Below are 115343 nucleotides of genomic sequence, written 5' to 3'. Positions count from 1 at the left end.
CGGCCATTGGTCGCCACCAGCAACGGCCACAAATACTGGTTCCAGCCATAGACGAACAGAATGACGAACAGCGCCGCCAGATTCGGCGCCGAAACCGGCAGCAGGATATCGAAAAAGAACCGCATCGGCCCCGCGCCATCCAGCTTCGCCGCCTCGACCAGCTCATCCGGTATCGCCAGAAACACCTGCCGGAACAGCAATGTCGCGGTCGCCGAAGCGATCAACGGCATGGTCAGCCCGGTGAACGTGTTGATCAGATGAAAATCCGACATCACCGAATAGGTCGGAATGATCCGCACCTCGACCGGCAGCATCAGCGTGATGAAAATCAGCCAGAACGCCACCATCCGGAACGGAAACCGGAAGAATGCAATCGCAAACGCCGACAGGGCCGAAATCACGATCTTGCCGATCGCAATCACCATCGCCATCCCGAAACTGACCATCAGCATGTGCCAGACCGCAACCCCGCCCTTCGCCGCATTGCCGAAGCCGAGCGCGCTGAAAAAAATCCCCAGGCCGGCTAGATGCGGCACCAGCGAAATATCGCCCCGGTTGATCGCCCCCGCCGACTGCGTCGCCCCCGCGAACGTCACCCATAACGGAAAGACGAAAATCGCAACGCCGATCAACAGCACGATATGCGCCAGATAATCCGGCCTGCGGTTCATGCCGCGCGCTTCCCGGTGAACCGAAACTGCACCGATGTCAGCGCAATGATGATCGCCATCAAAATCACCGACTGCGCGGCCGACCCGCCAATGTCGAGGTTCAGAATCCCGTCGCGATACACCTTGACCACCAAAGTCTCGGTCGCCGTTCCCGGCCCGCCCGCGGTCAATGCGAAAATCAGGGCAAACGTGTCGAACGCCGCATACACCACATTCACGATGATCAGAAAAAACGTCGTCGGCGCCAGCAACGGCCAGATCATGGTGCGAAACCGGTAAAACCCCCGCGCGCCATCCAGAGTTGCCGCCTCGATCACCGAACGCGGCACCGATTGCAGCCCCGCCAGATAGAAGATGAAATTATAACTCACCTGCTTCCACGCCGCGATCAGAACCACCAGCAGAAACGCCTGATCGGCATGAGTGGCATAATTGAAATCAAGCCCGAACCGCGCCAGCACATTGGTCACCATGCCAATCTGCGGCTGCATCAGAAACACGAAAATCACCGAGGCAATCGCCGGCGCAATCGCATACGGCCAGATCAACAAAATCCGGTAAATCCGCGCCCCCCGGATCGCCCGGTTGGCAAACGCCGCCAATACCAGACCACCCCCCATCGCCAGCACCGTCACCGCAACACAAAATACCCCGGTCCGCAGCAACGCCTCCCGATACGTCTCCGACTGAAACAACTCGATGAAATTCGCCAGCCCGACAAAACTCGTGTTCAACCCGAACGCATCGGTCGCCCGCACACTCTCGGCAAATGCCCGCCACGCCGGCAACAGAAAAAACAACACGGTGATCGCCAACTGCGGCGCCACCAACACCGCCGGCAACACCCACCCCCCAAACAACGTCCGCCGCTCCATCGCCGCTTATGCTCCGGCGCTTCGGTCAGGAAGGCCAGCAGGCCAGGGGCTCTGCCCCTGGACCCCGCTAAGGGCGCGGCCCTTAGAACCCTTGAGTTTTAGGGGGAGGAGGGCGGTCCAGGCCAGATCCGTCGAGAGTCCAGGACATCGCCCTCCTCCCCCTAAAACTAGTGGATTCCAAAGGCTCCGCCTTTGGCGGGGGTTCAGGGGGCAGCGCCCCCTGACCTGCTGGCCGTCCCGACCCGCAACCCGGTGCATCAGCCGTGGATCGAGCGGGCGAAGCGGTCGATCACGGCCTGGCTGCGGTGTTGGGCGCGGGCGAGTGCGGTTTTGGCCGGGGTATTGTTGGCGATGGCGCGTTCCCATTCTTCTTCGATGATCACGCGGATTTCCGGCATGCCGCCGAGGCGGATGCCCCGCGAGTATTTGGTCGGCTGGCTGCGGGTGAGTTGTTTGACTGCGATATCGGTGCCGGGGTTGGCGGCGTAGAAGCCTTGTTTTTCGATCCGTTCGTTACCGGCGGTGGTGACAGCGACGTAGCCGGTGGCTTTGGCCCATCCGGCATCGTTTCTCGGGCGGCTGATGTAGCGGAAGAACTCGGCGACGCCGGTATAGTCGGATGTGGTGCGTCCCGGCGCGGTCATGGCCCAGAAGGCGGCGCCGCCGATGATCGAGTTGATCGGGGATTTAATGATCGAGGGGTGGTAGGGCAGGTAGGTATCGTTGAATTTGAACGTGGCCGATTTTTTCAGCTGGCCGTAGATCGAGGATGAATCGAAGGTGATGCCGGCTTTGCCGGAGTAGAAGATCGGGCTGGGCGCACCATCGCGGCCTTCGTATTTGAACAGGCCTTCCTTCTGCATGGCGAGCAGGGTACCGAGGTTTTTCTCGAACGGGGCGGTGTCGAGCTTGAGGGTGGGTTTCGGGCCGCCGAAGCCATCGTTGAGGGTGGCGTATTCGACGTTGTGGATCGCGGCGAACTGCTCGAAGTGTACCCAGGTCGGCCACGAGGTCATCACCGGGATCGGTGCGGCGCCTTTCGCCTTGATCGCGCGGGCCGCCTTGATCACGTCGTCCCACGTGGCGAGCGGGGTGGTTTTGGGGTCGAGCCCGGCTTTTTCGAACACATCCTCGTTGATCCACATCGTCGCGGTCGAGGAATTGAACGGTGCCGCGCCCATTTTGCCGTCGTTCAGGCTGTAATAGCCGCGCACCGCGGGGATGTAATCGGCGGGGTTGATATCGACGCCGGTGGTTTTGGCGAGTTCGTACACATCGACCACCGCGCGCCCGGCGGCGAGCATGTCGGCGGTGCCGACATCGAACACCTGGGCGATGGCCGGGGCTTTGCCCGCCCGCCACGCCGCGATGGTCGCGGTCAGCACTTGCGGGTAGGTGCCTTTGTAGACCGGCTGGACCAGATATTTCGCCTGGCTGATGTTGAAGGATTCGACCAGCGCCTGCAGATCGTCGCCCAATGCGCCGGCCATGGCGTGCCAGAGCGGGATCGGGGTTTGCGGTGCGCCGGCGGAGGCGGTGGTGGCGCGGGCGGCCAGCATGGTGGCGGGTGCGGCGGCGAGCAGGACGCGGCGTTTCATGGTGAGATCCCCTTGTGACGAAGCACGCCGCTTAGCGCGGCTTGATGACCTCGGGATGACATATCAGTGAACGAAGCGTGACAACAGGGGGGTCAGTGACTCCGCTGGAGTTGCTGCTGGTTGAGTTGGCGGGTGGTCAGGGTGGGCGCATGTGGTTTGGCCGCAGGCTTTGCGCCGGGCACTTTCAGCGCGCGTGCCGCCTTGGGCGTGGTTCCGAGCGGGGCCTGTCCGGGTCGGCCGTCGCGCGACTGAGTTTCCGCCTCCGAGACCAGCGCCTGGCAGACGTGCGGGTCTTTCGCGCCGAACTGGATGGTCGGGATCAGCGCGAGGGGGGCCGCGACGATGCCGAGCGCCACGACGGCGGCACCGCGCTCGATAAGAGGTCCCTTCGCCGGGCCGATGCTCGGCTTTTTCATGGTCCCGCCGATATTGATCGGCGCGGGGAGCGAACCGATGCTGAAATGCTTCGGCTTGGAATCGATGCGGTAATTGATCGCCTCGGTCTTGAGATTGACGGTGCCGCCGCCGCGAACCAGCGAGCTGCCGGTATCGAGCAGCAGCGTCCGGGTCGAAAAGAGCCCCTGATTGAGCGCGAAGTCGCCGACGAAGCAATGCACGTCGGTCTGGCGCGGCAGGCCGAGGGCGGCGACGAGGGCATTGCCGAATTCGAGCCCCGAAAGCGAGACCAGAATGTCGCTCAGATTGCCGCCCGTCATATAAAGCGCGAGCCCGCCCGTGCCGTTGCCGGCCCAGCTCGCGATGGAATTGCCGGTGGCGTTCAGGCTCGCCTTGCCTTGCAGCAACCCGCCGCCTTTGAACACGTGGGTCGCGTTCATCAGTTTGGAGATGTTCACGTTATCCGCATCGATCGTGGCGACCGCGTGGATCAGCTTGTCCGGTTGCGGCGTCAGGGCGATATCGCCCGAGACCCGGCCGGTGCCGATCCCGAAGCTGACCGGATGCAGGTTGATCGCGCCGTTCACGATGGTCAGGTTGGCGGTGAGCGTGTCGAACGGCATCGATTTGCCGACGATGCTATCGGCTTTGTAGTGCAGATAGATATTGGCGGCGTTGAGCTTGGGCAGGTTGAACGGCTTGTCGGGCAGCAGATTGGCGTGGGTCGCCTCCGATTTCGCCACTGCGGCGCGCTGGGCCGGGCTGATCCCCGGCTCATGCGTCCCACCCGGTTTGGTCGCAATGAAGCCGCCGAGATCGTTGAGATCGACGTGGTGCGAGGTGAGATCCATATGGACGACCGGTTTCGCCTTGCCATCGCTCAGCACCGCGCCGGGATTTTCGCGGATGTTGCCTTCGAGGTCGCTGTCGCCAACCACGCCATGGAAATCGGTGAAGTCGATATCGCCTTTCGCGTAGGCGAGGTTGCCGCTGATCCGGTATTGCGGCGTCGCGGGGATCGGAATTCCGGTGAGGGCGTAAAGATCGGCCATGCTGGCCCCGGCGAGGGTCAGGCGCAGATTGGCCCCGGCGAAATGCAGCGGGTTCTGCACCGTGCCGACCAGGGTGACATGGGTGGCGCCGTTGGCCAGCGCGAGATCGACCGGATAGGGCGCGGTGGTGTTGCGCAGATTGAGCAGCGCCCCGGCGGTGAGTGTGCCGGTGATCGGCTGGTGATTGTAGGTGCCTTTGGCGGTCGCCGCGATCTGGCTCGGCTGGTGCTGCGCGGCGACGATGCCGGTGGCCGCCTCGGTATGCACCGCGAGATGAACATCGGCCTTGAGCGCCGGATCGACGAAATGGACCTTGCCATCCTCGATGGTCAGTGCCCCGATCTGGGGCGGCGGCGCGGGTTTGGCGGCGGGCCTGGTCGGTTTGAATGCGTAATTCGTCTGTTTCTGCGGCGTCGCCACCGCGTCGATCACCGGCCCGTCGAGGTCGATCGCGGGGATCACGGTGCGACCGTGAAAGATGTAGTCGATGATGTTGAGGCTGACGGTCAGCCGGTGGATCGATGCCAGCGGCGCCGCTTTCGGGAAATGGGCAGGGTTGGCCACCACGACATCATCGGCCCGGACGGTCGTGACCCGCCCGAGCGACACATGAAGGTGTTTGATCGTCACCTTGTGTCCGAGCGAGGCGGAGGCTCGGGAGTCCACGATGGGGATGAACCAGTCCCAGTTCCAGAAAATTACGAGCAGCGCGATGATGACGACCGGCACCGCCGTAGCGATCAGACTGATCCGGCCCCGCCGGGTCACGACCGGTCGACTCCGGGATCGAACAGACCGACAGGGTGACCGGATGCGCTCATCCTTCTCAGGTGGCGATGCGCGACGTGCTCTGCAATGTAAAAGCGGTTAATCTCTCCGGCTCAGGCCTCGACCTGCAATTCGCCGAGATAGGCCTCGCGGATCGCCGGGTTCGCCGCGAGTTCCGCTGCCGGTCCGGCGAGCACGACCTGCCCGGTTTGCAAAACATAACCCCGCGTGGCGATCTGCAGCGCCATATTGGCGTTCTGCTCGACCATGAAAATGGCGACGCCCTGGCGGTTGATCGTCTGGATGATGCCGAACACGATTTCGACGAAGCGCGGCGACAGGCCCATCGAGGGTTCATCCATGCAGATCAGCACCGGGCGGGCCATCAACGCCCGGCCGATCGCGACCATCTGCTGCTCGCCGCCCGAAAGCGTGCCGGCAAGCTGGGTCCGGCGTTCCTTTACCCGGGGGAACAACTCATACACCCGTTCGAGATCGTCGTTGAAGCTCGCATCGCGTTTGCGGGTATAGGCACCCATTTCCAGATTCTCGAACACGGTCATGCGCGGAAACAGCCGCCGCGCTTCGAGCACCGGGGCGATGCCGCGCTTCACCCGCTCGGCCGTGCTGAGCCGGTTGATCACCTCGCCGCGAAACCGCACCGTGCCCGAGGTCGGCGTCACCGTGCCCATGATCGTTTTCATCGTGGTCGATTTGCCCGAGGCGTTGCCGCCGAGCAGCACGATGATATCGTTGCGGCCCATCGTGTAATCCACACCCTTGAGCACGTGCAGATCGCCGTAATGCGTGTGCACCGCGTCGAATTCGAGCAGCGGGGTCTCGTCACGCATGGACCGTGCCCCGCCCGATATACGCTTCGATCACCGCCTCGTTGCGCCGCACCTCATCGGCGGGCCCTTCGGCGAGTTTCTCGCCGTAATCGAGCACCACCACATTATCGGCAAGGCGGGTCACCACATCGAGCTTGTGCTCCACCAGCAGCACGGTCAGGCCGAGTTTGCGAAATCCCGCGATCTGTTCGGCGAGTTCGAGACTCTCTGCCGGGTTCATTCCGGCGGTCGGCTCATCGAGCATCAGCAGACGCGGGCGGGCGGCGAGCGCCCGAGCAATCTCGACCCGGCGGCGGTTGGCGTAGGACAATTGCGCCACCCCCTGATCGATCCGCGGGATCAGCCGGTTGCCGAACAGGCCGAGCAGTTCGAGCACGAATTCGCGGGCCTCGCGCTCCTCGGCACGGACATGCGGCAGGCCGAGCACGATGCTCGCCGGCCCGGCGGCGAGGTGGCTGTGCTGGCCGATCAGCACGTTTTCCATCACCGTGAGGTTGGGAAACAGGCGGATGTTCTGGAAGGTGCGGGCGACGCCATATCGCAAAATCTGGTCGGGCCGCCGGCCGAGCAGTTCCTGACCGGCAAATTCGACCGACCCGCCCGACGGCGTAACCAGCCCGGTAATGCTGTTGAACAGGGTCGATTTACCCGACCCGTTCGGCCCGATCACCGCGACCACCCCGCCCGCCGGAACATCGAGCGAGACCGATTTGAGCGCGACCAGCCCGCCGAACCGCACCGTGAGGTCGCGCACCGCGAGTGCCGCCGGCGGTCCGGCAATGGCAGCCTTCGCCGCCGCCGCGCTCAGCCGCGCCACGGCGGGGGCCGACCCGCGCGAGACCGCGGCATCCTGCTGGGCGAAAGAGAGTTTCACCTCGTTGCGCGTGGCCGGCACCAGCCCGTCCCGCCGGTAGAGCATCATGGTGACCAGAATGATCCCGAATATCAGTTCCGAGGCCGAGGTGAGCTGCAGATTAGATAGAAACGGCGAGCGCAGCGCAGTGCCGAGGGACTGCACGACAACGCTGAGTTCCGGCAGAAACCACGCCTGCAGCAATTGCAGCAGCACCGCGCCGATGATCGCCCCCCACACGCTGCCGAGGCCGCCGAGCACGATCATCACCAGCACCATGATCGACACCGGCAGATCGAACATATCCGGCGTCGCGGTCTGGAGTTTCGCGATATAGAATGTGCCAGTCATGCCCGCGAACCCCGCCCCCATCGCGAAAGCGAGCAGTTTCAGCCGCGTGGTGTGAATTCCCATCGCGGAGGCCGCGATCTCGTCCTCGCGCACCGCCATCCATGCCCGTCCGATCCGCGAGGGTTTCAGCCGCAGGCTGACGAACAGCAGGAACAGCACCAGCGCGAGACCGACATAATAATAGGGTGTGGAATCGATGCCGAAACTGTGGCCGAGCACCGATGGCGGGCCGACGCCGTTGAGTCCTTCCGCGCCATTGGTCAGCCAGGTCCAGTTCCGCGCCACGATCGGCACGATCTCGCCGAAGCCGAGCGTGACGATGGCAAGGTAATCGCCCTTCAGCCGCAGCGTCGGCGCACCGAACGCGACACCGAACCCGGCGGCGATGACCGCGGAGACCGGCAGCATCACCCAGAACGGCACGATGAAATGCACCGTCGCCGCCGCCCCCACGCCAAGCTTGGTCACGAACCCGATCGCGGCGAGCTGCTGCCACGCGGCACTCCAGGGCGGATGAAGCTGGTAGGAGTTCAATATGCCGTAGGCATACGCCCCGATCGCGAAGAACGCGGCATAGCCGAGATCGAGCAGCCCGGTGAACCCGACCACGATGTTCAGCCCCAGAGCGAGCGCGGCATAGGCGCAGCAATTCGCCGCGATATCGATATTCGCCTGCCCGGTATCGAGAAACGGGAAGGCGAGCAGCACGATCAGCAACGCCGCGAACAGCGCCTGCCGGGCGCGCGGCGGCAGATCGGCCAGCCGCCGGAGCCCGAGGCGTTTCATGAGCGGTTCGGCGCCAGCATGCCGAGCAGCCCGGCCGGGCGGAACACCAGCGTGCCGATCAGGATCGAGAAAATGATGACATCCGCCCAGCGCGCCGCGATATACTGGCTGCCGAGCGTCTCGATCAGCCCGATCACGATGCCGCCGAGCATCGCCCCCGGCACGTTGCCGATGCCCCCCAGCACGGCGGCGGTGAAGGCGCGCAGCCCGGCGGTGTAGCCGATGCTGTACTGGGTGAAATTGTAATAGAGGCCGAAAATCATCCCCGCCGCCCCTGCCAGCGCCGAGCCCGCGAAAAACGCGATCATCACCACCCGGTCGACATCCACCCCCATCATGCGCGCTGCCTCGGCATCCTGCGCCACCGCGCGCATCGCCTTGCCGATTTTCGTGCGTTTGACGAACAGGTTGAGCCCGACCATCAGCACCGCCGCGACGATCCAGATCAGGATTTCCTTGAGCCGGATCACCACGCCGCCGACATGGTACGCCACTTCCGGCATCGGGTCGGGATAGTTCAGCGCCTGCGCGTTGGTGGCGAGCAGCACGAGATTGAACAGGATGTAGGAGACGCCGATGGTGGTGATCATCGCCATCGGCCCCTTCACATTGCGCATCGGCCGCAACGTGTATCGCTCGATCGCGACCCCCAGCGCTCCGAACAGCACCATGGTGATCGCCAGCGCCACCAGCAGCGTGATCACCAGCGCCGCGCCATGCAGGATCACCGACTGGCCCTGCAACCCGAACAGTTGCAGCACCACGAGGGCGATGAACGCGCCGACCATGAACACGCTGAAATGCGCGAAATTGATCAGTTCGAGAATGCCGTACACCAGGGTGAACCCCAGGGCGAGCAGCGCATACACCGCCCCGAGGCTGACACCGTTGATGATCTGCTGGAAAAAAATCGCAGCCCCGGTCATGATCCGGCCTAGCTCTGCGGCGCCACCCCGATATAGACCGATTGTTTGTTCAGATCGGCCAGGGGCGCCGATTTGTTCTGCTTGAACTGGAACACCGCGACCACCCGGGTTTCGAGATCGCCGTATTTGTCGAACGAGATCGGCCCCTGCAGCCCGTTGACATGCACGGTCTGGATCGCGTCGCGCACATTGGCGGAGGTCAGGGGCTTGCCGCTCGCCTGCACCGCCTTGATCCCCGCGATCGCCACCAGAGCGGCATCATACGAGGTGATCGCATAATCGTCCGGCTGGAGATTATAGGTCTTGCTGTAGAGCGCGACCCAGCTCGCCAGTTTTGGATCGTCGACCACATGCGGCGAGGCGTTGGTCGCGTACCAGCCCTCGGCGGCGGGAAACCCGGCGGCGGTCATCATTTCGGGACTCAAAATCCCGTCGCCGCCGCCTTTGATGATCTTCGGCACGATCTGGTAGGATTGCTTCACCAGCTTCACCGCCGCCTGCATCGTCCCGCCGTAATAGAGCGAGGAGGTGCCGGTCGCCTTGATCTTGGTCAGCACCGCCGAATAATCCGCCGCTTTCGGGTCGAGCCGGTCGCGCCCGAGCACCTTGATGCCTTTTTTCTTTGCCTGCGCCTCGAACGCATCGGCGAGCCCGACGCCGTAAGCCCCACTGTCGTCGAGAACGTACACACTCGGGGTCTTGAGGGTCTCGGCGTAGAAATTCGCCATGTTCGGACCCTGATAGGCATCGGTCGTGACGGTCCGGAAGTAGATCGGCTTGCCGCCGGGATCGAACTCGCCGGCATATTGGGCGCTGGTGATGTCGGGCGCGGTGGAACTCGGCGTGATCGTCGCCAATATGCCCATCGACAGAATCGGGGCCATCGCCTTGCCCGATCCGCTCATCTCGGGGCCGACATTGGCGAGCACCTTCTTGTCGCCCACCAGCTTGCGCGCATTGGTCGCGGCCTGGGCAGGGTCGTACTGGCCGGCGGTCGCGGTCGCGTTGTTCAACACCATGGGCTCCAGCGTGATGCCCTTGAGTTCGCCGCTGGCATTGGCCAGTTTGATCGCGAGCAACGCCCCGTTCAGGATCAGATGCGCCGCTTCGGCATCCGCGCCGGTCAGTGGCAGGGTGATGCCGATCCGGTAGACCTTGTCCGCCGCAAACGCGACGTTGAGCCCGGCGGCGGCAAGGGCGGCAGTGGCGGCACTGGTGCGCAGCGCCAGTCGTCGAGAAATCATCATGAGCCCCATCCATGTTGTTTTTGTGCGTCAGCCACGCATAGAGTAGCGGGCTGCAATAGGAACGCAAGCGGAATTTCTCCGGATTTCGTGATCGCGTCCTGCCCGGTTCCGCTACGGTGATCCCCGTATGGTCACGCCGGATGAACCGTCTCAATATAGTGCGGCGGAGCCCTGACCCGGCTGTTTCGGCGGACCGGATCGTGCCGCTGTATGAGGAGATTTCATGCCCGATCCGCATCTGTATTTCGGCTTCGTGGCGACCGTGACAGTGCTGATGCTGCTTCCCGGTCCCAATGTCGGGCTGATCGTCGCGAACAGCATCCGCTACGGCATCGGCTACGGCCTGCTTACCGTCGCTGGCACGACCGCGGCGATGGCGGTGCAACTCGCCCTCACCGGCCTCGGCCTGTCCACCCTGCTGGCCGGGCTCGGGGCATGGTTTGCCTGGGTCCGCTGGATCGGCGCGGCCTACCTGATCTATCTCGGCATCCGCGCCTGGTTCGCGCCGCCGCTGGCGCCCGGCGCTCCCGCCGCGACACGATCGACGCCGCGGGCGATTCTCGGGCGGGCCGTCCTGGTCTCGCTGACCAATCCGAAAACCCTGATGTTCTACGGCGCGCTGCTGCCCCAATTCATCACCGGCAGCGGCGTCGCGCATCAGATGCTGGTGCTCGCGCTCACCGCTCTGGCGATCGCGCTGGTGATTGACTCGCTCTGGTGCCTCGCCGCGCACCGGTTGCGGCTGCGCCTGTCCGGGCGATGGGCCAACCGGCTCAGCGGCGGCGTGCTCGCGGGCGCAGGACTCGGCCTCGCACTCGCCCGGGTACGGCGCTGAAGCAGACCGTCACGATGACGTGATGGCCGGATCGCCTGCCCGGCTCCTATCTGGGGGTCATGAGCGCGCGCTGCCGATGACCCTGACCTCGCTGATCACCGGCACGCCGGATGCCGTCATCGACCCGCCGCACGGGGTGATCGGGTGCTCGTGGTGCGGGCTGGTGCAGCGCCTGCCGGAGCAGTCCGGGCGCGGCGTGATCCATTGCCGGCGCTGCGATGCCGGGCTGGAACGGACCAGCGGCCGCAGCATCGATGCCGCGCTGGCCTGCTCGATCACCATGATGGTGCTGCTGATCCCGGCGATCGTGCTGCCGCTGATGCAGGTCTCGATCCTCGGGGCCATCAATCAGAGCACCGTGGGGGATGGTGTCGCGGGCATCTGGTCGCAGGGCTGGCCGCTGATGGCGATGGTGATCGGGGCGGAACTCATCGCGGTGCCGATCCTGCGGTTCGGGCTGCTGACCGCCGTGCTGCTGATGCTGCGCCTCGGGCGGCGGGCGCACTGGCTCGGCCCCGCGTTCCGGATCACCGAACGGCTCGATGAATGGGCGACGCTCGATGTCTTCCTGATCGGCTGCGTCATCGGCTATTCCCGGGTCGCGCCGTTCCTGCCGGTGCATATCGGGCCGGGCGGCTGGTGCGTGCTCGCCGCCGCCTTCATGACCATGATCACCCGCGCCACGCTGGAACGCCGCGCGATCTGGCGGATGATCGGGCCGGACGCCTCGGAAATGGACGGTCCTTCGGTCGCCTGCGGCGCCTGCGATCATATTGCGCCGCTCGCCGATGAAGGCGGCCACTGCCCGCGCTGCAACGCGCATCTGTGGCGGCAGCGCCCCTATGCCACGATGCGCGCCTTCGCCTTCACTCTGGCCGGGTTCATCTTCTACCCGATCGCCTATCTGTTCCCGATGGAGGTCGATATCGAGGCGGGCAACGCCCATGCCCATTCGATCATCACGGGCATCATGCAGCTGCTCCAGGCGCATCTCTGGCCTCTGGCGCTGGTGATTTTCATCGCGAGCGTCGGGATTCCGCTGTTCAAGCTGTTCGGCATCTCCTGGCTCATCCTGTCCTCCTACCAGCATTCGACCAGCCGGTTGCGGCTGAAGGGCAAGCTTTACCGCATCATCGTCGGGGCCGGCCGGTGGTCGCATATCGATGTCTATACCGTCGCCGTGTTCCTGCCGCTGATGCGGCTGCCCGGCCTGCTGAGCGTGCAGGTGGCGGACGGGATGCCGGCTTTTCTAGGGGTGGTGGTGCTGACCATGATGGCGGCCCGGGTGCTCGATCCACGCCATATCTGGATTGCCGCCCACGAGGGACATAAATGATGGGGCGAAATGGCTGATAAATCTCCCGAACCCCCCAAGGCGCGTTTTCGCGGCACCCGCTGGCCCGGCATGATCTGGGCGGTGCCGGTGGCGGCGGCCGGCATCGTGATCTGGCTGGGACTGGAAGCGGTGGCCAAGCGCGGGCCGGAAGTGACCGTGGACTTCCCGACCTCGGGCGGTTTGAAACCGGGATCGACCTCGGTGAAATACCGGGGCGTCACGGTCGGGCATGTGGATGCCGTGCGGCTGACCAAAACCTTGAACACCATGAAGGTCACGATGCGCTTCATGGGAGACATGAAGGGCCATCTCGGTCGCGGCACCAGCTTCTGGATCGCGGGGCGCAAGGTCAGTTTCGGTAATCTCGCCTCGCTGAAAACCATCATCGCCGGACCTTACATCGGCGTCGAACCCCATGCCGGAAAGCTTGCCCGGCACTTCACCGGCCTGACCCACGCCCCGGTGCTGCATAGCGGGGCGAAGGGCGAGATGCTGCGGATCGTCGCGGCGCACCCCGGCAATCTGTCGCGCGGGGCCGGGATCTATTTCAACCATTTCAAGATCGGTCAGGTCGTCGATGTCGCGATGCGGCCGGACGGGCGGCACTTCGACATTTCGGCCTTCATCCAGCGCGCCCATGAAAATCTGGTCTCCACGCGCAGCCGGTTCTGGAATGCCGGCGGCGTGAGCGTGAGTACCGGCGGCTCCGGACCCAAGCTGGAATTGCAGTCGATCCCCGCGCTGGTCTCGGGTGCCATCGGGGTTGAGACCCCGCCGGGCGGCGGTCATCCGGACAAAGGCACGATCTATCACCTCTATTCGGGCCGCGCGGCGGCACTGTCCGCGCCGGGGCCGCAAGCGGTGCCGTATCGGGTGATCCTCGCGGGTGGGCCGCACGGGCTGAAATCCGGCGCAAAGGTGACGCTCGAAGGGGCGGATGCCGGGGTGGTCACCAAGGTCGCGATGCGCTTCGACCCCGATGCCGGAAAACTCGTCACCCGGGTCGATCTCGCCCTCGAACCGCATGACCTGCCGCTCGCCGCGCCGCATCGCTGGCACCTCGCCGATCCCGCGCCGCAGATGAACGCGATGCTCGCCACGCTGATCGGCCAGGGGCTACGCGCGCGGATGGACCGTGCCACGCCGGTGATCGGCGCACAGACGATCGCGCTCGATCTGGTCAAGCACGCCCCCGCCGCGACCCTCGGCACCGGGACGGTGCCGGAAATCCCCTCGACCACCGCAACCTCGGTCAAGGCGATCATGGCGCAGGTCAGCGAGATTCTGGCGAATGTGCATGACGCGACCAGCCGGATCGCCGCGGTCAGCCGTTCGCCACGCACGAGGCGGACGCTGGAGCGGCTGGACCGCACGATCACCCATGTCGATGCGATCACCCGCACCACCAGCGCGCAGCTGCCGCAACTCCTCGCCAGCCTGCGGCAGAGCATGCATGCCGCGGATGCGGCGCTGCGCTCGGTCCATGGGTTGGTCGCGCAGCAGGGCACGGCGGCCAACGCACCGGAATCGGAATCGTTGCCGCGTGCTCTGTACGAGCTGACCCGCGCTGCCCGCTCGCTGCGCGAACTGACCGATTATTTGTCGGGCCACCCCAATGCGATCATATTCGGCAAGGGACGCTGATCGATGAAACACGCCGCCGCCGGTTTCGTGCTGCTCGCTCTGCTGGCCGGATGCGCGGCACCGAAAACCACCTACCTCACGCTCGCCCCGATACCCGGCCCGACCGCCGCGACAGTGAGCCCGCCGCTCGGCATCGCCCGGGTGAGGATGCCCGCCGCGATCGACCGGCTCTACCTTACCAGCGCGACCGGCCCATCGACCATGGCGGTGGCCGATCATGCCCGCTGGGTCGCCCCACTCGGCGGCGAAGCTCAATCGGTGCTGGCTGCGAACCTCGCCCAACGCCTGCCGGACACCACCGTGCTGCGCCCCGGCGATCCTGCGCCCCATGGCGGCGAGCGGATGGTGAGTGTGAACGTGACGCGGTTTCTGCCCGCTTCCGGCCTCGTGGAACTCGATGCCGGGTGGCGGATCATGTCGCGGCACCATCATCGCAGCATCGGCCAGGGGCGCGCGACGATCAGGGTGCCATCCGGTGCCACGCCCGCCGGGGAAGCGCAGGCGATGAGCGTGGCGCTCGGCCAACTGGCGGACCGGATCGCGGCCCACCTTACGCCCTGAACCGGTCCAGCATCCGCGCGACGGCGGACTGGATCGCGGCGACCGCAGGATTTTTATAGGCGAAGAGCGGATCGGTTTCGGGGTGGACAAGCATGGTCGCATTGACCTCGAACACCAGCAGCCGCCCGTCCGGCAGGATGGAAAAATCGATCCCGCCGTAATCGAGGTCGAGCCGTGCCGCGATTTCACCGAGGCAGGCCATGGCGCGCGACCCGAGCGCACCGGCGGGATCGGACAGGAAGGCCGCTTCCTCGGCGCGGCGTGCTGCATCGTGTTCCATCCCGGCGGTCCAGTAATGGACCAGCCAATGGGGCGCGATGGCGAGATGGTAGGGGTAGGCGATGCGATCCACGAAGATCGCGCGGTATTTCCGGTAGAACCAGTCGGCGGGCGAGCGGTAGTCGATGAAGTCGGTGACGTAGGAATACGGCGCGCGGCCGATCGCGCGATCGGCGGCGGGTTCGGTTTCGGCGAGGACCAGATCCGTGCCGCCATGCGATCCCGCCGGGCGGACGATGACCGGAAGCCGATGGCCGCGTCGCCACCCTCCCTCCCGGTGGCCATCTTCTCCCTCCGCCTTCCGGGCGACCCGGCTGACCGGGGGCACCACGATGTCCGGGATGCCGGCGAGCAGGGCCGGCAGGTTGGCGCGACCGGTCAGGCCAATCCGGTCCGGGTGATTGAGCACCGGACGATCGGTGGTGTCGAGCAGGTGGCGGACCGAGGGGGCGAGCGGCGGCATCAGGTCGGGATCACCGATCGCGTTGAGGATGAAATCGTGAGGCGGGGGGATCTGGTTCGGTGCCGCATAGTCGATGAACCAGCGGATCTGGGTGGCGTGGCGGCGGGGCAGCAGATGATCGAGCGGGATATTGGCGGCAGCGGCGCAGGTCATAACCAGAATCGTCGGCGCGGCGGGCGGGCCGGGGATGGTGATGATCGGGCGAAGGCGATAGGCGGCATCGCGGTGCCGCAGGGTCGCTGGGTCGTCGGGCGGCAGAAGGGCGGCAAGGTTCTGGTGCGCCGCGATCTGCCCCGGATCGAGCGAGAGCGCATAGCGGCAGGCGGTGATCGCGGCGGCGGTATTGCCGGTGCGGGCGCAGACCGCGCCGAGGGCGGCGGCGGCATCCGCGCTGGCGGGATCGGCGGCGATGGCGGCGGTGAGGGTGGCGATGGCGTCGCGGGCGTTGCCCGCTTCGGCCTGGGCGGTGCCGAGGCCGATCAGCAGACCGGCGCGACCGGGCCGGGCCGCGACCACCACAGCAAGGTCGGACGCCGCTTCGCTGAACCGGCAGAGCGCATTGAGCGCGGCGGCGCGGGTCATGCGGGCGACGAGATCGTCGGGGTCGGCGCGCAGCACGGCATCCGCCGCGCGGATGGCGCCCCGATGATCCCCGGCTTCGAAGAGGGACTGGGCCCGCAGCGCGTCCATGGTCGGGTCGGGTCGGAGTGGGGCGGCGAGGAGCTGGCTCATCGGCGCAGCATAGCGGGACGCGGTGAACGCCGGGTTAATTGACGCGAACGATGGACAGGCGGGGCGCGAGACGCGATGATGGTCCATGCTTTTCGATTTCACATCGCTGCCGCCGCTCGACCAGTACAAGCTGCTCGCCTCGACCGTGGTGCCCCGGCCGATCGCCTGGGTGGTCACGATCAACCCCGCGGGACGGCTGAATGCCGCGCCGTTCTCGTTTTTCAACGTGTTCGGGGCCGGGCCGCCGATCCTGTGCATCGGGATCGGGGCACGCAAGCCGGGGGATGCGAAGGATACCGGCGAGAATATCCGTGCGACCGGGGAGTTCGTGGTCAATCTGGTCGGGCAGCGGAACGCCGAGGCGATGAATGTCACCGCCATCGAGTTCGGGCCGGAGGTGGATGAGTTGGCCGAGGCCGGCCTGACCACCCTGCCCTCGACCAAGATCCGCCCGCCACGAATCGCCGAAAGTCCGGTCGCGATGGAGTGCAGGCTCCATTCGGTCATGGAGTTCGGGCCGGACCGGGCCATGGTGATCGGCGAGGTGCTGGCGATGCATGTGCGCGACGATTCGGTGCTGGATGCCGGGCGGTGCCATATCGATACCCCGAAGCTCGACCTGATCGGCCGGATGCATGGCGGCGGCTGGTACGCGACCACGACCGAGCGGTTCGACATGAAGAGGATCGCGGTGGAGGATTGGCGGACCGGGTGATCACGGTAAGTTTGCCTTGCGGGGGCAGTCAAAACCTCGCACCTCCCCATGTGATCGTTGGCATCTGATCGTTCACGGAGTCGATAATGGCATCTTCACGTCTGTTCCGCACCGCTTCACCCTGGGTTCTGGCGGCCTGTGCCGCCGGGGTGGCCCACGCCGCCACCGCACCGGCCCCCACCAGTAATCCGGGAGCGGGCGCGCCGTTCAAGGTGGTATCCTACAGCGACACGTTCGATCTCGCGGCGAACGGGACCTATACCCGCACGGTCCACAAGATCATCGAGCCGCTGACCAAGAACGGGGTGCAGAGCGACGGGCAGATCCAGGAGGTGGTGGCGACCGCGATGGAGCATTTCCATCTGGTTTCGGCCAAGACGATCGCGCCGGATGGCAAGGTCTATGCCGTCACCAAAAAGGATGTGCACACCCAGACCGCGCCCTCGGCGGTGGATGCGCCGACCTTCAGCGACGCCAAGATCGTCAGTATCGAGTTTCCCCATGTCGAGCGGGGCAGCAAGCTCGACATCACCTACACGATGCATCGGTTCCAGCCCTATTTTCCCAACGAGTTTTCGGGGATCGATGCGGTGCCGCCGGATCAGCTCACCGGGCATGAGCAGGTGCAGGTGCGGGCACCGGCGAGCCTGAAATTGTTCACCTCGGTCCGGGGTGGCTACAGGATGACCCGCACGGTCGATGGCAAGACCCAGGTGATCACCGCGACGCTGATCGACCCGCCCTATCATGCGGTGCCGGGGGATGCGGTGAGTGCCGGGCAGTTCGAGCCGATGTTCGTGGCCACGACGTTTCCCGACTGGCCGGCGCTGGGCGATGCCTATTGGGCGCGGGCCAAGGCCAAGACCAAGGTGACGCCGGATGTGAAGAAACTCGCCGATGAGATCGCCGGGACCAAGACCGGGCGGGCGGCGATGGATGCGCTGTATGACTGGACCACCACGCGGATCCGCTGGGTCGGGATCGAGCCGGGATTGTCGGGGTGGATTCCGGCTTCGGCGGGGCATACGCTGACCCGACGCTATGGCGATTGCAAGGCGTCCGAGACGCTGCTGGTCGCGTTGCTCAAGGCCAAGGGCATCCATGCGGTGCCGGCGCTGATCGATGGCGGGAGTGCGGATTACCAACTGACCCATCGGGTCAATCTCGGGATCATCGACCATGTGATCGTTTACGTGCCGAAATATCATCTGTTCCTCGACCCGACCTCCGGGTTCGCCACTCCGGGGGAATTGCCGGCCGGGGATGTCGACAAGCCGGTGATCCTGGCCTCGGACCATTCGACGGTTTCGCGCACGCCCTCGGGCCCGGCTTCGTATGTGCAGGATACCGTCGAGACGATCGGGGCGAAGGGGGGGCTGCACGGGCATGGCACGATCCATGCCACCGGCTATACCGACTGGATGATGCGCGATCTGCTCGATCAGCTGCCGAAGGCGGATGACGGGCATGTGGTCAAGCAGGTGCTTTCGGGCGAGGGGCTGGTGGGGTCGGGGCAGTTCAGCGCGCCGCATCCGGACGATCTGGCGCAGCCGTTCAAGGTGACCGATCAGTGGCAGGCGCCGGGGTATTACAATGCCGGTCACATCGTGGTGCTGCGGGTTCACAAGGGATTCGGCTTCACCACGGTCGGGCATTATCTTGCGAGCAATGCGACGCCGAGCAAGCGCTATCCGGTGAAGCGCGAGATCGGGACGATGCATTTCATGACCAGCCTGACCTTGCCCGACGGGTACAAGGTGCTGGCGACCCCGGAGAGCGGGACGGTGACCACCTCGGCGGGGCGCTTCGTGCAGACCGCGACGATGAAGGGGCATACGCTGCATCTGGATCAGACCCTGTCGCTCGACCGGGTGTGGTATCCGGTGAAGGACCGCACCGCGCTGGAGGCGCTGTTCACCAAGGCGTACCGGCTGGATCGGCAGCAGGTGGTGCTGGAACGCGAGGGGGCGAAGCACCAGGCATGAGTCTGCCGCTCGCCTTGACCATGGGCGACCCTGCCGGGATCGGCGGGGAGATTGCGGCAGCCACGTGGCTGGGGGCGCGGCAGGGGCAGGTGATCGCGCCGTTTTTTCTGATCGCGGATCTGCGCTGGGCCGGCGGGTTCGGTGTGCCGGTCGAGGCGATCGAGCATCCTTCGGGGGCGGTTGCGGCATTCGGGCGGGGCTTGCCGGTGCTGCCGGTGGCGCTCGCGATTCCGGCGGTGGCGGGGCGGCCCGATCCGGCCAATGCGGGGGCGGTGATCGCTTCGATCGAACGGGCGGTGCGATTTGCCTTTGACGGGTCGGCGGGGGCGGTGGTGACCAATCCGATTGCGAAATCGGTTTTGTATCAGGCGGGGTTCGCGCATCCGGGTCATACCGAGTTCATCGGCGAGCTGACCGGGGTTTCGCATCCGGTCATGATGCTGGCGGGGCCGAGCCTGCGGGTAGTGCCGGTGACGGTGCATGTTTCCTTGCGGCGGGCGCTGGAGAGTTTGACCACCGAGGCGATCGTGCTGGCGGCGAGGGTGACCCATGCGGCGTTGATGCAGGATTTCGGGATTGCCGCGCCGCGGCTGGCGGTGGCCGGGCTCAACCCTCATGCCGGGGAAGCGGGGGCGATGGGCGATGAGGAGACGCGGATCATTGCTCCCGCGATCGAGGCGTTGCGGGCGGAGGGGATTGCGGCCTTCGGGCCGCTGCCGCCGGATACCATGTTCACGGCACCGGCGCGGCAGGGTTACGATGCGGCGATTTGCATGTATCATGATCAGGCTCTGATCCCGCTCAAGACCCTCGATATGGAGACCGGCGTGAACGTGACTCTCGGCCTGCCGATTATTCGGACTTCACCCGACCACGGCACCGCGTTCGATATTGCGGGCCAGGGGATTGCCCGCCCGACGAGCCTGATGGCGGCGTTGCGGCTGGCAAGTGCGATTGCGGGGCGGCGGGCGTGATGCGTCAGCGGCTGGGGGTCAATCTCGATCACGTGGCGACGCTGCGCAATGCGCGGGGGGCGGATTATCCCGACCCGATCCGGGCGGCGCATCTTGCGATCGAGGCGGGGGCGGACGGGATCACGCTGCATCTGCGCGAGGACCGGCGCCATGTGCGGGATGGGGATATCGAGCGGGCGCGGGGTTTGCCGGTACCGTTGAACATGGAGATGGCGGCGACCGAGGAGATGGTGGGGATTGCCGAGCGGTTGCGGCCTCATGCGTCGTGCCTGGTGCCGGAGCGGCGCGAGGAGGTCACGACCGAGGGCGGGCTGGATGTGGCGGGAAAGGCCGGGGTGCTGGGGCCGCGGATTGCGCGGTTGCGGGATGCCGGAATCCGGGTTTCGCTGTTCATCGACCCGGATGAGCGGCAGGTTCGGGCGGCGGTGGCGCTGGGGGCGCCGGTGGTGGAGTTGCATACCGGGGCCTATGCCGAGGGCAAAGAGGGCGAGCTGGCGCGGTTGATCGAGGCGGCGCGGCTGGCGGATGGGCTGGGGCTGGAGGTTCATGCCGGACATGGGCTGAGTTTCGGGAATGTCGGGCCGGTGGCGGCGATTCCGCAGGTGCGGGAGTTGAATATCGGGCATTTCCTGGTGGGTGAGGCCGTGTTCATCGGGCTGGCGGAATCGATCCGGCGGATGCGCGCAATCATGGACTCGGCCCGCCGACGCACCGGCGGCTAAACGGCGCAGGCCGGAATTACCAAAGCCCTACCTGCTTACCCATAACCTCCGCCAGTTTCAGCAGTCTGTATGCAGTGGCGGGGCGTGGACGACGGCGTATCCGAGCCGTGGGATCATGCTGGCGAGATCGTATCGGCGATCACAACCCATCGACGTACTGCGGGTCGGCGCTCTTCGTCGAACAAGCCAGTGAGCACAGACGCCAGCATGCCGACACGGATGATCGGCGTACCGAAGTCCAAGTTGAAGATATCGGCGCACCCGACGATATTTGGGTTGCGCGCGATGAAGTCCGGGACTTCCCGACCAGGGACTGCGTAATCGTCACGCTTGATGTTCACAGCTCGACGCTCGTCGGACATTCCGTACAACTCCAGTTGGTAGACGCCGCTAAGGCGGGATTCGATACTCGAATAATGCGGTGAGCAGGTTGTTTCTACCTCTAGTCTAGTGGAGGCCGGTGAGTTCTCTTCTAGGCGGCGACAGTCCGGGCTGCCTCTGTGCTTGGCCTCGTCATAGGGCCCGTACGGCAACGGGAACGCCTCGCCGCTATTACCACCGCTGTCGAGCATCGCTCTTTCGGGCAGTGTCTCTCATCGGACTCAAGCTGCCCTCGAAGGAATGCCGCTCGTGCTTGGCTACGCTAATGTCCGCTTGTGGGCAACGGGCTTGGATACGGCAACGACTGCGATGAAGCGCAATACTGCCGGTCGGTTGGCGGGTGGCATCTGACCGAAACAAGAGCGGTAGCTTTGTGATGGGCCAGGGACAAACGTCCCTGGCCTTGCCCAGTCCGAAGGTTGCCTCAAACGTAGCAAGCGACTCCGCGAATCAGGTCGGAAGCGCGTTCGGCAATCATGATGGTCGGCGCATTTGTGTTGCCACGCACGACGCTTGGCATCACCGATGCATCAACCACACGCAAGCCGTCGACACCCTTCACCCGCAACTCCGAATCAACCACGGTGCCAATCGCGCAGGTGCTGGTCGGATGGTACACCGTGTGCGTGTATTGCTGCACGTAATTCCAGATATCCGCCTTGCTGTCCGACTTGGGTACCTGGTGCTCGCCCTTGATATGTGACCGCAGAGCCGGCTGTTTAGCGATATTCAGGGCGATGCGGATGCCCTCGATGATGCTGTTACGATCCTCTTCGGTCGCAAAATAATTATGCGTGATCCGCGGCTTGGAGCCTGGCTTCGCGGAGCGTAGCGAGAGTTTACCACGGCTGGTCGGCTTCAGCACACACGGGCCAAAGCCAAATGCATGTGCGGTCGGGATGCCCATACCTTCTTCATAGAACATCACGGGCGCAGCATGGAACTGTACATCCGGCGCAGGCAACCCATCCCGAGTCCGGAAAAATCCGCCCGCCTCACCGATGTTCGACGTCAGCGGCCCTCGTCCCTCCGTGGTCAGTTTGGCAACGTTCTCTGCGGTTGCGGCCGTCATCAGGGTTTCAGTATCGGTGTACCACGACATCAATGTCATGGGATGGTCCTGCAGACCAATGCCCACCGGAAGATCCAACCGGACCGGAATCTGCAAAGCAGCAAGGTCTGCCGCCGGGCCGATACCGGAGAGCATAAGAAGTTGCGGAGAGTTATAGGCACCGGATGCTAAAATCACCTCTGTCTCGGCATGGATTTGCTGCAGCTCCCCATGCACGGCAATTTCAACGCCGCTGGCGCGGCCGCCTGCGAAAAGAATCCGGGTCGCAAGGGCGCCTGTAATGACGCGCAGGTTAGGTCGGCTCATTGCCGGATGCAAATACGCAACCGCAGCGCTACAGCGCATACCGTTGCGCTGGGTGTTCTGGAACAGCCCGACACCGTCCTGCGCCTCGCCATTGAAATCGGGATTCGCGCGATACCCAGCTTCAACCCCGGCCTGCACAAATGCATCCATCAACGGATTGCGTGAGCGGCCCTCGCAGACTGATAAAGGACCAAATTTGCCGTGATATTGATCCTCACCGCGTTCATTGCATTCGGAGCGGCGAAAATAGGGCAGCACATCATTGAAGCTCCAGCCTTCGGCACCGTCCTCGGCCCAGCCATCGTAGTCCAGCCGGTTGCCGCGAATATAGACCATCGCATTCATCGAACTGGAGCCCCCCAGCATCTTGCCCCGCGGCAAATAGACGCGTTTGCCCGCCAGGCCGGGCTCAGGCTCGCTCGTCAAATCCCAGTCAAACTCTGACTTGAAGAGTTGCGGAAACGCCGCCGGAATATGGATTTCCTGTGCCGTGTCAGGGCCGCCAGCTTCGATCAACACAACGTTTACGCTAGAATTTTCGCTCAAACGAGCGGCAAGCACGCAGCCGGCCGAACCAGCGCCAACGATGACGTAATTTGTCATGTTCCCGAACCTTCTCCTCTAATCCGGTTATTTTTCCCGGTTAATGCCGGCCGGATGCCCAGAAATTAGCCTAAGGAGCAGAACTGACAAGAGCATCAGGACTCCCGACAATCACCGCTCGCAGTCAGGAGTTTGTCGTCGGCGATCGCCAGGCATCCGGGATCGCAGCTTTGCCGATGAACCCGCCCTTGCGCTTCCAGACCGATGAACCGCGCCGGATCACCCTGCATGAGCCTCCGATCCCATAGCCGATGCTGGAAATACTCGGCCGGCATCAGCCGGCCAGGGCCCCGACTCTATCGCGTCGTCGCCCACACGATCCGGGCCAGGGCAGCGGCGGTCGGTGCCGCCTCACGCACATTGGTCAGGATGTCCACCGCCGGCGGCCGCCCCGCCCTGGGGGCGCCACTGTCTGCGGTCGCACCCGTGCCACCCGTCGCCCACACCAGTTGTTCCATCGATAAATCCTCCGCGATGGAGAATTCCCGGCGGGATCGCGTGTGCAAAATGCCATCTGCTTAACCATCTTGATCAGCCGCATTTCGTCATGTACAAAACAGGAACATTGAGGCATGAGCGGAGGTTTTCGATGGCGCGCAATGCGGTGCAGTTACAAAAAGGGCTGAGCGAGGCCGAATTTGATCGGTTGTACGGCACCGAGGAGCAATGCCGAGCTGTCGTGATCAAGCTGCGCTGGCGCGATGGGTTTTCCTGCCCGATCTGCGGCGGGACAACCTACAGTGAAGTCAAGACGCGCGACTTGTTCCAATGCAGCACCTGCCGTCGCCAGACCTCACCGATCGCGGGGACGATTTTCGCGTCGACCAAGCTGCCACTGCGCACGTGGTTTCGGGCGATGTATCATCTGACGCAGAGCAAACAGGGCATATCCTCGATCGAACTGGGGCGGCGCCTCGGTGTACGCCAGACCACGGCGTGGATGCTCAAGCACAAGATCCAGCAGGCGATGATGGAGCGCGACGGGCGCAAGCGCCTGAAGGGGCGGGTTGAAATCGACGACGCGGTCCTGGGCGGTGAGCGTTCGGGCGGCAAGCGTGGACGCGGGGCACCGGGCAAGACGCCGTTTGTCGCCGCGGTCGAAACCACCGATGACGGCAAGCCAGCACGCTTGAAACTGCGCCGCGTGGCCGGGTTCACCGGCCAGGCGATTTCACGATTTGCATTGAACAGCCTCGATCCGTCCTGCACCGTGGTCAGTGATGGGCTTGCCTGTTTTCATCGCGTGACCGATGCCGGATGCCAGCATCAGCCGACCCTGACGGGCAGTGGCCCCGCGGCCGTTCGCAACCCCGCCTTCAAATGGGTCAATACCGCGCTCGGCAATATCAAATCCGCAATCAACGGTACCTACCGGGCAATCAGCACCAAACACGTGCCGCGATATCTCGCCGAGTTCGAGTACCGCTTCAACCGCAGATACGACCTCGCCAGCATGATCCCCCGACTCGGCTACGCTATCGTCACGGCGCCGCCTATGCCGTATCGCTTGTTGAAATTGGCTGAGACTTATGGGTAAGCAGGTTAAACTATCGTATAAGCCACGTTATTCGCAATTACCGTATATTTAGATTGATATACTCGTACTAAATTTACAAAATCACGGGCCAATCGGAACCCACGGCTGTTCAACGCTTTGATATAGCGACGAGTGAGAGCAGGTGGCGGACGCCGGCGAGTGCTGCGCGGGCATTGTCAAGTTGATTGGAAGATGTGCGATCTGACGGAGACCCGACTGATCATGCTGCCAGATTGGGTGCATAGTCGGCCCAGAGCAAAAATGCGTCGGCTCTGGCGTGGCGGAATGATCGGGCGGAGAGGCGGTGGCGTTTTGGGCGGAACACTGAGGTGATCTGGTCATGGGTAGCGAGGAATCTCTGGGCATGACCCGGGGATTTGAACCGACCCATGATCTTTTCTCGTCGCCTGGTATGGCGGTGTGACGCTTCGATCCGGTTATTCAACCGCTTGTGGGACCGTTGATCGGCACTGCGGCAATCCGTGCGGAGTGCAACATTGTAGCTCCGGAGTTTGTCGGTCACCACGACGCGCGGCTGACCCCATCGGCGCATCAGCTTGCGGAGAAATCGTCGGGCGGCATCGGCATTGCGGCGTTTCTGGACCAGGATTTCCAGCACATCACCCCGATTATCGACGGCGCGCCACAGCCAATGTGGCTCACCGCCGATGGTGATCACCATCTCATCGATATGCCACTTATCGCCTGCCGGCGGCCGATCACAACGAATCTGCGACGCCATCTGCGGCCCGAAACGATCGACCCATGCTCGGATCGTCTCGTAGCTCACCGTCACACCCCGTGCAGCGAGCAGATCCTCAACATCCCGAAGGCTCAGGTTGAACCGGTAGTAGCTCCAGACCGCATAGGCGATCACCGATCGAGGAAAGCGATATCCCTTCAAACGCAGAGGCAGCGTCAAATCCATCATGCCAAATCGCTACGGATACCCGCAGCCGTCGTCAACCTGACAATGCCGCATATGATCCTCAGGGTCGCCGAACGATCGTGGTTTATCGCAGCGTTGATGCGGCAAGCTATCCAGCCGTCAGGTTATACCACGAGAACCACGTCAGCCCGGATGGAGTTTGACCCCCAAGTTGATGATAAAGGTCTTGCCGATGGATAATGCCGGAAAGAATCTCCAGAATGGGACTAGGGCTGGCGTACAATCGGTTGGTCAGCGGATCCGCGAGCTTCGGTTGACGAACAATCTGACTGAGGCCGAATTTGCCGATCGGCTCGGTGTATCGCGCAAATTGATCTTTCAATGGGAAACCGACCGGATCGGATGGGACCCCGGGAGCATCCAGCGAATCGCAATCGTTCTGGGTACGTCCTTCGGGTATCTGGTTTCCGGCAGAGAAGAGTCGCACGAGCGCGATGAGTTGGATTTGATACAGCTTTATCGCGCCTGCACACCTGAAGATCGCAAAATCCTGCTCACTACCGCAAAGCGGTTAAGAGCGTGCATGAAGCGTCCCCAGAGAGCCGCGAAGCGTTCATCATTCGACCCGAGGGTGTCGGACTGATGTCTGACGGGGTGGGGTCATGGCCGCAATCATCCCGATCGGCAACGGAAGTAAGCAATGTCACGTGTCGGCCTTGAGCGGAAGCTCCGGAAAGAATGTGGCATGACCTTTGCTCCGGCTCATCTCGCCCTGAATACGATCCTGGAAACCATCGAGGATGAGGTTGCCGTCAAGGGGTGGTATGGGATTCCACGCTTTGGCCGGTTTGCTGCAACCACGATCAAGACGCCCCACTGGCGTCTTGATGACCCGAGAGATTCGTGGTGTCGCCCCCGCCAAATTCGTGGTGTTCGGGGGCATCTCCTTATTTTCAGAAAGGACCGGGAGCAATAGCGATTTTGTATTGCAAAACAAACTACAGTCTCCTATCTTCGCCTCATAGCTAAAGGGGCCAGCATGACCGGCGCGACCAAACGCAAAGACCACCCGCTCTCGATGCGTCTCCCGGAAGGCGACATCGCCATCATCGACCGTGCCGCTGACCTGCGCGGCCGGTCGCGGACCGACTTCGTGCGGGACGCGGCGGTACGAGCCGCCGAAGAGGTCCTCATGGAAAGCACGCTGCTCCGCATGACCCCCGAAGGCTTCGAGACGTTTGTCCAGGCTATCTCCGCGCCCGCCGCCCCGGTGCCGGAGATGGTGGCATCCCTCGGCCACAAAGCACCGTGGGAGAAGGGCGCGGCAAACCGCTGATGGCGGAGCCGCCGCTCTCTGCGCCCGAACTTCTGAATTCCGGCCACGACGTAACACAATTCTCTTGCGGCAAGACCTCGCTCGATCATTGGCTGAAGACCCGGGCGCTGGCCAATCAGCAGAAGGGGTTCACGGTGGTCATGGTCGTCCATGTGGCAGGCCGTGTCGTCGGCTATTACGGCTTGGCGCCGACTGCCATTATTCCCGCCGCCCTGCCGCGCTCGATCCGCACCGGGCAGCCGCCGAACCCGGTGCCGTGCATTCTGCTCGGCCAGCTTGCCACCGATCTGGCCTGGGTCGGGCGGGGGATCGGCACCGGGCTGTTCAACCACGCGCTCGCCCGCAGTATCAGCGGCGCCGCGCTGATCGGCGGCCGCGCCCTCATCGTCAATGCCGTCGATGACGGGGCGGCAACATTCTGGCGCCGCCGCGGGTTCCTGCCGTCAAGAGACGACGCACTGATGCTGTTCCGGTCCATCGCCGACATCGCCGCCTCGCTGAAGGCAGTAGATCCTCAGGCCGAGGATCAGTGACCTTGCTGCTCCGCGTCGAAGCCATATTGGGCGGAGTACCACGCAAGATTGGCACGGTGCCAGACGGTCAGTCCTTCCAGCGTCGACCCGGATCCACGCCGAACGCATTCCGGCCTCGCAGCCTACGAGTGGGGCAAACGAGCACAGCACCGTCATCGGCGAAGCTGACTAGGCCGGCATCGAAGGCGGCGTCCGACAGCGCCGACGGCAGCAGCCCGTTGTGCACGTCCATCCGCTCGGCGTCGGTCGCGCATTCGGCCCAAGGCACGATGTGGGTGGCGTGGAGCAGCACCGGTTCAGCGATTCCGGCGTACACCGCCCGCCCCGATAGCGCAGCAGTGCCTTGCGGAAAACATCCTGGCAAATCCGCTGAAGGACGGGCCGTTCGGCCTGGATCGCGCGGGGAAGGTTTGCTGCCGCGGCCTGAAACTGCACGAGCGGTGGGTTCCACCAACCGAGGGCTTTGAGCGATCTCGCGACTTCCCCGCCGATTTCGCCGAGAACCAGAGCTGTCTTTTGCTAGGTCATAATCACGTCCCGTCAGCTCGAGCGCGTCTCATAATAAAGTCCACCTGCCGAACCACTGTTCGGCACCATAAGCCTCAAACCGTTCAATCTCAGTGAAACCCAGTTTGACGGCTAGCCGCATCGAGCGCTCGTTGGCACTTTGGGTGTATAGCACCACGGGTGTCGTCCGCTGCGCTTCGGCGAACCGCGCGAGCAGCGCTGCGCATGTCTTGGCGGCGTGCCCGTGTCCCCATGCCGACGGCAGAAATAGGTAGCCTAGTTCGAAGGCACCGGACAGATAGGGACCGGAACGCTTATCGTCGCGTGGTTCCAACGTAATCATCCCGATCATGACACTGTCGAGTTCGACCACGAACAGGCCGGGGCGCTGCCCAGGTAACTCGGGCATCGTGCGGTCGAGGTCATCGCGCTTCTGTGCCCCACCGATGTTGGCACCAACCTCAGGCGAGGCGAATAGGTCAATGAATGTCGGTCGATCTCGAGCCTCGGACCTCCGCACTACGAGCCGATCGGTCCTGTTCAGCAAGCAAAATGGTAAAAGCAATGGTGGGCAAAAAGCGGGGCTCGAGCTGTTGTATGCACTCATTTTGCAGCCTCTCGGTGCATCGGGACTATGATCGCCTAATTGAGCAGAACTCGACCAGTCCGGCAAAGGGCGCAGATTGCGCGGCACGTCAGGCACCCGTCGAAACAATGGTGCCCCCAATCGCTCGGGCAGCTACCGCCGGAAAGGGAGGTCCCTTCACAGCTGCTCAAAAAAGAAAATATCGCGGCCCGACCGATGACCGGCGGTCTTCATGCCGTGTTTATGCCATATGAGAAGCCACCGCACTCCCTTAAACCCGGCGGTTCCGGCCTCGCAAATATCGGCATTAGGACTTGGCGCCTGTATCACAAACACAAGAATAGCGGAAAGCAGACGCCATAAAGCTATCCAGATGTCCAAAAGCGACGCTCACTACTCCGATATGCGCAGAACTGTGTCAGCCCTATGTTTTGGGTAGGTATTTTCCGGATGTCTGAACACGTACGATTGTGCGCGGGTCCCGGCACACTGTTGGTCACGATCTGAAGGGGATCGCCTTTGTCGCAGTTTATGCTGGGAGTGGTTTCCCATGTGCGACAAATACGCGCGACGGCAAAATGCCTTGTGGTCCCTCGAATGACGTGATGTTGCGTGTTCTACAAGTTATGCGACACAGTATGTCGCACGTTGTTGGGTGGCGGGCAATCAATCGGCGGTCGGCTCAGACCATCCTGTGACCTGTGCCCAAGCATTAGCCCCCTCGACGATAATGTCGAAAACCGGGTCTTTGATGTCGTAGTAGGCGTCAACGTCAACTGGGAAGCGTTCGGCAAGACGCTGCTTTATCAGCCCGTATGCGGCGGCTGCCACAGGCCGAGCGCGCAAAAAATCTCGACAGACGAGAGCAAACCGTTGGTTGAAGCAACCTTTCTCTCGGACGTGGATATTCGCTGCACGACCGCGTCCCCGATAAAACCGCTTCCTCAAATCACGCTCAGAAAGTTCGAGGCCGGGCGGGCAATGGTCTTTCAGAATGCTTGTGCTTTGAAAGCCTTCCCGCTCGAAGGCGGCGTCCTCGACCTGGTCGAGATCCTCCACCGTCACCTGGATGTCTATCACATCCTTTGCAGGCAACCCTAACACCGCCGTTGATCCGATGTGGTGAATATAGGAAGCGACCGGCGCTGCTCGCAGCAGGCCCGGCTTCAGGGAAGTGAAATCGGCCGTCCAACTGGCCTGGGGAGGTACGATGACAATCTGCATGATCGGGTCAGAATGAACCAAGCTGATTCGATGAACAATCCGAACCTCTCGGGGTCGATTTCAAGTGTCGCGCATTTTAGCCCATATTTAGCAGTGCCTCGAATAAACCGCATAATATCAGCATCTTACACTCTTAAAAAAATCCGAGTGGCACTACAAACATATCCAAAGGGGATCAGACGGTGAGTTTCTGGATCCCTCCTGGCGAGGCATTGAGTGCCAACGCATCATAAATCCGGCGCAAGGCTGGTTCGGCGACTGTGGCCTTGCGGACATGCAGGGTGCGACCGTCGCGCTGCTGGAAGGTTGCGGTGATCCGTTGCTGCACCGAGATGATTTCGCGCAATCGGGTCCATGACAGGGGCTCCCCTGCCGCTTTCAGTTTATGCCGGATTGCCTGGACCAGTTGATAGGCCAGCACGGTGATGAACAGATGCCCTTCGGTGCGGTCCGCTTTGTGATGGAACACCGGTCGGAGGCCGAGTTCCGATTTGAGACCGCGGAACACCGCCTCCAGATCGGTCAACATGGTGTAGGTGTGCCACAAGGTGGCGGCGTCCCAGGTGGTTTCATTGCTGCGCAGACAATAGACCCCGGGATGTGTCAGCATTGAACCCTCGAGTGGAACCTTGACCCAGGTGATCGACGCGGCCTTGGTTCCGGTCTCATCGGGAGTCACGATGATCTCGTAGTGTTGCCCGATGCCGCTGCTCTTCTCTATCAATCGGCCGATGCGTCGCTGGATATCAGCCAGGTTTTTCTGTCCGTGGGGTTTTGCCAGTCCGTCGACGAGCGTGGTGAGACCGGCCTCGAACCGGGTGATGAACCGATCAGTGATTGCGGTCTCCTTGGTCTTGCGCCCCTCGGAATGGCAATAGAGCCGAACCTCCGTGCCATCCTCGCTCAGCACACGTTGCAATTGGACCGTCTCGTTCGACGCGGTCAGCGTGCTGATCGCCTGATCCGGATCGAACTGGCGGGTGCGTTCGCGGCTGACCACCAAGTAACGGTATCCGTGTTTTATGAGCCAGGCGACGTTGGCTGCGGTCGCGATGCCGGCATCCATGATGACCAGCGCCCCCTTGGGAGCGGTGAGGCCGTCGAGCATCTCCTCAAGGGTCGTGGCTTCACCGACATTGCCGGCGAACATCTTTGAGCGGCGCACGAAGCCGCTGCCATCGAGGACCAGGCCGAGGGTAACCAGAGGGCAGTCGGTTCGCTTCTCCTTTGATCGACCGCGAGCAGCCTTGGCGTTACCGCTGGCGGTACCTTCGAAATACGTGTTGGTCAGATCGTAGAGGGTGACGGTAACCGGCAGTCCAAACAAATCCTGGATCCGGCTGAACAGTGCGGTCTCGATCTTGTCACGGTGTCGCACAAGAAGGTCGGAGGTCCGATACAGACGGATCAACGGCATGGCTTCGAAGTCCACGTCCAGCAGTTCGCCGAGGGCACTGCGCTCGCGCAGCCAGCGCCAGGTTGCGAGTTCGCTGCCCGGCGCTGCCATGCGACCTATGAGGCTGCCGACCACCGCGGCTCGCTGGACACCATTGAAATCGAGATCGCGGAGAATCTGATCGATTCCCAACCAGTTCATCGCTGCAAGGCCGACCGCTTCGACCCCGACCGACCGGGGCCGGATGAGTTGCAGCGAGGCGATGTCGACCTCGGCGTAAACTGCAGATGGCGCGGCAGGTGATGGGAATAAGGATGCCTGAACGGCGGTCGACGGGGTCGGTGGAGCTTGGTGTCCAGCATCCGATCGGGCTGCCCCTGGCTGGGCCGCAATAAGACGGGCGGCATATCGTTGAGCCAAGGTCTCGATGATCTCGGGTTCTGCGAGCATACCGACCTGTCCGGCAAGCAAGGCGTCTATCCTGGCGCACAGGGCCTGCCAGTCGCTCTGTGGCAGGTCGAACTGGCGGCCAAGGTTGAGCAGGGTGATCTGGCGGACCTGCTTACCGATGCGCTCGGAGGCGACGAGGCGATAGGTGAAGTATGTTTCGTTATCGGACTTATTCCGGGTTTTTGTTTTGCGGATAAACATTGCCGAGACATGAGGCTGGTGCCGTGGGGGGTCAAGGGATCATCAATAATATTATGGCACTACAAATAAAAGCAAAACATAAAGTATACAATATCAATATGTTATGCGCTTTGGTTGCAAATTATGATCGTTTTAGTGCTAAAGATGGGTTAGGAGTTATGCGACATCCGAAATCGCCACCCGCTACGCTTTCGAGGATTGGGGGGTATCAACTGAACATTCATGAGAAACGATGTCACCCAAAGCCAGCACGTGGTTTTGTCAGGCTGCTCAGGCGGGGGAAAATCGAATTTGTTGTTGGAATTGGCGCGCAGAGGCTTTTCTACTGGTAATTACCCACCCCCCGTTGGCAGGCTACGGGATTCATACATTTCATAAAAATTATGTAATCTAATGGATTGTAACCGATATTCCGAGTCGATTCCGTTACGTCTTCTCTATTGTGAGCACTTCAAATGCTGTATTTTAAATATAGGGAGGGGTCGAGGTTTTGGCTTGGTGGGGGCGTCGGCGAAAAGGGGGTGGGGTGCAAGGAGGCGGATTACGCGTCGCTTTTCCGCCCTACAGTCTGGTGTTGGTGAGAGGTTACACGGTGTGGCGGCTTACCCAGACCAAGCCCTGCCACTTGTTGGTGCCATCGAATGCAGCGGCAAAGTCTCGGGCTGGGTCGCGTCGGAGGCCTAGCCGGGTCATGACCGCCTGGGATCGGACGTTGTCCGGCGCAGTGTAGGCCAGCACTTCCGTCAAACCGACGCGCAGGAATGCGTCGTCCAGCGAGGCCTGTGCGGCTTCGGTCGCGTAGCCGAAGCCCCAGGCGGGGCGGATCAAGCGCCATCCGATCTCATCGTGCGGACCGAGCGGATGACGAGCGGACGCTCGCATGATGCCGGTGTAGCCGATGAATTGCCCGTCTGTTGGCGGCGGTGAGAATCCGCGCATAAACGGCGCGTAGCTGCCGAGTCCATTTAAATGGACGGCACTGACCGGCCTTTACGGCAACCTGGACCCGGCGCCTAAATCACACGAGAACCAGATCGGCCGGGTACGAGGTCCGTCAGGAAACGCAGAACGTTCGAGGATTTGAATCAGCTGGGGAAGTGAGCAGTTGTTGGACCAGATGACCAAAGACAGTGTGAATTGCGTCAGCAGGTCATGCTCGGCCGCAGGCGTTGATGGAATAATCTGCAGAATGTTCGTTTGCAGTCGCTGTCTGTGCCAAGTGCTTGTCTGCCCACAGTGCGACCGAGGTCAGATCTACTGCATGCGAACTTGCGCCCGGGAAGCTCGTCGTGAACGGCAAAGAGAAGCTCGCCGACGTTATCAGGCAACCCCGCGAGGACGTGTCATGCATGCGGCGAGAAATCGCCATTACCGCGCTCGGGCGGTCCGCGTGACGGATCATGGTCCTGCTAAGCAACCGGAAACCGCGCTTTCGCGTGGATTGGCAATCGCCGGGGCTTCGCGAAAGCCCTGGACCAGCAGTACTCCCCCAGGACATCACCTCTGTCATCGTTGCGGTCGCTCCGTTTCACCTTTCGTGCGCTTGACAGGTCTCCGGCCTCAACGTCGCCCGAGCCGGATTGCCAGGATTGATCAAAACGACACCGGCGCGCGACGCCCACCCTGAAAGCGCCAGCGCCACTGATACAACACCAATCCTGTAGTTCGATCAGCACGGCCATCCTGTCGTCCCGACCTGCGAATTCCGACGCTGTCGCGCGCAGCGGCGGTCAAGGATGGCCGAAGGCCACCGCGCTCTTGCGCGGCGCGAAGCGTCCTTGACGGCTGCGAGCACGGCAGCAGCCTCAGAGCAGAGGGACAGCTACCCACTGCCACTGCCTCCTCCGCCAACTCTCCCACACCGTGTCAAACTGCCCCGCACTCATTAAGTCAATTCACTATGGTAACTATCCCGCGCCGTTTATGCGCGGATTCTCACCGCCGCCAACACCCGTCCAAAGTTTCGACGCACCAGCGGCAAAATCCGTGTTGTTCGAAGCAGACGTTGTAGCGATCGAACTTCCAATCGCTCTCCTCTCGGCCGAGGGGCTTTGGGGCATCGACCATGACGTCTGGGTCCGCGTGCATCGTGGCAAAGGCTTCCCGGTCGCGATCGAGCCAGGGCCGGAGGCAAAGGCGGGGTGTGTGGATGGTCATGGTACTAAGATTGTTAGGCAGCCTCATCTGCGGTTCGCTTTCATGAAAACGATAGTGGGTGTTTGATAGTGGGGTGTTTCGGGGTTTGGGCTTGGTGGGAGCGTGGGCGAGGGGGTGCGGTCGGATCGGTGAGGGGATACCCGTAGCGTTGCATGGTGTGGACCGATCATAGGTCGAGTTCGCGGGCTATGGCTCGGATTTGGGCGGCGACCTGTACGGGGGCGCAGCGGGCGCAGGCTTGTTGGACGTTCAACCAGGCGTAGCGATCGTGCTCTGCGTCGAGGGTGATGCTTGTTCCGAGTGGTATTTCGGTGCGGTAAACCAGCCAATCGGCGGTGCCATGGTCGGTGTGTTGCACCGGCGTTGTGAGGCCGGTTTCTTCTCTGAGTTCGCGTTGGGCGCATTGATCTGGATGTTCGCCGGGCCAACGGGCGCCGGCGGGTGGTGTCCACGCCCAGTCGCCTTCGTACGAGGAGCCGCGTTCCGCCCGGTGGAGGATGAGAAACTCGATCAGATCGGTGCGTCGACGGTACGCGACGATCGACGCGCCGAAGGGCGGGTCAGGTGAAATCTCGCGCCCGTCATAGGTGGTGTTTGGCATGCTTTGAGCGCCTCGGGCTGGTGCTGTTCCAGAGCAGCATTTTGGGGCTCTGCCTCAATTCGTGTGATTTCGGGTCGACTCTGAAGGGCATCATTCGCGCGCGGAGCAAATCGACGCCCGCACGGCCGTACATCGCCCGTTTCAGCGTCTTCAGTCGGTTGATTTGACCTTCAGTCTGACCGTTGCTCCAGGTTTCGGTTATTGCGTTGCAAACCGCCGCCAAATCTTGGCGCAGCGCATGGACGAAGCGGCGAATACCATAAAGTGTTGAGAGATCGGCGTCATGCAGCCAGACGGTGAGCTTTTCGACATCGCCGCCGCGCAGAATGCCCCGGAAGCGCATTGCCAATGCTCGCATCGTGGCGAATGCGGGAGATATTGTCTTGAACGCATCCACTTTTGCCGCCTGGGCGTCCGTCAGCAAGCCGCGCGGCTTGACACACAATGCAGCGGCCACGATCGGCGAGACCAGATGTCCGGTCAATGGATCGATCAAATTGGGCGTGGCAGCCGTGGCGGCATCGACAGTGACAGGGCGCCCGGCACGGTGCCAACCCGCCAGAAGCCGACCCAGATGAGATAGGCTGCCGGTGTAGCCAAGGTCTCTGATCTCCAGCAGCAAGACCCGCCCGGACGAGCAACCCTCGGCCCAACGTCGAGCAAGATGGTCGTGAAAACCGCTTGGTGTGTTCGGCTTCGGCGCCATCACGTTGCGCTCTGGCAGCGCATCGAGTTGCACCCATTTCGTAACGGTGCGCCGACTGAACTTCGTCTGGCGGACAATCGCGGTGATGCGGTGACCGGAAAGTTGCAAAGCTTTGACCTGGTTGAACTTGTCCGTATTGACGGCCCTGCGGCCTATTGAACCCAGTTGCCGATGTTCTACCAACGCTGGCTGCCGCCCGTGACCAATCCATTCAGCGCGGATCACGGGCTCGGCCTCGGTAAGCGACGGCGAGGGTTGCCTGTTGGGCCGAGGCGCGCGGCTCAATTGCTGCTCGATCGTCTTCTGGAAGTTCTGCAGCAAGTGGAAGCGATCGGCCACCTGCTTCGCCTGCGGCGCGCCCTGGCGCGCGCCTTCCGCGTAGAGACCAGCGCGATCTCGGCTGACGATCTCAATACCGGGATGCTGCGCCAGCCAATGGCCGGTGGCCTCGGCCAAACGGTCAGGCAGCACGTCAACCACCTCGCGCCGTTCAAGGTCGACCATGATCGTCCCGTAGCGGAACCCCCTCTGCCAAGCCCAGTCATCTACCCCAACCACCCGCACCGTTGCTGCCTCGGCAGGCGCGCCAGCATGGCGCTTGAGATGACGCAAAATCGTGTCATCACTCTGTGGCAGCCCCAGGCTAGCCATCAGGCGCTCTGCCGGACGACCCGGCGGCATGGCCGAAGAGCCTGGTCAATCGGCCACCCGGCAGGTCCTTCGAGCAAACGGTGGGGCGATTTTGGGAAGCCGATCGCTGAACGTCTTGCGCGCGCACCCTTGGTTCTGACATCGGCATCGTGAAAGGCAGACGCGCAGCGTGACTGGCGTCCCCTGAGCCGGCAGGTCCTGCAGAAGGCGAACCTGCCAACCGTGACGCCGGCTAGATCGCATATCACATCCGGGACAACGAGCGCTCCCCCGTCCCACGGCCGAGACCGTCCAGCGCCCGTCGCGGCACTCCGACCCCAAGAGCTCGAGGCCAGATCCAAGCGCCCATTTTGCATTTTTGATCATGCCACATCAGCCCAGTCTCCGTTCCAGCCGTCAAGCAGCACTACGATCACACGAATTGAGGAAGAGCCTCTTTAAGGGAAACTGACACGTGGTCAGCGTGCCGGTCTTGTCGAACAGGGCGACGTTGGCGCGGGATAACCGCTCGAGCGCGCCGCCGCCCTTGATAATGACGCCGCGCTTGGCCGCCCGCGAAATGCCGCAGATCAACGCCACCGGCGTCGCCAGGATGAGCGGGCACGGCGTGGCCACCACCAGGATGGCAAGCGCGCGCATCGCCTCACCGGTCCAGAGCCAGACCGCGCCACACGACGCCAGGGTTATCGCCAGAAACGCGACCGCCCAGCGATCGGCGAGCCGCGCCATCGGCGGCCGCTCGCGCTCGGCAGATCGGACCAGCCGCACGATCGCCTCGAATGTGCTGTGCGCCGCCGTCGCGGTGCCGCGCAGGACGAACGGGCCGCCCGCGTTCAACACGCCGCTGCGCACCGTTTGATCGACCGCCCGCGTCACCGGCAACGGCTCACCGGTCAGGGGGGATTCATCCAGAATCGCCGGACCTTGCACCACCGCGCCGTCGACCGGCACCACCTCGCCAGGCTTGATGATCAACTCATCACCGATCGCCACCGCCGCGATCGCGATATCGACGATCACGCCATCGCGGGTGCGATGCGCGATCACCGGCGTGCGCGAAACCAGCGCCGCCAACTCCCGACGCGCCCGCGCCCCGGCATATTCCTCGAGTGCCGCACCGCCGGCGACCATCGCAGCGACGATCACGCCCGCCAAATGCTGCCCCAGCGCGATCGAGGCCGCGATCGCCAGCAACGCAATCAGATCGACCCCAAGTGTGCCCCGCCACAGTCCGGCGATGAAATCGATCGCCACCACCAGTGCCACGATCGTGGCTGGAGCGTCCCAGGCGACGATCGTTAGCTGCCGATATCCCAGCGCATCGGCCATCAGCCCCACGGCCAAACCGACCACGAGAAGCCCGAGAATCACCGCGCGCAACCGGGCATGCGCAAGCATCATCCAAACCCGCCGTCGATGAACGCGGTGATGACGCCGCTCATACAGCCGAGCCGATCAAGGCGCCGATGCCGGTGGTGATGCCCATAGCAAGCGCGCCCCAGAACGTCACCCGCAGGGTCGGCCTCAGCAAGCCTGCCCCACCCGCTTTCGCACCGATCATGCCCAGCCCGGCAAGGAACAGCAGCGACCCCACCCCGACCACCGCCAGCAGCGCGCTCGCCGGGGCTACCAGGACCAGGATCAGCGGTGCTACGGCGCCAACCGAGAACGTGGCGGCTGAGGCCATCGCCGCCTGCACCGGTCGCGCCGTCGTCGCCTCCGAAATACCGAGTTCATCGCGGGCGTGGGCACCCAGCGCGTCCTTTTCCATGAGTTGCCGCGCAACCTCATCGGCGAGTCCGGCCTCCAAACCACGGTCGACGTAGATTTGGGCAAGCTCTTCGGTCTCGGCTCCGGGATTGCCGGCCAACTCGCGGCCTTCGCGCGCCAGATCGGCCCGCTCCGTATCGGATTGCGAACTGACCGACACATACTCGCCCGCTGCCATCGACATGGCACCCGCGACCAACCCCGCCACACCCGCCACCAATACGCCGTGCGCGTTGCCGCCCGCGGAGGCCACACCCAGAACCAGGCTCGATGTCGATATGATGCCATCGTTCGCGCCCAGCACCGCTGCCCGCAGCCAGCCGATCCGCGCGATCAAGTGAGTTTCCCGGTGAGTTTGCCGCATCGTGATCTCCGTTATGGTTTCGGCCCGTGACCAATGGCCTCTATAATATCAGCCTGATTGTTCGTTGACTCGAATGTGAATTGTTTCGGATTCGTCGCGTGTGATTCGCTGATGTCCTGTGAAGGAGGACCGCGAGGACGGTAGCTATCACGCGTTTGGAGTTATCTGCTGGGGCGTTGCAGGAGTGTGCGGCACGGGCGGATGAGGCTATGAAAAGGCGGATAGCATCAATGAGATCTTCTGTCAGTTTCCCTTTAAGGGAAACTGACATCAGGGGCGATTAATGCTGATGATCGGGCGTTCGTGTGGCACCGCCCATTGCCATGAAATTTGCGACACGTTCTTGACGGAACAGATGTATTTAGATATATCTTATTTAAGGACCGAACCGGCACCCGGACACAGTCCGGAATAACGAAAAATTCCGCGACAATGGGTCGCAATCCAACAGTGCCTGAAACCGAAAGATACCATAACCATGAACTATCAACCCAACGAGCGGATCACGCCACAACGCGCTCATAGGCTGGCCCATGTCGAGACCACGCGCGCGGCACTCGCCTCCGCCATCGACGTCGTCGCCTTGACCGCGCACGAGCGGGCCGACCTGCTCCTAATGCGCGAAGAAGAAAAGATCGCCCGGGATGTCTATCTGCAACTCCATGATAGCTGGGGCCTGCGTCCCTTCGGCAACATCAGCGGCTCCGAACAGGCCCATATGGACATGATCCTGCTCCTGCTGGAGCGACATGGATTATCCGACCCCGCGGAGGGTCTGCCGATCGGCCGCTTCAACGACCCCGTGTTGCAGAACATGCATGACGATCTTCTTTCCAGAGGTCTGCAAAGCCAGGCCGAAGCCGTGCGGGTGGGTCTGCTGATCGAGGAACTCGACATTTTCGACCTGCAGGTTGCGGCATCACGCACCGAAAAGCCGGAAATCCTGGCAGTCTACGCCGATCTCGAGCGCGGCTCGCGCAATCATCTCCGCGCATTTTACCGTGGATGCACCGGCTAGGCACGCACTACACTCCGGTTCATCTGATCGCTGGCATGTTCGCAGCCATTGCCAACGCTCCCCACGAATCCTGCCATTGAATTAGGCGGGACAGATGGACAAACCCCACCCAACATCGACCGCCTGACCCTGCTTGTCACCCCGTATCGGTGCCTTGTCGCTGGAGTTACATTCCTAGAATTTAATATTTACACTAATCTCTCCCTCTTATCGAGAAACGTGAAAATCCCATGAAGCGTCGTACCGTCTCCGCTATCCTTGGCAGCACATTATCTGGCCTTCTCACCCTTCTCGGCTTCGGATCCCGACAAGCCGCCGCCCAGACGCCAAGTGATGTTGGTTCATCGGGAGGTATGATGGGCGGAATCATGGGATCAAATATGTCCCCCACGGACATGCAGGGGATGATGTCCCGCAGCAACATGATGGGGCCGATGAAGCTCGGCATGAAACTGTTCGAGCGGCATACGGAGATCACGCGCGCTACAGACTACATGCCCAATGGCATAATCGACACTACTGTCTCGAGTAATCCGACAACCGCTCACCTCATCCAGGCTCACGTGATCGAAATGTATAATCGCCTCGCTGAGGATCGACCGTTTCCGTACCCTATGAGCAACAGTGTGCCGGCCATGTTTGCCAACAGTACAAAGTATGAACGATCCTATAAACTCTTACCAACCGGCATTCAGGTTACCGAGACCTCGGACGATCCAGAAATGGTAAAGGTGATCTACGCCCATGCTCGTGAGCTCGACCGCTTCGCGAAGGATGGGATGCCGGCAATGATGCGCGGTATGATGAGCAAGGCTGGCTGAAACACGCGGATCCAAAAGCCATCCTCAATAAAACCACCCGTCCTTAACATCTACAACCTCGTTTGTGAGTTTTCCTTAAATCGGCTCTGCGTCATGTCTGGAACGCCCCCGTCGCGCAAGGGTAAAAGTGGAACGAGGCGATCATCGCATGCAGTCATGTCTACGGCTGTCAGTTTCCCTTAAACTGAAGTTTTCTGTTGGCGGCGGTGAGAATCCGCGCATAAACGGCGCGGGATAGTTACCATAGTGAATTGACTTAATGAGTGCGGGGCAGTTTGACACGGTGTGGGAGAGTTGGCGGAGGAGGCAGTGGCAGTGGGTAGCTGTCCCTCTGCTCTGAGGCTGCTGCCGTGCTCGCAGCCGTCAAGGACGCTTCGCGCCGCGCAAGAGCGCGGTGGCCTTCGGCCATCCTTGACCGCCGCTGCGCGCGACAGCGTCGGAATTCGCAGGTCGGGACGACAGGATGGCCGTGCTGATCGAACTACAGGATTGGTGTTGTATCAGTGGCGCTGGCGCTTTCAGGGTGGGCGTCGCGCGCCGGTGTCGTTTTGATCAATCCTGGCAATCCGGCTCGGGCGACGTTGAGGCCGGAGACCTGTCAAGCGCACGAAAGGTGAAACGGAGCGACCGCAACGATGACAGAGGTGATGTCCTGGGGGAGTACTGCTGGTCCAGGGCTTTCGCGAAGCCCCGGCGATTGCCAATCCACGCGAAAGCGCGGTTTCCGGTTGCTTAGCAGGACCATGATCCGTCACGCGGACCGCCCGAGCGCGGTAATGGCGATTTCTCGCCGCATGCATGACACGTCCTCGCGGGGTTGCCTGATAACGTCGGCGAGCTTCTCTTTGCCGTTCACGACGAGCTTCCCGGGCGCAAGTTCGCATGCAGTAGATCTGACCTCGGTCGCACTGTGGGCAGACAAGCACTTGGCACAGACAGCGACTGCAAACGAACATTCTGCAGATTATTCCATCAACGCCTGCGGCCGAGCATGACCTGCTGACGCAATTCGGTGGTGTAACCTGACGTCTGGAAATTCATTTTGGGTTGGGAGTTGGTGCCCTTGCCGGGGCATGCCCCGGCAAGGGCTGTTCATTCTGGTATTCCATGCAGTTGTTCACACCAACATGGAGACCGATGAATGGACGCCAAAAAGGATACGATTATCGAGGCACTTTTGGAACATCTGATCGAAAACGGCGCAGGCGATATCGCCACGGTATTTGCCAGGACCTTCGAACTCGCCATGCAGATCGAGCGCGAACGCTTCCTCCACGCCAGTCACTACGAGCGCAACCCCGATCGTCAGGGTTACGCCAATGGCTACAAGCCCAAGCGGATCGATACCCCGGCCGGGTCGATCACCGTCGATGTCCCCAAAACCGCCGGTCACGTGGGCGAACCCTTCTACCCACAGTCCCTCGAACGCGGCCGACGCTCGGTCCGCGCCGTCATGGTCGCCGTCGCCGAAATGTACATCAAAGGCGTCTCCACCCGCGACGTCGAGGCCGTCATGCGCGAATTCGGCATCGAAAGCCTCTCCTCCGCTCAGGTCAGCCGCGCCAGCAAGCTGCTCGATGACGAACTCGCCGCCTGGCGCACCCGACCCCTCGCCGAGATCCGCTACCTCATCCTCGACGCCAGATATGAAAAAATGCGCGATAATGGCGTCGTCCGCGATGCCGCCGTGCTCTCGGCCATCGGCATCGGACCCGATGAACGCCGCCGTGTCCTCGGCGTCTCGGTCGCCCTTTCCGAGGCCGAAGTCCATTGGCGTGCCTTCCTCGAAAGCCTCCATCAGCGTGGCCTGCGAGGCGTCGAATTCATCGTCTCCGATGACCATGCCGGATTGCACGCCGCACGCCGCGCCGTCTTCGGCGCCGCACACTGGCAACGATGCCAGTTCCACCTCGCCCAAAACGCCATCCACCACGCCCCCAACCACGCCATCCGCAAACGCATCGGCGCAGAACTCCGGACCGTCTGGAACGCAAATTCCCTCGCCGCTGCCCAGATCGCTCTCACAACCCTCGTCAATGCCTATCGCGACACCGCACCAAAGCTCGCCGATTGGCTCGAACGAAATATCCCCGAAGGCCTCACCGTCTTCACACTGCCAGAACCCCACCAGCGCCGGCTTCGCACTTCCAACCCCATGGAACGCGGCATCCAGCAGGAACTCAAACGCCGCACCACCAAAATCAGGGTCTTCCCCAACGAAGCCTCCCTCGAACGCCTCGTCAGCGCCGTCCTCGTCGAAATCGATGAAAAATGGGCCGCCGACACCAAGGGCTACATCAAGTGGGACTACCAGGATGCCTGACCCCCGCTCGCCCTATTTTCCAGACATCAGGTTGCTCAATCATGCGCGGTGGTGTAACCTGACGTCTGGAAATTCATTTTGGGTTGGGAGTTGGTGCCCTTGCCGGGGCATGCCCCGGCAAGGGCTGTTCATTCTGGTATTCCATGCAGTTGTTCACACCAACATGGAGACCGATGAATGGACGCCAAAAAGGATACGATTATCGAGGCACTTTTGGAACATCTGATCGAAAACGGCGCAGGCGATATCGCCACGGTATTTGCCAGGACCTTCGAACTCGCCATGCAGATCGAGCGCGAACGCTTCCTCCACGCCAGTCACTACGAGCGCAACCCCGATCGTCAGGGTTACGCCAATGGCTACAAGCCCAAGCGGATCGATACCCCGGCCGGGTCGATCACCGTCGATGTCCCCAAAACCGCCGGTCACGTGGGCGAACCCTTCTACCCACAGTCCCTCGAACGCGGCCGACGCTCGGTCCGCGCCGTCATGGTCGCCGTCGCCGAAATGTACATCAAAGGCGTCTCCACCCGCGACGTCGAGGCCGTCATGCGCGAATTCGGCATCGAAAGCCTCTCCTCCGCTCAGGTCAGCCGCGCCAGCAAGCTGCTCGATGACGAACTCGCCGCCTGGCGCACCCGACCCCTCGCCGAGATCCGCTACCTCATCCTCGACGCCAGATATGAAAAAATGCGCGATAATGGCGTCGTCCGCGATGCCGCCGTGCTCTCGGCCATCGGCATCGGACCCGATGAACGCCGCCGTGTCCTCGGCGTCTCGGTCGCCCTTTCCGAGGCCGAAGTCCATTGGCGTGCCTTCCTCGAAAGCCTCCATCAGCGTGGCCTGCGAGGCGTCGAATTCATCGTCTCCGATGACCATGCCGGATTGCACGCCGCACGCCGCGCCGTCTTCGGCGCCGCACACTGGCAACGATGCCAGTTCCACCTCGCCCAAAACGCCATCCACCACGCCCCCAACCACGCCATCCGCAAACGCATCGGCGCAGAACTCCGGACCGTCTGGAACGCAAATTCCCTCGCCGCTGCCCAGATCGCTCTCACAACCCTCGTCAATGCCTATCGCGACACCGCACCAAAGCTCGCCGATTGGCTCGAACGAAATATCCCCGAAGGCCTCACCGTCTTCACACTGCCAGAACCCCACCAGCGCCGGCTTCGCACTTCCAACCCCATGGAACGCGGCATCCAGCAGGAACTCAAACGCCGCACCACCAAAATCAGGGTCTTCCCCAACGAAGCCTCCCTCGAACGCCTCGTCAGCGCCGTCCTCGTCGAAATCGATGAAAAATGGGCCGCCGACACCAAGGGCTACATCAAGTGGGACTACCAGGATGCCTGACCCCCGCTCGCCCTATTTTCCAGACATCAGGTTGCTCAATCAATCCGAGTGGCACTACAAACATATCCAAAGGGGATCAGACGGTGAGTTTCTGGATCCCTCTTGGCGAGGCATTGAGTGCCAACGCATCATAAATCCGGCGCAAGGCTGGTTCGGCGACTGTGGCCTTGCGGACATGCAGGGTGCGACCGTCGCGCTGCTGGAAGGTTGCGGTGATCCGTTGCTGCACCGAGATGATTTCGCGCAATCGGGTCCATGACAGGGGCTCCCCTGCCGCTTTCAGTTTATGCCGGATTGCCTGGACCAGTTGATAGGCCAGCACGGTGATGAACAGATGCCCTTCGGTGCGGTCCGCTTTGTGATGGAACACCGGTCGGAGGCCGAGTTCCGATTTGAGACCGCGGAACACCGCCTCCAGATCGGTCAACATGGTGTAGGTGTGCCACAAGGTGGCGGCGTCCCAGGTGGTTTCATTGCTGCGCAGACAATAGACCCCGGGATGTGTCAGCATTGAACCCTCGAGTGGAACCTTGACCCAGGTGATCGACGCGGCCTTGGTTCCGGTCTCATCGGGAGTCACGATGATCTCGTAGTGTTGCCCGATGCCGCTGCTCTTCTCTATCAATCGGCCGATGCGTCGCTGGATATCAGCCAGGTTTTTCTGTCCGTGGGGTTTTGCCAGTCCGTCGACGAGCGTGGTGAGACCGGCCTCGAACCGGGTGATGAACCGATCAGTGATTGCGGTCTCCTTGGTCTTGCGCCCCTCGGAATGGCAATAGAGCCGAACCTCCGTGCCATCCTCGCTCAGCACACGTTGCAATTGGACCGTCTCGTTCGACGCGGTCAGCGTGCTGATCGCCTGATCCGGATCGAACTGGCGGGTGCGTTCGCGGCTGACCACCAGGTAACGGTATCCGTGTTTTATGAGCCAAGCGACGTTGGCTGCGGTCGCGATGCCGGCATCCATGATGACCAGCGCCCCCTTGGGAGCGGTGAGGCCGTCGAGCATCTCCTCAAGGGTCGTGGCTTCACCGACATTGCCGGCGAACATCTTTGAGCGGCGCACGAAGCCGCTGCCATCGAGGACCAGGCCGAGGGTAACCAGAGGGCAGTCGGTTCGCTTCTCCTTTGATCGACCGCGAGCAGCCTTGGCGTTACCGCTGGCGGTACCTTCGAAATACGTGTTGGTCAGATCGTAGAGGGTGACGGTAACCGGCAGTCCAAACAAATCCTGGATCCGGCTGAACAGTGCGGTCTCGATCTTGTCACGGTGTCGCACAAGAAGGTCGGAGGTCCGATACAGACGGATCAACGGCATGGCTTCGAAGTCCACGTCCAGCAGTTCGCCGAGGGCACTGCGCTCGCGCAGCCAGCGCCAGGTTGCGAGTTCGCTGCCCGGCGCTGCCATGCGACCTATGAGGCTGCCGACCACCGCGGCTCGCTGGACACCATTGAAATCGAGATCGCGGAGAATCTGATCGATTCCCAACCAGTTCATCGCTGCAAGGCCGACCGCTTCGACCCCGACCGACCGGGGCCGGATGAGTTGCAGCGAGGCGATGTCGACCTCGGCGTAAACTGCAGATGGCGCGGCAGGTGATGGGAATAAGGATGCCTGAACGGCGGTCGACGGGGTCGGTGGAGCTTGGTGTCCAGCATCCGATCGGGCTGCCCCTGGCTGGGCCGCAATAAGACGGGCGGCATATCGTTGAGCCAAGGTCTCGATGATCTCGGGTTCTGCGAGCATACCGACCTGTCCGGCAAGCAAGGCGTCTATCCTGGCGCACAGGGCCTGCCAGTCGCTCTGTGGCAGGTCGAACTGGCGGCCAAGGTTGAGCAGGGTGATCTGGCGGACCTGCTTACCGATGCGCTCGGAGGCGACGAGGCGATAGGTGAAGTATGTTTCGTTATCGGACTTATTCCGGGTTTTTGTTTTGCGGATAAACATTGCCGAGACATGAGGCTGGTGCCGTGGGGGGTCAAGGGATCATCAATAATATTATGGCACTACAAATAAAAGCAAAACATAAAGTATACAATATCAATATGTTATGCGCTTTGGTTGCAAATTATGATCGTTTTAGTGCTAAAGATGGGTTAAATTCCGGAAAATTGTCGTCTATTGGCCACTTGTCAGATAACTAAGAGGCGGTTTCCGAACCCAGGTCCATCTGTTTTTAATGTACGACCCCCGCCTTTCACTCAGCGCATTCTTCACAGTTCGCAAATGCTTTACCCCTACCACCCTTCGTCCTCGTCATGCTCAGGAAGCTCTCGAGCATTGGGCATGAACACAACGATACCGGAATGAATCCAGCCTTATCGGAACAAATTCCGGTATTCAAAGAAAATGATGGTGAAAAAACTAAGGAAAATCAACGGCTCTCTGTTCGGTCTATAAGGAAAACTCACACCCGCGGTAGCACCGTGCTGCCACGGTCGGTTCGTCCGCTGCAAGTCGTGGGTCCTCGCCATGCTTGCCTGCCCAGCGGCAGGCGGCGCGTGGCTCCGGTCCCGCGCGAGGGGCGCAGGCGCCCCGCGCGGCCTTTCACCGGCCGGAACCGCCGCGGCCGCTGACCGGACATCTTCGGAGAGAAGATGAAAGGAAAATCCCATGAAACTGATCAAATCGGCCCTTCAGGGCGCGATCGAGTTCCGCGTCCCTGTCGCGCCTGGGCGTTTCGCAAAACCTTGCAATGCGTCGATGCCGGATTTTGTTGTTCAGCTGCGACGGCCGTAGCCTCCGCCGCCCGGAGTTGCGATGCCGAATATGTCCCCCGGAGCGATGGAAGTCTCCGCTCTGCCGGGGAGGATTTCACGGGTTCCATCGGCACGTTCGATCCATTGCCGGCCGACCGCACCGTCATCTCCGCCATCGAGACCGAACGGGGCCACCTCGCGGCGGGAGGCAACGATCATCGCCGTCATCGGGGCATGAAAGCGCAGACGGCGGATTGCGCCGTCGCCGCCGCTCCAGGCTCCCGCACCACCTGAGCCGCGCCGGATCGAGAACTCCTCGACAGTGACCGGATAATTCAGTTCCAGAACCTCAGGGTCGGTCATCCGTGTATTGGTCATATGGGTTTGGACGGCAGAGGCGCCCGCGAAACCTGGGCCCGCACCAGCTCCTCCGCAGATGGTTTCGTAATATTGTCGCGTCGCATCTCCGAACAGGAAATTGTTCATCGTCGCCTGGCTGCACGCAACCGCGCCGAGTGCGCCGAACAGAGCGTTGCACACGGCTTGGCTGACCTCGGTATTCCCGGCGACAACGGCGGCGCCGGCGGCGGGGGCGAGGAACGATCCTTCCGGGATGATGAGCTCGATCGGATCCAGACAGCCTTCGTTGAGCGGGATGTCTTCGCCGACCAGGCAGCGAAAGACATACAGCACAGCGGCCTGTGTGATCGCGCGCGGGGCGTTGAAATTACCACTGTGCTGTGCGCTGGTGCCCGTGAAGTCCACCGTCGCGCGACGTGCCGCCCGATCGATAGCGACGCGCACCGCGATGACGCTCGTATCATCCATGCGATAGGTAAAGCGCCCCTCGCCGATCCGGTCGATCACCCGGCGAACATGCTCGGCGGCATTGTCCATCACATGGCGCAGATAAGCCGAAGTCAGCTTCCAGCCGTGCCGGGCGACGATGGCATCCAAACCCGCTGCCGCCGCGTGATTGGACGCTATCTGGGCCTTGATGTCGGCAATGTTCTGCTCTGGATTGCGTGCCGGGAAACGAGCGGAAAGCAGGAGATCGCGCAATTCGACCTCGCGGAACCTGCCCTTATCGACGAGCAGAAAATCGTCGATAAGCACGCCTTCCTCGACAAGGGTTGTCGCATTTGGCGGGGTCGATCCCGGCGTGATGCCGCCGATATCCGCATGATGCCCGCGCGCACCGGTAAAGAAGCGGATTTCGGTACTTTCGGGGTCGAAGACCGCGGTGATGACCGTGATATCGGGCAGATGGGTACCGCCCGCGCTCGGATTGTTCAGGGCGATCACGTCGCCGGGACGGAGAGTGCCCCCGCGAGTCTTGATGATATGGCGTACACTTTCGCTCATCGATCCAAGATGGACCGGCACGTGCGGCGCATTTGCAACCAGGCGTCCTGCAGCATCAAACACGGCGCAGGAGAAGTCGAGCCTTTCGCGAATATTCACGCTCTGTGCCGTGTTCTGCAAAACCGCGCCCGCCTGTTCGGCGACACTCATGAACAGGTTGTTGAAGAGTTCGAGAAGAACCGGGTCAGGTGGCGCATCCGGATCCGGCACCCTGCCGCGCGCCTCGCCCTGGCGGCGCAGGATCAGATTGTCGGGCGCGGCGATCTGAGCGATCCAGCCCGGCTCGACGATCGTGGTTGCATTGGCATCGCAGATGATTGCCGGACCGGAAATTTCATCACCGGGACGCAGGTCGAGCCGGTCGAATATGCTGGCATGACGCGCCTCGCCCCGGCTCCAGATCGACCCTGTATCGACCGGGGTCAGAGCCGTTTCCCGTCTCGGTGGGGTCTGTTCATGAACGCTCTCGCCCGGCGCGATCGCCTCAACCGATACGGCATCGACGATGACCGGTCGCCCCGGAATCGCAAAACCGAATCGGGTCTCATGGGCTTCGGTGAAAGCAGCCACGCGGTCGGTCACATCGGCAGGGATCAGCAGAATGGCCTCGGTTGCGTCGTAGCGCAGGTGAAGCTGTGCCGTAACACGAATTGTCGCGGCATCACCGCCCTGAGCGACCACCGCCGCGCAGGCTTCATCGGAGAGAGCGGCGATCGCGGTGTCGATTTCGGCTGCCGAAGCAGCGAGTGGCCGTTCGACGGCACACTGGCGCACGGTGCCGAGTTCGGCGAGGCCCATGCCGAACGCGGAGAGAACGCCTGCAAACTTATGGATGAAGACCGTATCCATTCCAAGCGCTTCGGCAACCAGACAGGCGTGCTGCCCGGCGGCGCCGCCAAAACAGGTGAGAACGAAACGCTGCGGATCCTGGCCTTTCTGGATTGAGATTTGCTTTATCGCCTTCACCATGTTTGCGATCGCGATTTCGAGAAAGCCTTCCGCGATCTCCTGGGGGAGGCGGGAAATGCCTGTCGAGCGCGCAACCTCGCGAGCAACCGCGGCGAACCGCTCCTGAACGATGTCGGCATCGAGCATTTGATCGCCGTTCGGGCCGAATATCGCCGGGAAATGGCCGGGCTGAATTTTGCCGAGGCAGAGATTGGCATCCGTAACCGTAAGAGGACCACCACGCCGATAACACGCCGGTCCCGGGTTGGCGCCCGCGGATTCCGGACCAACCCGGAATCGCGCACCGTCGAAGTGCAGGATCGACCCGCCTCCGGCCGCGACCGTGTTGATCGCCATCATCGGCACACGCACCCTGATGCCGGCGATTTCGGTATCGAAGCTCCGTTCGAACGTGCCATTGTACAAGGCGACATCGGTGGAGGTGCCGCCCATGTCAAAGCCGATGATGCTGCCGAAGCCGGCGGCCTCGGCTGAACGCACGGCGCCGACGATGCCGCCGGCAGGGCCGGAAAGGATCGCATCCTTGCCCTTGAAGCTCGACGCTTCCGCAAGCCCACCGTGTGACTGCATAAAATAGAGGCTGGTTCCATCGAGCGATTGCGCCACTTTATCAACATAGCGGCGCAGGATCGGCGAGAGATAGGCATCGACCACTGTGGTGCCGCCACGTGGCACCAGGCGCAGCAGCGGACTGACGTCATGGCTCGCCGAAATCTGGGTAAATCCAGCTTCGCGCGCGATGTCGGAAAGTCGCCTTTCATGAACTGAATTTTTCCAGCCGTGCATCAAAGCGATCGCAACAGCTTCGATGCCGTCCGCTTTTGCGGCGTCCAGCGCCGACCGCGCTGCCTTTTCGTCGAGAGGCGTGGTTTCGGTGCCGTCGACACCGATCCGGCCATCGACTTCGATGACCGTCTCGTAGAGCATCGAAGGCAGTTTGATCGCGAGATCGAACAGGCGGGGCCGCGCCTGGGTACCAATCCGCAATACGTCGCCGAGGCCACGGTTTGTGACGAAGGCTGTGCGGGTGCCCTTACGTTCGAGCAGCGCGTTTGTCGCGACGGTCGTACCCATCCGGACCGAATGGATACGTTCGGACGGGACCGGGTCGCCGTGCGCGACCCCGAGCACATCCTTGATTCCGGCTATTGCCGCGTCGTCGTAGCGTTCGGGATTTTCACTCAGCAGTTTGCGTGTGACGAACCGTCCATCCGACGCCACGCCGATCAGATCGGTAAATGTGCCGCCCCGATCGATCCAGAAGCGCCAGTCCGTAGCAATGTGAGTCACTGAACAATCTCCAGGGCATTTGGTCACAAAATCGGTGGATTACGAAGCCGCGCCGATTGTTTGCACGTTTGAAATCCGGCAGGCAGGTACCCAGCGGTAAAGGATCGCCGGCAGGCCGAGTGCCAGCATGATGTTGATGAAAGGCGCGAGCACAGACAGATCCGATCCAAGAACATGTAATTCGAGCGGGATCGACACAACGAGACTGATCACCAGAGTGATCATCCCAATAGGCTCGAAGCCGCGTAACCGAGCGGGATCGATTTCCGGGGTTTGCGCGCCCGGCCTGCCAGTCAGCCAGTAATATGAAATCACACTGGCTCCCCAGGCCATGATGAACAGTCCTTCGATGGTCAGCACCTCAAGCAGATGGGTGAAGATGCCGAGCGCGATCAGCAATACTCCAGCGACCGCGACGACCATTGCCGCCGCCGATCGTATCCACGCCCGGTCCTTCACGCCGACCATGCCCAGCGTGTTGGAATATGCAAGCGATCCGCTATACATGTTGACGATATTGATCCTGATCTGGGTGATCAGCACGACAAACAGGCCGAATCCGCCCAGTGTGGTAACAAAATATTTGCCGGGATTGGTCTGGCCGAGCGATGTGCCGACATAGGATCCGAGCAGGGTCACGAGACAGAAGGTCACGAACATGACGCCGAAGCCGAGTGCGAGGCTCCCGATCCGGATATGGCCGGGTTTCAGCATGCGACCGTAATCCGCCCCCTGGGTGGACATGGTGATGAGGGCAAAGACGGTTGCGACCGCTCCACCGAGTGCCGCCATACCGAAGTGCGGGCCGGCTCCAACCCAACCGGCGAACGACAAGGTGCCGAGTTTCGGGTGGAATGCAAACAGGAGGATGACGCCGAGGATGTAGATCGGCAGCGTGAGCCACATAAAACGCGCCATCAGTTTCATACCATAGACCGCGAGCAGGATCATGACGACCGTAAAAGCGACGTAGATAGCCCAGGGTGGTGTCCCGGGCAGGAAGAGACGGATGGCAGCGATCATGATCGCACCCTCGAACGCATAAAACATCACGTAATTGAACGCATAGATGAAGGTCGCGATCGCGCTGCCGTAGCGGCCATAGATCTCGCGTGACAGCAGGTTGCTACTGAGGCCGTAACGCGAGCCGAGCAGGGCAAAAAGGAATCCAGCACCGCCGATGGTGATCGTCCCGATGATCATGGACAGGATTGTCGTCAGGCCACCGAATTTTTGGGTCAGTTCACCGCCCCAGGCCATGAAGAACATGGCTGTGGCGACGCCGATCAGCACATTGCCGATGCTGAGCCAGTGCCAGCGCCGATGCTCCATCGGGACGACATCGGTGGCAAAATCATGCATATCCGCCGATTTGAACGAAGCCATATGGTTTTTCTCCTCTGTGCGGGCTCCGTTTACCCGGAGCGGTGATGAACGCTTTCCGGCATCCCGATCATCATCGGATCGCCTGCGGCGCGGTCTGTGACCAGCATCGATCCGGGATAATGCGTAATCGCGAACTCCGGTCGCGCCGCCACGATGGCTGCCTGGGGCGTCACGCCACAAGCCCAGAACACGGGGACTTCGCCAGGATCGAGGCGGATCGGATCGCCATAATCCGGCTTTTGGAGATCGCCGATGCCGATTGCGGCTGGATCACCGACATGGACGGGCGCGCCATGAGCATTGGGAATAGCGGCCGTCACCTCAATGGCAAGACTGATATCCTTTTCGCGGACAGGCCGCATTGAGACCACCATCGGTCCGGCGAATGGAGTAGCCGGTTCGCACGCGATGGCGGTACGATACATCGCGACATTGCGCCCTTCCGCAATATGGCGGAGCGGGATGCCGGCGGCGATAAGTGCTGACTCGAATGAAAACGAGCAACCAAGCGCAAAGCCGACCATATCATCCCGCCAATAGCGCTTAATATCGAAGGGTTCGTCGGTCAGCTCGCCTCGGACCCATACCCGATACCGCGGCAAGTCGGTTCTGAGATCGATACGACGCCCAAGTGCCGGCAGGGATGGATCTCCAGCCGTCGTCACACCAAGGAGCGGGCATGGACGAGGATTGAGCCGGCAAAATTCGTGGAAATCGCCAGCAAGCTCCTTTGGCAGCAGAACAAGATTTGCCTGCAACAGACCTGGTGCCAGGCCCTCAGGAATCCCCCCATTTTCCATAGGTCCAGGTATTGCGCCGATTCGCTGCGATTCTCTACCAAGCGTTGGAATGCATGGATGAGGGTGGATCATGGGAATTGCAGCATCGAAAAAGCGTGATGGTGGGCGGTTGAAGGACATCCGCGCATTCATTGACGAGTTGTATGCCCACGATCTCCACGCCAAACGCGTTGACTCCCTGTCTGCTGCGACACTGGGCGTGATGACCGGCGCGTCGCTCGCCGTCGCGATGATCGGTCAGGCGTTGGCACAGGCGCGCGGGCTGGTGACCAAGCACGCGATCAAGCAGGTTGATCGCATGCTCAGTAACGAGAGTATCGACGTCTGGGAAAGCTTCGCCCGTTGGGTACCGCATCTGGTGGGTTCGCAGACCGACATCGTCGTTGCCATGGACTGGACGGATTTCGACGGCGACGATCAGGCAACGTTGGCGCTCAACCTGGTGAGCAAGCATGGCCGGGCGATGCCTCTGTTGTGGCTGTCGATGTGGAAAGAGGAATTGAAAGATCAGCGCAACGCCATCGAGGATACTTGCCTGCGCCGCCTGTCGGAGGTTGTCCCGCCCGGCTGCCGCGTGACCATCCTGGCCGACCGCGGCTTCGGTGACCACAAGCTGTTCGCGTATCTTACGGAGCTTGGCTTTGCCTATATCATTCGCTTCCGCGGCAACATCCATGTCACCGATGCCGCAGGCGAGACGCGAACCGCGGCGGACTGGGTCGGCAAATCGGGCCGGGCGCGCAAACTGCGTGGTGCGCGCGTCACCGCCTCGCACGCCTATCAGGTCGGTGCCGTGGTGTGCGTACATGCGCGTGACATGAAGGAGCCGTGGTGCCTGGCGAGCAGTGACGCCGTGGCGTCTGCAGGGACATTGATCAAGCAATATTCCCGGCGCTGGACGATCGAACCCAGCTTCAGGGACGTCAAGGATTTGCGTTTTGGGATGGGGATGGCTGAGATCCGCATCGCCGAACCAGAGCGGCGCGATCGGCTGCTGCTCATCAGCGCGTTTGCGATGGCGCTGCTGACCATGCTCGGGACGGCAGGCGAGAGCCTGGGAATGGATCGACAGCTCAAGTCCAACACTTCGAAGACCCGCTCACACTCGTTGTTCCGTCAGGGGTGCATGCTCTATGAATTGATCCCGAACATGCCGAAGCACCGGCTACTGCCCCTGATGCGGCGGTTCACGGAAATGCTGCGCAGCAGCGGCATATTCGGCAATTCCATGCCGGCTACGTAATGAGGGGATGAGTGAGTGCCAGGCCGGCGGTCGGCCCGGTCAATTCGCCACGACGGCAGCGCATACGCACGGCTTCGCCCGATATTTCCTGCATCATCGACGGTCTCCGCATTCGGTTGCTCAGCATCCGTTGCTTCAATGATTTTTTCCAATTGTCATTTTTGATCATTTTAAATAAAATAAACTTATGGCTCGCGCTCGAAGTTCAATCGACTGCAAGGCACTGGAAACGATTCTTCTGGTTGCCCGCCTTGGCAGTTTCAGCGAGGCGGCACGAACCCTGAACACGACCCAACCCGCGATCTCCCTGCGTATCGCCGAAGCCGAGACAGCTCTTGGTGTTCTCTTCTTCGATCGCTCCGGCCGGCGCGCGGTCCTGACGCCGGAAGGGCGGCTGGCCTGCGATTATGCCGAGCGGATCCTGACGCTCCGCGGAGAACTGGTTGACAGGATCGGAGACCCCGCCGCGCGAAGGGGAACCCTTCGTCTCGGAGTGTCCGAGACCATCGTCCACACCTGGCTTCCGAGATTTCTGGAAAAATTCAACGCAACCTATCCCGGGCTTACGCTCGAACTGGATGTCGACATTTCGACTGAATTGCGGAGTTTCCTGTTACAAGGGCGTATTGATCTTGCTTTCATGGTCGGTCCGGTCGGCGTACCTGCCCTGCAGGAGCGCCCCCTGTCCCGTTTTCCGGTCGGCTTCATCGCGAGCCCCACGCTAGACCTGCCCAGACACAGGGTCGGGATCGAGGAGCTCAAACGATATCCGATTCTGACCTTTGCCCGGGGCACGCTACCCTATGCGGAGGTAGCCGATCTGCTTGAGCGCTCGAACGGCGGTCGGCCACGAATGTTCGCGAGTGCGTCGATGGCGACACTCATTCGCATGGCGCTCGATGGGATCGGGATCGCCGCAATACCGCCAGCCATCGTTCGGGATGATATCGCCAATGGCCGACTTGTCCGGCTACGGAGCGGCCATCGGCTTCGGGATCTTGGTTTCGTTGCGGCATGGGCTGAAACATCCGAGAAATTCCTGATCTCCGGCATCGCGGATCTGGCGGCAGAAAGCGCCCTACAATAGCCTCGAGGGTCGGTCGCGCCGCCACATCCAGGTGTGGGTTTTCCTTAAATGGCTCTGCCTCAATTCGTGTGATTCGGGTCGACTCTGAAGGGCATCATTCGCGCGCGGAGCAAATCGACGCCCGCACGGCCGTACATCGCCCGTTTCAGCGTCTTCAGTCGGTTGATTTGACCTTCAGTCTGACCGTTGCTCCAGGTTTCGGTTATTGCGTTGCAAACCGCCGCCAAATCTTGGCGCAGCGCATGGACGAAGCGGCGAATACCATAAAGTGTTGAGAGATCGGCGTCATGCAGCCAGACGGTGAGCTTTTCGACATCGCCGCCGCGCAGAATGCCCCGGAAGCGCATTGCCAATGCTCGCATCGTGGCGAATGCGGGAGATATTGTCTTGAACGCATCCACTTTTGCCGCCTGGGCGTCCGTCAGCAAGCCGCGCGGCTTGACACACAATGCAGCGGCCACGATCGGCGAGACCAGATGTCCGGTCAATGGATCGATCAAATTGGGCGTGGCAGCCGTGGCGGCATCGACAGTGACAGGGCGCCCGGCACGGTGCCAACCCGCCAGAAGCCGACCCAGATGAGATAGGCTGCCGGTGTAGCCAAGGTCTCTGATCTCCAGCAGCAAGACCCGCCCGGACGAGCAACCCTCGGCCCAACGTCGAGCAAGATGGTCGTGAAAACCGCTTGGTGTGTTCGGCTTCGGCGCCATCACGTTGCGCTCTGGCAGCGCATCGAGTTGCACCCATTTCGTAACGGTGCGCCGACTGAACTTCGTCTGGCGGACAATCGCGGTGATGCGGTGACCGGAAAGTTGCAAAGCTTTGACCTGGTTGAACTTGTCCGTATTGACGGCCCTGCGGCCTATTGAACCCAGTTGCCGATGTTCTACCAACGCTGGCTGCCGCCCGTGACCAATCCATTCAGCGCGGATCACGGGCTCGGCCTCGGTAAGCGACGGCGAGGGTTGCCTGTTGGGCCGAGGCGCGCGGCTCAATTGCTGCTCGATCGTCTTCTGGAAGTTCTGCAGCAAGTGGAAGCGATCGGCCACCTGCTTCGCCTGCGGCGCGCCCTGGCGCGCGCCTTCCGCGTAGAGACCAGCGCGATCTCGGCTGACGATCTCAATACCGGGATGCTGCGCCAGCCAATGGCCGGTGGCCTCGGCCAAACGGTCAGGCAGCACGTCAACCACCTCGCGCCGTTCAAGGTCGACCATGATCGTCCCGTAGCGGAACCCCCTCTGCCAAGCCCAGTCATCTACCCCAACCACCCGCACCGTTGCTGCCTCGGCAGGCGCGCCAGCATGGCGCTTGAGATGACGCAAAATCGTGTCATCACTCTGTGGCAGCCCCAGGCTAGCCATCAGGCGCTCTGCCGGACGACCCGGCGGCATGGCCGAAGAGCCTGGTCAATCGGCCACCCGGCAGGTCCTTCGAGCAAACGGTGGGGCGATTTTGGGAAGCCGATCGCTGAACGTCTTGCGCGCGCACCCTTGGTTCTGACATCGGCATCGTGAAAGGCAGACGCGCAGCGTGACTGGCGTCCCCTGAGCCGGCAGGTCCTGCAGAAGGCGAACCTGCCAACCGTGACGCCGGCTAGATCGCATATCACATCCGGGACAACGAGCGCTCCCCCGTCCCACGGCCGAGACCGTCCAGCGCCCGTCGCGGCACTCCGACCCCAAGAGCTCGAGGCCAGATCCAAGCGCCCATTTTGCATTTTTGATCATGCCACATCAGCCCAGTCTCCGTTCCAGCCGTCAAGCAGCACTACGATCACACGAATTGAGGAAGAGCCCTTTAAGGGAAACTGACAGCCGACAACCAGATCGGCTTCGCCGTCATCGCCCGGCGGTGGGTCGTCGAGCGGTTCTTCGCCTGGATCAACCGAAACCGGCGGCTAGCAAAAGACTTCGAAGCCACGATCGAGAGCGTCGAAGCCTTCCTCTACGCCGCATCCAGCGTCATCCTGATACGAAGACTGGCCCGTTGATGAACCGATTCGAAATGGAATCTGACAGTGCCCGTGAATCTCCCCAAGTTGTTGCAAACCAAGGGAATCAAATACCGCGAGGCCGGTCAACCGAACTCTAGGTCAGGCTTTCCGACCGGATGGCTACATTGATCTCCGATGGACACTCAGATATATCAGATGTCATATATTACTGTCAGCGAAGGTAGCGAAATGATTGCGTGGCTATGTTGGATTAATGTTCTAAAATTAGAAAAACAATAAACTGCGGAGCCTGTCAATTAATGTTTTTTGATCCGACGCCATTTTTGATTATCACAGGAAGCGTCATCGCGAGCGCCTCCGGTTTCGTAAAGGGTTTTTCTGGTTTCGGCTTCGCGATGGTATTTACTCCTCTCTGTTCTATTGTATTTGATAGACCGCGAGAGGTAGTATTTGTTGCTCTTGTTCTTGGCGCAATAATGAGTATTGGCGTGATTACTGAAGTGCGTCACGAAATAACTAAAGAAACAGCGATACCGGTTGCCATTGGCACGGCTGCCGGCACACCAATTGGGATTATGTTGCTCGGTTTGATCGATGTCCCAGCCTTAAAACTTATTATTGCCAGTATCGCTATCGTTGTCACATTGCTGCGATTAGCGAACCTTAAACTTAAAATTGTTCCCGGTGCAAAACCGCTAGCGATCGGTACATTCCTTGGTGGTATTTTGAATGGATGCACGAGCATCGGAGGACCGATACCAGCGTTAATTGTAGCATGGCAGAACCGAGGGATTGGCGAAAGCCGATCAATCCTCGTGGCATTTAATCTGCTTAGCTATCTACTGGCGATTGCAGTGGCTCTCGGCACCGGTGTTGCGCAATTGCCTTGGCTGCTTTCTGGTATTTGGCTGTTCCCACCTGCAGCTATTGGCACATTTGTAGGGACTCATGCTGTCCGGCATATATCGAAAGAGACTTTTGGAAATTTTATCACCGCAGTTGTGGGGTTGGCCGGAGTTGCGGGAATTCTTTCAGTTCTCAAAATCTGAACTCGATCAGCACTTGCCACTCATACTGCGGCAAGTATCGCATGCGTTTTTGGGGAACGCCAGGTCCGTCGAGCTTGGTCTCACGACGCGCTCCTCCATAAGCCGAGGTTTTCACTTCAGAATGACATGAAAGCCTTGGAAATCGTAACTTAGGGTCAATTTTTTATCGGACGATTGTGTTCATAGACGGGACTTGCGGCGGGACTCGATCTGTGATTTCCTGCCGTCATGTTCATTGATGTGGTTCCGAATGGCCGATCGGCGCCCGCCGTGCTGTTACGGGAGAGTTTCCGCGAGGGGCGCAAGGTGCATAAACGCACTATCGCCAATCTGAGCCAGATGCCGCCGGCGCTGATCGATGGGCTGCGGGCCCTGCTTGCGGGTGGCGCGGTGGTCGGTGGTGCCTATCATTCGCTCGAGATCCGACGCTCACTGCCGCACGGTCATGTGGCGGCGGCACTCGGTATGATGCGCAAGCTCGAGTGTGAGTTTTCCTTAAACTGACACGAGGGCTGACCATAATGGTCCCGTAGTTCTGGCCCTTGGTCCAAGCCCAATCGTCAATGTTAAGCACGCGCGGCGACCTCTACGGCGCTACTTGGGAGTGACGTTGTTCCGCAGCCATTCCGTCAGGCGCTCGAAATTGAACGTGCCGGACTCATGCAGGACGATGATGAAGGCGTGGGTTTCCATGGCGTCGGCCGTGATGCGGCCCCCATTGATGGCAAGGAAGGTGTAGGTAACGGCGAAGGCCGCGCGCTTGTTGCCGTCGATGAACGGGTGATTTTGCGCGAGGCTTTCCCATAGCGCCGCCGCCTCTTCGATGAGGTCCGCGTAATAGCCCGTCTGGGGGCGATAAAGCGCCGCTTCCAGTAGGCCGCGATCGCGCACGCCGGCCGACCCGCCGTAGCGCGCAATTTGGTCGTCATGAATGGCAAGCACCTCGATAACGGTGAGGTAGTCCGTCATTCAGCGAGCTTTTTGTAAAGCGTTCCGAATTTCTCGTGGCTAGCCTGATAAGCGGCCATGACATTGGCACGCGGCTTGCTCTGCTTCCGCTTCTCGATCAAATCGGCCAGCGCCTCATCGACAACTGCCTGGAGCTGCCGCCCCTCGCTCCGTGCGATGGTACGGATGCTGGTTAGAATTTCTGAATTCACTTGGGTCGCAAATTTCTCGCGGGCTTGGCTTGCCATTGCATACCTCCATTCTCAAGCCACTACTTTATCATGATATATCATGAAACATCAAGAGATCTGGAAATGGGCGTTCTCAAAAAACGACCCCGACTTAACCGCCCCGGGTTTGCCGGGGGCCCCAACTCTTGAGGGGATGGGGCTACGGAGCGGCGGAAGGTATCGAAGATATATTTGGCTGAAGTTGGTCGCTGGAACTGACGCTGACGATGATGGGATCGAAGGTTTCCGCCTGCGCGAGCGCGACATCGCCTTGCCTGGCAAGCTCCAGGCTGGCCACGAACGTACTCGACCACGCCGAGCGCTGACGTAACCGCGTTTCCGTTTTGGGTTGAGCCGTCTGCTGATCGGGTCCCGGCAACAGCTGATCGAGGCGTAGCGCCGCTTCGCTATCGGCCAGCCGCCGCAGGATCCTGTCCCGGGCTTCCGGAATCCCATAAAGGTCCAGCGCCGGCAGACGATAGATCGGCCTGGTATCGACAGCGTCGGCGGGGTCATCGAACCGCTCCAGACACGCCCAGAGAAAGGCGATCATATCGACCTCGACGGAACCGCAAATCACGCCGCCGATCGCCTCTGATCGGCCGCGGGCAAAAACATCACGTCCCAGCTGCGGCCGCTGCTCCAGCCACGCGCCCAATGCCTGGATCTCCTGCAATGCGACCAGGCGGTCACGCAGATCGGACGCACGTCGTTCGGCCGCCTGTTGCGCCGGCTCATCCCGCGGCAACAGCAGAATCCAGGATGCCATCACCACCCAGTCCGCCTGATGGCCCAGCGGGATCGTCGCCCGCGCCCGGTCCAACCGGTCCGCCAATTGGTCGATCAGGTCAGGTAAACGCAGCGTCGACAGATCGATCTGATGCGCCCGCGCCTGGGCCAGCAGCAGGGCCAGCGATCCGTCGAACCCCTCCAGCGTCAGATGCGGCGAGCCCCCCTCCCCTGCCCCGTCCCCCGCGCCGGATGATCCCTCCATCGCGGCGATCAACCCGTCGAGATCGGCAGCAGCTGGAATCTGAGGCCCGGCCAGGCCGCGGCAATGGCGATGAGCGCCGGTCGCGGAGAGGTCTCCGCCGTGAAGAACCCATAGCCCAAAACGCCATGACCGGTTTTCTGCCGCCGCCCCGGTCCCACGTCGGGGCGCACCCTCACCTGCCGCGGCAGATCGCTGATCCCCCAGTGCCGCGACAACCAGGCGAGCGCCGTGGGATGATCGTGCCCGAGCGTCAGGATCGCCGGCGGGATCGGGACCAGGACCTGCAGATCGAACGGGCACGCAAGGCTGACCCCGAGCCGGTCTCGGGCCCTGCCCTCCCGGGCCTCGATCCGCTCGCGGAACTGACGGGCGAGAATACGGCAGCCCGCGACCGAGAGGCTCCGCGACCCGCCAGCATGGCTCACCGCGCGGATAAAAATATCCTCCTCGATCGCCGCGCCATTGATCTCCCATGGGATGATCCCGGGCCCCCGCGCGGCTGCGGCAAATGTCTCGAGATCGGTTAACGGACCTTTGATCGTCAGGTGGTGATACCGCCAGATGGAAGCGGGCGTCGCGGTCGACGGCGCATCCGATCGGGCAGCGCCAGACGGTCGCCGCCCCCGGGGTTTCGGCAAGGGCGGCAGAGGCTGCCGCGTCGGCGGGGCCGCCGGTGCGGACGGCTCAGGCTCGGTCTCCCAGGGAAACCGGACCGCCATCAGAGATCGAGCATGCCGGCCGGGCTGTCACTGACCAGACCGGCGCGCTGGACGTAGCCGCGCATCACGCTCTGGGTCCGGTGACGGGTGTGGCGCATGATGTCCTCGTCACGCACCCCCTTGGCATAGGCTTCGGTGATGAAGCCGACGCGCAGCGCGTGGGCGCTCAGGCGATCGAACCCCTCGATCACCAGGCCGGCCATCTCGACGCGATAGGCCAGGATCCGCCGCACCGCATCCGGATGCATTCCGACATCCCCGATGGTATCGCCGGTACTGATCCGGCGGAACAGGGGTCCTGATTTGCGGGTGGCGATCTCCATCCAGTCCTGGAACGCCCGGACCGGGCAGGTCTCGACATGACGGCCGCGCGGCACGCCGATCTCAGCCCCCTCCCCTGCCTGATCGGTCTTGCCCCGCCGAATCCGGAGCCGCAGCCCGCGCGCATCCTCGGCGATATCATCGACCTGCAGCGCCACCAGTTCCGAGCGGCGCAGTGCTGCGGCAAAGCCGATCAGCAGCAGCGCTCTATCGCGGCGGCCGCGCGCCGTGCGATCGCAGGTGGCGACCAGCTGGCGCAGCATCGGCAGGGTCAATGCCGCCGCCTTCTGCACCGCGCGACCGTGGTTGCGAAGCGCCCCGCGCAGCGGATGCTGGATATCGCCATGGCTCGGGTTCCACGGCAGATCATTGAACCGGTGCATCGTGCCGATCGCCGCGAGGCGCCGGCGGATCGTGGTCGGCGCATGGGACCCCGCGAGGCTGGCGAGATAGGCGCCGACCACCGCCGGGGTGACCGGAATCGGAATGAAGCCGGCGCGGTCGCACCAGGCGGCATAATGGGTCCAGTCCGCCTTGTAGGCGCGCAGGGTTGCGGGCGCGACCGCCTGGCGGGCGAAGGCCTGCGCCACTTCCAGGGCGGCCTGGCCCGCCGGGGTCAGGGGCAGCGCGACCGTCACGCCCTGGTCTGCCGCAGGATCGGTCAGGATCTCACCGGTGAGAGCCCGACCCGGATCGGGGGGGTGATCGACCATGACTCAACCGATAGGCCGACCGGGAGACGATAGCAACGGGAATAATTCCACCACGCGCGATAATCCATCTTATCGCGCGTAAGTCGCCCCTTTCACAAAGCGCGAGGCTTCAGCTTGCATTCGGAATAGAACCAGGTTCTATACCGAAGCGATGGAAGCGATTTCAGGGTCAGCGTTTACCGCCCTCTTGAGGCAGGCCGACGTCAGCCAGGCCGGCTTTGCCCGCCTCAGCGGTGTCAGCCCCCGCCAGGTCAACAAATGGTGCCGCGATCGGGCGGCTGTGCCACGCTGGGCCACGATGCTGGCCATCGCGCTGCAGGAGCTCTCGGTCGAGACCCTCACGATCCTGTACGATGAGCTCACGACTGCCCGCAGCAAAGCTTCCTGAGGGCCGACAAGTCGGACATTTGGCCTTGCCTCGTGGCAGCTATCCAGCACCCGAATAACCACCGCCAACTCATAGGCTGTCCGGTAATCCGACCGCCTTTCGTGCCATACAACAACCCGCGGAGACTGCCGTCTCAGCGGTCGAGACACCTCTAAACGGCCCCTCCTCGACGCTTGGGAACCAACGATGTCCATCCATTAAACCAATCTGAGGCTAACTCGCTGTTGGCGGGGGTGGGAATCCGCGCATAAACGGCGGGGGATAGTTATCATATCGAATTGACTTAATGAATTCGGGGCAGTTTGAGACGGTGTGGGTGAGCTGGCGGAGGAGGCAGTGGCGGTAGGTAGCTGTCCCTCTGCTCTGAGGCAGCCGCCGTGCTCGCAGCCGTCAAGGACGCTTCGCGCCGCGCAAGAGCACGGTGGCCTTCGGCCATCCTTGACCGACGCTGTGCGCGACAGCGTCGGAATTCGCAGGTTGGAACGACAGGATAGCCCTGCTGATCGAACTACAGGATTGGTGTTGTATATATTGCGCTGGAGCTTTCGGAGTGGGCGTCGCGGGCCTGTGTCGTTTTGATCAATCCTGGTAATCCGGCTCGGGCGACGCTGACGCCGGAGGCCTGTCAAGCGCACAAAAGGTGAAACGGAGCGGCCGCAACGATGACGGAGGTCATGTCCTGGGGGAGTGCTGCCGGTCGAGGGCTTTCGCGAAGCCCCGGCGATTGCCAATCCGCTTGAAAGCACGGTTTCCGATTGCTTGGCAGGACCATGATCCGTCGCGCCGACTGCCCGAGCGCGATTATAGCGATTTCTCGCCGCATGCATGGCAAGTCCTCGCGGGGTTGCCTTTGGTCACGGTCTCAAACGGGACGCTCTCAGGACGGGATACAGTAGCCCCATGTTACGGCAGGACATCTGAAAGAATGCGATCGATGGCCGCAAGAATCTCCTTCTTATCTGCTCCGGATGCACGGGACAGCGTCAGCGCGATGCTTCTTCCACTCGTCGAAACAGTGTACTTAATCATCGGTTTACCCTTAGAGGATCGGACTTCATCTGTTTGCGCTTTCCGGCGAACCGACCTCTGCTCTGCGGCCTTCAACAGCCGTTTCAAAGTATCCTGAGCGGAAAGCGTCTTATTCTCGCCTGAGCGCTCCCTAGCAATCTCATTTGCAGCATCAAATACGCGATCTCGCGTCGACGGATCAGATTTGATCAAGGGCGCGATCAAGCTGGCGTACTTGGCCGTGATTTGATGTGCGTCACTGAAAGCTATAACAACTTCCGACGGCAATTTGGCCACCTCGAGCATGCGACTCATCCAAGACTTTGAGACATTCAGGCGCTCCGCCATCGCGGTCTGAGAGCCGGAATAGAACATATCGAGAGCACGGATGTAGTCTCGAGCCCGCTCCATATCAGAAATATCTTTTCTCGCTCGATTCTCTAGATCGGCAACCCGAAACGCCTCCTCGTCAGTGAGATTTTGAGTAGTGATAAGATAATCATATTCGGGATGGTGGTTTGCCCGCAGCCATTTCACCGTCCACCAACGGCGTACTCCGGCAACTATCTCATACTCGTGGTTTGGATCATCTCGTAGACGACGGACTATCGCCGGGATTCGCTGTCTACCCGCTGACTTGAACGCCTCGATCAGGTCAGAACAAGATTCCGGCGACAGATGACTGATATCACGATTATGACTGGCCCAAGGCCGGCAGCGTTCAGGATCAACAAACTCCGTCCGATCGGTGACTATCTTACCCGTAGCGATTCGATGCAGCGAATCGGTGCGATTCTGCATAATCCCCATGGCTGGCGACTCCATACTTGCGGCTCCGTTTGGATCAACCACATCCGCTAGAAACTGCCCGAAACCTTTATTTCCCTTGCTCATGGAACCACTCCTAGCGATAGTTACGTTCTACAAAACGCCATTTGACCCGGAAAAGCGATCGAGATGGGATACCCATTTCGGGCCTTCAGCTCCATCAAACGAACATCTCGAAAATAAAAATGTCCTTTATAGATCTACATATTTTCGATCTTGATGCCCACGTTGCCCATGGGCAACTCAATGATCAGAAGCCACTCCCCCTCCCCGACCACGTCTTCAAAATCTCCTGTTCGATTTCATAGTTGACGGCGTTCAGACTCGTGACGCACCGAGTATGAACCTCATGGGACGTTACCGGCCGTTCCAACTCGTATACTGTTTTCATGCGAGAACTGGCATTATCGATCTCCGCACTATTTCTGAGCACTGAGTTTAACATATATCGACCAAATAGCTTGCTCGTCATTCCAAGAATCTCGCGGTGCATGGATTTTCCTTCGTCGGCTTTACTGCCAACGATTTTCACAAAGTTATAGACTGGTCGTTTCCGATAGGCGATCTCCATTTGTTTCATCGTCGAGTTCAGCATATCGAGAAATGAAGCGGTAGACGAAAAGTCGATGATACTGGGAGGCATGGGGACCACAAGGGCGTTGGCCGCCGTCAAAACACCCAGTGAGATCATTCCAAGGGCAGGGGGGGGATCAAGGATGATCACATCGTAATCATCAACAATGGTCTCGACCGCATGAGCGATACTATCGATGACATCGAAGCTCTGGTTTTGCATGATGTAGCCGGCGATCTCGTACTCGAGGTTATAGAGTTTCAGGTTCGCAGGGACTAAATCTAGGTTATGAAAATGCGTTTTTCTCACAAAGGAGCGCAGACCGCCGGGCGGCATATCATGGATATATCCATAGAGAGTATCGCGTTCACCTAAATCGATGTCGGGCACATAACCGAACATCATAGTCGTCGTTGCTTGGCTATCGCAGTCGATCAGGCAGACTCGATAGCCTTGTATGGCGAGATATTGGGCGAGGTGTATTGCCGTGGTGGACTTCCCCACTCCCCCCTTGAAATTTGAAATAGAAATAACTGCCGCAGGATCGTCGGCTCGACGCCATGGACGGGTGCCAAAAACCTCCCGCATGCTGTCCAAATCCTCCAAAGTATACTGAAGGCGCCGACCAGATTCCGTCCGTTCGCGGGCAGGAAGTCGCCCATCTTTCTCTGCTTCTCGAATGGCGGATGCCGTTCGACCAACAAGCTGAGCCGCCTTTGATATTTGGAATAGGGGGCCACTTTTTTTTCCGGTATCTTGATTTAGCGCCGATTCCCGGATTCGGTTCATGACCTTAAGGGAGTTGGTGTAGAGCACACCAATAGCATCTTGATCAAAAAAATCATCGGTGGGGGAGGGGGGAAGGTTCATAGGATCTCTCGTATATATACATTGGTCTGGTACACTGATTGGCAATTTTAAGTCAACGAGACTTCCCTTGGCAATTTTCCCGAAAAAGTAGCAACGGAAGCTCCAATCCGACCGATGATCTCCGAGTAACCAATGACATGGATGTTGGGCGCAATCGCGATTGGGAACTCCGACCGATGAAGTCCGTGTAATAGTAGTGGGGTCGTCCAAAGCCCCATTAAGGAGACGATTCCACTCAGTAGCCACCCTGCGAAATAGCCGGCTGCCGCCTCATCAGCACAGACATGACAACGCTTTAAGCCGTTATAGCCGGGAGTATTTGCGACACTGTTGCAGTACGCGGATGACCCTGAGAAGCAGTGGTGTAGTCGCTCCTTGGGCGCAGAGACGTCGCGACTAGGTAAGAATCGATCAGCTGATCCAGGACCGATGATGTTCGAGTAGGCTGATGTCCGAAAAACCAATCTATGACCCGACCGATGATTCTGGAGTAGCGCCGATGATGTAGGCGTACCAACGATGAAGTCGGTGCGATAAGGAGATGATGAAGGAGTAAGAGACCGATGATGTCCGAGCCTATACCTATAGAACCCTAAAAACTTCCGAATCGAACGTCGATAATGGTCAAAAGCTGGCTGTTTCCATTTATTGATCCTCTCAAACCGGCGTTCAAAACGAAAAATTCTGAGCTCGTACACGGACATCATCGGTAATTTTGGAAGATAATCGCGAAATACGGCACCAAAAGCGCAAAGGCTGTTGATTTTCGTCCGATAAGTTGTTCTTGTGCGAAATCGATGCAGACTCCTACAATCGTCATCAGCGGGACTAAACCTATGGCCAAAAAGCAACACCAGGCAGAATTGCCTTTAGGGCATCAGTACGCATTGGCCCTCTTGAACGAGGGTAGACAATCCGTGCTGAACCTCGCTGAGGGAGAACGGGACGACAGAATCTACAATTCCTTTCTGAAAGTGCAGGACGAGGAACCAGAAAATGCGTTCTTACATTCCGCATTATGCGCAATGTCATTGCCAGCGCGAAGACCGAAAGATGATACGCAACCGATCATCCGCGAGGATGGCAAATATGCTCTGGCAATTAATCCAAAGCCCGTTTTACAGATATTAGACGGCAAATCTGTGATGAGAAGCCTGGGAGTTCCTTTCGGTTCCTATCCACGGATTGTTCTAATCTATATGTTATCGGAAGCTGTAAAAAGACGGTCTAGAGATGTCTACCTTGGTAGAAATTTCACTGAATGGATGCGCCGACTTGGATATCACACAGTATCCTATGGTCCACGTGGGTCCGCAAATCTTCTCAAAGAGCAGGTTGACCGTTTGCTAGCATGTGAATGGCAAATTAGGTGGGATGAAGACCGTAACGGTGAGTCTGCTTTTGCAGTGAAAGAAGTTAAGCTGTCGAATGAGTATTCCGGTTCCCTGAATAGAGACGGTGAGTTCGCCCGTGAAATTAGTCTTTCAGATGTCTTTTTTCGTCACCTAATAGACCACGCGGTGCCTTTAAATGAAGTGGCGATTCGGGAACTGAAGAACCAACCAACAGCGCTCGATCTTTATACGTATCTCGCGTACAGGTTGCCCAGGGTCAACACAACTCGTGGACAAATAATCTCTTGGGACCAATTAGCGAAGCACTTAGGGAACAGCTGTGATGGCCGTCGGTTCCGGCAAACAATACGGGAAACCTTCAATGTCGTATCAGCCGTGTACCCAAACGCCAACGCTGATTTCACTGGCCAGATCGTTAGGCTCTATCAATCACCGGCACCGACGGAACGAAAGCTGGTTGGGCATCATTTACGAGTTGTCAAATCGAATCCCATTCGTCCTATAGTAGAGGGAAACCAGGTCGCCTCCACGCGGCCTGTTCCAACAGCATCAGACCTTAAATCTGATGCCTTAAAGCCGGTAACGATTCATAAAGGTTTTCCTGCCGGTTCCCTTAGTGTCCATCCGGGAACACCTTGAAACTTTGGAGTCACTTGTGATTCCATAGCGGCGGCCCGATTCGCAGGAGCAGCCTGATGTGGACGAACGAGAACCGCGCCCGGTATGATCGCAGCAAGCTGCGCTATCCGAGCGATTTGACGGATGACGAGTGGGCGATCATCGGCCCGCTGATCCCGCCCGCCAAGCGTGGCGGCAACAAGCGTACGGTGAATGAGCGGCAGGTGATCAACGGGCTGATGTTCATCCTGAGTACCGGTTGCCAATGGGCGTCGCTGCCGAAAGATCTGCCTCCACGGAGCACGGTGAACGACTATTTTCGCCGTTGGAACGAGGATGGCACGCTCGATCGCATTCATCATGCGCTGTACGTCAGATGTCGCGAACAGGTTGACCGCGCGGCCAGTCCGACGGCTGCGATCATTGACAGCCAGAGCGTCAAGAGCGCGGAAAAAGGGGGGGTCATATCGATCCGTCAGGGTTCGATGCGGGCAAGAAGATCAACGGCAAGAAGCGCCATGTCCTGGTAGACACGCAAGGCCTGCTGCTTTGCGCCATCGTCCACGCCGCCGACATCCAGGATCGGGACGGCGGCGTGATGCTGATGGGAACGCTGTTCGGTCTGTTTCCCTTTCTGCTCAAGCTTTATGCCGACGGTGGCTATCAAGGGCCGAAATTCCAGGAAGGGCTGGGCCGCGTGTGCGCTCAGATCAATGTCGAGATCGTCAAGCGCTCCGATATCGGAAAGTTCGTCGTTGTGCCCAAGCGCTGGATCGTTGAGCGAACCATCGGCTGGCTCAACCGTTGTCGCCGGTTGGCCAAGGATTGGGAATGCCTCAACCAAAACGGACTTGCATTTCTACGCTGGGCATCCATCCGGCTGATGGTACGAAAACTCTGTAAGGAAACAAAATGATCCCGGATGGACTCTTAGGTATGGGCATCGTGCACAACCGTTCTTGAAAATTGGTTGTGAAAAAGGCGGAGGATGGGATATTGATGAGATGGCCACCGCGTATAGGAATACCTATGGTGAAGCAATGAAATATAGGGCAGACCCTGATGTGCTTAAGTCGTGGGAAGGTTTTGTGCTTAGTTACGTCGCGAAGCGTGGTGGAACTTAGTTTACTACTAAATATATTATTATATCATCATGCGATACCAAAGTAAGGTACGCAACGGCAATTTCGTCGCGGCGCGAAGATCGTTCCCGCGGTCGGCGAAGTCTGCCGACGGCAGCGCGTGCATTGAAACAACCCCCGCGATGTGTGGATGCAGTGCGACGTCCCACCACAGACCGGCCAGGAAAAGCCGTTCGTCCCCATACTGACCCTCCTCATCGCCAGCCCCCATAAAATACCCAAAATCGGGAGCATTTATGTGAGGCAACAGGTCACGCCTCGGGAGCATTGCAGGCGGGGCAATGCGATTCTCATGCTGATTGTCGCGCGGCATTGCACCGCGTTGCGCGCCATCGAAACCTCCAGATCATACCGATATGTTCCCGATACGTACCGCAGGGAAATCGGCGGATTAAGAGTAACCATCCGGTCTGAGCCGCCTGCCGCTACGGGAAGAAGCCGCTCATAATAGCGCTGCTATGAGCTGATTCATATGGGGGGAGCTTTGGCGGATGGAGATCATCACGGGGACTGAGCGGCGACGTCGCTGGCGGGATGAGGACAAGCTTCGGATTGTCGCAGAGGCTGAGGCGCCGGATGCGGTATTTGCTTTGGTGGCACGGCGGCACGATATTTCGCGAGGGCAGTTGTGGAAATGGCGCGGGCAGGTTCGGCGCGGTGAGTTGGCACGGGTGCCGGTAGAGCCGGAGTTCATTCCGGTGCGGATGATGGCGAGTGCGGCGCTGTCGATGCCGCGGGGGTCTGGCAAATCAGCTTCGGTGGATGAGACCGATGCAGATTCTGTGTCGCACAAGCGGGCAGCGCGATCCGAGATGGGGCGGATTGAGATCGTGCTGCCGGACGGCACCTGTGTTCGGGTTGATGACGGGGTTGGGATGGCCGCCTTGCGTCGTGTGATGACGGCGGTGCGGCGATGATCCCGGTTCCAGCCGGCGTACGGATCTGGCTGGCGTCGGGGCACACGGATATGCGTCGCGGGATGAGGGGTCTCGCGTTGCAGGTGCAGCAAGGCCTGGGCCGGGAGCCATTCTGCGGTGACGTTTTCTTCTTCCGGGGACGCAGCGGATCGTTGATCAAGGCGATCTGGCATGACGGTGTCGGGTTATCGCTATTTGCGAAGCGTTTGGACAAGGGCCGTTTTATCTGGCCACAGACGACGGATGGGGCTGTGTCACTTACGGCGGGTCAGGTCGGTTATCTTCTGGAGGCGATCGACTGGAGAAATCCGCAACAAACCTGGCGGCCACAATCTGCCGGGTAAGTGCAAAAAATCAGGGTAAAAACCTGCTGTTTGCTACGGATTTCTGTAGCGAAACCCAAGCGGTTTATGATTCTATCCGATGCATGGATATCGATTCGCTGGCCCTGCCGGACGACATTGCCGCGCTGAAAGAGATCGTTCGAGGAGCGATGTCGCGAGCTGATGCCGCCGAAGCGGATTCAGCCGCAGCGCGCGCCGCGCAGTCCGATACCGCCGCCTATGTCGAGCATCTGAAGCTGCAGATCGAGAAGCTCAAGCGCGCCCTCTACGGCCCCAGGGCGGAACGCACGGCCCGGCTGCTCGACCAGATGGAGCTGAAACTCGAAGAGCTCGAGACCAGTGCCACCGAGGACGAACTACATGCCGAGCAGGAAGCCGCGAAGGCCAAAACCACGACTGTCGCCGGCTTCACCCGCAAGCGCCCGTCGCGCCAGCCCTTCCCCGAGCACCTGCTCCGCGAGCGGGTTGTCCTGCCGGGGCCGACCCAGTGCTTCTGCTGCGGTGGCTCGCGCCTGGCCAAGCTCGGGGAGAGTGTCACCGAGACGTTGGAATCCACCCCGCGAACGTTCAAGGTAATCCAGCATGTGCGGGAGAAATTCACCTGCCGCGATTGTGAGAAGATCAGCCAGGAACCCGCACCCTTCCACACCATTCCGCGCGCCTTCGCCGGTCCCAGCCTGCTCGCGATGATCGCCTACGACAAGTTTGGCCTGCATCAGCCGCTGAACCGCCAATCCGAACGGTTCGGCCTGGAAGGCGTTGCGCTCAGCGTCTCGACCCTGGCCGATCTGATCGGCGCCACCTGTGTCGCGCTTAAGCCGGTGTATGCCTTCATCAAAACCATGGTGTTCACCGGCGGTCGGATCCACGGCGATGACACCACCGTGCCGGTGCTTGCGCAGGGTCAGACCGATATCGCCCGCGTCTGGGTTTATGTGCGCGACGATCGACCGTTTGGCGGATCGGGTCCACCCTGCGCGGTGTTCTATTATTCCCGCGACCGCGCCGGCATTCACCCGCAAAGTCATCTTGCCGAATACAGCGGGATATTCCAGGCGGATGCTTATGGCGGCTACAACAAATTGTACGTGCCGACCCGATCCCCTGGCCCGATCATCGAAGCGGCGTGTTGGGCGCACGGGCGACGAAAATTCTTCGAACTGGCCGACATCGCTCGAAACGCCAAACGCCGCGCGCAAGGCAAGACGCCTGCCTTCGTCGCCCCGATGGCGCTGGCCGCGGTGCAGCGGATCGACGCGCTGTTTGAAATCGAGCGGGGCATCAACGGCCAGTTGCCGGCTGAACGCCTGGCGGCGCGCCAACAGCTCAGCGCCCCGCTGGTCACCGAACTGGAAAGTTGGATGCGTGCCGAGCGGGCCAAACTCTCGCGGCACAACGATGTCGCAAAGGCGATGGACTACATGCTGAACCGTTGGTCGGCGTTCACGCGGTTCCTGACCGACGGGCGGATCTGCCTGACCAACAACGCGGCCGAACGCGCCCTGCGGACCCTGGCTCTGGGCAGAAAATCATGGTTATTCGCCGGTTCCGACCGGGGTGGGGAAAGGGCCGCCATGATGTACACCCTGATCACGACGGCATTATGCCGCGCCCGGCATAATGCCGTTTATGCCGTCCGCCGAACTATGCCGAATGGTTTTATTTTTGCCCTAAATGGCGATGACCTGGACTTGATGGGTTCGGCATAGTTTGTCCCCTGCCTCCGCTTTCAACAGCGGAGAATAGGAACATGAATTGTGAAGAGTATTTGCTTAGAAGCCGGCTGTACCAGCGTCTCAAGGGCGGGCAGCACGGCCAGCTTGTCGAGCGCTACGCAGCACGTATTGTGAGAGACGGGCTCGTTCGACACGGCGTCTGGCGATCTTTCAATGTGGTCGGGGGGCTGTTGAGTTGGATCGCAAGCCGTCGCAGCACGGTGGCGGATCTCGATGAACGAGTGACCGAAAAATATCTCCGGCATCGGGCTCGGAAGCAGTCTATCCAGCCTGGCGACCGATCCGCGCTGAAGCGATGGCTATCGGTATTGCGCGAGGAAGGTGCGATCGCGCCAGCGGTGATGCCGCCTGCCACCTCGCGAGATCGGATTTTTAGTGAATTCGCTGCCTATCTGAGGACAGAGCGCGGCCTGACCCCGAAGTCCATCGTTCGTCATCTCCCGCCTATCCGCAGGTTCCTGCACGAGGTGTGCCCCGCCGGCGACGCCGACCTAGGCAAGATCAGTCAGGTGGAAGTGATCCGCTATATCGAGCGCCACGCCCAGGATTGGAGCCCTGCAACTGGGAAGGGGATGTGCTCGTCGCTGCGAGTCTTCCTTCGTTACCTCCACCATCAAGGGCTGAACCCTCGCGCGTTGGCCCATTGTGTGCCGTCCATGCGACGATGGAAATTCGCGGCACTGCCCACTTTTCTGACCGCCACCCAAGTTCAGAGGGCGCTTGACGGTTGCGACCGGGCAACCCCTATGGGACGGCGAGACTACGCCATTCTGATGATGCTGGCTAAGCTCGGCCTCCGCGCCGGCGAGGTAGCGACCCTCACCTTGGATGATATCGACTGGCGTACCGGCGAGATTCTCGTTCGTGCCAAGGGCCGACAGCGCGCACGAATGCCGATCTTGCCGGATGTTGGCGCGGCCATCGTTGCATATCTACGCGATGGCCGTCCACAGGCCTCGTGTCGGCAATTGTTTATTCGCACGCTCGCGCCTCATCTCGGCTTTGCTTCTGGGTGTGCGATCACGATGATCGCCAAAATGGCTCTTGATCGCGTCGGAATTGAGGGCTGCGCACACCGCGGTGCCCATATCTTCCGGCACAGCCTCGCCACCGAACTGCTTCGGTCCGGCGCAACCTTGTCCCAGATTGGTCAGCTGCTGCGGCACGAGAGCCACGACACCACCCGGATATACGCGAAGGTCGATATCGAAACGCTGCGGACATTGAGTCGGCCCTGGCCGGGAGGCGCGCAATGATCGACCTAAGATCCGCTCTCGAGAAATATCTAAGTATGCGCAAGGGACTTGGATATAAGTACGAGCAACAAACCCGGCGGCTCCGCGACTTTGTCGCATTCATGGAGAAGCGCAAGGCTAAAACCATCACTACCAAGCTCGCGATGGAATGGGCGACACTGCCGCCTGATCGGCATGCGTATTGGGCTTTGCGGTTGAGCGACGTGCGCGGGTTCGCGCGCCATGTCTCCAACTTCGATCCGACAACGGAGGTACCCCCAGCCGGCGTCCTGCCGGGATGGAAGCGTGCGAAGCCTCATATCTACAGCGACGCGCAAATCGATGATCTGCTGGCGGCGGCTCTGGCTTTGCCGCCAGAGAGGGGCCTGCGGCGATGGACCTACCATACACTGTTCGGCCTGATCGCGGTCACCGGTATGCGTCTCTCTGAGGCGATGGGGATTGAGCGTGACGATGTCGACCTCGACAAGGGGGTGCTGACGGTCCGGCTGACCAAGTTCGGCAAATCACGACTCTTGCCATTGCATCCAACGACCAGCGCCGCGCTGCGCAGCTACGCCAACCGGCGCGATGCGCATCTCGGCCCGCGCTGCGGTTCGACCTTCTTCGTCGCCGAACAGGGTGGCCGCCTGCTGCACCAGTACGTCCATCGCGTCTTCTGGCGCCTGTCCCATGAGATCGGGCTGCGGCGCCCTGGCGATCGTACCGGGCCACGCGTGCATGACTTCCGGCACCGCTTTGCTATCCGGACGCTGCTCGATTGGCATCGCGAAGGCAAGAACGTCGAACAGAAACTTCCGGCACTCTCCACCTACCTCGGCCACACCTGTGTACGCGATACATACTGGTATCTCTCGGCCTGCCCTGAGTTGATGGAAGAAGCGGCGCGGTGCCTCGATCGGCGATGGGAGGCGACGCCATGAAGCCCCCCTGCAATATCGCCACGTTGATCGAGCGCTACTTCACCGAGTGGCTCATACGCCAGCGTAACGTCAGCTCCAACACGATCGCATCCTACCGGGATACGTTCCGGCTACTGTTCAGGTTCGCACAAATGCGGCTCCATAAGCCCCCTTCGGATTTGGCACTCAGCGACCTAGATGCACCGTTTATCGGTGGATTCTTAATCGATCTTGAGATGAAGCGCGGTGCCAGCCCCAAGACTCGCAACCTGCGCCTTACAGCCATCAGGGCCTTCTTCCGATTCGTATCGTTCGAGGAGCCGGCACACAGCGCGCTGATCCAGCGCGTGCTCGCGATACCGAGCAAGCGCCACGATAAGCGACAGGTGCACTTCCTGACACGTCCCGAGATTGAGGCCATTCTCGCCGCGACCGATCGGACGACGTGGCTCGGCCGCCGCGATCACACCTTGCTGCTTCTAGCAGTCCAGACGGGCTTGCGCCTCTCCGAGTTGATCAGTCTCGACAGGGAGGCAGTCCACCTCGGCGCCGGCGCTCATGTCCGGTGCGTCGGCAAGGGGCGGAAGGAGCGAGCCACGCCGCTATCCACCATTGCTCGAGGTGCGCTCCAGGCATGGCTGAAGGAGCCTGCCCGGAAAGGAGGAACTGTTCTGTTCCCCAACATGCACGGTGGGCGACTCAGTGCCGACAGCGTCCAGTCGCTACTGGCGAAGTATGTGAAGGTCGCCACCGAAAATTGTGCGTCGTTAAAGTCGAAGCGGGTGTCGCCCCACGTGTTGAGGCACAGCGCGGCCATGGAGTTGCTGCAGGCGGGCGTCGACTGCTCCGTGATCGCGCTTTGGCTCGGTCATGAATCGATCGAGACGACACAGACCTATCTGCATGCACATATCGCCCTCAAGGAGGCCGCATTGGCAAAGCTCACGCCATACCAGAGCGGAAAGAAAACGCGCTTCCGCCCCGACGACCGATTACTCGCCTTCTTGGAAGCGCTCTGACTGGCTAAACTATGCCGAATGAAACGGAATCAACTGCCACGGAAGAACCGAGAGAAACTCGACAACCGTGCATTTTTCGGAAACCATTCGGCATAGTTCGGCGGACGGCATAAACGGCAAAAATGAACGATGTCGATCCGCAGGCCTGGCTCGCCGACATCCTCGCGCGCATCGCCGGCCATCCGGTCCACCGGATCGAGGAACTGATGCCTTGGAACTGGATCGATCCGCAAAACCACAACCCAGTCGCACAGGTCGCCTGATCACCCCACTACAGCGATCCGTGAACGCCGAGCGGCTATCAGGACGCGGTCTTCGCCGGATGGATACGATTAAGATGGGTAAGCAGGTAGTTGTTTGCAGAAGAACATTCGCCGAATAATACCAACCTGAGGTTCCGTTGACTCGAATGTGAGTTGGTGCGGCTCGGGCGGGTATGATTCGCTGGACTTCCCTGGAGGAGGTTTGCGATGACGGTAGCGATAACGCGTTTGGACTTGTCGCCTATGGCGCTGCGCGAGCGGGCGGCTCGCGCGACGGATTCGAAGATTTCGAGGCGGCTGCTGGCGATTGCTCTTGTTCTCGAAGGCTGGTCTCGGCGCGATGCGGCCGAGGCCTGTGCCATGGACCGGCAGACGCTGCGCGACTGGGTGCACCGTTACAATGGATTGGGACCTGAAGGACTGGGCGATGCGCCGCGCCGCAACGGCCCGCCACCCCAATTGTCGGCTTCGCAGCAGGCGCAGATCGCGGCATGGGTCAGGCAGGGCCCGGACCCGGAGCGTGACGGCGTGGTACGGTGGCGCTGTGTCGACCTGCAGCGACGGATCGAGACCGAGTTTGCGGTTACCCTGCACGAGACGTCGATCAGCCGACTGTTGCGGCGGCTCAAGTTCACGCGAGTCCAGCCGCGTCCGTATCATCCGAAGAAGGACGCTGCGGCACAGGACATTTTTAAAAAGACTTCGCTGGCCTGGTAGCGGCGGCGATCCCGGCCACGGCGGCGCGTAAGCCGATCGAGGTGTGGTTCGCCGATGAAGCCCGTGTCGGTCAGAAGGGAACCCTGACCTATGTCTGGGCAGAGCGGGGTTCCCGACCACTGGCTGTGCGCGACAACCGCCATGACTCCGCCTATCTGTTTGGTGCCGTCTGCCCAGAACGCTGTATTGGTGCCGCCATCATCATGCCGGCGGTCAATAGCGAGGCGATGGCCGAACATCTTCGGGAAATCAGCACGCAGGTCGCGCCTGGCGCGCACGCCGTGCTGGTGCTCGATGGCGCCGGCTGGCATCAAGCCGGCGAACGGTTGCCGGTGCCCGACAACATCAGCCTGCTATCGCTGCCGCCCTATTCGCCAGAGCTCAACCCCGTCGAAAACATCTGGCAATTTCTGCGCGGCAACTTCCTGAGCCATCAGGTCTGGAACAGCTACGACGAAATCCTTGCCGCCTGCCGAAACGCCTGGAACAAGTTCATGCAGATGCCAGAACAAATCGCTTCGATCACCCAACGAGACTGGATCAAAGCGGTCATTGGATAGGCAGGTTGGTATAAGAGCCCAGATGCACTACCCGCTTGAGAGTCCATCCGGGATCATTTTGTTTCCTTACAGAGTTTTCGTACCATCAGCCGGATGGATGCCCAGCGTAGAAATGCAAGTCCGTTTTGGTTGAGGCATTCCCAATCCTTGGCCAACCGGCGACAACGGTTGAGCCAGCCGATGGTTCGCTCAACGATCCAGCGCTTGGGCACAACGACGAACTTTCCGATATCGGAGCGCTTGACGATCTCGACATTGATCTGAGCGCACACGCGGCCCAGCCCTTCCTGGAATTTCGGCCCTTGATAGCCACCGTCGGCATAAAGCTTGAGCAGAAAGGGAAATAGACCGAACAGCGTTCCCATCAGCATCACGCCGCCGTCCCGATCCTGGATGTCGGCGGCGTGGACGATGGCGCAAAGCAGCAGGCCTTGCGTGTCTACCAGGACATGGCGCTTCTTGCCGTTGATCTTCTTGCCCGCATCGAACCCCGACGGATCGATATGACCCCCCCTTTTTCCACGCTCTTGACGCTCTGGCTGTCAATGATCGCAGCCGTCGGACTGGCCGCGCGGTCAACCTGTTCGCGACATCTGACGTACAGCGCATGATGAATGCGATCGAGCGTGCCATCCTCGTTCCAACGGCGAAAATAGTCGTTCACCGTGCTCCGTGGAGGCAGATCTTTCGGCAGCGACGCCCATTGGCAACCGGTACTCAGGATGAACATCAGCCCGTTGATCACCTGCCGCTCATTCACCGTACGCTTGTTGCCGCCACGCTTGGCGGGCGGGATCAGCGGGCCGATGATCGCCCACTCGTCATCCGTCAAATCGCTCGGATAGCGCAGCTTGCTGCGATCATACCGGGCGCGGTTCTCGTTCGTCCACATCAGGCTGCTCCTGCGAATCGGGCCGCCGCTATGGAATCACAAGTGACTCCAAAGATTCAAGGTGTTCCCGGATGGACACTGAGAAATGGGGACTAGTTCCGTATCAGATCAATCAATTCATCCTCGGTCAGACGGGCGGCGACTTCGCCACCTTCCAGCAATTCGGAGGCGAGATCGCGCTTGTCCCGATGCAGGGCGAGAATGCGTTCTTCGATGCTGTTTTCCATGATCAGGCGATATATCGTGACTGGCCGCTCCTGACCGAGGCGATGGACCCGGTCTGAGGCCTGATCCTCGACCGCCGGGTTCCACCAGGGGTCGAGATGCACCACATAATCGGCCGCTGTCAGGTTCAACCCGGTACCGCCAGCGCGCAGACTGATCAGGAACAAATCCGAATGCCCCGCCTGGAACAGAGCGACCCGCCGTTCCCGAGCCGATGCCGGCGTAATACCATCGAGATATTCATAGCTTATGCCACGTTGATCGAGCGCGGCGCGGATCAGACCGAGATGGCCAACGAACTGGCTGAACACCAGGGCCCGGTGCCGGTTGCGGATCAACTCCTCGACCAGACCCAGAAACGTCTCGAGCTTGCTGCTCGGCACCGAAGCGCTCGCATCGATCAGCGCGGGGTTGCAGCATGCCCGCCGCAGTCGCGTGATCTCGGCGAGAATATGGATCTTACGTTTGCCCGGTTGTGTGTCTAATGCAGCCAAGCTGTCGAGCGCCTGTCGGCGTAACGCCTCGTAGAAGAGGCGCTCGGCCTCGTTCATTTCCACCACGACGGTCTGTTCGGTTCGTGGCGGCAGTTCGCTCAGCACCGCGGCCTTGGTCCGGCGCAGCAGGAACGGTCGGATCAGCGTCCGTAACGCCTGGCGCGCCGGAAGATCACGATCCCGCTCGATCGGGACAGCGAATCGTTTCTGGAACCCCTCTCGTGATCCGAGCAGGCCAGGGTTGAGGAAGTTGAACAGGCTCCACAATTCATCGAGATAGTTCTCGACCGGCGTCCCGGTCAGCACCACACGGAAGTCCGCGTGCAGCGACAGGCTCGCCTGCGCGCGTTTGGTATCGGCATTCTTGATCGCCTGGGCCTCGTCCAGAACGACCATCGACCATTTTACGCCGGCAAGCAGTTCGCTCTCTTGATGCAGCAACCCATAGCTGCAGATCAGAATATCGTTTGGCCCAAGCGCCGCGATCAGCGTCGCGCGAGCACCGCTGGCCGATAACCGATGTACCGCAAGCGTCGGGGCAAACCGCCGCAGTTCCGCGCCCCAATTTGGGCAGACCGAGGTCGGCGCCACGACCAGACAGGGGCCCGACTGCGCCTGTTCGAGCAGCACGGCGATCGTCTGGACGGTCTTGCCGAGTCCCATGTCGTCAGCGAGGCAGGCACCGGCTCCCCAGCGGGCGAGACGTGAGAGCCAGACGAAACCGTCCATCTGGTAATCGCGGAGCTCTGCCTGCAGATGAGCGGGCAGGGCAGGGGTCCAGTTCTCGGCTGAGGTAATCCGCTGGATCTGACGCTTCCACGCGGCGTCGGCGATGATAGTACCCCCCTCGGCCAACGCCGCATCGAGCGCGGCGGCACCCAGTGCATGGACCCGTCGCCCGGACCGATGCGTTTCGGAAACCGCAGTCAATCTCTCCAACTGGCTCTGCAACTGGTGTGTGAGGGCGACGAAGCCACCATCTTCCAGCTTGACGAACCGCCCCTGCGTGCGGCTCAGCCGGTCGAGGAGGAATTGCATCTCCACGACGCGATCCTCATCGAGGGCAATGGACCCGTCGACATTGAACCAATCACGATCACGGCTGATCTTCACCTTCATCCGATCGGAGGAGGCGGCGTGAACACGGATCCGCTGACCCTCAGGCCATTCGACCGCAACTGTCCCTGTATATGCCTGCAGTTCGAGGAGGCATTCAAGGCTACCCTCCGGATCATCGAGCACCCATTCATGAGCCTCCGCACCACGACGGTCACGCAAGGTCGGGCAGGCGGTGATCAGCGCTTTACGCTCGGCGATCTCGACTTCGAGGTCACGACTGACACGGATTTGTTGGCCAGCGATCGTGGTCAACACCGACCGCCCGCCGAGTCCGGCGACGTAGGCCGGTCCGTCGGCACCGAACGGTCGCACCATGATATTGAGCCTTATCCCGTCACCCTGCGGAATGATCTGGACGACTGGGGTCGCGATGCCCGGCCGCGCTTCCTGCTCGATCTCATCGATCTCGGCGCGGATCGGCAGGGTCGGGTTGGTGCTGCGGATCAGAGCGATCACCTGATCCCGTGCCTTGATCGGAACCGTCAGGCCGCGCCGGCCCAGAATATCCTGGATTGGCAGCATACGTCTCGGAAACTCGATCACCCGGTAGCGGGTCGGCGTTTCCGCTTCGAGGAACACGGCAGGTTCATCGGCGGTATGAGACAGCGCGAGATGGAAATCCCTGCCTTTCTTGGTGATGACCAGCTCCAGCGGATAGGCGACCAGTTCGATCGAACGGGACCGGTGCCGCGCGTCGAATACGACCGGATGTCCGACCAGCGCTGGCAGCACACGGACCGTATCGAAATAATAGACCTCGCTATCGCCCCATCCGGCAGCCTCGCGACGCAGGCCGACCAGACCGGCACGATCTTCAGGCGTCAGGTAACTCAAGCGAGGATCATGCTCATGCAACCGCTTCAGGGCAATCGGCCTGCCATCCGACCAGCTGGCACCCTTCGCTGTTTGCTCGACGACGTCGATCACCTTACTCTCGGGATCGACGAACCATGCGAGACGCTTGCCCGGCGTACCCCGTGCTGCCGAGGGATCGGGCTGCGGGGCTCGTGCACCCAACAACGCCCCCAGATTATCGAGGGCGCGCTGCCAAGGTTCCTGGAGGCGAATGATCTGCGTGAACCGAAGGGTGACTGCGGCGCCGATTTCCTCAAGCCGGGCGCGATAGGGGGCAGGGTTCAGCGCGATCTCTGACAGGATCTCGGCATGAACCTGCGCTAAGAGAGGGGAGCGATCGTTCAGGCGACTGAATTCGGTCGCCAAGACCTCGCGATGCTTGCGAGAGATCCCGGGATCAACCGCATATTCAGCGAGGGCCCGCATCGCGAGATCGAACGGCGGCCAGGGGACGTCGCGACGGAGTGTTTTGACGACCCCGGCTGCCTTGGCGTCGAATCCCTGACTGAGCCAGAGCAGCGCCTGCACGCTCAGATAGGCGCCGATATGTCCCGCCGGCGTGGACAGAAGGCCTTCGAGATAAGTACCTGCCTCATGATGCACGGTCGCGTCGTTGGCTTCAAGCAGGCTGAGTAAAAACAACAGTCCGTGAAAATCATCGAGAAAGACTTTCCGCCGGCCGCGATCCTTGCGCAGGCGCTTCAGCGCGGCGCGGTAACCTTGGCGCGTCTTATCAGCCTGACCGGTCAGAAATTGGACCGCCGCAGCAGTGCACATCGCCTCAACGGTCGTGGCGTCGGGCGCTGCCGCCAGACGAGTCCGGGCCTCATCGACCCGTCCGGCCAGCAGATCGTCGTCGAGTAAAACGGGGGCGAGAGTTGCAAACGCCGCCTCACTCTGGACGGATCTGAAATAAGTCCGCAGCGTATCCAGATCGGGCATTGGATCATGCATCTCCGACTCCGCGTCCAGCTTGGCCTTGAACAAGCCAATCTGGATCAACGGCTGGCGGTTCCGCAGCCAGTCGACCCCGATCGGCGTGGCTGAGAAGAGTGTCGCCAGCACTCTGGTCGAGCTATGGGGAACGCAATGCTTGTCGTGGAAGGCGCATAGCGCGGCAAATTGTTCCCCATCGTTCCGGTAGATCGCGTGTCGCACCATGCGGATGAGTGCGGTGTAATCCCCCTGATAGCGACCGGCTGACCCGAGCATCCGTGCGTAAGTAGTGGGATAGGCCGCATCGACGATGGCGAGGATATCGTCGGCCTCGGGCGAAGCCAGCGCGTCGACTGCGACAGGATGAAGCAGCGTCGCCCTGCAACCCTCCCGCGCCGTGATCAGGCCTTTGCGCCTCAGGCCATCGAAGGCAAGACGGACCGCATTATAGGACCAGGGCTTTCCTTTCGGACCCGGCAGATCGCTTCCCGCAAGATGACCGGCCAGACGATATTGATCGGATGACGGCGCACCGAGCGCTTCGATCCGCAGCACCGTTTTTAGATCGGGTGGGCAATCGAGATAGGTTTGCCATAGATCTGATGTCCCAGGGAGCTTCGCGTTTTCGTTCATGCTGTTACCCGTCTATCGGCATGAACATGCCGACGAAAGGGGCGACAACCGGACTGGCTTCGACGACCCGGTAGGCCGCACCGCGCCGCATCGTGCCACTCGCGCGCCGACGGAGCTTCACACGCAGAAATCGCGCAGCCTCCGCGTCGTTCTCGAAATCCCAGCGGAGCGTTCGGCCGGTTGTCCCGATCCGTCCGTATGTGATCCTGGCATTAAGCAGGCCAAACAGATCACGATCGATCTCGATCCGCCAACTACGGAACCTGTTCAATTCCGGCGCACGGGCGCGGAGTTCGAGGATCACGCCATCCATGGCTGGGCTCTGCTTCATGACGAGACGAGTCTAGGACATGGCGAATCGTAAGGGAATCCCGGATCATTGGAGGTGGCGTGGGCTCGACCGTCATGACCTACCTGCTTGCCTCCGATTGCTATCCCGCTGGGAAGAGGGCCTTCCCTACGGACGGAAAAACCTGGCCGATATCCAGCGACGCATCGGAAGATTGATAAAGAAGAGCAACGGCATCGGCCAACACTATGAGATCATCGTGACTCCCGATGAGACCGGAACCAAGGCCGCGTCGATCACCTGGGTCAAGGTTCCACTCGAGGGTTCAATGCTGACACATCCCGGGGTCTATTGTCTGCGCAGCAATGAAACCACCTGGGACGCCGCCGCCTTGTGGCACACCTACACCATGTTGACCGATCTGGAGGCGGTGTTCCGCGGTCTCAAATCGGAACTCGGCCTCCGACCGGTGTTCCATCACAAAGCGGACCGCACCGAAGGACATCTGTTCATCACCGTGCTGGCCTATCAACTGGTCCAGGCAATCCGGCATAAACTAAAAGCGGCAGGGGAGCCCCTGTCATGGACCCGATTGCGCGAAATCATCTCGGTGCAGCAACGGATCACCGCAACCTTGCAGCAGCACGACGGGCGCACCCTGCATGTCAGCAAGGCCACAGTCGCCGAACCAGCCTTGCGCCGGATTTATGGTGCGCTGGCAAGCGCTGGCGCTCAATGCCGCACCAGGAGGGATCCAGAAACTCACCGTCTGACCCCCTTTGAATACGTTTGTAGTGCCACTCGGAGATTGAGCAACCTGATGTCTGGAAAATAGGGCGAGCGGGGGTCAGGCATCCTGGTAGTCCCACTTGATGTAGCCCTTGGTGTCGGCGGCCCATTTTTCATCGATTTCGACGAGGACGGCGCTGACGAGGCGTTCGAGGGAGGCTTCGTTGGGGAAGACCCTGATTTTGGTGGTGCGGCGTTTGAGTTCCTGCTGGATGCCGCGTTCCATGGGGTTGGAAGTGCGAAGCCGGCGCTGGTGGGGTTCTGGCAGTGTGAAGACGGTGAGGCCTTCGGGGATATTTCGTTCGAGCCAATCGGCGAGCTTTGGTGCGGTGTCGCGATAGGCATTGACGAGGGTTGTGAGAGCGATCTGGGCAGCGGCGAGGGAATTTGCGTTCCAGACGGTCCGGAGTTCTGCGCCGATGCGTTTGCGGATGGCGTGGTTGGGGGCGTGGTGGATGGCGTTTTGGGCGAGGTGGAACTGGCATCGTTGCCAGTGTGCGGCGCCGAAGACGGCGCGGCGTGCGGCGTGCAATCCGGCATGGTCATCGGAGACGATGAATTCGACGCCTCGCAGGCCACGCTGATGGAGGCTTTCGAGGAAGGCACGCCAATGGACTTCGGCCTCGGAAAGGGCGACCGAGACGCCGAGGACACGGCGGCGTTCATCGGGTCCGATGCCGATGGCCGAGAGCACGGCGGCATCGCGGACGACGCCATTATCGCGCATTTTTTCATATCTGGCGTCGAGGATGAGGTAGCGGATCTCGGCGAGGGGTCGGGTGCGCCAGGCGGCGAGTTCGTCATCGAGCAGCTTGCTGGCGCGGCTGACCTGAGCGGAGGAGAGGCTTTCGATGCCGAATTCGCGCATGACGGCCTCGACGTCGCGGGTGGAGACGCCTTTGATGTACATTTCGGCGACGGCGACCATGACGGCGCGGACCGAGCGTCGGCCGCGTTCGAGGGACTGTGGGTAGAAGGGTTCGCCCACGTGACCGGCGGTTTTGGGGACATCGACGGTGATCGACCCGGCCGGGGTATCGATCCGCTTGGGCTTGTAGCCATTGGCGTAACCCTGACGATCGGGGTTGCGCTCGTAGTGACTGGCGTGGAGGAAGCGTTCGCGCTCGATCTGCATGGCGAGTTCGAAGGTCCTGGCAAATACCGTGGCGATATCGCCTGCGCCGTTTTCGATCAGATGTTCCAAAAGTGCCTCGATAATCGTATCCTTTTTGGCGTCCATTCATCGGTCTCCATGTTGGTGTGAACAACTGCATGGAATACCAGAATGAACAGCCCTTGCCGGGGCATGCCCCGGCAAGGGCACCAACTCCCAACCCAAAATGAATTTCCAGACGTCAGGTTACACCACCCACTCGGACTTTTTTATGAGTGTAATATATCGATATTATGTGGTCTATTTTAGGTGTTGCTCAATATGGATTAAGAATAGCACCATCCCGATCCTGCTCGGCCGCTGATTTCACCCGCGCCCGACGCGCGATTACAGGCGCGATCCACCCCCAGAATTCAATTGCCTTCGCGCCGTGCGCCCCGGTCCCATCAACGTGACGTGACCGCTGCGCGCCCGAGGGGAGGGGCAATTGACGGCGGCATCGGCACACACTAGATTTATTTCAGAACGAAGTTTCGTAATATGGAACAAAAAGGGGATTCAATCGGTCGGTCGCGTCGCAACGCGACCAAAGCGGCTCCGCCACGTCCCGGGCGCCGCCAATCAATCACCAACAACGTCCTCGATGAGGATAGAAATCGGAGGGAACCAGATGACCAGCAACAATCCACGCCAGCGCCGCAGCAGCCCGCGCCACCTTGCACCGATCGGTGCGCTGATGGGCATCGCCGCCCTGTGCGCCATGCCGGCCGCCCATGCTGCACCCGATCACGCGGCCCAGATGATCCGCTCGCGCTCCAAGGCGGTCTGCGTCAATCCGCACCCCGACCACACGAAACTCTCCAGCATGGTCGTCGGCTTTTCCCAGTCGCAGGGCAATGAAAACCCGTTCCGCGCCGAAGAGACCAAGTCTCTGAAGGACGCCGCCCACTCGTTCCATGCCAAGCGCTACATCTATACCAACGCCCACAGCAACGAAGCCAAGCAGGTCGCCGATATCGAAAGCATGATCAACCAGGGTGCCCAGGCGCTGGTGATCGCCCCGCTGAACTCCACCGGTCTGCAACCCGCCTTCGCCCAGGCGGTCGCGAAACACATCCCGATCATCACGATCGACCGCCATACCGCCGGCACCCACTGCACCGATTATCTCACCTTCATGGGCTCGAATTTCTACAAGCAGGGCGAAATCGACGGCAAGCAGCTCGCCAAGGCAACCGGCGGCCACGCGGTGATCGCGGAAATCCAGGGTGCCTACGGCAACTCGGTCGAAACCGAGCGCACCAAAGGCTTCGCCGCCGCGATCAAACCCTATCTCGGCATGAAAGTCATCGCAGCCCAGACCGGCAACTGGTCGACCACCGATGCCCAGAAGGTCATGAGTCAGATCCTGCTCGCTCACCCGAATGTGAATGCGGTCTATACCCAGAGCGATACCATGGCCTACGGTGCCGTCACCGCCCTGCGCGACGCCGGCAAAAAACCGGGCGAGGTCAAGATCGTCACGATCGACGGCACCAAACAGGGCGTGCAGGACATCGTCAGCGGCTGGATCTACGCCGATGACGAAACCAACCCCCGTTTCGGACCCATCGCCCTGCACGAGCTGCAGAACTGGTTCGACGGCAAACCCGTGCCGCAGCACATCGTCATCAAGGACCATCTCTACACCCAGGCCAACGCCAAATCAGCCCTCGCCAGCGGTGTGCCCTACTGAAGCAAAGCCCGCCCGCGGCGTTCCAAGCGCCTTGGGCGGGGCAAAACACGCATAAAGTCGAATATAATATATAATTGACAGCGCTTAATCTGGCCATTATCGATAAAAAACCACGAAACAGTCGCGTATCGAAGCGCGGCGATAATGGAGGGAATATGTCACCTACAAAGTCAAGGAAATTGCTGGCATTCGGCACGACAGTATTGGCCGGAACCATCGGCAGTATCATCGCCGCCCACGCCGCCCCGCAGGTCGATCCCGCGAAAATCACGCAGATGCAATCCAAAGCGGTCTGCGTGAACCCGCACCCCACCCATGTCGATCTGTCCAAACTGGTCGTCGGGTTTTCGCAATCGGAGTCCAACGCCAACCCGTTCCGCGCCGGCGAGACCAAATCGGTGCGCGACGCCGCAGCGGCGTTCCACGTCAAACACCTGATCTACACCAATGCCCATAGCGACGAATCCCGCCAGGTCGCGGATGTCGAGAACATGATCAACCAGGGGGCGCAGGCCCTGATCATCGCCCCGCTCGATTCCACCGGGCTGCAACCCGCCTTCGCCCAGGCCAAAGCCAAGCACATCCCGATCGTCACGCTCGATCGCCGCACCGCCGGCGGCAAATGCGCCGGCTATCTCAGCTTCCTCGGCTCCAATTTCTACTACAAACAGGGCGAGATCGACGCGAAGGAACTCGCCAAGGCCACGGGCGGCCACGCGGTCGTCGCGGAAATCCAGGGTGCCTACGGCAACTCGGTCGAGGTCGCCCGGACCAAAGGCTTCGATGACACGCTGAAAGCCTATCCCGGCATGAAAATCGTCGCCGAACAGACCGGCAACTGGTTCACCACCGATGCGCAAAAGGCGATGAGCCAGATCCTGCTCGCCCACCCCAACGTCACCGCCGTCTACGCCCAGGCCGACACCATGGCGTTCGGCGTGATCACCGCCCTGCGCGATGCCGGCAAAAAACCCGGCCAGGTGAAAATCGTCTCGATCGACGGCACCAAACAGGGCGTGCAGGACATCGTCAGCGGCTGGATCTACGCCGATGACGAAACCAATCCCCGCTTCGGGCCCATCGCGTTCCACGAACTGCAGAACTGGTTCGACGGCAAACCGGTGCCGCAGCACATCGTGCTGAAGGATCACCTCTACACCCCGGCCAATGCCAAGGCGGCGCTCAAGAACAACGTGCCGTTCTAGGTGAGCAACGAGGCGACAACCCGCACCCCGATCCTGGAGACCCATGCGGTCTCCAAGATTTTCGGGGCGGTCAAGGCCCTGCAGAACGTGTCCTTCGCCCTCAACCAGGGCGAGGTCCACGGCCTCGCCGGCGAAAACGGCGCGGGCAAATCGACCCTGATCAAAATCCTCACCGGCTTCTACCAGCCCGACAGCGGCGAAATCCGCATCGCCGGCACCCCGGCCCGGCTCGACAGTCCGCGTGCCGCCCAGCGCCACGGCATCAGCGCGGTTTATCAGGAAATCAACCTGATCCCGGAGCGCAGCGTCGCCGAGAACCTCTTCCTCGGCAACGAACCTCGCAAATGCGGCCTCCTGATCGACCGCGCGCGGATGGACCGCGAAGCAAGCGCCCTGCTCGCCCGCTACGACCTCGCGATCGACCCGCGCGCCCGGCTCGGCTCCCTCGGCCTTGGTTTGCAGCAAATGGTCTCGATCGCGCGCGGCGTCCGCCTCGGGGCCCGCGTCGCCATCCTCGACGAACCAAGCTCCGCCCTCACCGGCAACGAGGTCGAAACCCTGTTCCGCGTGATCGACCGGCTGAAGGCGGACTCCATCGCCATCCTGTTCGTCAGCCACCGGCTCTCGGAATCCTACCGGTTGTGCGACCGGCTGAGCGTCCTGCGCGACGGGGTGCTGGTCGCCAGCGCCCCGACCGCCGATCTCCCCCGCGCGTCCCTGATCGGCGCCATGCTCGGCCGCAACGCCGAAGCGCTGAACCGCACCCACGCCCCGCGCACCCGTCAGGAGGGCGATGCGGCTCTCGCGGTCGAGGGGCTGAACTGGCGCAACCGGGTGCGCGATGTCGCGCTTGCCGTCCGCCCCGGCGAAGTTGTGGGCCTCGCCGGCCTGCTCGGTTCGGGGCGCACCGAAACCATGAAGAGCATCTTCGGCGCGACCCTCAAGGACTCCGGCAACATCAGCGTCGCCGGCCACACCTTGCCCGCCCCGACCCCGCGCCACTCCATCGCCGCCGGTCTCGCCTTCCTCTCGGAAGACCGCCGCGCCGAGGGTATATTCCCGAAACTCTCGGTCGCGGAAAATCTCACCGCCACGGTCCTGCCGCAGATCGCCCGGTTCGGCTTCGTCTCCCGCCGTCGTCAGGCGGAACTGGTCGCCGCCTTCACCCGCCAGCTCGGCATCAAGACCGCTGGTCCCCAGGCGCCGATCAGCGGCCTCTCCGGCGGCAACCAGCAGAAAGTGCTGCTCGCCCGCTGCCTCGCCACCGCGCCGCGCGCGATCATGCTCGACGATCCAACCCGCGGCATCGATGTCGGTGCCAAAGCCGAGGTGCACGACGCCATCCGCCATCTGGTCGAGCAGGGATTAGGCGTTCTGGTCACCTCATCGGAAATGGAGGAACTCATCGTGCTTGCCGATCGTCTGGTCGTCCTCAACGAAGGTGCCGTGAGCGGCGCGGTCGAAACCGCCGGCTTGGCCGTCCAGCAGGTGCTCGACATGCTGGCAACCCCGTGAGCGAAGCGGTCGCCCCCCGCGCGTTCCTGGCCGGGCGATCCCCGGTCGCAATTCTGCGCGCCAACAGCGTTTATGTCGCCTTCGCGATCCTCATCGTGATCGACATCCTGTTCACCCCCGGCTTTCGCAACGTCTTCGTCATCCGCAACCTCCTGTTCGAAGCCGCACCGGTCATTCTGGTCACCCTCGGCGAAAGCCTCGCGATCGGCACCCGCGGGATCGACCTCTCGGTCGGTTCGACCATGGGATTCGCCACCGCCGTCATGGCGCTCGCTCTGCCTGGCGGCCCCGCGGTCGCCATCGCCGCCGGGCTCGTCGGTGGCCTGCTGATCGGCCTGATCAACGGCAGCCTGATCGCCGCTCTCGACATCAACCCCCTGATCTCCAGCCTCGCTCTGCTGGTCGCCGCGCGCGGCACCGCCGAAGCCCTGCTCGATGGCTCGCGGGTCAACCTGCCGACCACCGGCGTGTTCGACACGCTCGGCATCGGCGCGGTCTGGGTGATCCCCTTCGTCGCCATCATCGCCCTGATCATCGCGGCCCTGATCGCCGTGCTGGTCCGCACCACCATCTTCGGCCGCTCGGTCATGTTCATCGGCTCCAACCGTGCCGCCGCCATGATCGCCGGGATCAAGGCGCGCCGCACCCTGCTCGCGGTCTACGCCGTCAGCGGCCTGCTCGCCGGCCTCGCCGGGGTCTTCGCCGCTGCCCGGCTCGGCGCGTCCGACCCCAATTACATCGGCCTGAATTACGAGCTCGACGCCATCGCCGCTGCCGTCATCGGCGGCACCCCGCTCTCGGGCGGCCGGGTCTCGATCCTCGGCGGCGTGGTCGGCGTCCTGCTGCTTCAGGTCCTCGGGGCGAGTTTCATCATGAACGACATCAATTTCAGCTACGCCCAGATCCTCAAGGCCGGTTTCATCGTCGCCGCCCTCTATCTCCAGCGGGCAGGGGGCTGACCATGTCGGCATCCACCTCTATCGCCCTGCCCGATGCCGCCCGCCGCGCCCGCCTCGTCGGCCTGATCCAGTCGCGCGGCGCAATCGGCGTCCTGATCATCGCGGTCATCGCGGCGAGCTTGCGCTTCCCCTATTTCCCGACCGTCGCAAACTTCCAGAATATCGGCGATGCCGCGACCTTCCTCGCTCTCGTCGCGATCGGCCAGACCTTCGTGATCATTCTCGGTGGGTTCGATCTGTCGGTCGGCTCCCTGATCGGCCTCGGCTCGGTCCTTGCCGCCTACGTCCTGCCCTATGGCTGGCCGCTCGCTTTGCTCGTCCCCGCCGCCGCCGGCTGCGCCGTGGGACTGATCGACGGGCTGTTGATCGCCCAGGCCGGCATGGCCCCGTTCATCGTCACCCTCGCCGCCCTACTCGGCGTGCGCGGCCTCGCCCTCGTCCTGGCCAAAAACAGCCTGGTCATCGCCCAGCCCGGCGTGTTCGGCCTGATCGCCAACGGCCAGATCCTCGGCATCGACAACCTGATCTGGATCATGGTGATCGGCTTCATCATCGCTGCCATCGTGCTGAACCGCACCCGCTACGGCATCGCGGTCTTCGCCATCGGCGGCAACGAGGAAGCCGCCCGCATGCTCGGCGTCCCGGTCGTCCGCATCAAGGTGATCACCTACATGGTCTCGGGCACGCTCGCCGGCCTGTCCGGCGCCCTGCTCGCCGCCCATCTCTCGTCGGGCATCTCGACGGCAGGGCAGGGGGAGGAACTCAAATCAATTGCCGCCGCCGTCATCGGCGGCGTCCTGCTCACCGGCGGCGTCGGCACCATGGCTGGCGCGCTCTCCGGCGTCCTGCTGCTCGGCCTGATCGAAAACGTCATCGACCAGATCGGCAATCTCAGCTCCTATTACCAGAATCTCGCCAGCGGCATCTTCCTGCTGATCGCGGTGATCATCCAGACCATCCTGACCCGGCGCCGGGCCTGACCCGCATTCCGCAAATCGGCCCGAAGTAACGCAACGCCCCAGATTGTAGCATAAGAGCCCGAATCGAATTTCATACCAACCTGCCTATTCAATGACCGCTTTGATCCAGTCTCGTTGGGTGATCGCGCAGAAATTGCCAGATGTTTTCGACGGGGTTGAGCTCTGGCGAATAGGGCGGCAGCGATAGCAGGCTGATGTTGTCGGGCACCGGCAACCGTTCGCCGGCTTGATGCCAGCCGGCGCCATCGAGCACCAGCACGGCGTGCGCGCCGGGCGCGACCTGCGTGCTGATTTCCCGAAGATGCTCGGCCATCGCCTCGCTGTTGACTGCCGGCATGATGATGGCGGCACCAATACAGCGTTCCGGGCAGACGGCACCAAACAGATAGGCGGAGTCATGGCGATTGTTGGGGTGGACGGCCCAACGGCATCGTGTGCCAAAGTTGAGTTGTTCGAATCCAACGAAAGGGCGTATCCATCCGGCGAAGACCGCGTCCTGATAGCCGCTCGGCGTTCACGGATCGCTGTAGTGGGGTGATCAGGCGACCTGTGCGACTGGGTTGTGGTTTTGCGGATCGATCCAGTTCCAAGGCATCAGTTCCTCGATCCGGTGGACCGGATGGCCGGCGATGCGCGCGAGGATGTCGGCGAGCCAGGCCTGCGGATCGACATCGTTCATTTTTGCCGTTTATGCCGTCCGCCGAACTATGCCGAATGGTTTTATTTTTGCCCTAAATGGCGATGACCTGGACTTGATGGGTTCGGCATAGTTTGTCCCCTGCCTCCGCTTTCAACAGCGGAGAATAGGAACATGAATTGTGAAGAGTATTTGCTTAGAAGCCGGCTGTACCAGCGTCTCAAGGGCGGGCAGCACGGCCAGCTTGTCGAGCGCTACGCAGCACGTATTGTGAGAGACGGGCTCGTTCGACACGGCGTCTGGCGATCTTTCAATGTGGTCGGGGGGCTGTTGAGTTGGATCGCAAGCCGTCGCAGCACGGTGGCGGATCTCGATGAACGAGTGACCGAAAAATATCTCCGGCATCGGGCTCGGAAGCAGTCTATCCAGCCTGGCGACCGATCCGCGCTGAAGCGATGGCTATCGGTATTGCGCGAGGAAGGTGCGATCGCGCCAGCGGTGATGCCGCCTGCCACCTCGCGAGATCGGATTTTTAGTGAATTCGCTGCCTATCTGAGGACAGAGCGCGGCCTGACCCCGAAGTCCATCGTTCGTCATCTCCCGCCTATCCGCAGGTTCCTGCACGAGGTGTGCCCCGCCGGCGACGCCGACCTAGGCAAGATCAGTCAGGTGGAAGTGATCCGCTATATCGAGCGCCACGCCCAGGATTGGAGCCCTGCAACTGGGAAGGGGATGTGCTCGTCGCTGCGAGTCTTCCTTCGTTACCTCCACCATCAAGGGCTGAACCCTCGCGCGTTGGCCCATTGTGTGCCGTCCATGCGACGATGGAAATTCGCGGCACTGCCCACTTTTCTGACCGCCACCCAAGTTCAGAGGGCGCTTGACGGTTGCGACCGGGCAACCCCTATGGGACGGCGAGACTACGCCATTCTGATGATGCTGGCTAAGCTCGGCCTCCGCGCCGGCGAGGTAGCGACCCTCACCTTGGATGATATCGACTGGCGTACCGGCGAGATTCTCGTTCGTGCCAAGGGCCGACAGCGCGCACGAATGCCGATCTTGCCGGATGTTGGCGCGGCCATCGTTGCATATCTACGCGATGGCCGTCCACAGGCCTCGTGTCGGCAATTGTTTATTCGCACGCTCGCGCCTCATCTCGGCTTTGCTTCTGGGTGTGCGATCACGATGATCGCCAAAATGGCTCTTGATCGCGTCGGAATTGAGGGCTGCGCACACCGCGGTGCCCATATCTTCCGGCACAGCCTCGCCACCGAACTGCTTCGGTCCGGCGCAACCTTGTCCCAGATTGGTCAGCTGCTGCGGCACGAGAGCCACGACACCACCCGGATATACGCGAAGGTCGATATCGAAACGCTGCGGACATTGAGTCGGCCCTGGCCGGGAGGCGCGCAATGATCGACCTAAGATCCGCTCTCGAGAAATATCTAAGTATGCGCAAGGGACTTGGATATAAGTACGAGCAACAAACCCGGCGGCTCCGCGACTTTGTCGCATTCATGGAGAAGCGCAAGGCTAAAACCATCACTACCAAGCTCGCGATGGAATGGGCGACACTGCCGCCTGATCGGCATGCGTATTGGGCTTTGCGGTTGAGCGACGTGCGCGGGTTCGCGCGCCATGTCTCCAACTTCGATCCGACAACGGAGGTACCCCCAGCCGGCGTCCTGCCGGGATGGAAGCGTGCGAAGCCTCATATCTACAGCGACGCGCAAATCGATGATCTGCTGGCGGCGGCTCTGGCTTTGCCGCCAGAGAGGGGCCTGCGGCGATGGACCTACCATACACTGTTCGGCCTGATCGCGGTCACCGGTATGCGTCTCTCTGAGGCGATGGGGATTGAGCGTGACGATGTCGACCTCGACAAGGGGGTGCTGACGGTCCGGCTGACCAAGTTCGGCAAATCACGACTCTTGCCATTGCATCCAACGACCAGCGCCGCGCTGCGCAGCTACGCCAACCGGCGCGATGCGCATCTCGGCCCGCGCTGCGGTTCGACCTTCTTCGTCGCCGAACAGGGTGGCCGCCTGCTGCACCAGTACGTCCATCGCGTCTTCTGGCGCCTGTCCCATGAGATCGGGCTGCGGCGCCCTGGCGATCGTACCGGGCCACGCGTGCATGACTTCCGGCACCGCTTTGCTATCCGGACGCTGCTCGATTGGCATCGCGAAGGCAAGAACGTCGAACAGAAACTTCCGGCACTCTCCACCTACCTCGGCCACACCTGTGTACGCGATACATACTGGTATCTCTCGGCCTGCCCTGAGTTGATGGAAGAAGCGGCGCGGTGCCTCGATCGGCGATGGGAGGCGACGCCATGAAGCCCCCCTGCAATATCGCCACGTTGATCGAGCGCTACTTCACCGAGTGGCTCATACGCCAGCGTAACGTCAGCTCCAACACGATCGCATCCTACCGGGATACGTTCCGGCTACTGTTCAGGTTCGCACAAATGCGGCTCCATAAGCCCCCTTCGGATTTGGCACTCAGCGACCTAGATGCACCGTTTATCGGTGGATTCTTAATCGATCTTGAGATGAAGCGCGGTGCCAGCCCCAAGACTCGCAACCTGCGCCTTACAGCCATCAGGGCCTTCTTCCGATTCGTATCGTTCGAGGAGCCGGCACACAGCGCGCTGATCCAGCGCGTGCTCGCGATACCGAGCAAGCGCCACGATAAGCGACAGGTGCACTTCCTGACACGTCCCGAGATTGAGGCCATTCTCGCCGCGACCGATCGGACGACGTGGCTCGGCCGCCGCGATCACACCTTGCTGCTTCTAGCAGTCCAGACGGGCTTGCGCCTCTCCGAGTTGATCAGTCTCGACAGGGAGGCAGTCCACCTCGGCGCCGGCGCTCATGTCCGGTGCGTCGGCAAGGGGCGGAAGGAGCGAGCCACGCCGCTATCCACCATTGCTCGAGGTGCGCTCCAGGCATGGCTGAAGGAGCCTGCCCGGAAAGGAGGAACTGTTCTGTTCCCCAACATGCACGGTGGGCGACTCAGTGCCGACAGCGTCCAGTCGCTACTGGCGAAGTATGTGAAGGTCGCCACCGAAAATTGTGCGTCGTTAAAGTCGAAGCGGGTGTCGCCCCACGTGTTGAGGCACAGCGCGGCCATGGAGTTGCTGCAGGCGGGCGTCGACTGCTCCGTGATCGCGCTTTGGCTCGGTCATGAATCGATCGAGACGACACAGACCTATCTGCATGCACATATCGCCCTCAAGGAGGCCGCATTGGCAAAGCTCACGCCATACCAGAGCGGAAAGAAAACGCGCTTCCGCCCCGACGACCGATTACTCGCCTTCTTGGAAGCGCTCTGACTGGCTAAACTATGCCGAATGAAACGGAATCAACTGCCACGGAAGAACCGAGAGAAACTCGACAACCGTGCATTTTTCGGAAACCATTCGGCATAGTTCGGCGGACGGCATAAACGGCATTATGCCGCGCCCGGCATAATGCCGTCGTGATCAGGGTGTACATCATGGCGGCCCTTTCCCCACCCCGGTCGGAACCGGCGAATAACCATGATTTTCTGCCCAGAGCCAGGGTCCGCAGGGCGCGTTCGGCCGCGTTGTTGGTCAGGCAGATCCGCCCGTCGGTCAGGAACCGCGTGAACGCCGACCAACGGTTCAGCATGTAGTCCATCGCCTTTGCGACATCGTTGTGCCGCGAGAGTTTGGCCCGCTCGGCACGCATCCAACTTTCCAGTTCGGTGACCAGCGGGGCGCTGAGCTGTTGGCGCGCCGCCAGGCGTTCAGCCGGCAACTGGCCGTTGATGCCCCGCTCGATTTCAAACAGCGCGTCGATCCGCTGCACCGCGGCCAGCGCCATCGGGGCGACGAAGGCAGGCGTCTTGCCTTGCGCGCGGCGTTTGGCGTTTCGAGCGATGTCGGCCAGTTCGAAGAATTTTCGTCGCCCGTGCGCCCAACACGCCGCTTCGATGATCGGGCCAGGGGATCGGGTCGGCACGTACAATTTGTTGTAGCCGCCATAAGCATCCGCCTGGAATATCCCGCTGTATTCGGCAAGATGACTTTGCGGGTGAATGCCGGCGCGGTCGCGGGAATAATAGAACACCGCGCAGGGTGGACCCGATCCGCCAAACGGTCGATCGTCGCGCACATAAACCCAGACGCGGGCGATATCGGTCTGACCCTGCGCAAGCACCGGCACGGTGGTGTCATCGCCGTGGATCCGACCGCCGGTGAACACCATGGTTTTGATGAAGGCATACACCGGCTTAAGCGCGACACAGGTGGCGCCGATCAGATCGGCCAGGGTCGAGACGCTGAGCGCAACGCCTTCCAGGCCGAACCGTTCGGATTGGCGGTTCAGCGGCTGATGCAGGCCAAACTTGTCGTAGGCGATCATCGCGAGCAGGCTGGGACCGGCGAAGGCGCGCGGAATGGTGTGGAAGGGTGCGGGTTCCTGGCTGATCTTCTCACAATCGCGGCAGGTGAATTTCTCCCGCACATGCTGGATTACCTTGAACGTTCGCGGGGTGGATTCCAACGTCTCGGTGACACTCTCCCCGAGCTTGGCCAGGCGCGAGCCACCGCAGCAGAAGCACTGGGTCGGCCCCGGCAGGACAACCCGCTCGCGGAGCAGGTGCTCGGGGAAGGGCTGGCGCGACGGGCGCTTGCGGGTGAAGCCGGCGACAGTCGTGGTTTTGGCCTTCGCGGCTTCCTGCTCGGCATGTAGTTCGTCCTCGGTGGCACTGGTCTCGAGCTCTTCGAGTTTCAGCTCCATCTGGTCGAGCAGCCGGGCCGTGCGTTCCGCCCTGGGGCCGTAGAGGGCGCGCTTGAGCTTCTCGATCTGCAGCTTCAGATGCTCGACATAGGCGGCGGTATCGGACTGCGCGGCGCGCGCTGCGGCTGAATCCGCTTCGGCGGCATCAGCTCGCGACATCGCTCCTCGAACGATCTCTTTCAGCGCGGCAATGTCGTCCGGCAGGGCCAGCGAATCGATATCCATGCATCGGATAGAATCATAAACCGCTTGGGTTTCGCTACAGAAATCCGTAGCAAACAGCAGGTTTTTACCCTGATTTTTTGCACTTACCCGGCAGATTGTGGCCGCCAGGTTTGTTGCGGATTTCTCCAGTCGATCGCCTCCAGAAGATAACCGACCTGACCCGCCGTAAGTGACACAGCCCCATCCGTCGTCTGTGGCCAGATAAAACGGCCCTTGTCCAAACGCTTCGCAAATAGCGATAACCCGACACCGTCATGCCAGATCGCCTTGATCAACGATCCGCTGCGTCCCCGGAAGAAGAAAACGTCACCGCAGAATGGCTCCCGGCCCAGGCCTTGCTGCACCTGCAACGCGAGACCCCTCATCCCGCGACGCTTATGTGGTGCACCACATAAGCGTCGTTATGCGGCGCGCATGATTATGTAGAGTCCTAAGCCGGCGACGCGGGGACCGCTTGGAATCCGGCCCCCTTTGCTCAGCATAATTTTTGGTGTTGCCGCTGCCCCGTGAGCATGGCGATAACCTTGTCCGGCGGTCTGAACTTGCCTGGCTGTAGCGTCGGCCCGCCGGCGGCTCCCAATGCTTCGAGTTTTTCGGTGGGGTCTGCGCGCAGGTAGGCCTCGGTGCTTTGGAGGCTGGCATGGCCCAGCCACAGGGCTACTTTCCGAACGTCGTGCGTGGCCTGCAGCATATGCATTGCGCAACTATGACGCAGAACATGAGGTGTTACTCGCTTGGTCGCGACGGACGGTAGGCGCAGGGCGGCGGTGGCCACATGCTTGTCGAGGATGTATTCGAATCCGGATCTGGTCATGGCCCGGCCGGCGGCGTTGAGAAATAGCGCCCCATCTTGCTGCTGCTGACGGACAGCAAGCCAAGCCCGGAGCGCGACCACGCTCTCCTTCCACAGTGGAAGCACGCGCTCCCGACGACCTTTGCCCATCACGTGGATCGTACAAGGATTTTGCAGATCGAGTTGATCTAGGCATAGTCCGACCAACTCCGAGACGCGCAGTCCGGCCGCAAAGGCGAGATGGAGCATCGCACGGTCTCGGGTGCCGGATAGAGTCTTGGGATCCGGCGCGTTGATCAGGGCCTGAATCTCCGCCCGGGTCAGCGAAGCGACCAACGCTTCGTCGGTTTTCTTCATCGGGATCGCGCGGACCCGAAGCGATTGATCGAGACAGGCTGGCACACGATACTCGATGAATCTGAAGAACGACCTGATCGCCGCCAATCGAGCATTGCGGGATCGCGCCGTGTTGCCGCGATCCTGTTCGATGTGATCGAGGAATGCCAGGATCATCGGTACACCGATGTCCTCGACCTCCAACCGCGACGGCCTCTTGTGAAGTCGCCGCGCCGCGAATATCACAAGAAGTTGAAAGCTGTACGCATAAGCATCACAGGTGTGAGGACTGGCGCCCTGATCGCGTGGCAGGTGCTCGCCGAGAAACAGGGATAGGGGTGGTGCGAGCGCGGTCATATCACACCTGTCCGGCCGAAGTCTTCACCGGCATCGGCGATCTGTGCCATCAGGCCGGGCGTGGCCTGAAGATACCAATAGGTATCGCTGACGTGGGCGTGACCGAGATAGGTGCTGAGAGCGAGGATGTGGCGCGATACAGCGTCGTCATCGCATGGACACTGTTCGAGCGACCGCACGGCGAAGCTATGTCTCAGGTCGTGGATGCGCGGCCCCGACTGGCCGGGCCCGCCCCGCAACCCGATCTTGCGCGAGATCTGGCGGAACAACGCGCTGACGGTATCATAGCAAAGCGGAGTTCCGGCGTTAGATACGAACAGGACAGCGGCGCACGTGCTGATCGGCAGGCGGGCCGAGAGATACCGATCAATCGCGGCGCGCGTCGTAGGATGCAGCGGAATTAGTCTGCTCTTCTTGAACTTGGTCTTGTTGATGATCAGGCCGTCGTCGGTGACATCGGAGAGCCGCAAAGCGAGAGCTTCCGATATCCGCATGCCGGTCGCGGCGAGTAAGCCGAGCAGCGTGACGTATGTAAGCGGTCGAAGCGTGGCGGCGGGCCCAAGCGAAGCCGCCTGCTGCATCAATTTGCCAATCTCTTCGGCGGAATAAATGTATGGCTTTGTCCGCCGAAAGATGCCTCGACCGAGCGCGTCAGCGGCGGGCACCTCGTGGCCGCCGTCCTCGGCGTGCATAGCGATAGCAAATCGACGCACCGTAAGAAGCCGGTTGCGTCGCTGCTCGGGGGAGGGCGCCTCGACTGCCCACGCGATTACCCGATTGCTCTTGATAAAGTTGTCGCCGTGGCGCTCCGCGTAAGCCACGAACATGCGCAACAAGATGCGCTGCGTCCGGAATTTGAAGCCCAGTACCTCATGAAGCGCGACATGACGGGAAAGATCATCGCTCAGCATGCCACATCTCCCGGCCAGGGCTGCGCGACCTGCATCAGCATGTTCAGATCAACCTTGGCGTAAACGGTTGTGGTGTCCAAAGACCTGTGACGCAGAACGGCGCCCACTGATTGGAGAGTTGCGCCTCCGCGGAGCATATGTGTCGCCGCCGAGTGCCGTAGCAGGTTGGCGCCGTGTGATGGGGGATTGTCGATGCCGGCACGCTTCAAAGCCAGAGCGACGATGTGGGAAACCGTGGGGGACGATGCGAATGGCCGAAATGGCGCATTTGACCTCAAGAACAGGCGGTCGCTATCGACCAAAGGGCGCGCGCCATCGAGATAGCCGAGCACGGCGTCGCCGGCGTCCTGGGGCATGGGAAGACGGGTCTCGCGGCGTCCCTTGCCCTTCACCCGCAACGTCGCTGAAGACCAATCGATGTCCCCCAGGCGCATCTCTAGAATGTCGCCTGCGCGCAGTCCCAGGCGCGCGAGGAGGAGCAGAATAGCTCGATCGCGGACGCCTCGCCCGGTACGAAGGTCACAAGAAGCAACCAGCCTCTCGACCTCATCGGGCGACAGATAGCGCGGCAATGATGAGAGTCGCCATTGGGGAATGTGTGGCACGGCGTGTTCAAGCCCCGGCCGACAAAGATCGGCGGAGGCCAGAAAGCGCAGATATCCACGCAGGGCGGTCGTCATTGTCTTCATGTACGGTGCCGAGCAACGCTCAGCTTCATGTATGATGGCAATCTTGATCATTGCCGGACCGTATGCGTGCGGTTCTGACCCCAACGAGAGAAGCAGGCGCGTGACCATCCTGCCATGCCGCGCTGCTGTACGCCCGCAAATGCCTCGATTGCGCGTGAGCCAATCTTGGTAGTCGCGGACGAGTGGATCGACAGGGGCGGCGACAACTTTGTCCAACAGCTTGATAACGCCGCGTCTCCCAAGAAAATCGATGAAGCGATGAACGCGCCTCAGATACTTGCCCGAGCGCGGCGTGGCAGGTCGATACCCGCCGCATCGGCAACGATGCGTCTTGAAGCGACCAAACGACCCATCACCGACATCATCGAGCCCGATGTTGTCGATCGCGAGCCAAGCCGCAAAATGGCGAGCGCAATCCGCGTAATTGCCGACAGTCAGATCCGTGTGGCCCAGCGATCTAAGCTCGTCTGCAAATGCAGCGACCCATGGGGCGAGGTCGCCGGCCTCCATGGTCCGTGGTGCCCTGGCCAACCTTTCAACGATGTTCATGACTTCTCTCCGTGCGCCGGATTGGCGCTGGAGATAGCCTAGATTATGCCGAGACCCCGTCATGATTGAGATGACCATCATGCTGAAATCATTCGATAAGCTTTGCGTCGCCAGCTTAGGACTCTACATAATCATGCGCGCCGCATAACGACGCATATCCGTGTGCCCCGACGCCAGCCAGATCCGTACGCCGGCTGGAACCGGGATCATCGCCGCACCGCCGTCATCACACGACGCAAGGCGGCCATCCCAACCCCGTCATCAACCCGAACACAGGTGCCGTCCGGCAGCACGATCTCAATCCGCCCCATCTCGGATCGCGCTGCCCGCTTGTGCGACACAGAATCTGCATCGGTCTCATCCACCGAAGCTGATTTGCCAGACCCCCGCGGCATCGACAGCGCCGCACTCGCCATCATCCGCACCGGAATGAACTCCGGCTCTACCGGCACCCGTGCCAACTCACCGCGCCGAACCTGCCCGCGCCATTTCCACAACTGCCCTCGCGAAATATCGTGCCGCCGTGCCACCAAAGCAAATACCGCATCCGGCGCCTCAGCCTCTGCGACAATCCGAAGCTTGTCCTCATCCCGCCAGCGACGTCGCCGCTCAGTCCCCGTGATGATCTCCATCCGCCAAAGCTCCCCCCATATGAATCAGCTCATAGCAGCGCTATTATGAGCGGCTTCTTCCCGTAGCGGCAGGCGGCTCAGACCGGATGGTTACCGATCGGCGCGGTGTTCGGTTACATCTTTGCGCCGCAGATCGATCAGATGAAGACGGCGTGGCTTGCCCGGCGAAAAAAACGTGCGGACGAGCAGCGTCGCCGCAGACCGCGCGGATAGGTCGTCTCATCAGAATCAGCCTTACTACGATCCCGTGGTAGCACCGTGCTGCCACGGTCGGTCCGTCCGCTGCAAGTCGTGGGTCCTCGCCATGGTCGTCTGCTCAGCGGCAGGCTGCGCGTGGCTCCGGTCCCGCGCGGCCTTGCACCGCCGGAACCGCCACGGCCGCTGACCGGACGGATTAACAGCGTGACAGAACGCATTCAACCTACCGGCGCCACCGTTCAGCATCGTCCGATCCATCTTCCGCTGAAGCGCAAATCCATGACCTACGACGGGCGGTTCCGAATCATACGCTATTGTTGCTTTCTGAATAATCCGATCTATAATTTGATATGCCTCCGTTATATATGAGAACTCTAGATATATCAGTCTCACTCATGGGCTTGGCCAGAAGGTAGCCCTGCACGAACTCACATCCCAAACCTCTTATATATTCGAGCTGATGTACCGTTTCTACACCTTCTACAGTAACTGGAATTCTTATCGCCTGGGCCATACCCATTATTGCTTCAAAAATAGGCTCCCGATCACCTGGACGGCAAATTCTCGATATAAAAGATTTGTCAATTTTTATAAAGTCGAAACTAAATGTATTTATATATGAAAGTGATGAGTACCCAGTTCCAAAGTCGTCAAGGATAATCGAAACCCCGGTGTTTTGAATTTCTTTTAGAGTATTTATACTAACAGAGTTTTCTGTCATAAGTACAGACTCAGTGACCTCAAGCTTTAAACGCTCTGGTGGAAGTCCTGCATTCGTGAGTGCATCTCTCACTACGCCTGCTAAGTTATTATTTTCAAATTGTTTAATGGAGGCATTTACCGATATCTTTATGTTCGATGGCCAGCTCCGCGCCGTTTGGCAGGCACGTTGTAATGCCCAGGTTCCAATAGGAATGATCAGTCCGGTTTCTTCTGCTACAGGAATGAATTCGGTAGGAGAGATTATCCCCCGATCAGGATGATGCCAACGAAGTAACGCCTCGACGCCCACTATCGACTGATCCGACGCCTTCATGATGGGTTGATAGACCAGGAAAAACTGATCTGTGCCGATTGCCGCAAGAAGGTCCGTCCGCATCCGCTTCGTCCACTCGGACTTTAGCTGCATTTCCGGACGAAAAGCCTGAAAACTGCCCCGTGATTTTGTTTTTGCTTCGTATAATGCCAAATCAGCTTGCTTATAGAGAAGATCAACGTCTGAAAAACCGACATTTGCGACTGCGATCCCCATGGACAATGTGCTCGATAGCGAGATACCATCGATGTCGAACGGTGCCTTCATCGCGACGCTTATTCGCTCTGCAAGGTGGATGGAGTCATTCGGAGTGATTACGCCCATCTGAAGGATCGCGAACTCATCACCACCGCATCGTGCGAGAAGATCGGTCCCGCGGATGCAGGACCTGAGACGAAGCGCGAGTTGCCTCAGGATTTGGTCGCCTACAGGATGACCATAAAGATCATTGATCTCCTTGAAATAATCAAGATCTAGGCAAAGTAATGCAGCACGGTTACCGGGACGCTGCTCTACAAGGCATTCTCGTACGCGCTCGAAAAAGGAATTACGATTAAAAATTCCTGTCAGTAAATCATGATTCGCAGCATATGCTAATCGTTTCCGGTTTATTATTTTTTCGGAAATATCTCGGATGAATATAGGGATGTCCTCGTCACCAGAGTATATATTTATCTCATACCAAGCGTCAAACGGCGGCCAAAAAACTTCAAATTGTTCATTGAAGTTGCCTCTGGAAACAGCCGCAATAGCTTGGCCAATACGGTAGCTATGTCCAGCGATAAAAAAATCGCCAGCTTTGGATCCTACGCAATTTAACGAAATTCCCAGTAGTTTTTCCGCAATATTGTTTATGAATTTTATTATTCCACCTTTGTCGCACACGATTACGCCATCACCGGTTGTTCTCAACACCCTTAGAGCCAGCCTCTCAGACGCCCTTCGGCTATCCTCCGCGAGACGTCGATCGGTTACATCTTCTAAAGTGCCGTACCAGCGGATAATCCGACCGTTGCGATCTCGACGCGCCGCTGCGCGAGCGCGAAACCATCCATGACGGTCGTCCTGTAGCTTTAATCGATATTCGATATCCAACGCTTCCCCGGTTGAAACGCTTTGTAGCCAAGCATCGTGAACAAGAGGAAGATCTTCTTCGTGGACCGCACGAGTCCAGCCCTCCGGAAGGGTTTCATCTGAAGTCATTCCAGTCAACTTAAACCATAGCGGTCCGACTTCGGTAACGTTGCCAAGCGGGTCTGCGAGCCAAGGGATCTGCGGATGCAGGTTTACCATATGCCGGTAATGGTCTTCGCTTTCAGCTAAGGCTGCCTCAATCGTACGATAGGAGGAGATATCCTGAGTGGTTCCATGCAGCCGCATGACGCTTTTATCCGACCCCACCACCACTTCAGCGTAAGTCAGCATATTATGAATTGAGCCGTCTGGGTAAATGATCCGGTATTCCTGGGAGATCTGCTCTCGCTCCCGCACGGCGCGATAGAACTCGGCCATCGCTTTTTCGTAATCGTCTGGGTGGATCATCGACCGCATTTGTAGATAACTCACTGGGCTGTCTTGCGGTTTACGCCCCATTAAGTGCCAGACCTCCGGAGAGAACCATATGCACCGCCCCGGGATATCCCATCGCCAGTTACCGATGCGCGCTATCCGTTGCGCGGTCGCTAGTTCATTACTCCGCTCACCCAATTCCTGGGCAAGAACGGCCAGGCGCTCAGCATCAGCCTGGGCCCGGCATTGCTGCATTTTCAGCTTATCACTGAGTTCGTGGCTCGCTGTGACGTCGATGGTTGTTCCGACCATCCGCAATGGCTTTCCGCCGTCATCCCGCTTGATCACCTTGCCGCGGCTCAGGACCCACTTGTAACATCCGTTTTGGCTCCGAATCCGATGCTCAGCCTCATAAAACGCTGTTTTCTGATCAAAATGGTCTTGGATTGCGGCCTTCACGCTCTCGAGGTCCTCGGGATGCACGCGGCTATAGCTTTCCTCGATCCGACAACGAGACCCTTGGTCATCAACCCCGAGAATCATATCCCAACTCCGGGAATAACGAATATCATTGGCCACGATATCGCGATCCCAGAGTCCCACCGAACCGCCATCAAGAGCGGAGACCCAGACATCGGAGAAATCGATCGCGTCACAATTCTTGGCCATAGCTCAACAATTCCTGATCCGGCCACCGCGCAACAATGGCCCTTCTTATTCCGCCAACGTGACTAACATACTCTTAATATATTACCAAAAATTCAAGTTCTGGATTTCCCCGGTGGTTCGCTTGAATGGGCATGCTGCTTCCCCGCTTCCCTGCTTCCCTGCTTCCCTGCTTCCCTGCTTCCCTGCTTCCCTGCTTCCCTGCTTCCCTGCCGCCTGCGAGCGGCGTGCGGGCCACTGTCTCGGCCTGAATGGAGGGGACAGGCCCATTCAGCCGGGCGGAGGACGGTACAGGTCCTCCCCCTGGATGCCGAATTTGAGCCTCGATATCCGCCTCGGCTGCATGAGCGCGCTCAGCCGCTTTTCATGTCTACTATCGATACCACGCATGACCACGGATGTTTAAGAGTCCATCCGGGATCATTTTGTTTCCTTACAGAGTTTTCGTACCATCAGCCGGATGGATGCCCAGCGTAGAAATGCAAGTCCGTTTTGGTTGAGGCATTCCCAATCCTTGGCCAACCGGCGACAACGGTTGAGCCAGCCGATGGTTCGCTCAACGATCCAGCGCTTGGGCACAACGACGAACTTTCCGATATCGGAGCGCTTGACGATCTCGACATTGATCTGAGCGCACACGCGGCCCAGCCCTTCCTGGAATTTCGGCCCTTGATAGCCACCGTCGGCATAAAGCTTGAGCAGAAAGGGAAATAGACCGAACAGCGTTCCCATCAGCATCACGCCGCCGTCCCGATCCTGGATGTCGGCGGCGTGGACGATGGCGCAAAGCAGCAGGCCTTGCGTGTCTACCAGGACATGGCGCTTCTTGCCGTTGATCTTCTTGCCCGCATCGAACCCCGACGGATCGATATGACCCCCCCTTTTTCCACGCTCTTGACGCTCTGGCTGTCAATGATCGCAGCCGTCGGACTGGCCGCGCGGTCAACCTGTTCGCGACATCTGACGTACAGCGCATGATGAATGCGATCGAGCGTGCCATCCTCGTTCCAACGGCGAAAATAGTCGTTCACCGTGCTCCGTGGAGGCAGATCTTTCGGCAGCGACGCCCATTGGCAACCGGTACTCAGGATGAACATCAGCCCGTTGATCACCTGCCGCTCATTCACCGTACGCTTGTTGCCGCCACGCTTGGCGGGCGGGATCAGCGGGCCGATGATCGCCCACTCGTCATCCGTCAAATCGCTCGGATAGCGCAGCTTGCTGCGATCATACCGGGCGCGGTTCTCGTTCGTCCACATCAGGCTGCTCCTGCGAATCGGGCCGCCGCTATGGAATCACAAGTGACTCCAAAGATTCAAGGTGTTCCCGGATGGACACTAAGCTATAAGCTCCGAGAGCGTATGCATGAAGACCGACTAAAAACTCGGCCATATGTTCTTTTGATCGACACGTATGTCAGGACGGTAACATTTTGTGTGCGGTCAACGGAATACGCAGCGAATGGGAATCCGGCTTCAAGCGCTGGCAGCGGGGGGATCTTTCGGACCGGAGTTACGTCCACATCTGGGCGAAGCTTGCCGAAGGTTCCGTCCGGCGAAGCCGGATGGAAGGCAAGCGGAGGGCGATGGCGTCTATCTGCAGGCACGGATGGAACGACAGGCAGAGTGCATGCTGGTGCTGATCGGCGCCACCCCCGAGGGCCGGAAAGAGTTGATGGGGTTTTCAGGTGGGCATGCGGAAAGTGCGCAGAGCTGGCACGAGTTGCTTGTGGATCTGAAGGCTCGGGTCTGACCATCGCACTGCAGGTCGCCACCGGGGACGGGGCGCTATTTCTTACTTCGGCTTCTCGCCACGATCATGGCCTCGATGTGATATCCGAAAAATTTGGAGTGCCTCCCGCTACCCTTGGTAGATCAACCACCGTACAGTTTCGACCCCGATGCTTCGCATTATAAAGTGCATGATCTGCGCGCGCAAATAATTGGGCTCCGGATTCGCCGGGGATGAGTTCGGCTATTCCGATCGACGCACTAATAGGGAGAAGATCGGTATTTTCGCTATTTCGCCGAAGCCGCATTTTTGAAAGCGCTTTGCGGATTTTCTCGCCGGTTTTAATGGCAATGTCTCGAGTGGCGCCCGGCGCCAAAACCACAAACTCCTCGCCCCCGAACCGGTACGCGGTCTGCTCCACCCTAATATTGCTCTTTATTATTGCGGCGACATTTTGTATATAGACATCACCCACTAGATGGCCATAATTATCATTTATTTTCTTAAAGTGATCGATATCGACAATAATTATACATACGCTCTGGTTGCTCGACTCAGATAATGTTTCCGCAGTGTGATCATTTAAGGCACGCCGGTTGAATAGTCCGGTCAGCGGGTCAAGCAAGGCATCCTGACGCCTCTGATCAAGCTGATCGCGCAATGACACAGTTTCAGCCAAAGTAGTTTGCAAACGGCTTTGAAGTACTGCGTTTTGGGCCATGATGGTCCGGGTTGATGCCAGCATAGATGCAGCGATGATGTGAAGGGCGACTGGCGGAGGTACGTCTTGCAATGATCCAAGGTTGGTTTGGAGCGCTTCCCCAAAACGCGACATACCTTCTCCGGCTTCGTTAATATTATTTAGAAGAGTTTCCACAACTGCCTGCAGCTCTTGATTAACGCTCGTATGACATACTTGCTGAGGCATAGAAGGTCTATTGCAGTCTATCGAGCACAGGTCTAGATCAGTAAGCCTTTTGCCATTTTTAAGAAGCTGACGCATCGATTGAACCAAATCCAAAGAGCGACCCTCAATATAAGAAAATGCCACGCTATAATTATCTGGGGAAGGCAGGATATCGTGTTCGGCCAAAAACGCGATCGCCCGTGCACTAATATTTCGTATATCGGATAAAATTGTCTGTGCGTCAGTGTCCATTATATATATCCTCATTTACCAAAGCAGGCTTCGGAGGTGACGATCTCTCCGAGTGAGATAGTAATGTCCCCAGAGTCTGGGGCGAGCATGGGCGTCCGTACCAATAGCCCTGGACCTCCGTACAGCCGGTGGTCCGCAATATTTCCGCTTGCTGGGCCGTCTCGACACCTTCCGCCGTGGTGTTCATGCCGAGTGTGCGCGCCATATCCACGATTGATCTGACGATCGCAAATGCTTCGCTACTAGCGTTCAGATCGTTGATAAACGACCGATCGATCTTCACCCGATCAAACGGGAAGCTGCGTAGGTAGCTGAGGGAAGAATACCCAGTTCCAAAATCGTCAAGGGCAATATGAATGCCACGCTCTTTGAGTTGAAAGAGGCAGGCTAACGTCGCATCGGCAGCTTCGAGGAACACTGATTCGGTGATTTCGAGTTCAAGCCGGCTCGGTGCGAGTCCCGATTCGGCCAGAATAAGGTCAATCTCCCCCAGCAAATTGGTGGCCCGGAATTGCACAGGCGAAAGGTTGACGGCGACTCTCGTCTTAGTGGGCCATCTCGCGGCTTCGTGGCAGGCATTCTTTAAGACCCACGCGCCAAGTGCATTGATCAGGCCGAAATTCTCGGCCACAGGGATAAAGTCGGACGGGGGGATCGGGCCGTGCACCGGATGTGTCCACCGCGCCAGCGCTTCCGCGGCAATGATTTCTCCAGAATTAAGGTCGATGATAGGCTGGAACTGGATGCTTAGACCGTCCTGCTCCAAGGCGACACGCAGATCGGCCTGCATTGCGTTCCGCGCTACTGCCCTGGCTGCCATTTCCTCATCAAAGAAATGGGCCTGTCGTCGACCCATCGCTTTGGAGTGATACAGAGCCAGATCGGCGTGCTTTAGTAAGTCGCCAGGATCAGTCCGTAAAGGTCCGCCCATCGCGATGCCGATGCTGGTACTTATTGTGATCATGGCCCCCGAAATCTGGAACGGCTCTTCAAGCGAGGCAACAATGCGTTCGGCGAGCGAGCCCGCCGTCGCCCGGTTGGCATTTACGTGCAAGATCGCAAATTCATCTCCCCCCAGCCGAGCGATCATGTCGCCATTGGCCAGACAGCTTCGCAATCTACGGGCAGTTGCAATCAAAAGCCCATCCCCGCTTCCATGTCCCATGGAGTCGTTGACTATTTTAAATCCGTCGAGGTCGAGAACCAGGAGGGCAATTTGCCTTTCCTGCTGACAGGCCCGCCCGAGGAGCTCATGGAACGATGCTCGATTCGGTAGGCCGGTCAGAGTGTCAAAATGAGCCAGGCGGGCGATTTCCGTCGCGGCGAGATTGAGCAACCTGATGTCTGGAAAATAGGGCGAGCGGGGGTCAGGCATCCTGGTAGTCCCACTTGATGTAGCCCTTGGTGTCGGCGGCCCATTTTTCATCGATTTCGACGAGGACGGCGCTGACGAGGCGTTCGAGGGAGGCTTCGTTGGGGAAGACCCTGATTTTGGTGGTGCGGCGTTTGAGTTCCTGCTGGATGCCGCGTTCCATGGGGTTGGAAGTGCGAAGCCGGCGCTGGTGGGGTTCTGGCAGTGTGAAGACGGTGAGGCCTTCGGGGATATTTCGTTCGAGCCAATCGGCGAGCTTTGGTGCGGTGTCGCGATAGGCATTGACGAGGGTTGTGAGAGCGATCTGGGCAGCGGCGAGGGAATTTGCGTTCCAGACGGTCCGGAGTTCTGCGCCGATGCGTTTGCGGATGGCGTGGTTGGGGGCGTGGTGGATGGCGTTTTGGGCGAGGTGGAACTGGCATCGTTGCCAGTGTGCGGCGCCGAAGACGGCGCGGCGTGCGGCGTGCAATCCGGCATGGTCATCGGAGACGATGAATTCGACGCCTCGCAGGCCACGCTGATGGAGGCTTTCGAGGAAGGCACGCCAATGGACTTCGGCCTCGGAAAGGGCGACCGAGACGCCGAGGACACGGCGGCGTTCATCGGGTCCGATGCCGATGGCCGAGAGCACGGCGGCATCGCGGACGACGCCATTATCGCGCATTTTTTCATATCTGGCGTCGAGGATGAGGTAGCGGATCTCGGCGAGGGGTCGGGTGCGCCAGGCGGCGAGTTCGTCATCGAGCAGCTTGCTGGCGCGGCTGACCTGAGCGGAGGAGAGGCTTTCGATGCCGAATTCGCGCATGACGGCCTCGACGTCGCGGGTGGAGACGCCTTTGATGTACATTTCGGCGACGGCGACCATGACGGCGCGGACCGAGCGTCGGCCGCGTTCGAGGGACTGTGGGTAGAAGGGTTCGCCCACGTGACCGGCGGTTTTGGGGACATCGACGGTGATCGACCCGGCCGGGGTATCGATCCGCTTGGGCTTGTAGCCATTGGCGTAACCCTGACGATCGGGGTTGCGCTCGTAGTGACTGGCGTGGAGGAAGCGTTCGCGCTCGATCTGCATGGCGAGTTCGAAGGTCCTGGCAAATACCGTGGCGATATCGCCTGCGCCGTTTTCGATCAGATGTTCCAAAAGTGCCTCGATAATCGTATCCTTTTTGGCGTCCATTCATCGGTCTCCATGTTGGTGTGAACAACTGCATGGAATACCAGAATGAACAGCCCTTGCCGGGGCATGCCCCGGCAAGGGCACCAACTCCCAACCCAAAATGAATTTCCAGACGTCAGGTTACACCACCCGCGGCGACGTGAGCCGCCGTGATATCAGAGCCAACCCCGCGAAATCCCAAAAATTCTCCCTCTCCGTGAAAGACGGGTTTTCCCGACAGCGAGACCCATCTGGTACGGCCGTTGGCTCTCACTTTCAGCGGGATATCGCGAAACGGTCGCGGTGCTTCCAGGCACGCAGCAAGGCGTTGCGCATTTAGCTCATCGAGATCAGTGGCGTCGTCAAGGGGATGGCACCAATCGGCTAACGGAAGCGCCTTGAGGCTATCAGGAGGGCACTCAAATACCGCCCCCATGCGATCCGAGACGCGGTAGAATCGATGGAGGCGGTCCGTCTCCCACATCCAATCACTGGCGCTCTCTTCGAAATCCCGAAGCAGGAGTCCAACGATCTCGCGCTGGTCCTCCAAGTCGATCTCGGTAAGAATTCGGGACACAAATTCGTTTCCCTGCGCCCAAATGGCTGCCGCCATCATCATGGCAAAAAGAGAAAAGAGAATCAGATGCGTCCCGTCGGTCGTATCGGGTAAGCGGGTAATAGCAATCAAAGAACCAATCGCAACAATTCCTAGAAAGCAGAATGCCACACTACGTGATGGTGAAAGCAGCACACTCGCCGCCATAAGACCCGAGAACAGGTAGATCAGCAACTCGCGTTGTTCGATCCCTGCTGAGCCAATCAAGAAAATCATCAGGATGACCCACACACCGGCAATAAGTCCCGAAAAGACGATACGTATGCCCAACAGAGATCCTGACGCTATAGCAGGTGGATCAGACAGCCACCGGCGGCTGGAGAGCATGGCTAGTCCGTGAAGACATAGGAGTAAGAGCAGTCCAAGCAGAAGGAGGGAGCCTGAGGTGCGAGTATACATCGAGGCTGCCAAAACCAAAAAAGAACCAGTGGAGCCCATAGCGAGGATGGGAGATCTCCGTGCCAGGGCAGTGATCTGCTCAGCCCGAATGCGGCACAGCGTAGACTTCTCCCGATGGCCGATCACTGTGCTGCTTCGTATACGATGAAACTGGTGGCGGATAGAAAAAAGGCTGGCAAATAACGTCATTTCTACTCCCAGGCGGCACCGGTGTTGCTACGATCGCGGCTGTGAAAGCGGAGGCGAGGCAACAAGCTGAACATATCACAGAGACAGTTAACAACGAGTATATGCCGTCGCGAGCGCCAAACTGGCGGCGATCGAGCGGATGCAGCGCGAGGCGCAGCTGCCGAGCTATGGTGGAATTTGGGTGACGGCGGTGATCAGGCGGCGTTCTGTGCTGGCGTCTCGATCACCTCGACGCCGTCCCGGAAAGTAGTGCCCTAAACGACCTTGGGCAATTGGTTTTCTCCGTTGAGTTTGCGCCAGGTTTTGGGGGTGCGGTGCCGAGTTTGAAGACCATGAGCCGGGCGGTTTCACGAGAACGGCGCCGCTTCCATCTTAATTCCCCCGGCGTTGCTTCTCACCGCAGGATCCAATCAAGTTCCAACGTGAACTCCGCGGGTGGTCCACGCATGATAACCCTCATGTATAATCTCGGTCAAAAATCCTCCCATTTTTCGGCGGTGTTGCTGACGATCTCGAGTTTGCGTCCACCGGCGGTGGCGGCTTTTGGTGTGGCGGCGCGTGCGGGCGGTGTGGGGCGGGGGACCGGTCTGGGGGATACGTGGCGCGCCGGTTGCTCGGTGGTGGCTTCGCCGATTTGGAACTTGGCTATTAGGACGGACAGATCTTGGGTTTCCTGAGCCAGAGCGTGGCTTGCGGCGGTTGATTGTTCGACCATGGCGGCGTTCTGCTGGGTGACTTGATCCATTTGGTTGACCGCCACGTTGACCTGATGGAGACCGGTTGCCTGTTCCTGGGCGGATGCGGCGATCTGAACGACGACGCTGTTGATTTCGCCGATCTGGGTGACGATGCGTTGCAAGGCCTTGCCGGTCTGGCCGACGAGGTCGACGCCGGAGCCGACCTGCTGGGTCGAGGTGGAGATCAGGGCCTTAATTTCCTTCGCGGCGTCGGCCGAGCGTTGGGCGAGGGCGCGCACTTCGGAGGCGACGACGGCAAAGCCGCGCCCGGCATCGCCGGCGCGGGCGGCTTCGACCCCAGCGTTGAGCGCGAGCAGGTTGGTCTGGAAGGCGATTTCATCGATCACGCCGATGATGTTGCCGATCTGCTGGGAGGAGGCTTCGATGCCGCTCATGGCGGCGACGGCTTCGCGCACCACTTCGCCGCTGCGTTCGGCGTCGGCCTGGGCGGTGCCGACCACTTCGCGGGCGTGGCTGGCGCCTTCGGCGGTGCGGCGGACGGTTGCGGTGATCTGGTCGAGGGCTGCGGCGGTTTGTTCGAGGCTGGCCGCCTGTTGTTCAGTACGGCGTGACAGATCATCGGCCGCGACCGAGATTTCGCCGGTGCCGGCGCGGATGGCGGCGGTGTTGGCGGTGATAATCTTCATGGTGTCCTGAAGCTTTTCCATCGCCGCGTTGAAGTCGCTGCGCAGGCGTTCGTATTCCGGTGCGAAGCTCTGGCTGAGCCGGAAGGTGAGTGCGCCGGCGGCCAGTTTTTCAAGGCCGGCGGCGAGGGATTCGACCACAAAGGCGAGCTGCTTGGCGGCGGTTTCACGTTCCGCTTCGCCGCGCTGGCGCAGAACCTCGGCCTCCTGGCGGGCTTGGGTAGCCTCGCCTTCGAGGCGGATTTTCTCGATGCCTGCGTCCTTGAAGACCTGCACCGCGCGTGCCATGCTGCCGACTTCGTCACGACGATCGCTACCCGCGACGTTGGCGGTCAGGTCACCGCCGGAGAGCTTCATCATGGCGCCCTGCAAGGCATTGAGCGGGGTGACCAGCCAGGTCCGGATGGCAAAGAAGCCGCCGGTGAGCACGACGGCCAGACCGAGCAGAATCGCGGCGAAGGTTAGCATGACGGAATGGGCCGCATCGGCTTTCAGCGTAACCGCTTCGGCATCGGTTTGGTGGCTCAGCGCAATGGCGGCACCGAATGCGCGCGCGACGATCGGCCTGAAGGCAGGCTGGCAGTCACTCAGGTAAGTCGCCTGCGAGGTCAAGACGGTGGTGCCCTCCGTGGCGGCGGCCCCCTGTTTGATCCCTAACTCGCAGGTCTGGTTAAGCAGTTGATCCGCATCGGCCCTGACCGCGTTGATCGTGGCGGCCTGGGATGAGCTGAGGGATGCGGCCTGGGTATAGAAATCATCAAGCTGGTGATGTGCCGTTTCTAGCTCCTGTTCCGCTTTTTTTTTGCCAGCGGGAGTCACCGCGATCAGGAGGTTGGCGATCGAAGCCTCCGCCGTCATCATGGCGCGATTACCGCGGGCGACGAGGTAGGATGCTCTGTTGTCGTGGTTGATCAGATTGTCGTAGGATCGGGCTGTGCTGGAGAGTTGGCCGGTGGCGTAGAACGCCATGGCGATGGTAAAGACGCCGAAAGCGCCCATGATCGACAGGAATTTCAGGATGATCGACAGGTGCTTCATCAACGGGGCTCCGAAAATAGGCGTCAACGCTTATGGCTGCGTTCAACCTGGGGAATATAGAGAAACCGTTACGAAGTGATTAATCCTGAAGCGTAAACATACAGTCTGAGTCAGATCTTCCTCATTCGTGGTGCTCGCTCCCATCTCGGCTAACAAGTCTTATTCACCTGTCTCAGGCATTTGCTGGCAGGAGCGGTTCAAGTCTCTGACTTTATGGAAAGATATGGTCGCTGACGGCAACTATGAGCGGCTGGGGCCGGCCTTGAAGCGCTGAAGACGACGCGATCCTGCGGACCCATTAAGGGAGGGATCGTGCGGACCGCCCATGATGGCGGCATCTCGATCACCGATCTGGCTGCGGCAACTGGACCGCGATCCCACCATCGTCTCGAAACGCGCCCGCTCCATGGGACTTCCGTTCGCCGCCCGGTTGCGCCGGGCACCCCGAACACCGCGTGCCGGACGCGAGCTGGTGACCCGCGCCAGTATTCTCGCGATGGCAGGTCCCACCGACGGACCCTGACGAGGGACGCGATGCCGCATGCGGACCGGGTGCCGCAAGGGGTAGGGCCTCGCCATGCTCGCCGGCGCGGTGCGCCGGCTGCGCGTGGCTGCGTTTCCCGCGGGGCGGGCGAAGAGGCCCGCCCCGCGCCCTTGCCGCCCCCGGCCCGAGGCGGCCCGCGAATGGATGTTTTTCAGGAAAGGAGAACAATCCATGCGCAACCCGAAATGCCACCGGCCCCATCGGACCCATCGTCCCGCCGCAACCCCGCGCGACATCTATCAGGAGGTCACGGACAAGATCATCGCCGCCCTCGAGCGGGGCGTCCTGCCCTGGCAGCGCGGCTGGGATCAGGTCGCGTGCGGCGCACCGATGAACCCGACCACCGGCCGGGTCTGATTGAGCAACCTGATGTCTGGAAAATAGGGCGAGCGGGGGTCAGGCATCCTGGTAGTCCCACTTGATGTAGCCCTTGGTGTCGGCGGCCCATTTTTCATCGATTTCGACGAGGACGGCGCTGACGAGGCGTTCGAGGGAGGCTTCGTTGGGGAAGACCCTGATTTTGGTGGTGCGGCGTTTGAGTTCCTGCTGGATGCCGCGTTCCATGGGGTTGGAAGTGCGAAGCCGGCGCTGGTGGGGTTCTGGCAGTGTGAAGACGGTGAGGCCTTCGGGGATATTTCGTTCGAGCCAATCGGCGAGCTTTGGTGCGGTGTCGCGATAGGCATTGACGAGGGTTGTGAGAGCGATCTGGGCAGCGGCGAGGGAATTTGCGTTCCAGACGGTCCGGAGTTCTGCGCCGATGCGTTTGCGGATGGCGTGGTTGGGGGCGTGGTGGATGGCGTTTTGGGCGAGGTGGAACTGGCATCGTTGCCAGTGTGCGGCGCCGAAGACGGCGCGGCGTGCGGCGTGCAATCCGGCATGGTCATCGGAGACGATGAATTCGACGCCTCGCAGGCCACGCTGATGGAGGCTTTCGAGGAAGGCACGCCAATGGACTTCGGCCTCGGAAAGGGCGACCGAGACGCCGAGGACACGGCGGCGTTCATCGGGTCCGATGCCGATGGCCGAGAGCACGGCGGCATCGCGGACGACGCCATTATCGCGCATTTTTTCATATCTGGCGTCGAGGATGAGGTAGCGGATCTCGGCGAGGGGTCGGGTGCGCCAGGCGGCGAGTTCGTCATCGAGCAGCTTGCTGGCGCGGCTGACCTGAGCGGAGGAGAGGCTTTCGATGCCGAATTCGCGCATGACGGCCTCGACGTCGCGGGTGGAGACGCCTTTGATGTACATTTCGGCGACGGCGACCATGACGGCGCGGACCGAGCGTCGGCCGCGTTCGAGGGACTGTGGGTAGAAGGGTTCGCCCACGTGACCGGCGGTTTTGGGGACATCGACGGTGATCGACCCGGCCGGGGTATCGATCCGCTTGGGCTTGTAGCCATTGGCGTAACCCTGACGATCGGGGTTGCGCTCGTAGTGACTGGCGTGGAGGAAGCGTTCGCGCTCGATCTGCATGGCGAGTTCGAAGGTCCTGGCAAATACCGTGGCGATATCGCCTGCGCCGTTTTCGATCAGATGTTCCAAAAGTGCCTCGATAATCGTATCCTTTTTGGCGTCCATTCATCGGTCTCCATGTTGGTGTGAACAACTGCATGGAATACCAGAATGAACAGCCCTTGCCGGGGCATGCCCCGGCAAGGGCACCAACTCCCAACCCAAAATGAATTTCCAGACGTCAGGTTACACCACCCCGGGTCTATCGCGGGATCAACAATCTGATGCTCGGCCTCACCCAGGATCTCCGCTTCAACGGCGATCCGCGCTGGTGTTCCTATCGCCAGGCTAAAGAGCGCGGCTGGCAGGTCCGCAAGGGCGAGACCGCCACCACCGTCGTCTTCTACAAGCGATGCCTCCGCAAAGGCGATGCTGGCAACGCCAGCGGTGGTGGGGAGGCCGGGGGATCGGGCGGGCATAGCCACAGTGGCGATGACTACAACCGGTACTTCCGCCTGCTGCGCACCTCGCCGGTGTTTCACGCCTCGCAGATGGACAATGTGCCCGTCTATTGCCCACCGGATCTCTCGACCCAGCCTTGGCGCACGCCCGAAGCGGTCGAGACGATCCTGACGAACAGCGGTGCCCGGATCGATTACGGCGGATCGAGCGCGTGCTTCATTCCGGCACAGGATTGCATCCGCCTGCCCCCGAAAGCCGCGTTCCGCAGCGATGCCGCCTTTGCGTATACCGCCCTGCATGAGGCTGGCCATTACGCCTACGCCGCACCCCGGCTCAATCTGAGCCAAGGCGGCCGGTTCGGCTCAGCCGCCTATGCGTTCGAGGAACTGGTGGTCTCGATCGCGTCGGTGAATGTCTGCACCGTGATCGGCGTTGCGGCCGAGATCGAGAACACCGCGAGCTACGTTGCCGATTGGCTGACCGTCCTCAAATCCGAGAAGAAGGCGATCTTCCGGGCCGCAGCCGACGCCCAGCGTGTCGCGGATTATCTGCTGGCTTTCCACCCCGATTACGCGGCCAGCGTCGCCGCATCCGCCTATCGCGATGATCAGGATGACGACGCGCTGGCCGAGATCGATCATGAGGACGAGGGCGGGGTCGAACTCGCCGCGGCGGCGTGATGGCGGCCGTTGGCAGACTGGACGCAGGGCAGGGGAGGGGACAGACCGACCCCGGCTTGCTGCGATACGAGTTCGGCAGGTTCGGAGATGACCGGCAGGCCAAACTCGATCTGGGTGACGATCCCGGCGATCGTTCGTTCGATCATCCGATCGCGCTGACGCAGGAGATCTGCCGGTTGCTCGCTGCCAGTGCGGCGGTTGCGGTCGGCGTCTCCGGGGGCAAGGATTCCGGAGCGGTGGCGATCGCGGTCGACCGCCACCTGCGCACCATCGACCATGCCGGTCCCCGCATTCTGATCCATGCCGATCTCGGTCGCGTCGAATGGCAGGACAGCCTGCCGGCGTGTCGTCGACTGGCCGGAGCGCTGGGATGGGAACTGGTCGTGGTCCGGCGCAAGGCTGGCGACCTGTTGCACCGATGGGAAGCGCGCTGGACCAACA

At 60.8% G+C, this 115343-nt stretch carries 94 protein-coding genes and 11 pseudogenes (2 of these 105 running past the window's edge); 46 read left to right on the top strand and 59 right to left on the bottom strand.

What is annotated here, in order from left to right; translation table 11 throughout:
* From ugpE to SIL87_RS03415, 8 genes are all read right to left on the bottom strand, one after another.
* Positions 1-671 carry the 5' portion of a sn-glycerol-3-phosphate ABC transporter permease UgpE gene (ugpE, locus tag SIL87_RS03450; protein WP_319612820.1) on the bottom strand. 166 nt of this gene lie to the left of the window's left edge, so only the first 671 of its 837 coding nucleotides appear in the window; the start codon lies at positions 669-671; its stop codon lies beyond the left edge, outside the window.
* Positions 668-1546, bottom strand: coding sequence for an ABC transporter permease subunit (locus tag SIL87_RS03445; RefSeq protein WP_319612819.1), 879 nt, complete (start codon positions 1544-1546; stop codon positions 668-670). Before SIL87_RS03445 ends, ugpE begins: the two co-directional genes overlap by 4 nt.
* A 257-nt stretch (positions 1547-1803) precedes the next feature.
* On the bottom strand, positions 1804-3144 hold the full coding sequence (locus SIL87_RS03440) for an extracellular solute-binding protein (RefSeq protein ID WP_319612818.1): 1341 nt from the start codon (positions 3142-3144) through the stop codon (positions 1804-1806).
* Positions 3145-3236: 92 nt separating this feature from the next.
* Positions 3237-5360: an AsmA family protein gene (locus tag SIL87_RS03435; protein WP_319612817.1), complete on the bottom strand. Its 2124-nt coding sequence runs from the start codon at positions 5358-5360 to the stop codon at positions 3237-3239.
* Positions 5361-5473: 113 nt separating this feature from the next.
* The gene (locus SIL87_RS03430; protein WP_319612816.1) at positions 5474-6211 is read right to left on the bottom strand and encodes an ABC transporter ATP-binding protein; all 738 of its coding nucleotides are present in this window, start codon (positions 6209-6211) and stop codon (positions 5474-5476) included.
* Positions 6204-8201 carry a branched-chain amino acid ABC transporter ATP-binding protein/permease gene (locus SIL87_RS03425; RefSeq protein WP_319612815.1) on the bottom strand — a complete coding sequence of 666 codons (1998 nt, stop codon included), beginning with the start codon at positions 8199-8201 and terminating at the stop codon, positions 6204-6206. The genes SIL87_RS03430 and SIL87_RS03425 overlap by 8 nt, the downstream gene beginning before the upstream one ends.
* Positions 8198-9127, bottom strand: a complete 930-nt coding sequence (locus SIL87_RS03420; protein WP_319612814.1) for a branched-chain amino acid ABC transporter permease — start codon at positions 9125-9127, stop codon at positions 8198-8200. The genes SIL87_RS03425 and SIL87_RS03420 overlap by 4 nt, the downstream gene beginning before the upstream one ends.
* 8 nt (positions 9128-9135) lie before the next feature.
* Entirely contained in the window at positions 9136-10374 is a 1239-nt protein-coding gene (locus SIL87_RS03415; protein ID WP_319612813.1) for a branched-chain amino acid ABC transporter substrate-binding protein, read from the bottom strand.
* Positions 10375-10597: 223 nt separating this feature from the next.
* Between SIL87_RS03415 and SIL87_RS03410 the strand changes: the two genes are divergently transcribed.
* The 4 genes from SIL87_RS03410 to SIL87_RS03395 all read left to right on the top strand — a co-directional run bounded on the left by SIL87_RS03410 (position 10598) and on the right by SIL87_RS03395 (position 14750).
* Positions 10598-11209 (top strand): LysE family translocator, encoded by a 612-nt coding sequence (locus SIL87_RS03410; RefSeq protein ID WP_319612812.1) that lies wholly within the window; start codon positions 10598-10600, stop codon positions 11207-11209.
* A gap of 76 nt (positions 11210-11285) precedes the next feature.
* The gene (locus SIL87_RS03405; protein ID WP_319612811.1) at positions 11286-12545 is read left to right on the top strand and encodes a paraquat-inducible protein A; all 1260 of its coding nucleotides are present in this window, start codon (positions 11286-11288) and stop codon (positions 12543-12545) included.
* Positions 12546-12554: 9 nt separating this feature from the next.
* Positions 12555-14189, top strand: a complete 1635-nt coding sequence (locus tag SIL87_RS03400; protein ID WP_319612810.1) for a PqiB family protein — start codon at positions 12555-12557, stop codon at positions 14187-14189.
* Between the two features lie 3 nt (positions 14190-14192).
* A complete protein-coding gene (locus SIL87_RS03395; protein ID WP_319612809.1) occupies positions 14193-14750 on the top strand; it encodes a PqiC family protein in 558 nt (185 codons plus the stop codon).
* On the opposite strand, the gene SIL87_RS03390 is transcribed toward SIL87_RS03395, so the two are convergent.
* Positions 14740-16311, bottom strand: coding sequence for an ATP-grasp domain-containing protein (locus SIL87_RS03390; RefSeq protein WP_319612808.1), 1572 nt, complete (start codon positions 16309-16311; stop codon positions 14740-14742). The genes SIL87_RS03395 and SIL87_RS03390 overlap by 11 nt on opposite strands.
* Between SIL87_RS03390 and SIL87_RS03385 the strand changes: the two genes are divergently transcribed.
* The 4 genes from SIL87_RS03385 (at position 16310) to SIL87_RS03370 (ending at position 20620) form a co-directional block, all read left to right on the top strand.
* Positions 16310-16939 carry a flavin reductase family protein gene (locus SIL87_RS03385; RefSeq protein ID WP_319612807.1) on the top strand — a complete coding sequence of 210 codons (630 nt, stop codon included), beginning with the start codon at positions 16310-16312 and terminating at the stop codon, positions 16937-16939. The two genes, SIL87_RS03390 and SIL87_RS03385, sit on opposite strands and share 2 nt — an antisense overlap.
* 86 nt (positions 16940-17025) lie before the next feature.
* Positions 17026-18924, top strand: a complete 1899-nt coding sequence (locus SIL87_RS03380) for a DUF3857 domain-containing transglutaminase family protein (protein WP_319612806.1) — start codon at positions 17026-17028, stop codon at positions 18922-18924.
* Positions 18921-19898, top strand: a complete 978-nt coding sequence (pdxA, locus tag SIL87_RS03375) for a 4-hydroxythreonine-4-phosphate dehydrogenase PdxA (protein WP_319612805.1) — start codon at positions 18921-18923, stop codon at positions 19896-19898. Before SIL87_RS03380 ends, pdxA begins: the two co-directional genes overlap by 4 nt.
* A complete protein-coding gene (locus SIL87_RS03370; RefSeq protein ID WP_319612804.1) occupies positions 19898-20620 on the top strand; it encodes a pyridoxine 5'-phosphate synthase in 723 nt (240 codons plus the stop codon). The genes pdxA and SIL87_RS03370 overlap by 1 nt, the downstream gene beginning before the upstream one ends.
* Positions 20621-20733: 113 nt before the next feature.
* On the opposite strand, the gene SIL87_RS03365 is transcribed toward SIL87_RS03370, so the two are convergent.
* The 3 genes from SIL87_RS03365 to SIL87_RS03355 form a co-directional block, all read right to left on the bottom strand.
* The gene (locus SIL87_RS03365) at positions 20734-20982 is read right to left on the bottom strand and encodes a hypothetical protein (RefSeq protein WP_319612803.1); all 249 of its coding nucleotides are present in this window, start codon (positions 20980-20982) and stop codon (positions 20734-20736) included.
* Positions 20983-21425: 443 nt separating this feature from the next.
* Positions 21426-22982 (bottom strand): GMC family oxidoreductase, encoded by a 1557-nt coding sequence (locus SIL87_RS03360; protein ID WP_319612802.1) that lies wholly within the window; start codon positions 22980-22982, stop codon positions 21426-21428.
* A 296-nt stretch (positions 22983-23278) separates the two neighbouring features.
* On the bottom strand, positions 23279-23488 hold the full coding sequence (locus SIL87_RS03355) for a hypothetical protein (protein WP_319612801.1): 210 nt from the start codon (positions 23486-23488) through the stop codon (positions 23279-23281).
* An 83-nt stretch (positions 23489-23571) separates the two neighbouring features.
* On the opposite strand from SIL87_RS03355, the gene SIL87_RS03350 reads away from it, so the two are divergent.
* Entirely contained in the window at positions 23572-24519 is a 948-nt protein-coding gene (locus tag SIL87_RS03350) for an IS1595 family transposase (protein ID WP_319612800.1), read from the top strand.
* A 220-nt stretch (positions 24520-24739) separates the two neighbouring features.
* On the opposite strand, the gene SIL87_RS03345 is transcribed toward SIL87_RS03350, so the two are convergent.
* Positions 24740-25450 (bottom strand): IS6 family transposase, encoded by a 711-nt coding sequence (locus SIL87_RS03345; RefSeq protein WP_319612799.1) that lies wholly within the window; start codon positions 25448-25450, stop codon positions 24740-24742.
* 157 nt (positions 25451-25607) lie between these two features.
* Here SIL87_RS03345 and SIL87_RS03340 point away from each other — a divergent pair, with 157 nt between their 5' ends.
* The gene (locus tag SIL87_RS03340) at positions 25608-26051 is read left to right on the top strand and encodes a helix-turn-helix domain-containing protein (RefSeq protein ID WP_319612798.1); all 444 of its coding nucleotides are present in this window, start codon (positions 25608-25610) and stop codon (positions 26049-26051) included.
* A gap of 60 nt (positions 26052-26111) precedes the next feature.
* Here SIL87_RS03340 and SIL87_RS03335 read toward each other — a convergent pair whose 3' ends face one another.
* Positions 26112-26351 (bottom strand): hypothetical protein, encoded by a 240-nt coding sequence (locus SIL87_RS03335; RefSeq protein WP_319612797.1) that lies wholly within the window; start codon positions 26349-26351, stop codon positions 26112-26114.
* A 96-nt stretch (positions 26352-26447) separates the two neighbouring features.
* On the opposite strand from SIL87_RS03335, the gene SIL87_RS03330 reads away from it, so the two are divergent.
* Complete coding sequence (locus tag SIL87_RS03330; protein ID WP_319612796.1) at positions 26448-26744, top strand: type II toxin-antitoxin system TacA family antitoxin; 297 nt, start codon at positions 26448-26450, stop codon at positions 26742-26744.
* Entirely contained in the window at positions 26744-27277 is a 534-nt protein-coding gene (locus SIL87_RS03325; RefSeq protein ID WP_319612795.1) for a GNAT family N-acetyltransferase, read from the top strand. The genes SIL87_RS03330 and SIL87_RS03325 overlap by 1 nt, the downstream gene beginning before the upstream one ends.
* 67 nt (positions 27278-27344) lie before the next feature.
* On the opposite strand, the gene SIL87_RS03320 is transcribed toward SIL87_RS03325, so the two are convergent.
* From SIL87_RS03320 to SIL87_RS03280, 11 genes and pseudogenes are all read right to left on the bottom strand, one after another.
* Positions 27345-27593 carry an HNH endonuclease signature motif containing protein gene (locus SIL87_RS03320; protein ID WP_319612794.1) on the bottom strand — a complete coding sequence of 83 codons (249 nt, stop codon included), beginning with the start codon at positions 27591-27593 and terminating at the stop codon, positions 27345-27347.
* A 240-nt stretch (positions 27594-27833) separates the two neighbouring features.
* Positions 27834-28391, bottom strand: coding sequence for a GNAT family N-acetyltransferase (locus SIL87_RS03315; protein WP_319612793.1), 558 nt, complete (start codon positions 28389-28391; stop codon positions 27834-27836).
* Between the two features lie 645 nt (positions 28392-29036).
* On the bottom strand, positions 29037-29594 hold the full coding sequence (locus SIL87_RS03310) for a GrpB family protein (protein ID WP_319612792.1): 558 nt from the start codon (positions 29592-29594) through the stop codon (positions 29037-29039).
* A gap of 175 nt (positions 29595-29769) precedes the next feature.
* The gene (locus tag SIL87_RS03305) at positions 29770-31641 is read right to left on the bottom strand and encodes an IS1634 family transposase (protein WP_319612791.1); all 1872 of its coding nucleotides are present in this window, start codon (positions 31639-31641) and stop codon (positions 29770-29772) included.
* A 585-nt stretch (positions 31642-32226) separates the two neighbouring features.
* The gene (locus SIL87_RS03300) at positions 32227-32580 is read right to left on the bottom strand and encodes a GNAT family N-acetyltransferase (RefSeq protein ID WP_319612790.1); all 354 of its coding nucleotides are present in this window, start codon (positions 32578-32580) and stop codon (positions 32227-32229) included.
* A gap of 996 nt (positions 32581-33576) precedes the next feature.
* A complete protein-coding gene (locus SIL87_RS20130; protein WP_405055206.1) occupies positions 33577-33798 on the bottom strand; it encodes a GNAT family N-acetyltransferase in 222 nt (73 codons plus the stop codon).
* 166 nt (positions 33799-33964) lie between these two features.
* A complete protein-coding gene (locus SIL87_RS03295) occupies positions 33965-34399 on the bottom strand; it encodes an NUDIX domain-containing protein (protein WP_319612789.1) in 435 nt (144 codons plus the stop codon).
* 88 nt (positions 34400-34487) lie between these two features.
* Positions 34488-35786, bottom strand: a pseudogene (locus tag SIL87_RS03290) (ISL3 family transposase); the annotation flags it as partial.
* A 15-nt stretch (positions 35787-35801) separates the two neighbouring features.
* On the bottom strand, positions 35802-36122 hold the full coding sequence (locus SIL87_RS20240; RefSeq protein ID WP_456304822.1) for a transposase family protein: 321 nt from the start codon (positions 36120-36122) through the stop codon (positions 35802-35804).
* 30 nt (positions 36123-36152) lie between these two features.
* Positions 36153-37157 carry an HAD-IC family P-type ATPase gene (locus SIL87_RS03285; protein WP_319612788.1) on the bottom strand — a complete coding sequence of 335 codons (1005 nt, stop codon included), beginning with the start codon at positions 37155-37157 and terminating at the stop codon, positions 36153-36155.
* A 37-nt stretch (positions 37158-37194) separates the two neighbouring features.
* Positions 37195-37890: a VIT1/CCC1 transporter family protein gene (locus tag SIL87_RS03280; RefSeq protein ID WP_319612787.1), complete on the bottom strand. Its 696-nt coding sequence runs from the start codon at positions 37888-37890 to the stop codon at positions 37195-37197.
* 478 nt (positions 37891-38368) lie between these two features.
* Between SIL87_RS03280 and SIL87_RS03275 the strand changes: the two genes are divergently transcribed.
* The 4 genes from SIL87_RS03275 to SIL87_RS03260 all read left to right on the top strand — a co-directional run bounded on the left by SIL87_RS03275 (position 38369) and on the right by SIL87_RS03260 (position 43411).
* Positions 38369-38908 (top strand): DUF2202 domain-containing protein, encoded by a 540-nt coding sequence (locus tag SIL87_RS03275; RefSeq protein WP_319612786.1) that lies wholly within the window; start codon positions 38369-38371, stop codon positions 38906-38908.
* 230 nt (positions 38909-39138) lie between these two features.
* Entirely contained in the window at positions 39139-39729 is a 591-nt protein-coding gene (locus SIL87_RS03270) for a hypothetical protein (RefSeq protein ID WP_319612785.1), read from the top strand.
* Positions 39730-40870: 1141 nt separating this feature from the next.
* A complete protein-coding gene (locus SIL87_RS03265) occupies positions 40871-42052 on the top strand; it encodes an IS256 family transposase (protein WP_319612316.1) in 1182 nt (393 codons plus the stop codon).
* Positions 42053-42229: 177 nt separating this feature from the next.
* Entirely contained in the window at positions 42230-43411 is a 1182-nt protein-coding gene (locus SIL87_RS03260; protein ID WP_319612316.1) for an IS256 family transposase, read from the top strand.
* Between the two features lie 76 nt (positions 43412-43487).
* Here the strand turns inward: SIL87_RS03260 and SIL87_RS03255 are convergent, their stop codons facing one another.
* From SIL87_RS03255 to SIL87_RS03240, 4 genes are all read right to left on the bottom strand, one after another.
* Positions 43488-45359, bottom strand: coding sequence for an IS1634 family transposase (locus SIL87_RS03255; RefSeq protein WP_319612784.1), 1872 nt, complete (start codon positions 45357-45359; stop codon positions 43488-43490).
* Positions 45360-46132: 773 nt separating this feature from the next.
* Positions 46133-49735 carry a hydantoinase B/oxoprolinase family protein gene (locus SIL87_RS03250; protein WP_319612783.1) on the bottom strand — a complete coding sequence of 1201 codons (3603 nt, stop codon included), beginning with the start codon at positions 49733-49735 and terminating at the stop codon, positions 46133-46135.
* 39 nt (positions 49736-49774) lie between these two features.
* Positions 49775-51121, bottom strand: a complete 1347-nt coding sequence (locus SIL87_RS03245) for a purine-cytosine permease family protein (RefSeq protein ID WP_319612782.1) — start codon at positions 51119-51121, stop codon at positions 49775-49777.
* A gap of 29 nt (positions 51122-51150) precedes the next feature.
* Positions 51151-51993, bottom strand: a complete 843-nt coding sequence (locus SIL87_RS03240; protein WP_319612781.1) for a putative hydro-lyase — start codon at positions 51991-51993, stop codon at positions 51151-51153.
* Here SIL87_RS03240 and SIL87_RS03235 point away from each other — a divergent pair.
* Both SIL87_RS03235 and SIL87_RS03230 read left to right on the top strand, forming a co-directional pair.
* Positions 51992-53164 (top strand): IS4 family transposase, encoded by a 1173-nt coding sequence (locus SIL87_RS03235; protein ID WP_319612376.1) that lies wholly within the window; start codon positions 51992-51994, stop codon positions 53162-53164. The genes SIL87_RS03240 and SIL87_RS03235 overlap by 2 nt on opposite strands.
* Positions 53165-53351: 187 nt before the next feature.
* A complete protein-coding gene (locus SIL87_RS03230) occupies positions 53352-54251 on the top strand; it encodes a LysR family transcriptional regulator (RefSeq protein WP_319612780.1) in 900 nt (299 codons plus the stop codon).
* 59 nt (positions 54252-54310) lie between these two features.
* On the opposite strand, the gene SIL87_RS03225 is transcribed toward SIL87_RS03230, so the two are convergent.
* Complete coding sequence (locus tag SIL87_RS03225) at positions 54311-55642, bottom strand: ISL3 family transposase (RefSeq protein WP_456304823.1); 1332 nt, start codon at positions 55640-55642, stop codon at positions 54311-54313.
* A gap of 15 nt (positions 55643-55657) precedes the next feature.
* Positions 55658-55978: a transposase family protein gene (locus tag SIL87_RS20235; RefSeq protein ID WP_456304822.1), complete on the bottom strand. Its 321-nt coding sequence runs from the start codon at positions 55976-55978 to the stop codon at positions 55658-55660.
* 95 nt (positions 55979-56073) lie between these two features.
* Between SIL87_RS20235 and SIL87_RS03220 the strand changes: the two are divergent.
* The 3 genes and pseudogenes from SIL87_RS03220 to SIL87_RS03210 form a co-directional block, all read left to right on the top strand.
* A pseudogene (locus tag SIL87_RS03220) lies at positions 56074-56241 on the top strand (transposase); the annotation flags it as partial.
* Between the two features lie 263 nt (positions 56242-56504).
* Positions 56505-57254: a sulfite exporter TauE/SafE family protein gene (locus SIL87_RS03215; RefSeq protein WP_319612779.1), complete on the top strand. Its 750-nt coding sequence runs from the start codon at positions 56505-56507 to the stop codon at positions 57252-57254.
* 228 nt (positions 57255-57482) lie between these two features.
* Positions 57483-57734: pseudogene (locus SIL87_RS03210) on the top strand (IS1634 family transposase); the annotation flags it as partial.
* A gap of 114 nt (positions 57735-57848) precedes the next feature.
* Here the strand turns inward: SIL87_RS03210 and SIL87_RS03205 are convergent.
* The 5 genes from SIL87_RS03205 to SIL87_RS03185 all read right to left on the bottom strand — a co-directional run bounded on the left by SIL87_RS03205 (position 57849) and on the right by SIL87_RS03185 (position 61179).
* Entirely contained in the window at positions 57849-58223 is a 375-nt protein-coding gene (locus tag SIL87_RS03205; RefSeq protein ID WP_211477340.1) for a type II toxin-antitoxin system death-on-curing family toxin, read from the bottom strand.
* Complete coding sequence (locus SIL87_RS03200) at positions 58220-58450, bottom strand: hypothetical protein (RefSeq protein WP_319612777.1); 231 nt, start codon at positions 58448-58450, stop codon at positions 58220-58222. The genes SIL87_RS03205 and SIL87_RS03200 overlap by 4 nt, the downstream gene beginning before the upstream one ends.
* Before the next feature lie 142 nt (positions 58451-58592).
* Entirely contained in the window at positions 58593-59438 is an 846-nt protein-coding gene (locus SIL87_RS03195; protein ID WP_319612776.1) for a segregation and condensation protein A, read from the bottom strand.
* A complete protein-coding gene (locus SIL87_RS03190; RefSeq protein ID WP_319612775.1) occupies positions 59435-60145 on the bottom strand; it encodes a hypothetical protein in 711 nt (236 codons plus the stop codon). The genes SIL87_RS03195 and SIL87_RS03190 overlap by 4 nt, the downstream gene beginning before the upstream one ends.
* Complete coding sequence (locus SIL87_RS03185; RefSeq protein ID WP_319612774.1) at positions 60145-61179, bottom strand: tyrosine-type recombinase/integrase; 1035 nt, start codon at positions 61177-61179, stop codon at positions 60145-60147. Before SIL87_RS03185 ends, SIL87_RS03190 begins: the two co-directional genes overlap by 1 nt.
* Positions 61180-61330: 151 nt before the next feature.
* On the opposite strand from SIL87_RS03185, the gene SIL87_RS03180 reads away from it, so the two are divergent.
* Positions 61331-61567 (top strand): helix-turn-helix domain-containing protein, encoded by a 237-nt coding sequence (locus SIL87_RS03180; protein WP_319612773.1) that lies wholly within the window; start codon positions 61331-61333, stop codon positions 61565-61567.
* A gap of 903 nt (positions 61568-62470) precedes the next feature.
* Here SIL87_RS03180 and SIL87_RS03175 read toward each other — a convergent pair.
* Positions 62471-63469 carry a ParB/RepB/Spo0J family partition protein gene (locus SIL87_RS03175; protein ID WP_319612772.1) on the bottom strand — a complete coding sequence of 333 codons (999 nt, stop codon included), beginning with the start codon at positions 63467-63469 and terminating at the stop codon, positions 62471-62473.
* A 184-nt stretch (positions 63470-63653) separates the two neighbouring features.
* Positions 63654-64847, bottom strand: a complete 1194-nt coding sequence (locus SIL87_RS03170) for an AAA family ATPase (protein ID WP_319612771.1) — start codon at positions 64845-64847, stop codon at positions 63654-63656.
* A gap of 836 nt (positions 64848-65683) precedes the next feature.
* On the opposite strand from SIL87_RS03170, the gene SIL87_RS03165 reads away from it, so the two are divergent.
* Positions 65684-66841, top strand: a complete 1158-nt coding sequence (locus SIL87_RS03165) for a replication protein RepA (protein WP_319612770.1) — start codon at positions 65684-65686, stop codon at positions 66839-66841.
* Between the two features lie 56 nt (positions 66842-66897).
* Positions 66898-67736 (top strand): IS5 family transposase gene (locus tag SIL87_RS03160; RefSeq protein ID WP_319614527.1). Its coding sequence is split into 2 segments (ribosomal slippage): positions 66898-67270 and positions 67270-67736, totalling 840 coding nucleotides; the frame shifts between segments, so codons are not numbered across the junction.
* A 239-nt stretch (positions 67737-67975) separates the two neighbouring features.
* On the opposite strand, the pseudogene SIL87_RS20230 reads toward SIL87_RS03160, so the two are convergent.
* A pseudogene (locus SIL87_RS20230) lies at positions 67976-68136 on the bottom strand (IS1595 family transposase); the annotation flags it as partial.
* A 317-nt stretch (positions 68137-68453) separates the two neighbouring features.
* On the opposite strand from SIL87_RS20230, the gene tnpA (SIL87_RS03150) reads away from it, so the two are divergent.
* From tnpA (SIL87_RS03150) to SIL87_RS03115, 8 genes and pseudogenes are all read left to right on the top strand, one after another.
* Positions 68454-68879 (top strand): IS66-like element accessory protein TnpA, encoded by a 426-nt coding sequence (gene tnpA, locus SIL87_RS03150; protein ID WP_319612738.1) that lies wholly within the window; start codon positions 68454-68456, stop codon positions 68877-68879.
* Complete coding sequence (gene tnpB / locus SIL87_RS03145) at positions 68876-69223, top strand: IS66 family insertion sequence element accessory protein TnpB (protein WP_319612737.1); 348 nt, start codon at positions 68876-68878, stop codon at positions 69221-69223. Before tnpA (SIL87_RS03150) ends, tnpB (SIL87_RS03145) begins: the two co-directional genes overlap by 4 nt.
* Before the next feature lie 83 nt (positions 69224-69306).
* Positions 69307-70824, top strand: a pseudogene (gene tnpC / locus SIL87_RS03140) (IS66 family transposase); the annotation flags it as partial.
* Between the two features lie 149 nt (positions 70825-70973).
* Entirely contained in the window at positions 70974-72215 is a 1242-nt protein-coding gene (locus tag SIL87_RS03135; protein WP_319612622.1) for a site-specific integrase, read from the top strand.
* 101 nt (positions 72216-72316) lie between these two features.
* On the top strand, positions 72317-73138 hold the full coding sequence (locus tag SIL87_RS03130) for a tyrosine-type recombinase/integrase (RefSeq protein WP_319612735.1): 822 nt from the start codon (positions 72317-72319) through the stop codon (positions 73136-73138).
* A complete protein-coding gene (locus SIL87_RS03125; protein ID WP_319612624.1) occupies positions 73135-74136 on the top strand; it encodes a tyrosine-type recombinase/integrase in 1002 nt (333 codons plus the stop codon). Before SIL87_RS03130 ends, SIL87_RS03125 begins: the two co-directional genes overlap by 4 nt.
* 113 nt (positions 74137-74249) lie before the next feature.
* A pseudogene (locus tag SIL87_RS03120) lies at positions 74250-74399 on the top strand (transposase domain-containing protein); the annotation flags it as partial.
* A 207-nt stretch (positions 74400-74606) separates the two neighbouring features.
* Positions 74607-75676, top strand: a protein-coding gene (locus SIL87_RS03115; RefSeq protein ID WP_319612768.1) for an IS630 family transposase whose coding sequence is annotated in 2 segments (ribosomal slippage) — positions 74607-75099 and positions 75099-75676 — 1071 coding nt in all. Because the reading frame shifts where the segments join, the coding sequence is not laid out codon by codon here.
* Between the two features lie 53 nt (positions 75677-75729).
* Here the strand turns inward: SIL87_RS03115 and SIL87_RS03110 are convergent.
* The 3 genes from SIL87_RS03110 to SIL87_RS03100 all read right to left on the bottom strand — a co-directional run bounded on the left by SIL87_RS03110 (position 75730) and on the right by SIL87_RS03100 (position 81143).
* Positions 75730-76568, bottom strand: a protein-coding gene (locus SIL87_RS03110; RefSeq protein WP_319612756.1) for an IS5 family transposase whose coding sequence is annotated in 2 segments (ribosomal slippage) — positions 75730-76196 and positions 76196-76568 — 840 coding nt in all. Because the reading frame shifts where the segments join, the coding sequence is not laid out codon by codon here.
* A 92-nt stretch (positions 76569-76660) separates the two neighbouring features.
* On the bottom strand, positions 76661-80830 hold the full coding sequence (locus tag SIL87_RS03105; protein WP_319612767.1) for a DEAD/DEAH box helicase: 4170 nt from the start codon (positions 80828-80830) through the stop codon (positions 76661-76663).
* Between the two features lie 4 nt (positions 80831-80834).
* A complete protein-coding gene (locus tag SIL87_RS03100) occupies positions 80835-81143 on the bottom strand; it encodes a WGR domain-containing protein (RefSeq protein WP_319612766.1) in 309 nt (102 codons plus the stop codon).
* A 136-nt stretch (positions 81144-81279) separates the two neighbouring features.
* Here SIL87_RS03100 and SIL87_RS03095 point away from each other — a divergent pair.
* A pseudogene (locus tag SIL87_RS03095) lies at positions 81280-81892 on the top strand (IS1634 family transposase); the annotation flags it as partial.
* A 74-nt stretch (positions 81893-81966) separates the two neighbouring features.
* On the opposite strand, the gene SIL87_RS03090 reads toward SIL87_RS03095, so the two are convergent.
* Positions 81967-83148: an IS256 family transposase gene (locus SIL87_RS03090; RefSeq protein WP_319612316.1), complete on the bottom strand. Its 1182-nt coding sequence runs from the start codon at positions 83146-83148 to the stop codon at positions 81967-81969.
* 544 nt (positions 83149-83692) lie between these two features.
* On the opposite strand from SIL87_RS03090, the gene SIL87_RS03085 reads away from it, so the two are divergent.
* The 5 genes from SIL87_RS03085 to SIL87_RS03065 all read left to right on the top strand — a co-directional run bounded on the left by SIL87_RS03085 (position 83693) and on the right by SIL87_RS03065 (position 89416).
* Entirely contained in the window at positions 83693-84757 is a 1065-nt protein-coding gene (locus SIL87_RS03085; RefSeq protein ID WP_319612764.1) for an ABC transporter substrate-binding protein, read from the top strand.
* A gap of 155 nt (positions 84758-84912) precedes the next feature.
* Positions 84913-85962 carry an ABC transporter substrate-binding protein gene (locus tag SIL87_RS03080; protein ID WP_319612763.1) on the top strand — a complete coding sequence of 350 codons (1050 nt, stop codon included), beginning with the start codon at positions 84913-84915 and terminating at the stop codon, positions 85960-85962.
* Complete coding sequence (locus tag SIL87_RS03075) at positions 85963-87477, top strand: sugar ABC transporter ATP-binding protein (protein ID WP_319612762.1); 1515 nt, start codon at positions 85963-85965, stop codon at positions 87475-87477.
* Positions 87474-88436, top strand: coding sequence for an ABC transporter permease (locus SIL87_RS03070; protein ID WP_319612761.1), 963 nt, complete (start codon positions 87474-87476; stop codon positions 88434-88436). Before SIL87_RS03075 ends, SIL87_RS03070 begins: the two co-directional genes overlap by 4 nt.
* Positions 88437-88438: 2 nt before the next feature.
* Positions 88439-89416, top strand: a complete 978-nt coding sequence (locus SIL87_RS03065) for an ABC transporter permease (protein WP_319612760.1) — start codon at positions 88439-88441, stop codon at positions 89414-89416.
* 118 nt (positions 89417-89534) lie between these two features.
* Here SIL87_RS03065 and SIL87_RS03060 read toward each other — a convergent pair.
* Positions 89535-89891 (bottom strand): annotated as a pseudogene (locus tag SIL87_RS03060) (transposase); the annotation flags it as partial.
* A gap of 63 nt (positions 89892-89954) precedes the next feature.
* Positions 89955-90104, bottom strand: a pseudogene (locus tag SIL87_RS03055) (transposase domain-containing protein); the annotation flags it as partial.
* A gap of 123 nt (positions 90105-90227) precedes the next feature.
* Between SIL87_RS03055 and SIL87_RS03050 the strand changes: the two are divergent.
* From SIL87_RS03050 to SIL87_RS03040, 3 genes are all read left to right on the top strand, one after another.
* A complete protein-coding gene (locus SIL87_RS03050) occupies positions 90228-91469 on the top strand; it encodes a site-specific integrase (RefSeq protein ID WP_319612622.1) in 1242 nt (413 codons plus the stop codon).
* A 101-nt stretch (positions 91470-91570) separates the two neighbouring features.
* Positions 91571-92392, top strand: coding sequence for a tyrosine-type recombinase/integrase (locus SIL87_RS03045; protein ID WP_319612735.1), 822 nt, complete (start codon positions 91571-91573; stop codon positions 92390-92392).
* On the top strand, positions 92389-93390 hold the full coding sequence (locus tag SIL87_RS03040; RefSeq protein ID WP_319612624.1) for a tyrosine-type recombinase/integrase: 1002 nt from the start codon (positions 92389-92391) through the stop codon (positions 93388-93390). Before SIL87_RS03045 ends, SIL87_RS03040 begins: the two co-directional genes overlap by 4 nt.
* A 139-nt stretch (positions 93391-93529) precedes the next feature.
* Here SIL87_RS03040 and tnpC (SIL87_RS03035) read toward each other — a convergent pair.
* From tnpC (SIL87_RS03035) to SIL87_RS03000, 8 genes and pseudogenes are all read right to left on the bottom strand, one after another.
* Positions 93530-95047 (bottom strand): annotated as a pseudogene (tnpC, locus tag SIL87_RS03035) (IS66 family transposase); the annotation flags it as partial.
* An 83-nt stretch (positions 95048-95130) separates the two neighbouring features.
* The gene (gene tnpB / locus SIL87_RS03030; RefSeq protein ID WP_319612759.1) at positions 95131-95412 is read right to left on the bottom strand and encodes an IS66 family insertion sequence element accessory protein TnpB; all 282 of its coding nucleotides are present in this window, start codon (positions 95410-95412) and stop codon (positions 95131-95133) included.
* Between the two features lie 110 nt (positions 95413-95522).
* Positions 95523-96533 (bottom strand): tyrosine-type recombinase/integrase, encoded by a 1011-nt coding sequence (locus SIL87_RS03025; RefSeq protein ID WP_319612556.1) that lies wholly within the window; start codon positions 96531-96533, stop codon positions 95523-95525.
* Positions 96530-97444: a tyrosine-type recombinase/integrase gene (locus SIL87_RS03020; RefSeq protein WP_319612557.1), complete on the bottom strand. Its 915-nt coding sequence runs from the start codon at positions 97442-97444 to the stop codon at positions 96530-96532. Before SIL87_RS03020 ends, SIL87_RS03025 begins: the two co-directional genes overlap by 4 nt.
* Positions 97438-98682, bottom strand: coding sequence for a tyrosine-type recombinase/integrase (locus SIL87_RS03015; protein ID WP_319612758.1), 1245 nt, complete (start codon positions 98680-98682; stop codon positions 97438-97440). The genes SIL87_RS03020 and SIL87_RS03015 overlap by 7 nt, the downstream gene beginning before the upstream one ends.
* 206 nt (positions 98683-98888) lie before the next feature.
* Positions 98889-99314 carry an IS66-like element accessory protein TnpA gene (gene tnpA / locus SIL87_RS03010; RefSeq protein ID WP_319612738.1) on the bottom strand — a complete coding sequence of 142 codons (426 nt, stop codon included), beginning with the start codon at positions 99312-99314 and terminating at the stop codon, positions 98889-98891.
* A gap of 502 nt (positions 99315-99816) precedes the next feature.
* Entirely contained in the window at positions 99817-102726 is a 2910-nt protein-coding gene (locus SIL87_RS03005; RefSeq protein WP_319612757.1) for an EAL domain-containing protein, read from the bottom strand.
* Between the two features lie 417 nt (positions 102727-103143).
* A protein-coding gene (locus SIL87_RS03000) for an IS5 family transposase (RefSeq protein WP_319612756.1) occupies positions 103144-103982 on the bottom strand; the annotation gives its coding sequence in 2 pieces (ribosomal slippage) (positions 103144-103610 and positions 103610-103982; 840 coding nt in all).
* Between the two features lie 191 nt (positions 103983-104173).
* Here SIL87_RS03000 and SIL87_RS02995 point away from each other — a divergent pair.
* Positions 104174-104513, top strand: a pseudogene (locus SIL87_RS02995) (transposase); the annotation flags it as partial.
* Positions 104514-104539: 26 nt separating this feature from the next.
* Here SIL87_RS02995 and SIL87_RS02990 read toward each other — a convergent pair.
* From SIL87_RS02990 to SIL87_RS02970, 5 genes are all read right to left on the bottom strand, one after another.
* Positions 104540-105613, bottom strand: coding sequence for a GGDEF domain-containing protein (locus SIL87_RS02990; protein WP_319612755.1), 1074 nt, complete (start codon positions 105611-105613; stop codon positions 104540-104542).
* Entirely contained in the window at positions 105603-106988 is a 1386-nt protein-coding gene (locus SIL87_RS02985) for a putative bifunctional diguanylate cyclase/phosphodiesterase (RefSeq protein ID WP_319612754.1), read from the bottom strand. The genes SIL87_RS02990 and SIL87_RS02985 overlap by 11 nt, the downstream gene beginning before the upstream one ends.
* Positions 106981-108162, bottom strand: coding sequence for an IS256 family transposase (locus SIL87_RS02980; protein ID WP_319612316.1), 1182 nt, complete (start codon positions 108160-108162; stop codon positions 106981-106983). Before SIL87_RS02980 ends, SIL87_RS02985 begins: the two co-directional genes overlap by 8 nt.
* 115 nt (positions 108163-108277) lie before the next feature.
* Positions 108278-109027 (bottom strand): PAS domain-containing protein, encoded by a 750-nt coding sequence (locus SIL87_RS02975; RefSeq protein ID WP_319612753.1) that lies wholly within the window; start codon positions 109025-109027, stop codon positions 108278-108280.
* A gap of 790 nt (positions 109028-109817) precedes the next feature.
* Positions 109818-111764, bottom strand: coding sequence for a methyl-accepting chemotaxis protein (locus tag SIL87_RS02970; RefSeq protein WP_319612752.1), 1947 nt, complete (start codon positions 111762-111764; stop codon positions 109818-109820).
* Between the two features lie 325 nt (positions 111765-112089).
* Between SIL87_RS02970 and SIL87_RS02965 the strand changes: the two genes are divergently transcribed.
* Together SIL87_RS02965 and SIL87_RS02960 are read left to right on the top strand one after the other, a co-directional pair.
* A complete protein-coding gene (locus SIL87_RS02965; protein ID WP_319612751.1) occupies positions 112090-112287 on the top strand; it encodes a hypothetical protein in 198 nt (65 codons plus the stop codon).
* 192 nt (positions 112288-112479) lie between these two features.
* Complete coding sequence (locus tag SIL87_RS02960) at positions 112480-112665, top strand: ArdC family protein (RefSeq protein ID WP_319612750.1); 186 nt, start codon at positions 112480-112482, stop codon at positions 112663-112665.
* A gap of 39 nt (positions 112666-112704) precedes the next feature.
* Here the strand turns inward: SIL87_RS02960 and SIL87_RS02955 are convergent, their stop codons facing one another.
* Positions 112705-113886 carry an IS256 family transposase gene (locus SIL87_RS02955; RefSeq protein WP_319612316.1) on the bottom strand — a complete coding sequence of 394 codons (1182 nt, stop codon included), beginning with the start codon at positions 113884-113886 and terminating at the stop codon, positions 112705-112707.
* A 104-nt stretch (positions 113887-113990) separates the two neighbouring features.
* Between SIL87_RS02955 and SIL87_RS02950 the strand changes: the two genes are divergently transcribed.
* The gene (locus tag SIL87_RS02950) at positions 113991-114902 is read left to right on the top strand and encodes an ArdC family protein (protein ID WP_319615895.1); all 912 of its coding nucleotides are present in this window, start codon (positions 113991-113993) and stop codon (positions 114900-114902) included.
* Positions 114902-115343, top strand: partial view of a hypothetical protein gene (locus SIL87_RS02945; protein WP_319612749.1) — the 5' portion only. 80 nt of this gene lie beyond the right edge of the window; 442 of the gene's 522 nt are visible here — the first part of the coding sequence; it begins with the start codon at positions 114902-114904; the stop codon falls past the right edge of the window. The genes SIL87_RS02950 and SIL87_RS02945 overlap by 1 nt, the downstream gene beginning before the upstream one ends.

Source organism: Acidiphilium acidophilum, assembly GCF_033842475.1.
GTDB lineage: Bacteria > Pseudomonadota > Alphaproteobacteria > Acetobacterales > Acetobacteraceae > Acidiphilium > Acidiphilium acidophilum.
The sequence above is the reverse complement of the archived record's forward strand: the minus strand, read 5'-3'. Positions and strand labels throughout refer to the sequence as shown.

Coding starts and splice junctions, on each gene's coding strand:
- SIL87_RS03285 (WP_319612788.1), bottom strand. CDS start 37,157: ATGATGCTTGCGCATGCCCGGTTGCGCGCGGTGATTCTCGGGCTTCTC.
- SIL87_RS03305 (WP_319612791.1), bottom strand. CDS start 31,641: ATGTTTATCCGCAAAACAAAAACCCGGAATAAGTCCGATAACGAAACA.
- SIL87_RS03040 (WP_319612624.1), top strand. CDS start 92,389: ATGAAGCCCCCCTGCAATATCGCCACGTTGATCGAGCGCTACTTCACC.
- SIL87_RS02980 (WP_319612316.1), bottom strand. CDS start 108,162: ATGGACGCCAAAAAGGATACGATTATCGAGGCACTTTTGGAACATCTG.
- SIL87_RS02965 (WP_319612751.1), top strand. CDS start 112,090: ATGATGGCGGCATCTCGATCACCGATCTGGCTGCGGCAACTGGACCGC.
- SIL87_RS03005 (WP_319612757.1), bottom strand. CDS start 102,726: ATGGCCAAGAATTGTGACGCGATCGATTTCTCCGATGTCTGGGTCTCC.
- SIL87_RS03395 (WP_319612809.1), top strand. CDS start 14,193: ATGAAACACGCCGCCGCCGGTTTCGTGCTGCTCGCTCTGCTGGCCGGA.
- SIL87_RS03405 (WP_319612811.1), top strand. CDS start 11,286: ATGACCCTGACCTCGCTGATCACCGGCACGCCGGATGCCGTCATCGAC.
- SIL87_RS03235 (WP_319612376.1), top strand. CDS start 51,992: ATGGGAATTGCAGCATCGAAAAAGCGTGATGGTGGGCGGTTGAAGGAC.
- SIL87_RS03425 (WP_319612815.1), bottom strand. CDS start 8,201: ATGAAACGCCTCGGGCTCCGGCGGCTGGCCGATCTGCCGCCGCGCGCC.
- SIL87_RS02990 (WP_319612755.1), bottom strand. CDS start 105,613: ATGGACACTGACGCACAGACAATTTTATCCGATATACGAAATATTAGT.
- SIL87_RS02960 (WP_319612750.1), top strand. CDS start 112,480: ATGCGCAACCCGAAATGCCACCGGCCCCATCGGACCCATCGTCCCGCC.
- SIL87_RS03240 (WP_319612781.1), bottom strand. CDS start 51,993: ATGATCCACCCTCATCCATGCATTCCAACGCTTGGTAGAGAATCGCAG.
- SIL87_RS03025 (WP_319612556.1), bottom strand. CDS start 96,533: ATGACCGCGCTCGCACCACCCCTATCCCTGTTTCTCGGCGAGCACCTG.
- SIL87_RS03365 (WP_319612803.1), bottom strand. CDS start 20,982: ATGTCCGACGAGCGTCGAGCTGTGAACATCAAGCGTGACGATTACGCA.
- SIL87_RS03280 (WP_319612787.1), bottom strand. CDS start 37,890: ATGCGGCAAACTCACCGGGAAACTCACTTGATCGCGCGGATCGGCTGG.
- SIL87_RS03295 (WP_319612789.1), bottom strand. CDS start 34,399: ATGCCAAACACCACCTATGACGGGCGCGAGATTTCACCTGACCCGCCC.
- SIL87_RS03350 (WP_319612800.1), top strand. CDS start 23,572: ATGGCGCGCAATGCGGTGCAGTTACAAAAAGGGCTGAGCGAGGCCGAA.
- tnpB (WP_319612737.1), top strand. CDS start 68,876: ATGATCCCGGTTCCAGCCGGCGTACGGATCTGGCTGGCGTCGGGGCAC.
- SIL87_RS03270 (WP_319612785.1), top strand. CDS start 39,139: ATGAAGCGTCGTACCGTCTCCGCTATCCTTGGCAGCACATTATCTGGC.
- SIL87_RS03015 (WP_319612758.1), bottom strand. CDS start 98,682: ATGAACATCGTTGAAAGGTTGGCCAGGGCACCACGGACCATGGAGGCC.
- SIL87_RS03165 (WP_319612770.1), top strand. CDS start 65,684: ATGGCCAAAAAGCAACACCAGGCAGAATTGCCTTTAGGGCATCAGTAC.
- SIL87_RS03130 (WP_319612735.1), top strand. CDS start 72,317: ATGGAGAAGCGCAAGGCTAAAACCATCACTACCAAGCTCGCGATGGAA.
- SIL87_RS03175 (WP_319612772.1), bottom strand. CDS start 63,469: ATGAGCAAGGGAAATAAAGGTTTCGGGCAGTTTCTAGCGGATGTGGTT.
- SIL87_RS03065 (WP_319612760.1), top strand. CDS start 88,439: ATGTCGGCATCCACCTCTATCGCCCTGCCCGATGCCGCCCGCCGCGCC.
- SIL87_RS03125 (WP_319612624.1), top strand. CDS start 73,135: ATGAAGCCCCCCTGCAATATCGCCACGTTGATCGAGCGCTACTTCACC.
- SIL87_RS03255 (WP_319612784.1), bottom strand. CDS start 45,359: ATGTTTATCCGCAAAACAAAAACCCGGAATAAGTCCGATAACGAAACA.
- SIL87_RS03430 (WP_319612816.1), bottom strand. CDS start 6,211: ATGCGTGACGAGACCCCGCTGCTCGAATTCGACGCGGTGCACACGCAT.
- SIL87_RS03245 (WP_319612782.1), bottom strand. CDS start 51,121: ATGGCTTCGTTCAAATCGGCGGATATGCATGATTTTGCCACCGATGTC.
- SIL87_RS03385 (WP_319612807.1), top strand. CDS start 16,310: ATGCTTTTCGATTTCACATCGCTGCCGCCGCTCGACCAGTACAAGCTG.
- SIL87_RS03275 (WP_319612786.1), top strand. CDS start 38,369: ATGAACTATCAACCCAACGAGCGGATCACGCCACAACGCGCTCATAGG.
- SIL87_RS03090 (WP_319612316.1), bottom strand. CDS start 83,148: ATGGACGCCAAAAAGGATACGATTATCGAGGCACTTTTGGAACATCTG.
- SIL87_RS03345 (WP_319612799.1), bottom strand. CDS start 25,450: ATGATGGATTTGACGCTGCCTCTGCGTTTGAAGGGATATCGCTTTCCT.
- SIL87_RS03380 (WP_319612806.1), top strand. CDS start 17,026: ATGGCATCTTCACGTCTGTTCCGCACCGCTTCACCCTGGGTTCTGGCG.
- SIL87_RS02985 (WP_319612754.1), bottom strand. CDS start 106,988: ATGCCTGACCCCCGCTCGCCCTATTTTCCAGACATCAGGTTGCTCAAT.
- SIL87_RS20235 (WP_456304822.1), bottom strand. CDS start 55,978: ATGATCAAAAATGCAAAATGGGCGCTTGGATCTGGCCTCGAGCTCTTG.
- SIL87_RS03085 (WP_319612764.1), top strand. CDS start 83,693: ATGACCAGCAACAATCCACGCCAGCGCCGCAGCAGCCCGCGCCACCTT.
- tnpB (WP_319612759.1), bottom strand. CDS start 95,412: ATGAGGGGTCTCGCGTTGCAGGTGCAGCAAGGCCTGGGCCGGGAGCCA.
- SIL87_RS03185 (WP_319612774.1), bottom strand. CDS start 61,179: ATGGTCGATCACCCCCCCGATCCGGGTCGGGCTCTCACCGGTGAGATC.
- tnpA (WP_319612738.1), bottom strand. CDS start 99,314: ATGGAGATCATCACGGGGACTGAGCGGCGACGTCGCTGGCGGGATGAG.
- SIL87_RS03420 (WP_319612814.1), bottom strand. CDS start 9,127: ATGACCGGGGCTGCGATTTTTTTCCAGCAGATCATCAACGGTGTCAGC.
- SIL87_RS03400 (WP_319612810.1), top strand. CDS start 12,555: ATGGCTGATAAATCTCCCGAACCCCCCAAGGCGCGTTTTCGCGGCACC.
- SIL87_RS03300 (WP_319612790.1), bottom strand. CDS start 32,580: ATGCGCGGATTCTCACCGCCGCCAACAGACGGGCAATTCATCGGCTAC.
- SIL87_RS03325 (WP_319612795.1), top strand. CDS start 26,744: ATGGCGGAGCCGCCGCTCTCTGCGCCCGAACTTCTGAATTCCGGCCAC.
- SIL87_RS03045 (WP_319612735.1), top strand. CDS start 91,571: ATGGAGAAGCGCAAGGCTAAAACCATCACTACCAAGCTCGCGATGGAA.
- SIL87_RS03445 (WP_319612819.1), bottom strand. CDS start 1,546: ATGGAGCGGCGGACGTTGTTTGGGGGGTGGGTGTTGCCGGCGGTGTTG.
- SIL87_RS03100 (WP_319612766.1), bottom strand. CDS start 81,143: ATGGATGGCGTGATCCTCGAACTCCGCGCCCGTGCGCCGGAATTGAAC.
- SIL87_RS03050 (WP_319612622.1), top strand. CDS start 90,228: ATGAATTGTGAAGAGTATTTGCTTAGAAGCCGGCTGTACCAGCGTCTC.
- SIL87_RS02955 (WP_319612316.1), bottom strand. CDS start 113,886: ATGGACGCCAAAAAGGATACGATTATCGAGGCACTTTTGGAACATCTG.
- SIL87_RS03260 (WP_319612316.1), top strand. CDS start 42,230: ATGGACGCCAAAAAGGATACGATTATCGAGGCACTTTTGGAACATCTG.
- SIL87_RS03415 (WP_319612813.1), bottom strand. CDS start 10,374: ATGATGATTTCTCGACGACTGGCGCTGCGCACCAGTGCCGCCACTGCC.
- SIL87_RS03135 (WP_319612622.1), top strand. CDS start 70,974: ATGAATTGTGAAGAGTATTTGCTTAGAAGCCGGCTGTACCAGCGTCTC.
- tnpA (WP_319612738.1), top strand. CDS start 68,454: ATGGAGATCATCACGGGGACTGAGCGGCGACGTCGCTGGCGGGATGAG.
- SIL87_RS03265 (WP_319612316.1), top strand. CDS start 40,871: ATGGACGCCAAAAAGGATACGATTATCGAGGCACTTTTGGAACATCTG.
- SIL87_RS03170 (WP_319612771.1), bottom strand. CDS start 64,847: ATGAACCTTCCCCCCTCCCCCACCGATGATTTTTTTGATCAAGATGCT.
- SIL87_RS03410 (WP_319612812.1), top strand. CDS start 10,598: ATGCCCGATCCGCATCTGTATTTCGGCTTCGTGGCGACCGTGACAGTG.
- pdxA (WP_319612805.1), top strand. CDS start 18,921: ATGAGTCTGCCGCTCGCCTTGACCATGGGCGACCCTGCCGGGATCGGC.
- SIL87_RS03180 (WP_319612773.1), top strand. CDS start 61,331: ATGGAAGCGATTTCAGGGTCAGCGTTTACCGCCCTCTTGAGGCAGGCC.
- SIL87_RS03080 (WP_319612763.1), top strand. CDS start 84,913: ATGTCACCTACAAAGTCAAGGAAATTGCTGGCATTCGGCACGACAGTA.
- SIL87_RS03200 (WP_319612777.1), bottom strand. CDS start 58,450: ATGGCAAGCCAAGCCCGCGAGAAATTTGCGACCCAAGTGAATTCAGAA.
- SIL87_RS03315 (WP_319612793.1), bottom strand. CDS start 28,391: ATGAGTGCATACAACAGCTCGAGCCCCGCTTTTTGCCCACCATTGCTT.
- SIL87_RS20130 (WP_405055206.1), bottom strand. CDS start 33,798: ATGACCATCCACACACCCCGCCTTTGCCTCCGGCCCTGGCTCGATCGC.
- SIL87_RS03020 (WP_319612557.1), bottom strand. CDS start 97,444: ATGCTGAGCGATGATCTTTCCCGTCATGTCGCGCTTCATGAGGTACTG.
- SIL87_RS02970 (WP_319612752.1), bottom strand. CDS start 111,764: ATGAAGCACCTGTCGATCATCCTGAAATTCCTGTCGATCATGGGCGCT.
- SIL87_RS03230 (WP_319612780.1), top strand. CDS start 53,352: ATGGCTCGCGCTCGAAGTTCAATCGACTGCAAGGCACTGGAAACGATT.
- SIL87_RS03310 (WP_319612792.1), bottom strand. CDS start 29,594: ATGCAGATTGTCATCGTACCTCCCCAGGCCAGTTGGACGGCCGATTTC.
- SIL87_RS03440 (WP_319612818.1), bottom strand. CDS start 3,144: ATGAAACGCCGCGTCCTGCTCGCCGCCGCACCCGCCACCATGCTGGCC.
- SIL87_RS03105 (WP_319612767.1), bottom strand. CDS start 80,830: ATGAACGAAAACGCGAAGCTCCCTGGGACATCAGATCTATGGCAAACC.
- SIL87_RS03225 (WP_456304823.1), bottom strand. CDS start 55,642: ATGCCGCCGGGTCGTCCGGCAGAGCGCCTGATGGCTAGCCTGGGGCTG.
- SIL87_RS20240 (WP_456304822.1), bottom strand. CDS start 36,122: ATGATCAAAAATGCAAAATGGGCGCTTGGATCTGGCCTCGAGCTCTTG.
- SIL87_RS03370 (WP_319612804.1), top strand. CDS start 19,898: ATGCGTCAGCGGCTGGGGGTCAATCTCGATCACGTGGCGACGCTGCGC.
- SIL87_RS03390 (WP_319612808.1), bottom strand. CDS start 16,311: ATGGACCATCATCGCGTCTCGCGCCCCGCCTGTCCATCGTTCGCGTCA.
- SIL87_RS03190 (WP_319612775.1), bottom strand. CDS start 60,145: ATGGCGGTCCGGTTTCCCTGGGAGACCGAGCCTGAGCCGTCCGCACCG.
- SIL87_RS03335 (WP_319612797.1), bottom strand. CDS start 26,351: ATGCCCCCGAACACCACGAATTTGGCGGGGGCGACACCACGAATCTCT.
- SIL87_RS03330 (WP_319612796.1), top strand. CDS start 26,448: ATGACCGGCGCGACCAAACGCAAAGACCACCCGCTCTCGATGCGTCTC.
- SIL87_RS03205 (WP_211477340.1), bottom strand. CDS start 58,223: ATGACGGACTACCTCACCGTTATCGAGGTGCTTGCCATTCATGACGAC.
- SIL87_RS03215 (WP_319612779.1), top strand. CDS start 56,505: ATGTTTTTTGATCCGACGCCATTTTTGATTATCACAGGAAGCGTCATC.
- SIL87_RS03360 (WP_319612802.1), bottom strand. CDS start 22,982: ATGACAAATTACGTCATCGTTGGCGCTGGTTCGGCCGGCTGCGTGCTT.